A 110,858-nucleotide genomic window follows, 5' to 3' on the forward strand; every position below is an offset into this window, starting at 1 on the left:
CCGCCCGGCCCCCTTCCGGTGGGCCGGGCGGCGCCTCCGTACGCACCGGTACACGTGCCGTCCCGCCCCCGGCCCCGCCCCTCTCCACCTGCTGTTTGTACGCGCCGCATTGCCCTGCCCACCCACGGTGAGCGATACTCCGCTTCCCCCCACAGCCAGACCACACCCGTATGCAACCCGTGGGGGGATGTGCCCGATGGGCTCGACCCTGCGCGCCCTGCGCGCGCTCGTCCTGCTGGCCGGCTTCCACCTGCTCGGCCTCCTGCTGCTGGTCGTGCTCGGCGCGATCGACTGGGCGGCCACGCTCTGGACGCCCTCGACCGTGTACCTCAAGCTCTACGTCGTCTCCGCGGTCCTCGCGGTGCCGGTCGTGCGCGGCATGTTCATGCTGCGCACCCCGAAGGAGGACGGGGAGCCGGGGTTCCGGGTCCCCGAGAGCCACGAGCCGCGGCTGTGGGCTGCCGTACGGGACGTCGCCGCGCAGCTCGGCACCCGCGCGCCCGACGAGATCGTGCTGACCGGCGCGGTGGACGCGTCCGTCTGCGAGGAGCCGAGGCTGCTGGGCCTGCGGGGCGGGCGCCGCAGCCTGTGCATCGGGCTGCCGCTGATGACGGGGCTCACCGAGGCGCAGCTGCGGGCCGTGATCGCCCACGAGATGGGCCACTACGCGAACGCCGACACGCGCCTGGCCGTGCTCACGGCGCGCGGCCGCGTCCAGGTCCTGCGCACCGTCGCGCACTTCGAGGAGCGGGCCGGGAAGAAGGTCGCCAAGGAGCGGGCGCGGCAGGAGAGGAGGGCGGCGCGGGCGCTCGCCAAGGGGCGGCGGGCCAAGGAGGTCGACACGGCGTGCGCCGGGGTCACCTACCGCGCGATGGCCCGGCTCTACACCGCGTACGCCCGCTACTACCTGCGGGCCACGCTCGCCGCCTCCCGCCGCCAGGAGCTGGCGGCGGACGCGGCGGCGGCCCGGGTCGCGGGCCGCGACGCGACGGCGTCCGCGCTGCGCGAGGTCCCGGTGCTGGACAGCGCGCACGCCTACTACATGAACGCGTACGCCACGCTGGGCGTCGGCGCGGGGCTGCTGCCGCCGCCCGGCGAGGTCTTCGGGGGCGTACGGCACCTGCTCGCGGCCCGCGCGGCCGAGCTGGCCGAACTCCGCGGCGACCTGCCGACGGAGCCCGCCTCGCCCTACGACTCGCACCCGGCCATCGCGGAGCGCGTGGCCCGCGTCGAGGCGCTGCCCGACGACGGCCTCGGCGCGCGCCCGACCCGCCCGTCCCTGCACCTGCTCGACGCCCCCGACGAGACGCACACGGCGCTGGAGCACGCGGTCCTGACCCCCGACGCGCTGCGGCTGCGCCGGGTGGACTGGCCGCAGCTGGTGCACGAGTCGATGACGGTGTACGCGACGGAGGCCGCCGAGCCGCTGCGCCGGGCGACCACCGAGGTGACGGGCGTCGAGGCGACCCTGCCCTCGGTCCTGGAGGCGATCGACCGGGGTGCGCTGTGGCAGATAGCCGACCGGCTCCCGACGTCCGAGGGGACGGGCGGGGCGACGGCCGGGGCGGCCCGCGAGTTCGCCCGCCCCCGGGTGCGGCAGGGACTGTCGCGGATGGTGGCGGCGGAGTACGCGGCGCGGGGCTGGGCGCACTGGCAGCTGTCCTGGTCGGAGCCGGCGAAGCTGCACCTGCCCGAGGGGTACGAGAAGTGCCTGGAGTCGGCGCTGGACGCGGCGGTCTCCGACCCGCCGGACACGGCCCCGCTGCGCAAGCTGCTCCCCGCGTACTGAAGCAGGCCCCGGGCAGGCCCCCCGACCGGCCCCTTCCACCGCTCCCTTCAACCGCTCCGGAATTCCGCACGGCCCGCGGCCGTTCCCCCTACGGACGCCCACCACCGAGGAGCCGACCCCATGTTCCTGAACCGCACGCCCCAGCTCCCCACCCCCGAGCAGGCCCTGAAGGGCCGCCCCGAGCCGACGTTCCCGCTCCAGGAGCGGCACACGGTCCTGGGCACGCCGCTGGCGGGCCCCTACCCCGAGGGCCTGGAGGTCGCGGACTTCGCGCTGGGCTGTTTCTGGGGCGCCGAGCGGAAGTTCTGGCAGGCCGAGGGCGTCTGGACGACGCTCGTCGGCTACCAGGGCGGCAGCACCCCGAACCCGGACTACGAGGAGGTGTGCTCGGGCCTGACCGGGCACACGGAGGTGGTCCGGGTGGTCTTCGACCCGACCGCGGTCTCGTACGAGGAGCTGCTGAAGCTCTTCTGGGAGTCCCACAACCCCACGCAGGGCTTCCGCCAGGGCAACGACGTGGGCACGCAGTACCGCTCGGCGGTCTACACCCACTCCGAGGCCCAGGCGAAGGCGGCGGAGGCGTCCCGCGAGGCGTACCAGCGCGTCCTGACGGGCTCCGGCTACGGCACGATCACCACGGAGGTCCTCCCGGCGGAAGGCCGCCCCTTCTGGCACGCCGAGGCCTACCACCAGCAGTACCTCGACAAGAACCCGGCGGGCTACTGCGGCATCGGCGGCACGGGCGTGAGCTGCCCGGTGGGAGTGGCCCGAACGGACGGCTGAACACCCGGAGACCGCGCCACCCGGGCTGACGGGGAGCGGGGGGGCGTCGGGGGGCCGTTAGGGTTGACCGGTGGGGATCAGTGAGAGCGTTCGGGTTCGGGCCCGGGAGGAGCAGGGGTCGGGCGGTGGCGCCGCCTGGCGGGTGCCCGTCGTGGCCGTCGCCTTCGTCGTGCCGCTGTACGTCGTGTGGGCCGCCGTCCTGTCGACCGGCGGCGGGGACCTCGCCGCGCAGACCGCGTGGGCCGGGTTCATGGACCGGCACCCGGGCTCCGCGGTCAACCTGTCCTGGTACGGCGGCGCGCACATCGCCAACTACAGCCTCCTCGCCCCGCCCCTCATGTCGCTCTTCGGCGTGCGCGCCGTCTCCGTCGCCGCCGGGCTCGTCGGGTCCTGGGCCATGGCGGCGCTGTTCGTGCGCAGCGGCGTCCGGTGGCCGCTCGCGCCCGCGCTGCTCGGCTCCTTCACGCTGTGGTGCAACGTCGCCTCCGGGCGCACCACCTTCGCGCTCGGCGTCGCCGTCGGACTGTTCGCCGTGGTGTACGTGCGCAGGCCCGTCGTCGTGGTCGTCGCCGGGGTCCTCGCCACGTGCGCCAGCCCCGTCGCCGGGCTGTTCCTGGTCGTGGTCGGCGCCGCGTACGGCCTCGACCGGCAGTGGCGGACCGCCGCCACGCTGATCGTGCCGCCCGTCCTGGTCGTCGCGGCGACCACCGTGCTCTTCCCGTTCCACGGCGAGATGCCGATGTCGCCGAGCAAGCTGTGGATGCCGCTCGCCACCAGCGCCGTGCTGGTGGCCGCCGCGCCCCGCGAGTGGCGCCTGGTCCGCTACGGCAGCGGGATCTACGCCATCGGCGTCGTCCTGACCTTCCTCATCCCCACCCCCATCGGCACCAACGTGGAGCGGCTCGTCGGGCTCGTCGGCCCGCAGGTGCTGCTCGCCGCCGTCCTGGTGCGCGGCCTCGCCAAGTGGCAGTACGGGCTGCTGGCCGCGCTCCTCGCGGTGAACACCGGCTGGGTCGTCGACAAGACCAACGACGACCTGGAGGTCAGCAACCCGCGCCCCGCGTGGGCCGCGCACACCGAGGGCGTCACGCGCGAGCTGGCGCGGCTCGGCTCGGACCGCACCCGGATCGAGGTCGTCCCGGCCCGCGACCACCGCGAGGCCGCCGTGATCGCCCCGCACGCCAACCTGGCCAGGGGCTGGAACCGGCAGCTCGACGTCGAGCGCGGGCGGCTGTTCTACGACGGGTCGATCGACGAGGAGACGTACCGCGCCTGGCTCGACCGCTGGGCGGTGGGTTTCGTCGTGCTGCACGCCGGGAAGCCCGACGGCCCCGCCGAGCGCGAGGCGGAGCTCGTCCGCTCGGAGCCGTCCTGGCTGGAGCCGGTCTGGCAGGACGCCGACTGGCGGATCTACCGCGTCAAGGACGCCCGCCCGCTGGTCGAGGCCCCGGGCAGGGCCGTCGGCGGGAACGACGCGGAGCTGGTCGTACGGATGGAGGAGGCCGGGTCCGCGCGGGTGCGGATCGCGTACTCGCCGTGGCTGACCGCCGACGGCGGCGCCTGCGTCACCGAGGACAGGGCGGAGGACGGCGACTGGGTCAGGCTGGAGGCGCCCCGCGCGGGCGAGTACCGCATCGGCTCGCGCTACGCGGACCGGTTCGGCGGAGGTGGAGGCGGAGGCGGAGGCTCCTGCGGCTGAGCCGCGCGGACCGGCACGCCCCTCACGCCTCCCGCCCCGCCGCCGCCCCTGTCCCCGCCGCCCGCATCCCCGCCGCCGTGGCCGCCGCGTCGTAGCCCGGCGCGACGCCCTCCACCAGCAGGATGTCCGCGGTGAAGGCGCGGGTGCGCAGCGGCAGGATCTCCTGGTACGCCTCCGACGCGTACCAGGCGCGGGCCCGCTCGATGTCCGGGAAGCCGATCAGGACGAAGGCGCCGGGCCACTCGCCCTCCTTGACCTCCACCTGCTTGCCGTGGACCAGGAAGGCCCCGCCGTAGGGGTCCATGGTCGCCTGGATCAGCTCTATGTAGCGGAACACGTCCTCGTCGACGGGGGCGACGGGGTGCAGGTGGCCCACGGCATAGGCGAGGTACGTCATCGGATTCCTCCTGGTCGGGCGGGGTGCGGCTCCGGTGGTCCGGGGCTCCGGTGGTCCAGAGCCTGCCGCACCGCACGCCGGGCGTCGATGACCCCGGAGGTAATGCGCACGCCCCGCGCGTGCTCCCCCGGAAAATTCCGGGCCCCGTCCACCGGCCCCGTGCGACAGTGACCCGCGTGACAGTGACCCGTGTGACCGGTACGCAGACCGTCCTGCGCCTCGCGGAAGCGGCGGACGCCGCGGCGGTGGCCGACGTGTACCTGCGCTCGTACGACGCCGCCCTGCCGACCGTGCGCCGGGCGCACAGCGACGACGGGGTGCGCGCCTACATCCGCGACCTGGTGGTCCCGCGCGGCACCACCTGGGTCGCCGACGGGGCCGGGGCCGTGCGCGGCATGATGGTGCTGGACGGGGACTGGATCGGCCAGCTGTACCTCGACCCCGACCACCGGGGCCGCGGCATCGGCGACCTGTTCGTACGGCACGCCAAGGCGCTGTCGCCCGGCGGCCTCCAGCTGTGGACGTTCCAGGTCAACGCCCCCGCCCACCGCTTCTACGAGCGGCACGGCTTCGCGGTCGCCGAGCGCACCGACGGCAGCGCCAACGAGGAGCGGGAGCCCGACGTGCGCTACGTCTGGGCCCCCGCGCCGTAGCCCCGGCCGTGCGACGGCCCAGGCCGCGTCAGCGGGTGGCTCAGACCGCGGAGCCGGCCTTCCACTGCGCCCAGTCCATGTTCCAGCCGTTGAGGCCGTTGTCGGGCTTGATGGTCTTGTCCGGGGAGTTCTTCACGGTGACCACGTCGCCGACGATCGAGTTCTCGAAGAACCACGCGCCGGGCTTGCCGGAGTCGTTCGCACCCTGGGCGTCGTCGAGGCCCACGCAGCCGTGGCTGGTGTTGACGTTGCCGAAGATGGAGTCGTTGCCCCAGTAGTTGCCGTGGATGAAGGTGCCCGATGTGGACAGCCGCATGGCGTGCGGCACGTCCTTGATGTCGTACTCGCCCTTGCCGTCGGAGTCGGTGAAGCCGACCGTGGCGCCGTTCATCCGGGTCTCCTTGAACTTCTCGGAGATCACCATCCGGCCGTTGTAGGTCGGGTTCTCCGGGGAGCCCGCGGAGATCGGGATCGTCTTGATCGTCTTGCCGTCGCGGACGATCGTCATCTGCTTGGTCTTCACGTCGACCGTGGAGACCTGGCTGCGGCCGATCTTGAAGGTGACCGTCTTCTGCTGGACGCCGACGACGCCGTTCGCGCCCTCGACCCCGTCCAGGGCCAGCTTCATGGTGACGGTCGAGCCGCCCTTCCAGTAGTCCTGGGGGCGGAAGTCGAGCCGCTGGGAGTTGAACCAGTGGCCGACGACCTCCTGGCCGCTGCTGGTGGAGACGGTGATCCCCTGCTGCACGGCCTTCTTGTTGCTGATCGCCTTGTTGAAGTTGATCGAGACCGGCATGCCGACGCCGACGGTCGAACCGTCCTCGGGCGTGAAGTTGCCGATGAAGCTGTTGGCGGGCGAGACGGTGGTGAAGGAGGAGTTCTCGTGGGCCTCGCGGCCCTCCGAGTCCTTCGCGGTCGCCTGGATCTTGTACGCGGTGGAGCGGTCGAGCTGGCCCTCGGGCGCCCAGCTCTTGCCGTCGGCCGCCAGCTTGCCCTTGACGGCCTTGCCGTCGGCGGTGGTCAGCGTGACCTGGGTGAGCGTGCCGTCGGCGACGGTGACCTTCGCGTCGTTGTTGATGCTCGCGTTGGTCGCCCCGTTCTTCGGGGAGATCTCTATTCGGGCCTTGGAGGTGTCCTCGGCCGCCGCCTTGTCCACGTCCTGCTGCGACTTCTTGGTGTTGTCAGCGGCGTCACCGCCGTCCTTCTTGTCGTCGCCCCCGCCGCAGGCCGAGAGCACGAGCACGCCGCTGAGCAGTGCGGACGCGGCTATCAGACCCTTGCGCCGCTTACCGTCCGTCATCACACGCATCTCCATCGTCGCCGATTTCCCCAACATCCCCGAACAGAGCCGCCAGGCAGCGGTTCCCTGCCAATGCATCAACAACACCCGTGGCGATTCGTCCGTTCCACATTCGAGGAAGATGTGGGGAACGCCACGTGCGTCCCTCAGGGACGCGACGGCGTGGGCGGCGGTTCCGATGTTATGCGCTCCGGCCGGCGCGGTGACCCGCGCCGGCCGGTAGGCGGCATTCCGCCGGGTGCTCCTACGCGCTGCGGCCCACGCCCTCGTCGTCCCAGGCGCCGTCGTCCGCGCGGGCGCCCACGCCCACCGGGTACCGCTCGCCCTCGTCCTCCTCGTCCCAGTCGTCGTCGCCGCCGTACTCGTCCGCTTCCGGGTCGTACGCGACCTGCTCGCTGCTCCACGACGCGTGGACCAGCTCCACCCCGGGGACCTGTCCGACCAGGTCGACCGGGTCCAGGAGGTGCGCCAGCGCCTCCGCGTCGTCCCCGGCGGGTTCCCCGTCCGGCTCCTCCGCATGCAGCCCTTCTTCGAGGGCCGCGGCGCGCAGCGCCTCGGAGTCCTCCACCTCGACCACCAATTCCACCCGGAGCCGAACAAAGCGTGACGTTTCAGGAGTGCTCATAGGACGGAGGGTAAGGCTCCCCGCCCTCGCGACTTTCCTGCGACCCGCTGCTTTCACTAGCATCGCCCTCACCGCCCAATTCGGGGATTCCGCAAGGGGGATCAATTCCGTGCCCATCGCCCGCCGACCGCTCGTGACGGCCACCGCAGCGGGGTCGCTGCTGTGTGCGCTGTGGTTCGTACCGACGGCGAAGGCGACGGTCGACCAAGAGGCGTCGGCCGCGCAGCGGAACACCACGACACAGGCGGAGCGCCGGGCGGACGAGCTGCGGCTCGCGGAGACCGGCGAGGTGGACACCACGCCGTACGTGATCGGCGGGACGGCCCTGCTGGGGCTGGGCGCGGGCTTCGTCACGTACGCGATCAGGAGGACGCCGGGGCGGCGGGCGGAGCATTCCGCTTAGCGTCGGCCGAGGGGGCGGGTTCCCGTTGTCCGGGGGGCGCCGTTGCGCCTGTGGCGGTCTTTCGACGCCCCCGGACGAGGAGCCCCGCTACGCCAGGGGGCCGGTCACCGGCTCGACCGCCGCCACCAGCGCGCCGCTCCGCACGAACGCCTCCGCCCCCGCCAGATCGGGCGCGAGGAACCGGTCGGGCCCCGCACCCCGCACCCCCGCCGCGCGCAGCGCGGAGATCACGGCCTGCGAAGCGGGCGCGGGCGTCAGCCCCTGCGCGGCGCGCAGCTCGACGCCGCGCGTCGCCGCGTACAGCTCGACCGCGACGATCCGCGCGAGGTTCCCCACCGAGGTCCGCAGCTTGCGCGCCGCCGACCACCCCATGGACACGTGGTCCTCCTGCATCGCGGAGGACGGGATCGAGTCGGCCGACGCCGGCACGGCGAGCCGCTTCATCTCGCTGACCAGCGCGGCCTGCGTGTACTGGGCGATCATCAGCCCCGAGTCCACGCCCGCGTCGTCCGCGAGGAACGGCGGCAGCCCGTGCGACCGGTTCTTGTCGAGGAGCCGGTCGGTGCGCCGCTCGGCGATGGACCCGAGGTCCGCCGCGGCGATGGCGAGGAAGTCCAGGACGTACGCGACGGGCGCCCCGTGGAAGTTGCCGTTGGACTCCACGCGCCCGTCGGGCAGCACGACGGGGTTGTCGACGGCGGAGGCCAGCTCCCGCTCGGCGACGAGCCGCGCGTGCGCGAGCGTGTCGCGCCCGGCGCCCGCGACCTGCGGGGCGCACCGCACCGAGTAGGCGTCCTGGACGCGCGGCGCGTCGTCCTGGTGGTGCCCGGTGAGCCCGGACCCCGCGAGCACGCGCAGCATGTTCGCGGCGGACGCGGCCTGCCCCGGGTGCGGCCGGATCGCGTGCAGCTCGGGCGCGAGGACCTTCTCGGTGCCGAGCAGCGCTTCGAGGGACAGGGCCGCGGTGACGTCGGCGGACTTGTACAGCGTCTCCAGGTCCGCGAGGGCCATGACCAGCATGCCGAGCATGCCGTCGGTGCCGTTGAGGAGGGCCAGGCCCTCCTTCTCGCGCAGTTCGACGGGGGCGATGCCGTGCGCGGCGAGCAGTTCGCCCGCGGGCGCGACGGTCCCGTCGGGGCCCTCCGCGTCGCCCTCGCCCATGAGCGTCAGCGCGCAGTGGGAGAGCGGCGCGAGGTCGCCGGAGCAGCCGAGGGAGCCGTACTCGTGGACGACGGGGGTGATCCCCGCGTTCAGCACGTCGGCCATGGTCCGGGCGACCTCGGGGCGCACGCCGGTGTGGCCGGACGCGACGGTCTTCAGGCGCAGGAACATCAGCGCGCGCACCACCTCGCGCTCGACGCGGGGGCCCATGCCCGCGGCGTGCGACCGCACGATGTTGCGCTGGAGCTGGGCGCGCAGCTCGGGGCTGATGTGCCGGGAGGCGAGCGCGCCGAAGCCGGTGGAGACGCCGTACACCGGCTCGGGCTTGGCGGCGAGCGCGTCCACGATCTCGCGGGCCGCGGCGAGTGCGGCGAGCGCCCCGGCGGAGAGCTCGACACGGGCGTTGCCGCGGGCCACGGCGATGACGTCGGCGGCGGTGGTACCGGACGTCCCCACCACAACAGTGTGCATATCCATATTCAGCAGCGTACGGACTGAATCCCGACCTGTCACCACCTCTCCCGGGACCGACCCCTTACCCGCCGGAACGGGCCCCTTGCCCGTCCGTACGGCCTCCGGGGCCGCCCCGCGCCCGGCGGCTCAGCCCCGCGCGCCCCTGCCCCGGAACCGCCGCCGGTCGCCGCGCTCCGAGGGCGCGTCCGCGAGCGGGATCACCGCGCCGTCCCGCCCCGCCACCACCGGCTTCGGCGAGCGCGCCGCCTTCGCCCGGTACTGCGCCGCGTCCGCCAGCCGGAACAGCCGGCGTGCCGAGCGCAGCGGCCCGATGGGGTCGCCGGTCGAGGCGACCCCGCACGCGACCCCCTCCCCGAGGTCCAACTCGTGGGCGCGTACGCAGAGTTCTTCGGCGGCCCGCACCACCTCGTCGGCCGGGGGGCCCACCGACAGCAGACAGAACTCGTCGCCGCCGAGCCGCGCGGCGAGCGTGCCGGGCAGCATCGCGCCGCAGAGCGAGAGGACCGAGCCGAAGCGCTCCAGGAGGCGGTCGCCCACCGCGTGCCCGAAGGTGTCGTTGACCTTCTTCAGGCCGTTCAGGTCGCAGACGACGAGGCTGACCACGACGCCCTCGCGGCGGTGCCGCTCCACGGCCTCGTCGAGCCGCATGTCGACGGCGCGGCGGTTGGCGAGGCCGGTCAGCGGGTCGGTGAAGGCGAGCTTGCGGACCTCCTCCAGGCGCTCGGTCTGGGCGAGCCCGGCCGCGGCGACGGCGGCCAGCACGGTCGCGAAGTCCGCGTCGGCCCGGTCGAAGACGGGCACGCCGACCGGCCGCGCCACGTACAGCTCGCCCCACGCCCTGCCGTGCAGCACGATCGGCGCGACCACGCAGGAGCCGCGGCCGCGCCGCCGCAGGGCCGCGACGCGCTGGTGGCAGTAGCCGCGGGCGCCCGCGTCGCCGGGTCCTTCGGCGGTCTCGACCCAGGCGTTGGGCCCGCCGCCGCCGGCCCACTTCTCGTGCAGGAACTCGGCGATCTCCGGGAACTCGTGCACGGGGTACGTCTCGGCCTCGGGGAACTCCTCCTCCCCCTCGGCCCGTTCGCCCGCGTTCACCAGCACCTTGAGGCGCCCCAGCTCGCGCTCCCAGACGGAGAGCGCGGCGAAGGTCCCCGCCAGCGCCTCCTTGGCCCCCAGCGCGGCGGCCCGCCAGGACCCGCGCGAGGTGTGCGCCGCCGCCATCGCCTGCGCGAGCGCGACCACGGCCCTCAGCCGCGCCTCTTCACCACCCATTTCTGCATTTTAGGCGGCTTTGCCGGTTTTCAGCAGCTGAAATGGCACGATGGGTCACCGGTGGGTTCACCGGGCGGTCACGGGGTCACTCGCCCGGCCAGTTGGGCTTCCGCTTCTCGTTGAAGGCCGCGACGCCCTCGGCCCTGTCGCCCGAGAACGCCACCGAGCGCCAGGCCGCGTCCTCGACCTCCAGGCCCGCGCGCAGGTCGAGCCCGTGGCCCAGGCGCATCGCGCGCTTGGCGGCGCGCAGGCCGACCGGGGAGTTCGCGGCGATGCGCTCCGCGAGGGCGAGGGCGGCGTCCCTGGCGGCCCCGTCCGTCAGCTCGTCGACGAGCCCCAACTCCCGCGCCTCGTCCGCCTCGACGCGGCGCGCGGTGAACACCAGCTCGGCGGCGCGGGCGGCGCCGACGCGGCGGGGCAGCAGCTGCGTGCCGCCGCCGCCCGGCAGCACGCCGACCGAGACCTCGGGCAGGCCGACGACCGCGGTGCGGTCCGCGACGATCACGTCGCAGGAGAGGGCGAGCTCGAAGCCGCCGCCCAGCGCGTAGCCGCGCACGGCTGCGACGGTCGGCATGGGCAGTTCGAGCACCCCGGTGTACGCGCCGCGCGCGACGGGGCGCTGGCGCACCAACTCCGCGTCGGAGAAGGAGTTGCGCTCCTTGAGGTCGGCGCCGACGCAGAAGGCGCGGTCGTTGGATGAGGTGAGGACGGTGACGCGGACGGTGTGGTCCGCGGCGAGGGCGGCGCACGCCTCGCCGATGGAGCGGGCCATCTCGCTGGACACGGCGTTCATGGCCTTGGGCCGGTCGAGTACGAGCTCCGCGACGTGGCCCGTTCCGGGCCTGCGGACGACGACGAACTCCCCGAATCGCTGCTCAGTCATGGGCGGGATCCTAGGCGGACCCGCCCCACGGGGTAACCCGCACCCCGGGGGGGCCCGCTCGCGCCGAGTCGGTACGCGCGGCATCTGCCCCACCCTCGCACTCCGAGGAGCGACGCGCCCCGCCCCGTACCCCTACTCCTCGCGGCGCCCAAGCAGCCAGGGCTCCACGACGCCGAGGCCCCGCACGGGCCGCTGCCACATCGGCTGGAGCCCGTACCGGTACGCCGGCGCCTCCACGCCCTCCTTCTCCGCGGCCAACGCCTCCTCCGCCGCCAGCGTCTCCGACGCGGGCGCGTCCCCCGACCTGATCAGGTCCTCCGCGAACGCGCCGTCCACCAGCACCGCGTTCTTGGGCGCTATCGACGTCAGCCGCGAGGCGAGGTTCACCGTCGTGCCGAACACGTCGCCCATCCGCGTCGTGACCGTCCCGAAGGCGATCCCGACGCGCAGCGCGGGCACCGTCTGGTCGTCGGCCATCGTCTCGATGAGCCGCAGCGCGATCTCCGCGGCCGTCCGCGCGTCGTCCGCCGCGAACAGCACCTCGTCGCCGAGCGTCTTGATCAGCCGCCCGCCGTGCGCCGCGACGAGGTCCGCAGACGTCGTCTCGAAGGCCTCGACCAGCTCGCCCAGCTCCTCCTCCTCCAGGCGCCGGGTCAGCCGGGTGAAGCCGACGAGGTCGGCGAAGCCCACGGCGAGCCGCCGGTCGACCATCTCCTCGTCGTCCGCGGCCTGCACCACCCGCCCCGTCGCCGCGGCGAGCTGCCGCCGCCAGACGTACACCAGGAACTCCTCCAGCTCCGGCAGGAGCAGTTCCACCAGCGGGTACGTGACTTCGGTGCGGGTCATGCCGGGCTCGGGCGGCTCGGTCAGGCCCTCCAGGAAGGAGTCGATCTGCCACTCCGCGAGCCGCGCGGTGGTCTGCCCGGTGGAGCGCGCCACCTGCACCGCCATCGGCTCGCTCAGCAGCCCCGCCTCGACGAGCCCGGCGAGCCGCCGCAGCGCCAGCACGTCGGCCTCGGTGAGCGCCTTGGCCTGGCCGATATCGGCGAAGCCCATGGCGCGCCAGAAGCGGGACGCCAGGTCCATGGAGACCCCGGCGGTACGGGCCGCCTGGAAGGCGGTGTAGCGGCGCTCGGCACCCAGGATGAGCTGTTCGAGCCGGATCGCAAGGGGGTCGTCGCTCGGCTCTGCGGTGTGGTCGACGACGTGGTGCGGCGTCGGGTACGGGGACGCGGAACCGGTCGACCCGTCCGGCGCGGACCCGGCAGCAACCGCTTGCTCGGAGCCGGGAACAGCCGATGAGTCCGAAGTGTCGTCGACGGTCACCAGCCGCCTCCTGCCCGTTCCCTGCGCCTGCGCACTACCCTGCCGATCTGTCGCTGGATCGCCTCAACGATACGGCAGGTGTGTGCTGGCTCACGTCCGGGGCGCGTTTCCCGTCCCACGTGGTTCCCCTCGTTCTCCCGCACGTCCGGCCCCGCCTCAGCCCCCGTCCACCGCCCGCAGGTGGACGATGTCCCCCGCTCCGACCGGTTCCCGCTTCCCCGCGTCCGTGGCGATCACCAGCCGCCCGTCGGCGTCGAGCGCGACCGCCTCGCCGAGCAGCTCCCCGCCGCCGGGCAGCTGGGCGCGCACCCGCCTGCCGAGCGTGGAGCAGCCCGCCGCGTACGCCTCCATGAGCCCGCTGGAGACCGGGTCGCCCGCCGCGTCGCGCCACTGCCCGTACCACCGCTCGACCGAGCGCAGCACCTCGCGCAGCAGGGTGTCGCGGTCCGTGGAGACGGCGTTCGCCAGCGCGAGCGAGCCCGCGGTGGGGACGGGCAGCTCGTCCGCGCGGAGCGAGACGTTGACGCCGACGCCGACGACCACGCCGTCACCGGCGCGCTCGGCGAGGATCCCGCCCGCCTTGCGCTCCTCGCCGCCGACGGTCACGAGCAGGTCGTTGGGCCACTTGAGCGCGGTGTCCACGCCGCCCGCCTTCGCCAGTCCCGCGGCGACGGCGACGCCGGTGAGCAGCGGCAGCCAGCCCCACCGCTCGGCGGGCACGCCGGTCCCCCGGGCGCCGGGCGCGCCGGGCTTCAGCAGTACGGAGAAGAAGAGCCCGGAGCGCGCGGGCGCCGACCACTGCCGGTCGAGCCTGCCGCGCCCCGCCGTCTGCTCCTCGGCGACGAGCACCGCGCCCTCGGCGGGCGCGGCGGCGCGGCCCGCACGGGCGGCGAGGTCGGAGTTGGTCGAGCCGGTCGCGGGGACCACGTCGAGCGCGGTCCACAGGGCGCCGGGGCGCAGCAGGCCGCGGCGGAGCGAGGCGGTGTTGAGGGGCGGCCGGTCGAGGTCGGACCATGAAGAGGGCGTCATGCAAGCCAGCGTAGGTGTGGCCAACGCCGCACTGCCGAACGGTATCCGCGCCGCTACGCTACGCCTCAGTAGCCAACCGTGACCAGGCAGGGAGCCGCTCCCCGATGTCCGAGCAGCCGCAAGAGATCGACATTCACACCACCGCGGGGAAGCTCGCGGACCTCCAGCGCCGCATCGACGAGGCGACGCACGCCGGGTCGGCCCGCGCGGTCGAGAAGCAGCACGCCAAGGGCAAGCTGACCGCCCGCGAGCGCATCGAACTGCTGCTGGACGAGGGATCGTTCGTGGAGCTGGACGAGTTCGCCCGGCACCGCTCGACCGACTTCGGCATGGAGAAGAACCGCCCGTACGGCGACGGTGTGGTCACCGGGTACGGCACGGTCGACGGCCGTCCCGTGGCGGTCTTCTCGCAGGACTTCACGGTCCTGGGCGGCTCGCTGGGCGAGGTGTTCGGGCAGAAGATCATGAAGGTGATGGACTTCGCGCTGAAGACCGGCTGCCCGGTGATCGGCATCAACGACTCCGGCGGCGCCCGCATCCAGGAGGGCGTGATGGCGCTCGGGATGTACGGCGAGATCTTCCGCCGCAACACCCACGCGTCCGGGGTGATCCCGCAGATCTCGCTGGTCGTCGGGCCGTGCGCGGGCGGCGCCGTCTACTCCCCCGCGATCACCGACTTCACGGTGATGGTGGACCAGACCTCGCACATGTTCATCACGGGCCCCGACGTCATCAAGACGGTGACGGGCGAGGACGTCGGCTTCGAGGAGCTGGGCGGCGCCCGCACCCACAACACCACGTCGGGCGTGGCGCACCACATGGCGGGCGACGAGAAGGACGCGATCGAGTACGTCAAGTCGCTGCTGTCGTACCTCCCGTCCAACAACCTCTCCGAGCCGCCCGCGTTCCCCGAGGAGGCGGACCTCTCGCTCTCGGACGAGGACCGCGAGCTGGACACGCTCATCCCGGACAGCGCGAACCAGCCGTACGACATCCACACGGTGATCGAGCACGTCCTGGACGAGGGCGAGTTCCTGGAGACGCAGGCCCTGTTCGCGCCGAACATCGTGACCGGTTTCGGCCGGGTCGAGGGCTTCCCGGTGGGCGTGGTGGCCAACCAGCCGCTCCAGTTCGCGGGCTGCCTGGACATCAACGCGTCCGAGAAGGCGGCGCGGTTCGTCCGCACGTGCGACGCGTTCAACGTGCCCGTGCTGACGTTCGTGGACGTCCCGGGCTTCCTGCCGGGCGTGGACCAGGAGTACGGCGGCATCATCCGGCGCGGCGCGAAGCTGATCTACGCGTACGCGGAGGCGACGGTCCCGCTGATCACCGTCATCACGCGCAAGGCGTTCGGCGGCGCGTACGACGTCATGGGCTCCAAGCACCTGGGCGCGGACCTCAACCTGGCGTGGCCCACCGCGCAGATCGCGGTCATGGGCGCGCAGGGCGCGGTGAACATCCTGCACCGCCGCACGATCGCGGCCCAGGCGGAGGGCGACCAGGAGGCGAAGCGCGCGGAGCTGATCGCCGACTACGAGGACACGCTCCTGAACCCGTACGTGGCGGCGGAGCGCGGCTACGTCGACGCGGTGGTCATGCCGTCCGAGACGCGGGCGCAGATCGCGCGGGGGCTGCGTCAGCTCCGCACGAAGCGGGAATCCCTCCCTCCGAAGAAGCACGGCAACATCCCCCTGTAGGAGGCGCGATGATCAAGGTGGTACGGGGCAACCCGACCCCGGAGGAGCTGGCCGCCGCACTCGCGGTGGTCCGGGCGCGGGCCGCCGCGACCGCGGGGGCCGGCGGGGCGGGGCGCTCCGCTCCCCAGCCGTGGTCCGACCCGGCCCGCATCGCCCGCGGGGGGCCGGTGCGGCCCGGCCCGGGAGCATGGTCCCGCACGTACTCGCCGGGGTAGCCCCCGGAGGCGCCAAAAGATTCGCGCAGTTCCCCGCGCCCCTAAAAGGGGCGCGGGGAACTGCGCGAAACGGGGGCTGGGGCAGCGGGGACAACGCCCCCGGGCGCGGCGGGACCCCTACAGGACCGCCGCCACCGCCTCCGCCATCGCCCGGTACCCCGCGTCGTTCGGATGCAGCGCGTCGCCGAAGTCGTACGCGGGGTCCAACCGGTCCCGGTCCCCCGCGTCCGCCATCACCCGGTCCAGGTCCACCACCGCGTCGAACTCCCCTGACCCCCTGATCCACTCGTTGACCTCGTCGCTGACCCGCGCCGCCCGCGTCCCCCAGTGGTCGGACCCCTTCAGCGGCAGCAGCGTCGCCCCGACGACCCGCAGCCCCTTGCCCCGCGCGAGCCGGATCATCTCCCGGTAGCCGTTGATCAGTTCGCCGGACGACACCACGGGCGCGGGCTTGTACGTCGGCTGCCGGTCGGTCTCGCTGAACCCGATGTCGTTCAGCCCCTCCAGGATCACCACGGTGGACGCCCCGGGCTGGTCGAGCACGTCGCGGGCGAACCGCGCGGTGCCCCGCTCCCCGTACCAGGCGGAGTCGTTCAGGACGAGGTTCCCGCCGATGCCCTGGTTGACGACGGGCCGCCCGGTGCGCTCGGCGAGGACGTCGGAGTACCGCCGGTCGGTGTTCGGCGTGGACCCGAACCCGTCGGTGATGGAGTCCCCGAAGACGACGACGCCACCGTCGCCGCGCCCGCCGCCGCGGCCCCCCGAGACCTCGACGCCCGACAGGTAGTACCAGGACTGGGTCTTCGCCCGGAACCCCGCCCCCGACACGTCCCCGCGCCGGTCCCCCTCCGCCCGGTACGTGTCGGTCCACCCCTGCGAGTGGAACGTCGCGGGCCCCGTCGTCCCCGCGAAGTACAGCGTCACCGTCACCGGTTCGAGCCGCGCGAGCCGCAGCCCGACCGCGTCGCTGCGCAGTTCGCCGCGGGCGGGCACCTCGACCGACCGCTTCCCGCCGAAGGTGAGGTGCCGCACCGAGCCCGCCTCCACCGAGGGGCCGCCGCCCTTCCGCGCCCTGGCGACGGTCGCCCCCGTGACCTTCAGCGGGGAGGTGCCGTACGCGTTGGAGAGCCGTATCCGCACCCGCTCGCCGCCCTGGGTGACGCGCACGACCTGCCGTACGGACTGGTGCGAGAAGCCCTCCTGGGACCAGTTGGGGGTGAAGCCGGTGCTGGGCAGTTGCGGGGAGGCGCCCCACGCGGCGGTCCAGCGGGCCGGCTGCGGGGTCGCGGTCCGCGCCTCACCGGTCCCGGAGAGCGCCCCGAGGGCCAGGGCTCCGGCGACGAGCGGGGCGGCGATGCGGCGTACGCGCTTGATGTTCACAGCAGGGCTCCTAATGGGCTGCGGGTTCCGTTAAGATGGGACGACCGTAGCAGAGCCGGAGGCTTAAATGGAACAGAAGAACCGTTTGGATGTGGCGCCGGGCACCGTACGGCCCGGCGGCCGCACCGCCAAGGTCCGCGCGGCCGTCCTGGCGGCCACCGGGGAAGCGCTGGTCGGCGAGGGTTTCCACGGGCTCAACATGGACCGCGTCGCGGCCGCGGCCGGGGTCGGCAAGACCACCGTCTACCGGCGCTGGTCCACCACGGCCGGCCTCGTCGCCGACCTCCTGCGCGACATGGCCGAGCAGTCGGTCCCCGCCTCCGACACCGGCTCCCTCGCGGGCGACCTCCGGGCCAACGCCCTCCTGGTGCTCAAGACCCTCACCGACCCCCGCATGGGCCCGGTCTTCCGCTCCGTGATCTCGGCCGCCGCCTGCTCCGACGAGTGCGCCCAGGCGCTCGGCGGCTTCTACGCGACCCGCATCGCCGCCTGGACCCCCGTCGTCGAGCGCGGCGTCGAGCGCGGCGAGGCCCCCGCGGACACCGACGCGGCAGAGGTGGTCAGGGCCGTGTCGGCGCCGCTCTACTACCGCTTCGCCGTCAGCCACGAACCCCTCGCGGAGGCGGACGCGCACCGCGCCGCCGACGTGGTGCTCGCGGCGCTCGCGGCGGGCGCGTTCGGCGCACGGGCCCCGGAACCGGGGGTGAACGCGGCACCAACGGGAACGGACTAGTCCCCTTTCCCGGCCCTCTTGAGTACCCGTACTCAGGCGCGGGGCCGCTCCCGGCAGCAGGATCGGGAGCATGCTCTGGTCCGACCCGAAGAACGAGCCGCCGAAGGAACTCCGCGACGCGCAGGCCATGATGCGCCGCGCGGGACTGCTGCTCGCCCTGCTGATGGTGCTGGCGATGCTCGTGGTCGGCACGCGCTGAGGTCCCGCACGGGCGGACGCGGATCCCGTACGGGCGCTCCCCGCGCCCTCGTACCATGGCCCGCATGACTGCTCAGCGCCGCCGCCTCGTCCTCGCCTCCGCGTCCCCCGCCCGCCTCGGACTGCTCCGCCAGGCCGGACTCGCGCCCGAGGTGATCGTCAGCGGGGTCGACGAGGACGCGCTGAGCGCCCCCACCCCGGCCGAGCTGGCGCTCGTGCTCGCCGAGGCCAAGGCCTCCGCCGTCGCCGCCCGCCCCGAGGCGGCCGGCGCGCTCCTCATCGGCTGCGACTCCGTGCTCGAACTGGACGGTCAGGCGCTCGGCAAGCCCGCCGACGCCGAAGAGGCCACCGCCCGCTGGAAGTCCATGCGGGGCCGCGCGGGCGTCCTTCAGACCGGCCACTGCGTCATCGACACCGCCACCGGCGAGCGCGCGTCCGCCACCGCGTCCACCACGGTCCACTTCGGCGAGCCGACGGACGCGGAGATCGCCGCGTACGTCGCCAGCGGCGAACCGCTCCACGTCGCCGGGGCGTTCACGCTCGACGGCCGCTCCGCGCCCTTCGTCGACCGCATCGAGGGCGACCACGGCAACGTCATCGGCCTGTCGCTGCCCCTGCTGCGCCGCCTCCTCGCGGAACTGGGCGTCTCCATCACCGACTTGTGGACGGCCCCGACCGACTGACCCGGCCGGCCGCTCACGCCGCGGCGGGGGTCTCCTTCGGGGCGTCCCCGCCGCCCGGCGCGCCGCCCTCGACGCCGCCCTCTTCCCTCCCGTACATCAGCAGCGTCAGCACGATCAGCGCCAGCACCACCATCAGGAACGCGAACGCCGCCCAGCCCACCAGGCCCACCGCGACCGCGCCCAGCAGCGCGTGCACGACCGCCGCGCTGATCAGCACCGCCCGGCCCGCCCGGCCCGGCGCACGGTCCCGCGCCCCCGCGAGCAGCAGGAACAGCCCGCACACCGCCAGGTAGCAGCCGGTGACCCCGCCCAGCACCCACGCGCCGGTCGACATCGCGTCCGGGTCGAGGCCCGCGAGCGACATCGACTGGTTGTCGACCACCGTCGCCATCAGGCCGTTGACCAGCACGATTCCAATGGCTTCCACGAAGAGCACGATCGCGGCCACGATCGCCAACGGCCTGCGCGCCACGGCGCCCACCCACTTCCGACTCGCCGGGTTACCCGTAGTAGTACGTGCGCGGCGCACGCTACCGGCGGGTAAACCTGCGGACAAGGGCTCTGGCGACCGGCAAAGAATCGTTCGGCCATTCGTAGGGAATCCACAAAGAATCGCGCGACGTCGGTGCACGGGCTGACAGAGACCTTGACCACACCGGAGCGCTACTGTGCCGGACAGGCACCCCGCGTACCGTGGTGCGACAAGGGATTCAGCGACTGGAGCAGCCTCGATTCACGCTCTGTGTGGGCAAGCTCACCATTTGGGACGGGTCGTTTGGTCGTGTCGGCAGTCCCTAAACTCAGCTTGTTTCAAGGAGGGAGCCATCGTGCGCAAGGTGCTCATCGCCAACCGTGGCGAAATCGCTGTCCGCGTTGCCCGTGCCTGCCGGGACGCCGGGATCGCGAGCGTAGCCGTCTACGCCGATCCGGACCGGGACGCTCTGCACGTCCGGGCCGCTGACGAGGCATTCGCCCTGGGCGGTGACACCCCGGCCGCCAGCTATCTGGACATCGCCAAGGTGCTCCAGGCCGCCGCCGACTCCGGCGCCGACGCCATCCACCCGGGCTACGGATTCCTCTCCGAGAACGCCGAGTTCGCCCAGGCCGTCATCGACGCCGGGCTGACCTGGATCGGCCCGCCGCCGCAGGCGATCCGCGACCTCGGCGACAAGGTGGCGGCCCGTCACATCGCCCAGCGCGCCGGGGCCCCGCTCGTCGCGGGCACCCCCGACCCGGTCTCCGGGGCCGACGAGGTCGTGGCGTTCGCCGAGGAGCACGGCCTGCCGATCGCCATCAAGGCGGCGTTCGGCGGCGGCGGCCGCGGCCTGAAGGTCGCCAGGACCCTGGAAGAGGTCCCCGAGCTGTACGACTCGGCGGTCCGCGAGGCCGTCGCCGCGTTCGGCCGCGGCGAGTGCTTCGTCGAGCGCTACCTGGACAAGCCCCGGCACGTGGAGACCCAGTGCCTGGCCGACTCCCACGGCAACGTGGTCGTCGTCTCCACCCGTGACTGCTCGCTCCAGCGCCGCCACCAGAAGCTGGTCGAGGAGGCCCCCGCGCCGTTCCTGAGCGAGGCGCAGAACGCCGAGCTGTACGCGGCGTCCAAGGCCATCCTCAAGGAGGCCGGCTACGTCGGCGCCGGCACGGTCGAGTTCCTGGTCGGCGTGGACGGCACGATCTCCTTCCTGGAGGTCAACACCCGCCTCCAGGTGGAGCACCCGGTCACCGAAGAGGTCACCGGCATCGACCTCGTCCGCGAGATGTTCCGCATCGCCGACGGCGAGGAGCTGGGGTACGACGACCCGGCCGTGCGCGGGCACTCCTTCGAGTTCCGCATCAACGGCGAGGACCCGGGCCGGAACTTCCTGCCCGCGCCCGGCACCGTCACCAGGTTCGCCCCGCCGACCGGTCCCGGCGTGCGCCTGGACGCGGGCGTCGAGTCCGGCTCGGTCATCGGCCCGGCGTGGGACTCGCTGCTCGCCAAGCTGATCGTCACCGGCGCGACCCGCGAGCAGGCGCTCCAGCGCGCGGCCCGCGCGCTCGCGGAGTTCCAGGTCGAGGGCATGGCCACGGCCATCCCCTTCCACCGCGCGGTCGTCGTCGACCCGGCGTTCACCGCGGACCCGTTCCGGGTCCACACCCGGTGGATCGAGACCGAGTTCGTCAACGAGATCCCGGCGTTCGCCGCCCCGGCCGACGCCGAGACGGACGAGGAGCCGGGCCGCGAGACGGTCGTCGTCGAGGTCGGCGGCAAGCGCCTCGAAGTCTCCCTGCCGTCGTCGCTCGGCATGACGCTGGCCCGCACCGCCGCGGCCGGGGGCGCCAAGCCCAAGCGCCGCGCGACCAAGAAGGCGGGCTCCGCCGCGTCCGGCGACACCCTCGCGTCCCCGATGCAGGGCACGATCGTCAAGGTCGCGGTCGAGGAGGGCCAGGAGGTCAAGGAGGGCGACCTGATCGTCGTCCTGGAGGCCATGAAGATGGAGCAGCCGCTGAACGCGCACCGCGCGGGCACGGTCAAGGGCCTGGCCGCCGAGGTCGGCGCCTCGGTCACCTCGGGCGCGACGATCTGCGAGATCAAGGACTGATTCGCGCCGCGCCCGCCACGAGGGCCCGCCGGTCTTCCCGACCGGCGGGCCCTCGCGCGTGCCCGGGTGGCATCCTGGTTCGCATGGGGACCAGTACGCGACCGATGCGCGCCGACGCACGCCGCAACTACGAGCGGCTGCTCGCCGAGGCCCGCGCCGCCTTCGCCGAACACGGCACGGACGCCTCCCTGGAGGACGTCGCGCGCCGCGCGGGCGTCGGGATCGGCACGCTGTACCGGCACTTCCCCAACCGGCAGGCGCTGATGAGCGCGGTCTTCCAGGACGCGCTGACGGCGCTCCTGGAGCGCTCGCGGGAGCTGGCGGGCGCGGAGCAGCCGTGTACGGCGCTGGTGGAGTGGCTGCGGGCGATCATCACCCACGCGGGCGAGTACCGCGGGGTCGCGCGGGCGCTCATGTCGGCCCCGCACGACGCGAGTTCGGCGTTCGCCCGGTGCAGCGTGCCCCTGCGGGAGGCGGGGGAACGGCTGTTGGTGCGGGCGCAGGAGAGCGGGGCGGTGCGGGGGGACGTGTCGGTCGACGACCTGATGCAGTTGACGAACGCGATCGCCCTGGCGGCGGAGCAGGCGCCGGAGGACACGGAGTTGGCGGACCGCCTGCTCCGCCTCACGCTACGGGGCCTGCGCACCTGCTAGCGCGCGGCGCCCCATCCCGAAACCCTGCCGGGGGCGCCCCGTCAGGGGCGCGGGGAACTGCGCGAGAGTGGGGCACACGCCGCGCGTACCCACCGGCCCCGCAACGTGCCCACTCTCCCGCGCCGCCCCGCGCAGCGGCTAGCGTCGCCGCATCTCCGCGACCCTGGCCCGTTCCCGCTCTCCCGCCTGCTCACCGAGCGTGACCGCCGCTCCCCGGATCTGTCCGGGGGCGCCGCCTCCGCCGCCGTGGGGGTGGGTGCGGCGCTGTCCGGGGAGCGGCATGTCCCGGCGGGGCTGGCGCCCGGCCGGGGGCCCCTCGGACGCGCCGGGCCCCGAGCCCGCCACGGAGATCTGGACGCCCTGGTCCGCGAGGGCCTGGAGCTCGGTCGCCGCCCGGTCGTCGTGGGCCGGCGGCTCGTCGGTGACCAGCCGGGTGATCACGTCCGTGGGCACCGTCTGGAACATCGTGTCGGTGCCGAGCTTGGTGTGGTCGGCGAGGACCACCACCTCGGCCGCCGCCTGCACGAGCGCCCGGTCCACGCTCGCGGAGAGCATGTTGGACGTGGAGAGGCCGCGCTCGGCGGTCAGCCCGCTCCCGGAGAGGAACGCGCGGGAGACCCGCAGCCCTTGCAGGGACTGTTCCGCACCGCTTCCGACCAGCGCGTAGTTGGAACCGCGCAGGGTCCCGCCAGTCATGACGACCTCGACGCGGTTGGCGTGGGCGAGCGCCTGGGCGACCAGCAGCGAGTTGGTCACGACGGTCAGCCCGGGGACCCTGGCGAGCCTGCGGGCCAGCTCCTGGGTGGTCGTACCGGCGCCGACGACGACGGCCTCGCCCTCTTCGACGAAGCCGGCGGCCAGGTCGGCGATGGCCGTCTTCTCCGCCGTTGCTAGATGGGACTTTTGCGGGAAGCCGGACTCTCTGGTGAAGCCGCCCGGCAGTACCGCACCGCCGTGCCGGCGGTCGAGGAGTCCTTCTGCCTCCAGCGCCCGCACGTCCCGCCGTACGGTCACTTCGGAGGTCTGGACGACGCGGGCGAGCTCGCGGAGCGATACCGCCCCGTTGGCACGCACCATTTCGAGGATCAACTGACGACGTTCTGCAGCGAACACGAAACTGACAGTAACCTGAGCGGCCGATAGTTTTCAGCAGTATGCGCCGAATAGCAGAAGTTGCGCACGGACGGGGCCGCCAAGTGGTATGGACGGCCCCGAACTTGTTCGGTGCATGTCCCGGAGTGCCGGGGATTTTCGGGGATTTTCCCAGGCGGGGAAAGGGCCTACGCCTCGCCCGCGCGCTTCCGGGTGTGCAACTGACGTGCCACCTCGGCGATCGAACCGGACAGCGAGGGGTACACAGTGAAAGCGTTTGCGATCTGTTCCACGGTCAAGTTGTTGTCGACCGCGATCGAAATGGGATGGATCAGCTCGCTCGCGCGGGGCGCGACGACGCAGCCACCGACCACGATCCCGGTGCCGGGACGGCAGAAGATCTTGACGAAGCCGTCCCTGATGCCCTGCATCTTGGCACGCGGGTTGCGCAGCAGGGGCAGTTTCACCACACGGGCGTCGATCTTGCCCGCGTCCACGTCGGCCTGGGTGTAGCCGACGGTCGCGATCTCCGGGTCGGTGAAGACGTTCGATGAGACCGTCTTGAGGTCGAGCGGGGTCACCGCGTCGCCCAGGAAGTGGTACATCGCGATGCGGCCCTGCATGGCGGCGACCGAGGCGAGGGCGAAGACGCCGGTGACGTCGCCCGCCGCGTAGATGCCGGGAGCGCTCGTACGGGAGACCTTGTCGGTCCAGACGTGGCCCGAGTCCTTGAGCCGTACGCCGGCCTCCTCCAGGCCCATGTCGGCGGTGTTCGGGATCGCGCCGACCGCCATCAGGCAGTGGCTGCCCGAGATGACCCGGCCGTCGGAGAGCGTGACCTCGACGCGGTCGCCGACGCGCTTGGCCGACTGGGCGCGCGAGCGGGCCATGACGTTCATGCCGCGGCGCCGGAACACGTCCTCCAGGACGGCTGCGGCGTCCGGGTCCTCGCCCGGCAGCACGCGGTCGCGCGAGGAGACGAGGGTGACCCGGGAGCCGAGCGCCTGGTAGGCGCCCGCGAACTCCGCGCCGGTCACGCCTGAGCCGACCACGATCAGCTCCTCGGGGAGCTCGTCGAGGTCGTAGACCTGCGTCCAGTTCAGGATGCGCTCGCCGTCGGGGAGCGCGTCCGGGATCTCGCGGGGGTGGCCGCCGGTCGCGATGAGCACCGCGTCGGCGGTCAGCGTCTCCTCGGTGCCGTCGGCCGCGGTGACCACGACCCGGCGCGAGCCGTCCTTGTCCTGGAGCCCCGAGAGGCGGCCGCGGCCGCGCATCACCCGGGCGCCCGCGCGGGTGACCGACGCGGTGATGTCGTGGGACTGGGCGAGCGCGAGGCGCTTCACCCGCCGGTTGACCTTGCCCAGGTCCACGCCGACGACCCGGGCCGACTGCTCCTCGGGGGGCGTGTCGTCCGCGACGAGGATGCCCAGCTCCTCGTACGACGAGTCGAAGGTGGTCATCACCTCGGCCGTCGCGATCAGGGTCTTGGAGGGCACGCAGTCGGTGAGCACCGACGCCCCTCCCAGGCCGTCGCAGTCGACGACCGTCACCTCCGCGCCGAGTTGGGCGCCCACCAGGGCCGCCTCGTATCCGCCGGGTCCGCCACCGATGATCACGATCCGAGTCACGTCCTCCATTGTCCCGCACCCTTCAAAACGCTTCTCCCCCGGGGGCTCCATACGGGCGCCCCCCGCACACCCGGGCCCTCCCGTACCCTCGACCACATGTCGCTCTACGCCGCGTACGCCGGCAACCTCGACGCGCGGCTCATGACCCGCCGCGCCATGCACTCTCCCCTGCGCGGCACCGGCTGGTTGAACGGCTGGCGGCTCACCTTCGGCGGTGAGTCGATGGGCTGGGAGGGCGCCCTGGCCACGATCGTGGAGGCCCCCAGATCACAGGTGTTCGTCGCGCTGTACGACATCGCGCCCATGGACGAGGACTCCATGGACCGCTGGGAAGGCGTCGGGCTCGACATCTACCGTCGCATGCGCGTGCGGGTCGACACCCTGGACGGTGAGGAACCCGCCTGGGTGTACGTGCTGAACGCGTACGAGGGCGGGCTGCCGTCCGCGCGCTACCTCGGCGAGATCGCGGACGCGGCGGAGTCGGCGGGCGCGCCGCACGACTACGTGATGGAGCTGCGCAAGCGGCCCTGCTGAGGACCGGCGGGCGGCGGGGGCGGCCGGGCCCCGCCGGGCGCCCGTCGGGCGGGGGCCCGGCCGTTCGCCCGGCGTTCGCAGAGCGTTCGTCGGAAACGACAAGACAACGATCGCGAGTCCGTCCGCAGCGCCATCTACGCGCGTAGGGTCCGAGCGGTTACCCTCGTCCGCGTGAACGCATCTGTTATTTCGGACCCCCACGCCGCCGCCGACGCCGCAGCCGCGCGGCTGCGCGAGCTCACCGGCGCCCAGACCCACGACGTCGCCCTCGTGATGGGCTCCGGCTGGGCCCCCGCCGTCGATGCGCTCGGCGCCCCCGAGGCCGAGTTCCCGGTCACCGAGCTGCCGGGGTTCCCGCCGCCGGCGGTCGTCGGCCACGGCGGCAAGATCCGCTCGTACAAGATCGGTGAGAAGCGCGCGCTGGTCTTCCTGGGCCGCACCCACTTCTACGAGGGCCGTGGCGTCGCCGCGGTCGCGCACGGCGTGCGCACCGCCGTCGCCGCGGGCTGCAAGACCGTCGTCCTGACCAACGGCTGCGGCGGCCTGCGCGAGGGCATGCGCCCCGGCCAGCCCGTCCTCATCAGCGACCACATCAACCTGACGGCGACCTCGCCGATCGTCGGCGCGAACTTCGTGGACCTGACCGACCTGTACTCGCCGCGGCTGCGGGCGATGTGCCAGGAGATCGACGCGTCGCTGGAAGAGGGCGTGTACGTGCAGTTCCCCGGGCCGCACTACGAGACCCCGGCGGAGATCAACATGGTCCGGGTCATCGGTGGCGACCTGGTGGGCATGTCGACCGTCCTCGAAGCCATCGCGGCGCGCGAGGCGGGGGCCGAGGTGCTCGGGATCTCGCTCGTCACGAACCTGGCGGCGGGGCTCTCGGGGGAGCCGCTGAACCACGAGGAGGTCCTCCAGGCCGGGCGCGACTCCGCTTCGCGGATGGGCGAGCTCCTGACGAAGGTCCTGGCCCGCATCTGATCGGGCGCGCGCCCCGGGCGGCCGTCCCCCCACGGGGGCGGGCTGCCCGGGGCGAGCGTTTTCCGCCTGCGGCGGGCTTGGCCCCTCCCCGCCCCTTCCCGAAAACCCGCCGGTGGCGAGCCCGCTCGCGCGGGGTGGGTACGCGCGGCGTGTGCCCCACTCTCGCGCAGTTCCCCGGCCCGCAGATGTCCACCCTTGCCCCCGGCAGGGTTTCGGGAAGGGGCGGGGTGGGGAACCGCCCCGCGCAGCGGCCCACCCACCCGCCCACGCCGCCCCCGCGACCCGCACCGCCACTCCCCTTCCCCCTCCGAGAGGTGACCCCCGTGCACGACGACGCCGCACTCCTCGCCCGCGCCCACGCCTGGCTCGCCGAGGACCCCGACCCCGAGACCCGCGACGAGCTCGCGAAGCTCATCGAGGCCGGGGACGCCCCCGCCCTCGCCGAGCGCTTCGCGGGCACGCTCCAGTTCGGCACCGCGGGACTGCGGGGCGAGCTCGGCGCGGGCCCCATGCGGATGAACCGCTCCGTCGTCATCCGCGCCGCCGCCGGCCTCGCCGCGTACCTCAAGGGCAAGGGCCAGGAGGGCGGCCTCGTCGTCATCGGCTACGACGCCCGCTACAAGTCCGCGGACTTCGCCCGCGACACCGCCGCCGTGATGGTCGGCGCGGGCCTGCGCGCCGCCGTGCTGCCGCGCCCGCTGCCCACGCCCGTCCTGGCCTTCGCCATAAGGGAGCTGGGCGCCGTCGCGGGCGTCGAGGTCACCGCGAGCCACAACCCGCCGCGCGACAACGGCTACAAGGTCTACCTGGGCGACGGCTCGCAGATCGTGCCCCCGGCCGACGGCGAGATCGCCGCCGAGATCGACGCGGTCGCCGCGCTCGCCGACGTGCCCCGCCCCGAGAGCGGCTGGGACGTGCTCGGCGACGAGGTCCTGGAGGCCTACCTGGCCCGTACGGACGCCGTCCTGGCCGCCGGGTCCCCGCGCACCGCCCGGGTCGTCTACACGGCCATGCACGGCGTCGGCAAGGACGTCCTCCTCGCTGCCTTCGCGCGGGCGGGCTTCCCCGCGCCCGTGCTCGTCGCCGAGCAGGCCGAGCCCGACCCCGCCTTCCCGACCGTGGCGTTCCCCAACCCCGAGGAGCCGGGCGCCATGGACCTGGCCTTCGCCACGGCCCGCGCGGCGCGCCCCGACATCGTCATCGCCAACGACCCCGACGCGGACCGCTGCGCCGTCGCCGTCCCGCACGACGGCGACTGGCGCATGCTGCGCGGCGACGAGGTCGGCGCGCTGCTCGCCGCGCACCTCGTGCGCAAGGGCGCCCAGGGCGTCTTCGCCGAGTCGATCGTGTCGTCCTCGCTGCTCGGCCGGATCGCGGAGGCCGCCGGCCCCGGCGTCGGCCACGCGGAGACGCTGACCGGCTTCAAGTGGATCGCCCGCGTCGAGGGCCTGCGGTACGGCTACGAGGAGGCGCTGGGCTACTGCGTCGACCCCGGCGGCGTGCGCGACAAGGACGGCATCACCGCCGCCCTGCTCGTCGCCGAGCTGGCGTCGGAGCTGAAGGAGGAGGGCCGGGCCCTCACCGACCTGCTCGACGACCTCGCCGTCGCGCACGGGCTGCACGCCACCGACCAGCTCTCCGCCCGCGTGGAGGACCTGAGCGTCATCGCGGACGCCATGCGCCGGCTGCGCGAGCAGCCGCCGACCGAGCTGGCCGGGCTCGCGGTCGTCTCCGCCGAGGACCTCGCCAAGGGCACCGCGTCGCTGCCGCCCACGGACGGGCTGCGCTACCACCTCGAAGGCGCGCGCGTGATCGTCCGGCCCAGCGGCACCGAGCCGAAGATCAAGTGCTACCTGGAGGTCGTGGTGCCGGTCGCCGACGCGGCGGCGCTCCCCGCCGCACGGGTCACGGCGGACGGGCTGCTGGCCGCGCTGAAGCGGGACCTCGCGGCGGCCGCCGGAATTTAACCCGTACGAGTGGTTCATCTCGGGTTGGGCCGTTGGGTGCCCGGCGGTCGTACCGCCGGGCACCTCGCGTACGACGCTGGGTCCGGCGAACCCGCTGCACCCGGTGCCCCGCGCGCGCTCCCGCTTCCCGTCCGTACCGGGGCGCGGCGCGGGGCCCTCACAGGCGCGTGAGGTAGCTGAAGCCCGTGTCGGGGCCCACGCAGGACTGGAGCGTCAGGTCGCCCCAGTAGAGGCCGTGGGCGGGGGCGCCCCTGCCGGGCGTGAGGTAGGTGGCGTACACCCGGTAGGTGTGGGTGGCGCGGGGCGTGCGGATCGTGACGAGCGTGCCCACGGGGAGGCTCGCGAACTGCCCGAAGCCGCAGTAGTCGTGGCCGACGAGGACCGCGGTGCGCAACTCGTAGCCGTTCTCGGTGCCCAGCGGCGGGCCGGTCCACTGGACCGCGGCGCGGCAGGCGTCCACGGCGTCCTGGCCCCCGCGCACGACGGGGGCGGACCAGGACCCGATGCGGATGGTGGTCCCCGCCGCGCCCGCCGGGGGGCTGGGCGCGGGGGTGTCGGCGGGTCGCGGCGCGCGCTCCGGGCCGGTGCGCACCCTGGCGGGCGCGGGTGCCCGCGCCGCCGCTGCGGGCGTGCTTGCCGGGCGCGGTCCGCGCCCGGCCTCCGTACGTTCCGGGGGCGGCACCGGTCCCCGGGCGCTCGCGGCGGGCGTACGTGCCGGGGGAACGCCCTCCGCGGGTGCGCGTTCCGCTGTGCCCGCCCTCCCCAGGGCTCTCGGCTCCGCCCGGCCAGGGGGGACCCCCTCCCCCTCCGCCCCGGCGGAACGACCGCCCACGGCGGTGGGGGTGGCCGCGGGGCCGCTGCCCGCCGCGGTGGCGGGGGTCGTGGGGGCGGGCGCGCACCCCGCGAGCGCGGCCAGCACCAGGAGCGGCACCCACCCCCGTACCCTCATCCGAAGCGGCCGTTCACGTAGTCCGACGTCCTGGGGTCCCTCGGCGCCCCGAACATCGCCTCCGTCGGGCCGTGTTCCACGATCACCCCCGGCGTCCCCTGCTCCGCGAGGAAGAACGCGCAGTGGTCGGAGACCCGGGCCGCCTGCTGCATGTTGTGCGTGACGATCACGATCGTCACCTCGGTGCGCAGCTCCGCGATGGTCTCCTCGATGCGCCGCGTGGACGTCGGGTCGAGGGCCGAGCACGGCTCGTCCATCAGCAGCACCCGGGGCCGTACCGCCAACGACCGCGCGATGCACAGGCGTTGCTGCTGACCGCCGGAGAGCGCGCCGCCCGGCTGGCGCAGCCGGTCCTTGACCTCCTTCCAGAGGCCCGCCTTGGTCAGGCACTCCTCGACGAGGTCGTCCTTGCCGTCGCGCTGCGCCTTGATGCCGTTGAGCTTCAGGCCCGCCAGCACGTTGTCGTACAGCGACATCGCGGGGAAGGGGTTGGGCTTCTGGAAGACCATGCCGATCTCGCGGCGGGCGCGGGTGATGCGGCGGCCCCGGTCGTAGATGTCCTCGCCGTCGAGCAGGACGCGGCCCGCGAGCGAGGCGGAGCCGATCAGCTCGTGCATCCGGTTGAGGATGCGCAGGAAGGTCGACTTGCCGCAGCCCGACGGGCCGATGAGCGCGGTGACCTCGCGCGCGGGCATGGTGAGCGAGACCCGGTCCAGGACCTTGTGGTCGCCGAACCACGCGGAGACCGCCTCGGCCTCCAGGGTGGCCGGGGCCCCGGTGACCGCGGCCGCGCTCGCCGCGGGGGCGGTGGTGGTTGCCATGTGCGTCAACTCCGTTGGTTCAGAGGAGGGTTCAGAGAGGGATCAGGGGGCCCGGGGAAGGCCCGGGGGATCCAGGGGCCCGGGGGAGGCTTCAGAGGAGGTTGGGGAGGAGGCGGGTCGCCGCCCCGGCCGTCGCGATGCCGAGCGCCGCGAGGACCGGCACGCCGGTGATCCACGCCTGCCAGCGGCCCCACGCCCGGTGCGCCCAGACGACGAGCAGCGCGGCCAGCAGCAGCCCCTGCGACCAGAGGAAGACCGCGAGCCAGGCGCCGCGCTCGCCGCTCAGCGCCTCCTCGGACGGGGCGATCCAGCCGCTGCGGACGTAGCGCGGCGGGTTGGGCTGGACGGGCGTCTTGAGCCGGGCGTCGACCCTCAGGACGCCCGAGGGGGTGTACGGGCCGCCGGTCGCGGTCATGAGGGTGAGCCGCCCCTGGCCCTGGCCGAGCGCGGCGGGCAGCCTGTCGCCGGGGCGGCGGACGCCCACGACCTCGTACACCGCCTTGCCCTGCCCCGTCGTCAGCTCGATCTCGGCGCCGCGCGGCAGTTTGCCGATGGACAGGAACGGGCTGCCGTACCCCCACTGCCGCCCCATGATCACGCTGGTGCCCGCCTGTCCCGGCAGCGGGGTGTCGCGGCGGTGGCCGGGGCCCGACATCAGGACGCCGGACGTGGTGCCCTCGGCGACCACCTCGCGCAGCTTGAGCGAGGGGACGCGCAGGAGCGCGACGGGCGCGCCCATGGCGAGGGGCTTGTCGTCGTAGGTGCGCTGGCCCACGGGCGCGGTGCCGAGGGCGAGTTGCTCGCGCAGGTCGGCGTAGGCGGTCTGCTGGTCGCGGGAGTGCTGGAGGTGGCCGACGACGGTGAGGTTGGCGGCGAACCCGATGAGCAGCGCGGCGAGCACGCAGAGCGCGAACCCGGTGAGCGCGAGGCCGGGCCGGGCGGGCGGGGGCGGCGCGGGCGTGCCGGGCGCGCCGGGCCGCCTGCCGGAGGGCGGGGCGGCCTCCTCGGCCGGGGGCGGGGCCTGCGGTTCGAGCGCGGGCAGGACGGTGGTGGTCACAGGGGCGGCCCTTCGGGGATCGGGTCCTGGAGGGGAGGTACGGGAGCGGGCGGAGGTGCGCGGCAGCGCGGCGATGCGGTGGCGCCGCGATGAGGTGGCGCGGCTCGCGGTAGCGCGGCGATGCGGCAGCGCCGCGACGAGGGCGTACGCCGAAGCGCGGGGCGGCCTCCCGCGCCGCCCCGCGCACCGGCCTCAGTGCCTCGGCGTCCCGAACGCCAGCAGGCCCCTGCGTCGCGCCGCCGCCACGCACGCCGCGCCCGCGCCGGTCAGCGCGAGCGCCGCGAGCCCGAGGCCGAGCGCGCTCGAACCGGTCGCCGCGAGCGGGCCCTTGGCCCCGCCGTCGCCGCCACCGCTGCCGCTGCCGCCGCCGTCACCGCCGCCGGCCGCGCCCGCCGAGCCCGAGCCCGCCGTGTCGCCGCTGCCGCCGGTGTCCGTGCCCGCGGTGTCGCCCGGCTTCCCGGTCTTCGAGGGGTCGGGGGACGGGTCGCCGGAGGGCTCGCCGGGCCCCGGCGCGTCGTCGCCCGTGGTGAACGCGAACTCGACCTTGTGGCCGTCCGCCTTGTCCTCGGTGAGGGTCAGCGCGTGGGGGCCGTCCGCGATCTTCTTGGGGACGGTGAACGCGTACTTCTCCACCGCGCCCTTCGCGTCCGCCTTGGCGTCGGGGAGCGCCGCTCCGGAGGTCCCGCCGTCCAGCGCGGCCTTGACCTTGCCGTCCTTGGCGAAGCCGCGCGCGGTGACCAGGACGGCCTGGCCGGGCGTCAGCTTCGGGTTGTCGCCGAGCGCCTTGCCGTCCTTGTCGGTGACGTCCAGGTCGTCGGGGTCACCGGGGCCCGGTCCGGGGCCCGGGTCCGCGTCGGTGACCGTGTAGTCGACGGCGGCGGACACCGATCCGGCGTACGCGCCCGAGTCGGCGGGGGTGAACTTCGCGGTGAGCGAGTGCGCGCCCTTGGCGAGCGCCTTGGTCTTCACCTCGGCCCTGCCGCCCGCCACGTCCGCGGCGCCGACCTCCGTCGTGCCGTCCAGGAAGCTCACCCTGCCCGCGGCGGCGGCCGGGGCGACCGAGGCCGTCAGCGTCACCTCGGCGCCGGCCTTCGCGGTGCCCGTGGGCGACGCGGCGAGCGCGGTGGTGGTCGCCTGCGCGGCCTGCACGGACCAGGTGTCGCCGACGACCTTGACCTGGGCCGGGAAGTAGGTGCTGCCGGTGTTCATCTCGTCGCGGCAGATCAGCCGGATCTCGTAGGTGCCGTCCAGCGACCCGGCGGGCACGATGCTGCGCAGCCGCTGTTCAAGCGAGGTGCCGGTGGGCACGTCCACGCTGATCGGGCCCTGGTTGAAGGGGCCGCCCACCGCGGTCTTGCCGAGCGTGGAGACGCCGTTCGGGGTGCGCAGCGCGAGGACCACCTGGTGGGAGTTGGCGGTGGGGCACGCGCCGTCCGTGGCCACCTTGGGGAAGGTCGGGTTGTCGCCGATCCTGCCGGTGAGCGGGGCCGGGGTCAGCTTGCCCAGGGTGTCGTCCGCGCGCGCGGCGGGCGCCTGGGCGAGGGGTGCGACGGCCGCGGCGAGCAGCAGCAGGAGGCAGGTCAGGAGCCGTGGCGCTCTGAGCGGTGTGGGCGCGTGCATCGTGGTGTTCCCCCAGTGGGAAGTCCGGATTGACGGGTGCTGTTCGGGAATCGCCGCTGGGCCGGGCACCCGTGGGGTGCCCGGCCGTTGTGCGGTGGTGGTGCTACGGGTCAGCTCTCGCCCTTGAGGGTCGTGGAGCCGCACGCGGTGCCGAGGCCGCCGAAGCCGTAGGTGGAGATCACCGACGTCTGGTTGCAGACCTTGGAGTTGGAGCCGACGAAGGTCGACGCGATGGTCGCGTTGGTGAGCTTCGCGGTCGGGACGACGTTGTAGACGTCACGGTTGAAGGGGAAGCCGACGTTCAGCGTGCCGTTGGCGTTGCGCGGGGCGACGCCGTCGATCGAGCCGAGCACGGCGGCACCGCGGCGGTCGACGACCCCGTCGGGCTCGTTGCTCTGCGCGATGTACTGGGCGATGGAGTAGGGGGCGATGTCGCCGGCGCTGTCGAGGGCCTCGCCGTTGTGCTCCTGGACCGTGTCGTTGACGCAGGAGCCGAAGGTGCTCTCGGTGAGGCCGAGCTTGCCGAGGAAGAAGGAGCGGGTGCCCGAACCGGCCTGCGGGAGCAGCGGGGTGAGCGCCACGCCGTTCAGCGAGGTGGTCTGGCAGGTGTAGATGGAGACCAGCTGGGCCTTGGTGAGCGCCTTGGGCAGCGCGCTGTCACCGCGGACGGCGAAGGACACGGCGTCCTTGCCGAAGGGGATCCAGGTCAGGTCGGTGGTGGAGGAGTCGGCGACACCCCGGGAGGAGCGGGCGAAGTCCAGGCAGCCGGTGTTGTTGTCGACGGCGTTGCGCAGCGCGTTGATGCCGGCGGACGAACCGTTCGGGCGGGGGATCACACAGTTGGCGGCGCGGGTCTTGATCGTGGCGCTGCCGGTCGCGTTGTACGAAGCGATCAGGGAGCCGCTGTCGATCGCGGTGCCCAGTCCGTTCACCACGTCCTGGGTGGTGTCGGAGCCGACGCCGGCGAGGGTCCGGTAGGTGTTGGGCGCCGGGTCGGCGGAAGCCGGGGCGGCCATGGCGCCGAAGCCGAGGGCGGTGGCGCCGATGACAGCTGCGATACGAGCGCGGGACTTGACGTTCACTTCTGTTCTCCTCCGTGGTCTACGGAATCGAGGAATGGACACTCAAGACGAACTGCACGAACCGTTAAGCGCTAATCCGGATTTGTTTCTCCGCCGACCCGTCGGCCGGACACCAATTACTTTTCCGTAAACCGCTTTCAAGAGCCACCAACTTCGGCGGTTGAAAAGGTTACGTAAGCGTGTACCGGGTTACCCCTAGGGGTTCTCGGCCACTGCGGCCGAATTCCCTCGCCGAGCCGAGAGGCGCAGGAGTACGGGTCCGGAGAGGGCCGCGGCCCCGCCCGTGACCAGCACGCCGAGCAGCACCCAGCGGACGACGCCGAGCACGGTGGAGGGCGTCAGCCCGCCGGACGCGGCGACGTTCTGCTTGGTCTCGCCGCTCCCGCCCTTGCCGCCGCCGGCCGTGCCCGCGCCCGCTCCGGCGTCGGCGGCCGCGGGGCCCGCGCTCGCCGCGCCGCCGCTGCCCGTACCGCCGTCGGCACCGCCCGCGCCGCCGGTGCCCGTACCGCCGCCCTGGCCGGACGCGCCGCCCTGGCCCGAGCCCCCGCCGGAGGCCGTGCCCGCGCTGTCCGCGCCGTCGCCCGGCCCCGCGGGGTTGCCGCGCTTGAGCCGGTCGGCCGCCGCGAGCGCCTGGGTGCGCAGCGCTGCGGGCAGCGGGGCGTAGCCGGGCGGCAGTTGGCCCTGGGCCGTGCCCGGGGTCTGTCCCGGGCCCGCCGCGTACCGCATGAGCCGCGCGTAGTCGGCGCGCTCCGCCGCGGGCAGGCCGGTGGAGGCGGCGGCGTAGGCGACCGTGGTGAGCGGGTAGGCGCCGCCCTTCGCCGCGCCGGGCGCCGGGGCGAGGACCCCGCGCACGGGGCGCATCGCGGCGACGCCCTTGAGCAGGGACGCGGTGGTGGCGGTGACGAAGCTGCCGTCGGCGGACCGCAGCGCCGCCGTCTGGAGGCCGTAGCGGGCGGCCGACGCGGCGTCCACGACGGCCAGCACCATGCGCTGCCCGGACAGCGGCGGGGTGTTGACCAGCTTGGCCGGGGTGCCGTTGCCCGCCGCCGCGATGGTGATGGTGGCGCCGTTGTTGCCGCGCCTGGTGCGCAGCGCGCCCTCGTGCATGTCCTGGACGTAGGGGGCGATCTCGGTGGTGCCGTACTCGACCTTCTCCTCGCCGAGCGTGAGCGTGGTGCGGGTCGGGTCGGCCTTGGGGAAGTCGGAGAGCGCGGTGTCCGTGTCCAGCTTCAATTCCTTGAAGTACGGATTCACCTTCATTCCCCAGGGGTCGGCGGATCCGGCCAGGAACGCCTTCGCCTCGGCGTCGGACCGCAGCCAGTTCCACACCACCTTCGTGGTGTCGGAATTCTCCAGCTGCACCATGAGGCCCATCGGCGGCTGCTGCGTCGGCAGCCAGTCCTTGAATGCCGGATTCAGCTCCTTGAATTCCGGGTCGTGGAAGAGGCTGGCCGGATTGTCGGCGACGTGCGGCGGGACGTCGCGGCGGCTGCGGCTGACGTCCTTCTGGTACGAGGAGGTGAGCAGCTTGGCCATGAGCCGGGGCGTGAGCCGCATCGAGCGCAGCTGGCCCGCGTCGGGCAGCTCCACGAAGAAGCCGACGACGAGGCCGCTGACCGCGACGGGCGCGTGCACCAGCGGCGCCCCGCCGTCCGGTGCCTCGACCGGGTCGACGGTGAAGCCGAGGCCGGGCGCGGTGGGCGAGGGCGTGGCGATCTGCTGGCGCGCGGTCTCCTCGCCGCTCTGGCTGAACGCGTACTTGGCGCCGCCCGGCGCCGAGCAGAGGGCGGGCTGCCAGGACGAGACGGCGTCGGTGACCAGCTCGGAGCCGATGATGCGGCGCTCCTTGCGGTCGGCGGCGCAGGCGCCGTCGACGGGCAGGAAGTCGAGGCGCACGACGAGGCGCTGGGCCCAGTTGGAGGTGGACAGCGGCGAGGTCTGGAGGGTGTGCCCGGGTCCTGTGGAGCCGTCCGGGTCGTGCGTGCCGCGCGGCACGACCACCAGCCAGCAGGGCTTGCCCGGCCGGGCGCCGCAGCCGAGGTGGTTGGACTCGCGGTCGGTCTGGAGCGGGATCGTGAACTCGCCGGTGCCGTCGGCGTGGGTGACGGCGTACGGCTCCTCGTTGGTGTCCAGCGAGGAGAAGTACGTCCAGTCGCGGGAGCCCGTGGTCGGCTTGGAGCCGTCGGCGGGTCTGAAGGGGACGTACGACTCGCCCTCGCCGTTGTCCTTGTACTCCTTCTCGGCCGGGTCGGCGCCGCCGAGCTGGCGCAGCCCGGTCCAGTTGCCGCCCTGGGCGACGCCGCTGCCGCCGAACTGGCACTGCTCGCGCTTCGGTCCCGCCGGGTCGTCGCCCCAGCACTGCATGATCTGGAGGTAGTTGCGGTCGAACCCTTCGGAGGGCGCGCCGCCGGTCCAGCTGATCCGCACGCCCTGGGCGCGCAGTTGCCGGGTCTGGTGGACGGTCACCTTGAGCGTGGAGAAGTCGTCGTACGGCCCCTTGCGCCCGGTCACGGTGACGGCCGACCCGGCGGGTCCGGCGGCCTCGGCGGGGGCGGCCTGGGCGGGGGTGGTGGGCAGCGGGAGCAGCGCGACCACCAGGGCCGAGGCGAAGGCCCCGAGACCCAGCCGCAGCCGCGCCCTGGCGGTCCGTATGCCGGTGGTCATCGGGTGGGTCCTTCCTTGCGTCGGGTGCGCGCGGCCAGTGCCCGCGCGGTGAGCGGCGGGCCGATCACGACGCCGACCAGCAGGAACGCGGAGAGCGCCATGAGGACGCCGCGCAGTCCCACGCCGTCGTCGGCCGCGAGGTTGACCGGGTTGCCGACGACGGACGGGTCGCCGCCGCCCTCGCCGCTGAGCGGTTCGCCGGTGTCGGGGTCGATGCCGCCGCCGGTCGCACCGCCCGCGGCGGCGCCTCCGCCGCCCGAGGCGCCGGCAGTGCCCGCGCCCGTGCCGCCGGCGGCCGCGCCGCCCGGGGCGCCGCCGGAACCGGCACCGCCCCCGGACGCGCCCGCGCCGCCGCCCGGACTCCCGTTGCCGGAACCGCCGTTGCCCGTGCCGCCGCCGTTGGCGCCGGGCTTGACCCGGGTCTCCTCCTTGGCGCCCGCGGTGCCGTTCGAGCACTGCGTGGTGCCGCGCTTGTCGCAGGTCTTGGGGTAAGGGGCGTTCTTGGCGAGGGTGTTGGAGCCGTCGGCGGAGAAGGTGGGGTTGCGGCAGCTCTTGATGTTGATGGCGTCGGTCGGGGCGCCGGGGATCTTGCGGACCTGGGCGAAGCCCGCCTCGACGAGGTTCTTGGGCAGCGGCGAGTAGCCCAGCTCCTCGGCCTGCTGCTGTCCGTCGCAGAGGAAGTAGTTGGCGAAGGCGCCGAGCGTCTTGCCCTTGGCGGTGGTGAACGGGCGCTCGTCCTTGGTCGGGACGATCATGTAGCTGTAGCTGGAGAGCGGGTAGGTGCGGCGGTCGGAGGACCGGTAGACGCCGTCGAGGATCTGCGTCAGGTAGTCGGGCGAGTTCTTGTCCTCGTTGATGCGGGCCGACATGAGCGCGACGGCGACGCTGGAGGCGGTCGGCTCGACGTAGTAGTCGGCGGCGTTGAGCACCTTCGCCACGGGGAAGCCCGTCTTGATGGCGTACGAGTACTCGACGTAGGTGATCGCGCCCTCGGCGTGGCCCTGCTTGGTGTAGCCGGAGACGCCGAGCGAACCGGACTTGGCGATGTGCGAGGAGCCGGGGACGACGGGGAAGTACGAGGTCATGCCGCAGGGCGTGGCGCGTCCCGCGCGGCCGCAGTAGTCGTTCCAGAGCGTGCCGTGCTCCTTGGCCATCCAGGTGGTGAGCTGCGCGGTCGTGCCCGAGCCGTCGGAGCGCACGACGGGGATCACCCGGCGGGCCGGGAGGTTGAGGCCCGGGTTGTCGGCGCGGATCTCCGGGGAGTTCCACATCTGGATCTTCCCGGTGAAGATCTTGGTGACCACCTCGCCGGAGAGGCGGAGGTTGGTGACCTTCTTGCCGCCGATCTTGAGGTTGTACATGAAGGCGGTGCCGCCCGCGACGATCGGCATGTACGCGTAGCCGCGGCGCGGCGGGGCGTCGGTGGCGCCCGCCTCGGTGAGGCCGTACGGGATCTCGGACACGGCGAAGTCGGCCGTCCCGTTCTTGAACTGCTCACGCCCCACGGACGAGCCGACGGCCGCGTAGTTGACGGTCATGCCGCTGTTGGCGGAGACGTTGCGGCGCCACTGGTCGAGCGCGTTGGAGCTCCAGGTGGAGCCCGCGCCGCTGATCTTCGTGTACGAGGCGGCCTGGGCGGCCTCCGGACGGACGGCGAGCACCGCGCAGAGCAGCGCGGCGAGCGCGAGCGCCGCACGGGCGACGGACGGGGGTCTCAAGGGGGTACTCCGTTTCGGGTGTGGGTGGGGGTGGGGGTGGCGGGCCCCCGTGAGTGAGTGGTCCCCTGCGGGCCGGGGCGGGCCGGGGACCGGCCCGCCGCGGGCGAAACGTCGCCCGCGGGGCGACGGCCCCGTCAAGGGCCCCCTCAACGGCTCCGCGAAGCGAACCGCTCCGCGTCCCGCCGGGAGGCCAGCACCCGCCGGTGCTCCTGCCGCCGGGTCAACTGCCCAGGCCCCCGCCCGCCGATGACCCGCGCCGCGATGAACAGCAGCAGGACCACCGCCATGAGCACCGCCGCCGTCCCGAACCCGCGCGCGATCATCGCGGGCTCCGGCGACTTCACGAACTCGAACGTCGCGAGCGGCAGCGAGACCTGCGGCCCCTCCAGCGGATCGGTGTTGATCTCCGCGGTGAACCCCGCGGTGAGCAGCACGGGCGACGTCTCCCCGATCCCCCGCGCGGTCCCGAGGATCACCGAAGTCGTCAGCCCGGACCGCGCGGTGGGCAGCACCACGTGCCACACGGTCCGCCACCGGGACGTCCCCAGCGCGTACGACGCCTCGCGCAGCGTCCCCGGCACCAGCCGCAGCACGACGTCCGCGGCCCTGATGATGATCGGCAGCATCATCACGGCGAGGGCCAGCGACGCAGCGAGCCCCGAGCGGTCGAACCCGAGCGCGAGGATCACCGTCGCGTAGATGAACAGCCCCGCCACGATCGACGGCAGCGCCGTCATCGCCTCGACCACGGTCCGTACGAACCGCGCGAACCGCCCCGGCACCTCGTTGAGGAAGACCGCGCAGGTCATCCCGGCGGGCACGGTGATGGCGAGCGCGACGGCGATCTGCTCCAGCGTGCCGAGGATCGCGTGCAGCACGCCGCCGCGCGAGAGCGGGTCGAGCGGCCCGGCCTGCGCCATGTCCTCGGTGAAGAAGTTGAGGTGGGGCAGTGCCTTGCGGCCCTCCCAGAGCGTGAAGGCGATGACGAAGACGAGCGCGGTCAGCATGACCAGGCCGAGGCTCTGGATCACCACGGCCGCGACCCGGTCGCGCACCGCGGGCCCGTCCTCGTCGAGCGAGACGAGCAGCGCGTAGACGCCGATGAAGAGGGCGTACGCGATGACGGTGAAGCCGACGCCGCCGCTGAACGGCAGCAGCCGGGTGAACAGCAGCCCGGTGAGGGACAGCGCGGCCGCGGCCGCGCCGAGCAGCGCGTACACGTCGGTGGCGCGCAGCAGCGAGAGCGAGCGCCGCCGTTCGCCGACGGGCCGCGCGGGAGCCCGTACGGCAGCCGGGCCCGGAGCCTGACTCGGAGCCGGACCCGCAGCCGGGGCCGGCGTCACCGCGGCGGCGGGCAGCACCTCGGTGGGGGCCTCGGAGCCCTCCGCGGGGCCCGCCCCTCCGGCGGCGTCGGCGTCGGCGTCCGTGACGCCCTCGTGCGCGATGGTCATGTCCGGCGTACCCCTACTCACTCGCGGCGCCCGAACGGCTGCGGGCGACGATCGACGAAGCGGCGAAGTTGACGACGAGGGTCATCAGGAAGAGCGCGAGCCCGGCCGCCATCAGCGCGGACATGCCGAACTCGCTGGCCTCGCCGTACCGCAGCGCGATCAGCGCGGCGACCGAGCTGGCGCCGCTCTGCAGGACGTGCCACTGGATCTCGAAGACGGGCGAGATGATCAGGTAGACGCCGATGGTCTCGCCGAGCGCGCGGCCGAGCCCCAGCATCGTGCCGCCGATCATGCCGCCCTTGCCGAACGGCAGGACGACGCTGCGGATCATGCCCCAGCGGGTGGCGCCCAGCGCGTACGCGCCCTCCCGCTCGCCCACCGGCGCCTGCGAGAAGACCTCGCGCATGACGGAGCAGACGATCGGGGCGACCATCAGCGCGACGACGACGCCCGCGATGAGGGTCGAGGAGGTGTAGACGGTCGCGGGCGCGAGCGGGTCGTCCGGATCGGCCCCCTTGACGTGGAAGACCGGGATCCATCCGAGGTAGTCGGCGATCCAGCGGGCGGTCGGGAGGATCTTGCCCTCGAAGAAGAACAGCCCCCACAGTCCGTAGACCACGGACGGCACGGCGGCCATCAGGTCGACCACGCTGATGAGGGTGCGGCGCAGCCTCGGCGGCGCGTACTCGGAGATGTAGAGCGCGCCGCCGAGCGCGAGCGGCACGGCGACGCTGATCGCGACCAGCGCGATGAGGACGGTCCCCACCAGCACGGCCGCGATGCCGAAGCGTCCGGCGTCCGGCTCCCACGCCTCGGTGGTCAGGAACGACCACCCGGCGCGCTCCAGCGCCTGCCAGGCCCGGTACAGCAGGAATCCGCCGACCAGCAGCATCACGGCCAGTACGAATCCCCCGCCGCCGCGCGCCACGCCCCGGAAGACGCGGTCGGGCCAGCCCGGGTCGGCGTACAGCCGTCTGGGCACATCGTTCTCAGTCGTCACACGGCCGACGCTGATGCCGTGCGCTTGACGTGCTCACACCTAGATGTGAACGAGGGGTTGCCTAGAGGGAACTTCCGAGCAGGCCCCGGAAGCGCTCGTACGCGGAGCGGCAGGTCGAGTGCCGCTCGTAGGCGCGGGCGGACACGGCGATCGGCCGCCCGTCGCCGTCACGGAGTAACCACACCCAGCCGTTGCCCTCGGCGGAGTGCTGCACCGCTCCGACCAGCCGGGCGCTGTCGGTGCGCAGCCGCTCGAAAGCGGCCAGGCAGTCTCCGTACTCCCGGAAGGCCAGACCGGAGACGGCCACGACGCGGCCGTTCTGCGCGATCATCCGCCAGCCGTACGAGCCGTGCCCGTCGATGTCTATCTGACAGCGCGTGCCGCCGACTCTGTCGCTCTCCCTGGACCCTGTCATGCCCCCACCCCCGTGCCGCCCGATAGGCCGAAGGAGGAAGTCGGGGCGGCACAGGTGCAACTTATTGAGACAAGGGAGACAGTTGCAGCCTGAACGATTTTCCCCGTACGGGGTTCACCGGAACGTATCCCCTAGGGCACCCCTAGGTCGGCTGGGCGTCCCCCGCCGACCGGCCCCGCGGCCGGTTCTAGCCGACGGCGAGGAGCACCACGAGCAGCACCGCGCCCGCGGCGGTCGGCGCGAGCACCTCGTAGGCCCAGCGCACCCGCGGCTCGCCCTGCGCGCCCGGCCGGTCCCCCGCGCGCTCGGCGAGGTCGCGCAGGTCGCGCACGGCCTGGTCGGCGGGGGCGATCCGGGACCTGCTGTCGTTCAGGTCGACCCGCATCGAGGTCCTGCCGTGCGGGTCCTCGGTGGCGTCGCGGGCCTGCCGCCGCGTGGCCCGCTTGCGCTGGCGCAGCGAGACGGGCACGGCCCACATCTGGTACTTCGCGCCGTCCTTGGTCAGCACCTCGCTTGAGTACCCGGCGCGCACGTCGGCGACCGAGGCCCAGGGCAGCACGATCGACCGGAAGGGGTTGCGGATCCGCAGCCGGTCGTCGTTGGCGTACACGGCGGGCCGCAGCGTGAAGGCGACGAGCGGCGGCACGACGAGCAGCAGCCCGGAGAGCGCGAGCCAGGGCGCGCTCCCCTCGCCCCGGACGACGGCGTCGCCGCCGATCCACGCGGCGAGCGCGAGCAGCAGCACGCCCCCGACCATCCCGCCGGGCGACCGGAAGACGCGGTCGGCGTAGGTCGTGGGCCCGGAGGGCTGGGAAGAGCTCGTCATGGGCCCGATTCTGCCGTACGGCAGTACGACCCCGCAGTCCGGGCGCCCCCGCTCCGCCCCCTGGCATGATCCCTTCATGTCCACCACGCCCCGCGCCGCCCGCCGCGTGCTCTTCGACGTCGACGGCACCCTGATCGACGCCCTCGCCAACCAGCGCCGCGTCTGGCACGCGTGGGCCGCCCCGCACGGCCTGGACGGGGAAGCGGTGTACCGCACGGCGCTGCGCACGCGCCCGCTGGAGACGTTCGCCGAGGTGGCGCCCGGCCTGGACCCCGCCGCGTGCCTGGCCGCGTTCCACGCGCTGGAGGACGAGGACGTCCGTACGGGCACGTACGCGGCCTTCGACGGCGCGGCCGACCTGCTGCGCGCCCTGCCCGCGGGCGCGTGGGCGCTGGTCACCTCGAACTACGAGCACCGGGTGCGCGGCCGCTTCGCCCGTACGGGCCTTCCCCTGCCCGAAGTCCTGGTGGACGCGGCGGCGGTGCCCGAGGGCAAGCCGTCCCCCGTCCCCTACCTCCGCGCGGCCGAACTGCTGGCGGCCGACCCGCGCGACTGCCTGGTCGTCGAGGACACGGCGTCGGGCGCGGCGGCGGGGGTACGGGCGGGGATGACGGTGTGGACGGTCAACGCGCCGGACCCGGTGCCGGGCGCCCACCGCCACTTCGCGTCGCTGCGCGACGCGGCCCCCCAGATCCTGGAATTCGCCGCGCGGAGCGCCCCGGACGCCGCTAGGGTGCCCGGATGCCCACCCGACTGATCGTCCTCAACGGCGGCTCCAGCTCAGGGAAGTCGCGGATCGTCCGCTGCCTCCAGGAGGTGCTGCCGGGCGGGCCGTGGCTCGCGTTCGGCATCGACGCCCTGATCGAGGCGCTGCCCGTGGCGTTCCAGGAGCCCGGCTCTGACGGGATCGAGTTCGCGGCGGACGGCGGGGTGAACGTCGGCGGGGGCTTCCGCGAGGCGGAGGCGGCGTGGATGGCGGGCCTGGCGGCGACGGCCCGCGCGGGGGCGCGGATCGTCGTGGACGACGTGTTCCTGGGAGCGGTGGAGTCCCAGCGGCGCTGGGAGAAGGCGCTGGCGGGCCTCGACGTGCTGTGGGTGGGAGTGCGGTGCGAGGCGGCGGTCGCGGAGGCGCGCGAGGCGGCGCGGGGGGACCGCGTGCCGGGGATGGCCCGGTCCCAGGCGGAGTCGGTGCACGAGGGCGTCCACTACGACCTGGAGGTCGACACGTCGGGGGCGGGTTCGCTGGAGTGCGCGCGCCTGATCGCGGATCGGGTGCTCCACGCCCCTTGAGGGCCCCGGTGCCTCGGGGGCGGCGTTTTTTGCGCAGTTCCCCGCGCCCCTGGATGGATGGGGTGACCCGGTCGGTCAATGGATTGCCCGGGGGGCCGGGGGCGCGGGGCTGTGTCCGATGTGCGGCTCCGCCGCGCGGGCGCGAGCACAGGTGCGCCCCGATAGGGGCGCGGGGAACTGCGCGAGAGTGGGGCACACGCGCAACGTACCCACGCACCCCGGGCGGGCCCGCCCCAGAGCCCCCCGCCCCGAGGAACACGCACCCCACAAGGCCCACCCACCCCAAGAACCCCACCCCCACCCCCGCCCCGGAACAGATCACAGCCCGCCCCCTGTACATGCCGCTACGCGCGTAGATATGCTCACCTGGTGACCATGCCCACCCATGCACCCGCCACCCCCGAAGCGCAGACGCACGCGCCCTCGGGCGCCCCCGCGCCCTTCGCCGACGCGACCGCATCCGACAGCACCCTGCGCCGCTTCCTCCACGGGCTGCCCGGCGTAGACGCCGTCGGTCTGGAGGCGCGCGCCGCGGCCCTCGGCACGCGTTCGATCAAGACGACGGCCAAGGCGTACGCCATCGACCTGGCCATCTCGATGATCGACCTGACGACCCTGGAAGGCGCGGACACCCCGGGCAAGGTCCGGGCGCTCGCCGCGAAGGCGGTCAACCCGGACCCGACCGACCGCACCACGCCCCGCACCGCCGCCGTCTGCGTCTACCCCGACATGGTGGCCACCGCCAGGGAAGCGCTGCACGGCGCCGACGTGAAGGTCGCCTCCGTCGCCACCGCCTTCCCGGCCGGCCGCGCCGCGCTCCCGGTGAAGCTCGCGGACGTGCGCGACGCCGTCGCCGCGGGGGCGGACGAGATCGACATGGTCATCGACCGGGGCGCGTTCCTCGCGGGGCGGTACCTGGAGACGTACGAGCTGATCACCGCGGTCAAGGCGGAGTGCGGCCCGGCCCGCCTCAAGGTCATCTTCGAGACCGGCGAGCTGTCGACGTACGACAACATCCGCCGCGCCTCGTGGATCGGCATGATGGCGGGCGCCGACTTCATCAAGACGTCGACCGGCAAGGTCGGGGTGAACGCGACCCCCGCCAACACGCTCCTGATGCTGGAGGCGGTCCGCGACTTCCGCGCGCAGACGGGCGTCCAGGTCGGCGTGAAGCCCGCGGGCGGCATCCGCACCACCAAGGACGCGATCAAGTTCCTGGTGCTGGTCAACGAGACCGCCGGCGAGGACTGGCTGGACAACCACTGGTTCCGCTTCGGCGCCTCCAGCCTCCTCAACGACCTGCTGATGCAGCGCCAGAAGCTGGCCACCGGACGCTACTCCGGCCCCGACTACGTGACGGTGGACTAAGACACCATGACTTCCCTCTTCGAGTACGCGCCCGCGCCCGAGTCCCGCTCGGTCGTCGACATCGCCCCGTCCTACGGGCTGTTCATCGACGGCGAGTTCACCGACGCCGCCGACGGCAGGGTCTTCAAGACCGTCTCGCCCTCCACCGAGGAGGTCCTCTCCGAGGTCGCCCGCGCGGGCGCCGAGGACGTGGACCGCGCCGTGAAGGCCGCCCGCAAGGCGTTCGAGAAGTGGTCGGCGCTGCCGGGCGCCGAGCGCGCCAAGTACCTCTTCCGCATCGCCCGCATCATCCAGGAGCGCTCCCGCGAGCTGGCCGTCCTGGAGACGCTGGACAACGGCAAGCCGATCAAGGAGACCCGCGACGCGGACATCCCGCTGGTCGCCGCGCACTTCTTCTACTACGCGGGCTGGGCCGACAAGCTCGACCACGCGGGCTTCGGCCCGAACCCGGCGCCGCTGGGCGTCGCGGGCCAGGTCATCCCGTGGAACTTCCCGCTGCTGATGCTCGCGTGGAAGATCGCCCCGGCGCTCGCCACCGGCAACACCGTGGTCCTGAAGCCCGCCGAGACGACCCCGCTCTCCGCGCTCTTCTTCGCGGACATCTGCCGCCAGGCGGGCCTGCCCAAGGGCGTCGTCAACATCCTCCCCGGTTACGGGGACGCGGGCGCGGCCCTCACCGAGCACGCGGACGTGAACAAGGTCGCCTTCACCGGCTCGACCGCCGTCGGCAAGGCCATCGCGCGCCAGGTCGCGGGCACCGACAAGAAGGTCACGCTGGAGCTGGGCGGCAAGGGCGCCAACATCGTCTTCGACGACGCCCCCATCGACCAGGCCGTCGAGGGCATCGTCACCGGCATCTTCTTCAACCAGGGCCAGGTCTGCTGCGCGGGCTCGCGCCTGCTGGTCCAGGAGTCGATCCACGACGAGCTGCTGGACTCCCTCAAGCGCAGGCTCTCCACCCTGCGCCTGGGCGACCCGCTCGACAAGAACACCGACATCGGCGCCATCAACTCCGCCGAGCAGCTCGCCCGCATCGAGGCCCTGGCCGACACGGGCGAGGCGGAGGGCGCCGAGCGCTGGTCCCCCGCCTGCGAACTGCCCGCGTCCGGCTACTGGTTCGCCCCGACGCTCTTCACGAACGTCACGCAGGCGCACACCGTCGCCCGCGACGAGATCTTCGGCCCGGTGCTGTCGGTCCTCTCCTTCCGCACCCCGGACGAGGCCGTCGCCAAGGCCAACAACAGCCAGTACGGCCTCTCGGCCGGCATCTGGACGGAGAAGGGCTCGCGCATCCTCGCGGTCGCGAGCAAGCTCCGCGCGGGCGTCGTCTGGGCCAACACCTTCAACAAGTTCGACCCGACCTCGCCCTTCGGCGGCTACAAGGAGTCGGGCTACGGCCGCGAGGGCGGCCGCCACGGCCTGGAGGCGTACCTCAATGTCTGACCGACTCAACGTACTGAAGACCTACAAGCTGTACGTCGGGGGCAAGTTCCCCCGCTCCGAGAGCGGCCGGGTGTACGAAGTGCAGGACAGCAAGGGCAAGTGGCTGGCCAACGCGCCCCTCTCCTCCCGCAAGGACGCCCGTGACGCGGTCGTCGCCGCGCGCAAGGCGTTCGGCGGCTGGTCGGGCGCGACCGCGTACAACAGGGGCCAGGTCCTCTACCGCGTCGCCGAGATGCTGGAGGGCCGCAAGGACCAGTTCGTACGGGAGGTGGCGGACGCGGAGGGCATCTCCAGGTCCAAGGCCGCGGCCCAGGTGGACGCGGCGATCGACCGCTGGGTCTGGTACGCGGGCTGGACCGACAAGATCGGCCAGGTCGTGGGCGGCGCCAACCCGGTCGCGGGCCCGTTCTTCAACCTGTCGACCCCCGAGCCCACCGGCGTGGTGACCGTCGTCGCCCCGCGGGAGTCCTCGCTGCTCGGCCTGGTCTCGGTGCTCGCCCCGGTCGTCGCGACCGGCAACACCGCGATCGTGATCGCCTCCGAGAAGGCCCCGCTGCCCGCGCTCTCGCTGGGCGAGGTGCTGGCCACCTCCGACGTGCCCGGCGGCGTGGTCAACATCCTGTCGGGCAAGGCCGCCGAGATCGCGGCCCCGCTCGCGGCGCACCAGGACGTCAACGCCATCGACCTGACGGGCGCGGACGCCGACCTGGCGCGCGACCTGGAGGTCGCGGCGGCCGACAACCTCAAGCGCGTACTGCGTCCACAGGCTGTGGATTTCTCCGCCGACCCGGGCACGTCCCGCCTGACCGCCTTCCTGGAGACGAAGACGGTCTGGCACCCGACGGGCTCCCTGGGCGCATCGGGCTCCTCCTACTAGGAGGCCCTCGACAGGGCGCACGCCCCGCAGACCGACGCGGCCCCGCCGGCCATCCCCCGACCGGCGGGGCCGCGTCGCGTCCACGGCCCCCGTGAGGGGCCGCCACGGCCCCTCACGGGCCCCCGCGGGCCCGCCTAGCCGGGCAGCAGCCCCGTCACGCCGCCCACCACCGGCAGGTCCTTCAGCGCCCCGCCCTGCGTCAGCGGCGCGGTCACCGGCGCCGTGCTCACCGGCTGGAAGTCCGCGACCTGCGTGGCGATCGCGTTGTCCAGCGGGTCCACGCCCGTGCCCGCCAGCGGGTTCAGCCGCAGGCTCTTGGCGGGCCCGAGGCCGCTGGCCGTCGCACCGGAGAGCGCGCTGGTGGCGGCCTGCGCCGCCGCGGCCGTGTCGAGGTCGCCGAGCGCCCCGTCCGCGCCGACCCCGGGTGCGGCGGGGACCGCCTGCGCGGCACCGACCGCGCCGAGGGCCGCGCCGACCGCGACCGTGACGGTCAGACCGGCGCGCAGCAGGGCGCCGCGCGGCGAGTTGGGTTCCGTATGACGTGCCATGGGGACTTCCCGTCCGTCGAGCCATCGAGTAATCGAGCAATCGCACAGAGTAGTTGAGGTGTGACGCTCGATACCAACGCCCGCACCGATGGGTCCCCGTACCGGGCGCATGCCGCACACTTGTCTCCCGTGAGCGCCCAACCCATACCGACCCGCGTCGTTCTCCTCGCGGGCCCCTCCGGTTCAGGAAAGTCCTCCCTGGCTGCCCGCACGGACCTGCCCGTGCTGCGCCTCGACGACTTCTACAAGGAGGGCGACGACCCGACGCTGCCCGTGGTCCCCGGGACCCAGGACATCGACTGGGACTCCCCCGGGTCGTGGAACGCCGACGCGGCCGTCGCGGCGATCGTGGAGCTGTGCCGCACGGGGCGCACCTCGGTGCCGGTCTACTCGATCGCCACCAGCTCCATCGTGGACCGGGAGTCCCTCGACATCGAGCGCACGCCGCTGTTCGTCGCGGAGGGCATCTTCGCCGCGGACATCGTGGCGCGCTGCCAGGAGCTGGGCGTGCTGGCGGACGCGCTGTGCCTGCGGGGCCGCCCCTCGACGACGTTCCGCCGCCGTCTGCTGCGCGACCTGCGCGAGGGCCGCAAGTCGGTGCCGTTCCTGCTGCGCAGGGGCTGGCGGCTGATGCGCGCCGAGCGGGCGATCGTGGCCCGTCAGTCGGCGCTGGGCGCGCACCCGTGCGCCAAGGAGGAGGCACTGGGCCGGGTGGCCGCCGCCGCGGCGGGCCGCCACAGGACTCCCGCGGGCCGCTGAGCCCGGGACCGTACGGAACCTGGCGGGGCCGGACAGCGCGAAGCGGGGTCGGACAAGACCCCCCGGCCCGTCCGACCCCGCCCCTTCCCCCGTGTCACCGCCGTTCCCCTACGTCCCCCGTAGGAGCGGCGGTTCCCCGTCCCCCCGTGCTTCCCCCGTGTTCCCCCGCTTCCCTCAGGCCACCAGCTCGCCGAAGGACTCCTCCTCGTCACGGCCGAAGCTCAGCGCCTGGTCGTCCCGCAGCCGCCGGAGCGACCGCCAGATGCTGCTCTTCACCGTGCCGACGCTGATGTCGAGGATGTCCGCGATCTCCGGGTCGGTCCGGCCCTCGTAGTAGCGCAGGACCAGCATCGTCCGCTGGAGTTCGGGCAGCCGCGCCAGCGCCTGCCACAGGACCGCGCGCAGCTCGGTGCCGCGCATCGCGTCCGTGTCGCCCACCGTCTCCGGCAGTTCCTCGGTCGGGTACTCGTTCAGCTTGCGGCGGCGCCACGCGCTGATGTGCAGGTTGGTCATGGTGCGGCGGAGGTAGCCCCCGACCGCGGCCTTGTCGCTGATGCGGTCCCAGGCCCGGTACGTCGAGAAGAGGGCGCTCTGGAGCAGGTCCTCCGCCTCGAAGCGGTCCCCGGTGAGGTGGTAGGCGGTCGCGTACAGGGAGGCGCGGCGTTCCTGCACGTAGGCGGTGAACTCCGCCTCCGAGAGCGAGGTCCGCTCCCCCGGTGCCTTCCTGTACGCGGCGCCCCCGTGTCCCCCGCCGTCCCCCGTGGCCCCGGTTCCCCCCACGGCCGCGTCGATCACGGTCATGTAGCCACCGCGCTGACGCCCGGTGCCGCGAACGCACCCCCGCCCGTTCACAACGGCACCGGACTTCTCGCCGACCCTGACATCGTGGAGACGCGTGACAACTGCGCTGGAGGTGGTGCTGTGCAGTGCGTTCATCTCGCGCCCCCCGTCGTGGAGTCTGCTTCGGTCCGTGTGCCAAAGAGCTTGCCCGGCCAGTTTCCTGGTCCTGTCCGCCGACTGTCACAGGGCTGTCACAGGGGTGGGGGAAGTGTGCGGGCCCGGCAACTGTCGAACTCCGGCTCCCCCATGGGCCAGAATGACCTCCGTGCCTTTCCTGTTGCTGATCGAGGACGACGACGCCATCCGTACGGCCCTTGAGCTGTCGCTCACGCGCCAGGGGCACCGTGTTGCCACGGCGGCAACCGGTGAAGACGGACTGAAGCTGCTGCGCGAGCAGCGGCCCGACCTGATCGTGTTGGACGTGATGCTGCCCGGGATCGACGGCTTCGAGGTGTGCCGGCGGATCCGGCGCACCGACCAGCTGCCGATCATCCTGCTGACCGCGCGGAGCGACGACATCGACGTGGTCGTCGGCCTGGAGTCCGGAGCCGACGACTACGTGGTCAAGCCCGTGCAGGGGCGGGTGCTCGACGCCCGCATCCGGGCCGTGCTGCGCCGGGGCGAGCGCGAGGCGACCGACTCGGCGTCCTTCGGGAACGTCGTGATCGACCGCTCCGCGATGACCGTCACCAAGAACGGCGAGGACCTCCAGCTCACGCCGACCGAGCTGCGGCTCCTCCTCGAACTGAGCCGCCGCCCCGGCCAGGCCCTCTCCCGCCAGCAGCTGCTGCGCCTGGTCTGGGAGCACGACTACCTCGGCGACTCGCGCCTGGTGGACGCGTGCGTGCAGCGGCTGCGCGCCAAGGTCGAGGACGTGCCGTCGTCGCCGACCCTGATCCGCACCGTGCGCGGCGTGGGCTACCGGCTGGACGTACCTCAGTGACGAGTGGCGCCACCCGCCCCGTGAAGCGGGCGCTGCTCGCGGGGCTCCGCTGGACCAGCCTCAGGCTGCGGCTCGTCGTGGTCTTCGCGCTGGTCGCGCTGACCGCCGCGGTGTCCGCTTCGGGCATCGCGTACTGGCTCAACCGCGAGGCCGTGCTGACGCGCACCCAGGACTCGGCGCTGGGCGACTTCCGGCAGGAGATGCAGAGCAAGGCGGCGGCGCTGCCGCTGCGGCCGACGCAGGAGGAACTGCGGACGACGGCGGCCCAGATGGCGAACAGCAGCCCCGGCTACAGCGTGCTGCTGGTGGCCGAGCGCGACGCGAACAAGCCGGTCGTGGGCACCTCGAACCTCGACGCGTTCACGCTGGACGACGTCCCGGACAGGCTCCAGGCGCAGGTCACCAAGAAGCGCCGGGTCAACGAGAACAACAAGTACGAGTACCACCTCTTCTGGCAGCGCACGAAGATCGACGGGAAGCCGTTCCTGGTCGGCGGCACCCGGATCATCGGCGGCGGCCCGACCGGCTACATGCTGAAGTCGCTGGAGCAGGAGCGCGAGGACCTGAGTTCGCTGGGCTGGTCGCTGGCGATCGCGACCGCGCTGGCCCTCGTCGGCTCCGCGCTGCTCGCGCAGGCCGCGGCGACGACCGTGCTGCGCCCCGTGCAGCGGCTCGGGGAGGCGGCCAGGCAGCTCGGCGAGGGCAAGCTGGACACCCGCCTGGAAGTCTCGGGCACCGACGAACTGGCCGAGCTGTCGCGGACCTTCAACCGGACCGCGGAGTCGCTGGAGAAGCGGGTCGCCGACATGAGCGCGCGCGACGAGGCCAGCCGCCGCTTCGTCGCCGACATGTCGCACGAGCTGCGCACGCCGCTGACCGCCATCACCGCCGTCACGGAGGTGCTGGAGGAGGAGCAGGACAGCCTCGACCCGATGATCGCGCCCGCCGTGCAGCTGGTGGTGAGCGAGACCCGCAGGCTCAACACGCTGGTGGAGAACCTGATGGAGGTGACCCGCTTCGACGCGGGCACCGCCCGGCTCGTCCTGGACGACGTGGACATCGCCGACCAGATCACCGCCTGCATCGACGCCCGCGCCTGGCTGGACGCCGTCGAACTGGACGCCGAGCGCGGCATCATGGCCCGGCTCGACCCGCGCCGGCTGGACGTGATCCTCGCCAACCTGATCGGCAACGCCCTCAAACACGGCGGTTCGCCGGTACGGGTGTCGGTGCGCCTCGTCGGCGACGAACTGGTCGTCGCGGTCCGCGACCACGGCCCCGGCATCCCCGCCGACGTGCTGCCGCACGTCTTCGACCGCTTCTACAAGGCGAGCGCCTCCCGGCCGCGCTCCGAGGGCAGCGGGCTCGGGCTCTCCATCGCGATGGAGAACGCCCACATCCACGGCGGCGACATCACCGCCGACAACTCCCCCGACGGCGACGGCGCGGTCTTCGTCCTGCGGCTGCCGCGCGACGCGACGCCGCTCACGGAGCGCGAGGCCGACGAGCGGGCGGCACAGGCGGCCCGGCCGGGCCGGGAGAACCAGGAACGAAAGGCAGGCGACGCGACGTGACGACGCGCAAGCACCTCGCGCGGGCACTGGTCACCGCGTGCGCCGTCGCCGCGCTCGCCACCGGGTGCGGCATCCGCGAGACGAAGGTCCCGGTGGACGCGGGGGCCGCGCCCTCCCGGGTGCCCTGCTCGATGCCCGCGGAGAACGTCTCCACCCAGGCCCTGCAGGGCTTCCCGGTCCGGATCTACCTGCTGTGCCGCTCGCAGCTGGTGCCGGTGGAGCGGACCGTGCGCCCGGCGGACCAGCCGGGGCGCGCGGCCGGTCCTTCGGGCGTCGCCCAGTCGCTCCTGGACCAGCTGGGCAACGAGCCGACGCCCGACGAGAAGACGGTCGGGTACTCCACCGGCGTCGGCGCGGCCCTGACCGTCACGGGCCCCCGCTCGGGCGACCCGGCGGGCGCGCTGCGCCTGAGCGTCCAGCCCGAGGACCTGCCCTCCCGGGCGCTGGCGCAGATCGTGTGCACGTTCGCGGAGAGCGACGCGCTGGGCACGGACGGCGCGGTGGCGCTGGGCGGCCCGGGGAAGTACCCGGTGCGCACCTACCTGTGCACGCAGGAGACGAAGAACCGGCCGGGCTCCGTACCGACGGGCGCGGCTGTTACCGCGCCGTGACACGTATCGGCGTCCCGCAGGAACCAAACTTCCGGTCGCGCACGTCTTGGGGGGCGTGCGTCAAGGTACGGGCGGCACCGCCGCCATCCGCGTTCGCGCGGCGGGGATCGCCCTCCTCGCCGCGCATCTGCTGGTCGTCGGCTGGCTGACGCTGCGCCCGCTGGACGTCCCGTGGATGACCGCGGCGAACTTCGAGCCGTTGGCCGGCATCAGGGCCGACCTGGCCCTCGGGCCGCTCGAAGCCGCCCACCGGATCGGCGAGGGGCTGCTGCTGCTCGCGCCGCTCGGCGTGCTGCTGCCGATGGCGGGCGGACGGCTCGCCGTCTCCCCGTGGGCCTCGCTGGCCCGTACGGTCGCGGCCGGCGCGCTGATCTCGCTCGGCATCGAACTGCTCCAGACCGGGGTGCCGGGTCAGGTCGTGGACGTCGACTCGCTGCTGCTGAACACCGTCGGCGTGACCCTGGCGCACCTGGCCGTGGTGCCGGTCGGCCGGGCGCGGCTACGCCGCAGGGCGGGCGTCCCGGCGCGCACGCCCCGACTTCCGGACGAGTCCTCTCAGGGGACGACCCCGAGTATTTCCAGGGTCCGAGTAGCCCCGTAGAGCGACGCTTCACCCCACTTGTCCGGGCCACCATGGATACATCGGGAGCCCGCGGAACGGCTCCCCCGGAGATCCAGAAGGAGCCCACCATGGCCGCGATCACCCGCCCCCGAGACGGACGCATGATCGGCGGAGTGTGCGCCGGACTGGCCCGGCGCTTCGGCAGGTCCCCGAAGACCGTGCGCCTCCTCTTCGTCCTGTCGTGCCTGCTGCCCGGCCCGCAGTTCCTGCTCTACATCGCGCTGTGGGTGCTGCTGCCCGGCGAGAACCGGTACCACGACTCGGCGCGCACCGCCTGGTGACGCCCCGCGGCCGCGCGGGGCGTCAGCCCCTGACGACCCGGTCGAGCTTGCGCAGTTGCTGCTCCGCGACGTCCGCTGGCACGCGCGGCCCGCGGTCCGAGCCGAGGTTCAGCGCGATGAGCCGGACCACGGTCGCGCCCTCGCGGACCACGACCACGTGGAAGCTCGACCTGACGCCCCGGGACAGGGCCGACACCGTCCAGCTGACGGACTCGTCGCCCGCGGCCCCGAAGGGCGCGAGCCGCACGGGGGCGTAGGTGCCCGCTTCGCCGCCCGAGTTGACCTCGTACCCCTTGGCGCAGGAGCCGAGGGCCGACCTGACGTCCCGTACGAGCTTCCTGGCGTCGCTCTCCCGGTACGAGGCCAGGGACGCGGCGATCGCCAGGCCCATGGTCCGCTGGGAGCCGAGGCCGCGGTTGACGGACGCCACGGCGCCGGGCCCCGGCTCGTCGCCGATCGCGTCGGCCAGCGGCTGGCACGCGGCGCGGTCCGCGACCGGGCGGCCCGTGTCCGCGTCGGGGGCTGCCGTGGCGGAGACCGCGTAGCCGGGCAGGTCCGCCTCGGTGAGCGCGGCGCGCTCCAGCCGTTCCCTGGACAGCGGCCCCGCGACGACGGGGCCCTGGCCGCTCCCGCCGCCCCGGCCTGCCGCGGTGGGCAGGGCGGACGCCCCGTCGCGCCGTCCGTTCCGCGCGTCGTCCCCGGCCCCTCCACTGCCGCACGCCGTCACCAGCAGGAGTGCCGGGACGGTGAGGAGGGCGGCCGTTGCCCCCGTCTTCGCGCGCGCCTTCATACGCATGGTCAGAACCTCTCACAACGACAGTGGGGCGCACACCCAACGAGGGTGTGCGCCCCACTTCTTGACGTACGCGAAGACTTTCCGTCACATGCGGAGGCTTCCCGCCACGTGCGGATGCTTCTCGGGCGTACGCGAAAGCGCTCCGGCGTACGGGAGGTCAGCCGCCGAGGCCGGGGACCGCGCCCACGGGCAGGCCGCTGGTGGGCAGCGCGCCGACCGGCAGACCGCCGAGCAGACCGCCGACGGGGTCGCCCGTCTTGCCCGTGCTCTTCTGGGCGGCGGTGGTGACCTGGGAGAGCGCCTTCCCGGCGGTCGCCGGAAGGGACTCGGCGGCGGACGGGAGGCTGGAGACGCCGGTGCCGAGGGCCTTCTGGCTGGCGGCCAGGGACTCGGGGGCGCCCGCGGGGAGCTTGGTCGCGGCCTGCTCGACCGGCAGGGTGTGCGTCACGCTCTCCAGGGCCGCGCCCGCGTCGGGGACGCCGGGGGCGACGGCGGCGGAGGCCGTTCCGGCGGCGGCAGCGGCGAAGGCGGCACCGAGGGCGGCGACACCGAGGGTCTTTGCAGCGGACTGCTTCATGTGCGATTCGTCCTTCGGGAATTCTGCATGGGGAAATGGGCGGCTACCGCAAGTTAGCCAGCGGCCGACCGCCCCGCAAACATGCGAGAGCGACCGGAAGTTGGCGTTTCCGGCCGCTCGCGCACTGTTCACAGAACCCGAAGTCAGTTCGTTTCTTCAGCGGAATCGCTGGTCACAGCGGTCTGCTGGAACAGCCATTCGGACTTCAGCTCGGCATATCCGGGCTTGATGACGTCATTGATCATCGCAAGTCGTTCATCGAAAGGAATGAATGCTGATTTCATCGCATTGACCGTGAACCACTGCATGTCGTCGAGCGTGTAGCCGAAAGTCCCGACCAGGTGCTCGAATTCACGGGTCATGCTGGTGCCGCTCATCAGCCGGTTGTCGGTGTTGACCGTGGCCCTGAAGTGCAGCTTGCGCAGCAGCCCGATGGGGTGCTCGGCGTAGGAGGCGGCGGCGCCCGTCTGGAGGTTGGAGGTCGGGCACAGCTCCAGCGGGACGCGCTTGTCCCGTACGTAGGAGGCGAGGCGGCCGAGCTTGACGCCGCCGTCCTCGGCGACCTGGATGTCGTCGATGATCCGCACGCCGTGGCCGAGGCGGTCGGCGCCGCACCACTGGAGCGCCTGCCAGATGGACGGCAGGCCGAACGCCTCGCCCGCGTGGATCGTGAAGTGGTTGTTCTCGCGCTTGAGGTACTCGAACGCGTCGAGGTGCCGGGTGGGCGGGAAGCCCGCCTCGGCGCCCGCGATGTCGAAGCCGACGACGCCCAGGTCGCGGTAGCGGTTGGCGAGTTCGGCGATCTCCAGCGAGCGGGCCGCGTGCCGCATCGCGGTGAGCAGGGCCCCGACGCGGATGCGGTGGCCGTTCGCGCGGGCGCGGCGCTCGCCCTCGCGGAAGCCCTCGTTGACGGCCTCCACGACCTCTTCGAGGCTCAGGCCGCCGGTGAGGTGCTGCTCGGGGGCGTACCGCACCTCCGCGTAGACCACGCCGTCCTCGGCGAGGTCCTCGGCGCACTCGGCGGCGACGCGGACCAGGGCGTCGCGGGTCTGCATGACGGCGCAGGTGTGCGCGAAGGTCTCCAGATAGCGCTCCAGGGAACCGGAGTCGGCCGCCTCCCTGAACCAGATCCCGAGTTTGTCGGGCTCGGTCTCGGGAAGGCCGTCGTATCCGTTCGCACGGGCGAGGTCGATGATCGTGCCGGGGCGCAGTCCGCCGTCGAGGTGGTCGTGGAGCAGCACCTTCGGGGCGCGGCGGATCTGGTCCGCGGCCGGGACGTTGAGGGTCTGGCTCGTCATCTGCGCACTCTAGCCCCTACGCGCGTAGAGCGCGCGGGCACGCGACGGGGCCGATACGTAACAGTGATGGACAGGACGGGTGGAGTACACGTCGGCTTCTGAGACTGTTTCGCCATGGCAGCAGAGCATGCGATGGGGCGGGCCTTCAAAGCGGCGGGCACGAGCAGGGCGGGAGGGACGGGCGGGAGCGGCGGATCCGCCGTCGGAGGGGTGGTGTTGCTGCTCCCCGAGGGGGAGGAGGCCTCGCGGCGCGGGGCGTCGCCGCTCTCGTACGCGGCCCAGCTCCCGCTCGCCCGCGCGCTGGCCCGCGCGGGGCGCGCCGACGGGCTCGCCTGCCACGTCGTCCGCTACCGGTGCCGGGGCTGGAACGGACCCGACGCACTGCTCGCGGGGGACGCGGAGCGGGCGGTTTCGGAGGCGGTCGAACGGTACGGGGACGTGCCGGTGTGCCTCGTCGGGTACGGGATGGGCGGGCGGGCCGCGCTGCGCGCAGGCGGCCACCCGGCCGTCAACTCCGTGCTCGCGCTGGCCCCCTGGCTGCCCGAGAACGACGTGGCGGCGGAGCCGGAGCCGGTGCGGCAGCTCGCGGGGCGGCGGGTGCTGATCGTGCACGGCACGAACGACGAGCGGACCGATCCCGAGCTGTCGTACCGGCTCGCGGAGCGGCTGAAGAAGGCGAACCGGGACGTGTGCAGGTTCGAGGTGCACTCGGACCGGCACGCGCTGCGGCAGCACCGGGCGGAGGTGACGGCCCTGTCGGTGGACTTCGTCCTCGGGGCGCTGTTCGGAGGGGCGTTCGCCCGGCCGGTGGCCGACGCGTTGGCGGCTCCGCCGCCGTTGGGGTTGCGGATGCCGCTCGCGGCGGGGTTCGGGAGGTCGTTACGGCGGTAAGCGGGGCCGCGCCCCCCGGGGGGCGTCAAAAGATTGCGCAGTTCCCCGCGCCCCCGCCGCCCCCTCACTCCGGGAGCAGGTGGCCCCTCCTCGACAGGAGGAACTTCTTGAACGCGACCACCGGGGGCGTGTCCACGTGGCCGTCCAGCCACGCCACCCCGATCTCGCGGACCGCCCGCGGCGCCGTGACCGTCAGCTCGACGACGCCGGGGCGGGCCACCGCGGGGGGCGGCAGCAGGGCCACCCCCAGCCCCGCCGCCACCAGGCCCCGCAGGGTCTCCGCCTCCTCGCCCTCGAACGCCACGCGCGGCCTGAAGCCCGCCTCCGCGCACAGGTCGTCGGTGATGCGGCGCAGCCCGTACCCCGGTTCCAGCGTCACGAACGTCTCGTCCGCCGCCTCCGCGAGGCGGACCCGTTTGCGCACGGCCAGCCGGTGGTCGTCGGGGACGACCAGCCGCAGCCGCTGCTCGTCCAGGCGCCGCGCCACCAGGTCGGGCGCGTCCGGCACCGGGGACGTCAGGCACAGGTCGAGGTCCCCCGCCCGCAGCCGCTCCAGCATCGCCTCGCCGTAGTTCTGCACGAGCTGGAAGCGGACCCGGGGATGGTCCGCGCGGAACGCCCTGATCAGGGACGGGACCGTCTCGGAGCCCATGGTGTGCAGGAAGCCGAAGGCGACCTTGCCCGACGAGGGGTCCGCGTCCGCCCGTACCGAGTCCGCCGCGCGCTCCACCTCCGCGAGCGCCCGCTCGACGGCCGTCAGGAAGGTGTGGCCCGCCGGGGTCAGGGAGACCGTGCGGCCCCGGCGGGCGAAGAGCGTCACGTCCAGGTCCTGTTCGAGGCGTGCCATCGCCCGGGAGAGCGTCGACTGGGGCACGCCCAGTTCGTGCGCCGCGCGCGTGACGTGCTCGTGGCGGGCGACGGCCGCGAAGTGGGCGAGGCGCGGCGCCAGGACCGCGGTGACGTCCGCCCGATCGACGGGTTCTTCGTAACTGCTCCGTGACAGCCGCCGCTGTGAGCTGCGTTGATGCACCATGGGATCGATTATCGGCGTTCTGTGCATTGGACGCATGAGGCCGCACCGGCCTACGTTCGACGCATGCCTGCCGATACCAGGGCGTCCACCTCACCGGTGGACGCCGACTCCCGCCTCTCCCCCTCCTCCCCCGGCTACCGCCGCACGAGCCTCGCGCTCTTCGCCGCAGGCGTCGCCACCTTCGCCCTCCTCTACTCCACCCAGGCCCTCCTCCCGGCCGTCTCCGCCGACTTCGGCGTGAGCGCGAGCGCCGCGAGCTGGACGGTCTCCGCCGCCACCGGCGCGCTCGCCCTGGCCGTCCTGCCGCTGAGCGCGCTGTCCGAGCGCTTCGGCCGGGTCCGGATGATGACCGTCTCGCTCGCCGTGGCCGTGCTGGTCGGGCTGCTCGTGCCCCTCGCCCCCGACCTCGGCTCGCTGATCGCACTGCGCGCGGTGCAGGGCGCGGCGCTGGCCGGGCTGCCCGCGTCCGCCATGGCGTACCTCGCGGAGGAGGTGCGGCCCAGGGCGCTGGTCGCGGCGATCGGACTGTTCGTCGCGGGCAACTCCATCGGCGGCATGACCGGGCGCATCCTCACCGGCTGGGTCGCCCAGCTGTGGGGCTGGCGCGCGGCGCTCGCGTCGGTGGGCCTGCTGGCGCTGGTCTGCGCGCTGGTCTTCCGCGCGCTGCTGCCCGCGGCTCGGCACTTCGCGCCGGGCCCGGTGAACCCGAAGGCACTGCTGGCGACCGTACGGGGGCACCTCGCGGACCCGCTGCTGCTGCGGCTGTACGCGATCGGCGCGCTGTTCATGACCGTCTTCGGCGCGGTCTACACGGTGATCGGCTACCGGCTGACCGAGGAGCCCTTCGGCCTTCCGCAGGGCGTCGTCGGCTCGGTCTTCCTGGTCTACCTGGTCGGTACGGCCTCGTCGGCCGCGGCCGGGAAGCTGGTCGGGCGGCTGGGCCGCAGGGGCGCGCTCTACCTCGCCGTGTCGACGACGGCGGCCGGGCTGCTGCTCTCGCTGGGCGACGAGCTGACCGCCGTGCTGCTGGGCCTCGTCCTGATCACCGCGGGCTTCTTCGCGGGGCACGCGGTGGCCTCCTCCTCGGTGAGCCGCACCGCGAAGACGGGCCGCGCGCAGGCGTCGGCGCTCTACCAGTCCGCGTACTACGTCGGCAGCAGCGCGGGCGGCACGCTCGGCGCGGTCGCCTTCCACTCCGGCGGCTGGGGCGGGACCGTGGCGCTCGGCCTGTTCGCCGTCGTCGGCGTCGCGTCGATCACGCTGTACGGGACGCGGGTGGCGCGGGCCGAGCGGCGGCTGGTCCCCGCGACCCGCTGAGCAGGGCCGCCGACGCGTCGATGATTGCGCGGCGCCCATCGTGTGCATAACCAACTCACCGGACACAAAAGGGAGTTGGATGTCATGGGGGACAGGCCGAGACTGGCCGGGGCCGCGCTCGGACTCACCGCGCTGCTGGTGCCGCTGACGGCGGCCGTCGGGAGCGCGCCGGCCGCCGCGGCGAGCGGCTGCACCACGCAGACCGGGCCGTACCAGCGGCAGGTCGAGAAGTACATGGGGCGCCCGGTCGACGGGCGGCAGTCGCCCGCCGACTGCGTGGCGACCCGCAAGTTCCAGCGCTGGCACGGGATATCGCCGGCCGCCGGGTACGCGGGCACCGTCACCTGGCGCACGATGAGCACGATCCTCGCGCAGAAGGCGGCGGGCAACACCCCCAACAGGGCGGGGCGTTGCCCGACCAACCGGGGGCGGATCGCCTGCGTCGACCTGACGCGGCAGCTGAGCTGGATCCAGGACGGGGCGCGGCTGAAGTACGGGCCCGTGCCGGTGCGGACCGGGCGGGACGGCGCGGAGACCCGTACCGGATCCAAGCGGGTCTACTACCGCAGCATCGACCACTGGTCGACGATCTACCGGGTGTGGATGCCGTACTCGCAGTTCTTCGACGGCGGGCAGGCGTTCCACTCGGTCACCAAGTCCGTGCACAACCCGCCCGGTTCGGGCGGCTGCGTGAACATGCGGCCGGCGGACGCGAAGGCGTACTGGAACCTGCTGCGCAACGGGGACGACGTGTTCGTGTACGGCCGCAAGCCGGGCACGTAACGGGTGCGCGGGAGGGCGCGCGCGAGGGCGCACACCCGGGCACATCACGGCATTTTCCCCGCGCGGGGGCTGATTGTCAGTGCCCTGCGGTAACTTCCCCAGTGCTGGTGCCGAGGGGCGACTGGGGTGGACCTGATGAGTGATCTGGCGACAAGTGACATCGACGCGCGACTGGAGGGGCACAGGACCGAGCTGACGGGGTACTGCTACCGGATGCTCGGTTCCGCCTTCGAGGCGGAGGACGCGGTGCAGGACACGCTCGTGCGGGCGTGGCGCAGCTTCGACAAGTTCGAGGGGCGCTCGTCCCTGCGGTCGTGGCTGTACCGCATCGCGACCAACGTGTGCCTGGACATGCTGAACGCGGGCAACAAGCGCGCCCGCCCGATGGACCTGACGGCACCGACGCCCGTCGCCCAGGCCCAGCTCAACTCCCGCCCGGAGATAACCTGGTTGGAGCCGGTGCCGGACGGGCGGGTGCTGCCGTCCGTCGCCGACCCGGCGGAGACCGCGGTCGAGCGGGAGACGATCCGCCTGGCGTTCGTCGCCGCGCTCCAGCACCTGCCGCCCAAGCAGCGGGCGGTGCTGATCCTGCGCGAGGTGCTGGCCTGGAAGGCGAGCGAGGTCGCGGAGCTGCTGGAGCTCACGGTCGCGTCGGTGAACAGCGCGCTCCAGCGGGCGCGGGCCACCCTCGCGGAGCACGCCCCGGCGAGCTCGGACACCGCCGACCCGCTCGACGAGGAGCAGCAGAAGCTCCTGGAGCGGTACGTCGCCGCGTTCGAGGGGTACGACATGGCGGCGCTCACCAAGCTGCTCCACGAGGACGCGACGCTGTCCATGCCGCCGTACGACCTGTGGCTCCGGGGCCACGACGACATCGTCGGCTGGATGCTGGGCGTCGGCGAGGTCTGCCGCGGCTCGCGCCTGGTGGCGACGGTCGCCAACGGCACGCCCGCGTTCGCGCACTACCACCCGAGCCAGTCGGGCGACGGCTCGTTCGACCCGTGGGCGCTGATGACGATCGAGATCGTCGACGGAAAGATCAGCGGGATCACGTCGTTCCTGGACGTGAAGCGCTGGTTCCCGCTGTTCGACCTGCCGGAGCGGCTGCCCGCGCCCGGCGAGGCGTGAGGCGGGGACGCCGGTGGGCCGTCGGCGCCTGGGCGGTGCTGACGGTGCTGGGGGCGGGGCTCACGCTCTGGCTCCAGCAGGCGCCCGCCCCCGCGGAGGGGACACCGCGGGGGCCCGAGCCCTACGGGAAGCCGTACGGCTCGCCGCCGCCGCAGCCCGAGAGCGACGGCTGCGCGAGCCCGCCCGCGCCGCAGGTGACGGGTGTCATCCGCGACTGCGCGTACACGTTCACGGCGGTCGAGGGCGCGACCCGCGCTCCTTGACGCCCTCCTCAGTCCTCGTGCAGGCCCACGAGTTCGAGGAGGGCGAGCAGGCCGGGCGTGGGGTTGCGCAGCCTGAGCGTGCGGCCGCGCCTGCGGGCGGTGAGCCGCAGCCGCGCGACCGCGTCCACCGCCGCGAGGCCGGGCGCGCCGAGCGCCCCCACGTCGCAGTCCACCTCCGCCGCGTCGTGCGCGTCGAGCAGGGCGGTCAACTCCTCGCAGAGGCGCGGGACGTCGGCCGACGTGACCCGGTCGGCGATGACGAGAACGATCCGTTGAGTGGCATCCACATGAGGGAGACCCACGCCACGGCCAGAACTCATCGCTGCCCGTAGGCTGCGCGCGTGGAACTGGTCATATTCGACTGCGACGGCGTCCTGGTGGACAGCGAGCGGCTCTGCGTACGGGTGGACGCGCAGATCTTCGCCGAGCTCGGGATCCACTTCACCGAGGCCGAGATCATCGAGAAGTTCGTCGGCTCGTCCGGCGAGGTCTACCGGGCCATCGTCGAGGAACGTCTCGGCCGCCCGCTGGAGGACGGCTGGCACGACGCGTACGAGTACCTGTACGACGAGCTGTTCGAGGCCGAGCTCACGGCCGTGGACGGGGTCGTGACGGTGCTGGACGCGTTGGACGCGCGGGGCGTGCCGTACTGCGTGGCGTCCAACGGCAGCCACCAGGCCGTGCGCCGGAGCCTCGCGCTGACGGGGCTCGCGGAGCGGTTCCCCGAGGGGCGGATCTTCAGCGCGGCCGACGTGGCGCGCGGCAAGCCGGAGCCCGATCTCTTCCTGCACGCGGCGCGCGCGATGGGCGCGCGGGCCGAGCGGTGCTCGGTGGTGGAGGACAGTCCTTACGGGGTGCGGGCGGCTCGGGCGGCGGGGATGCGGGCGTTCGGGTACTGCGGTGGGCTGACGCGGGCGGATCGGTTGTTGGGGCCGGGGACGGTTGTCTTCGACGAGATGCGGGAGTTGGCGGGGTTGCTTTAGGGGGCGGGGGTGGGGGGTGGGGTCCCGTTGCCCGGGGTGGGCGCTTTTCGCCTGCGAGCCCGCTGACGCGGAGTGGGCATCTGCGGCGTGTGCCCCACCCTCGCGCAGTTCCCCGCGCCCCGTCAGGGGCGCGGGGAACTGCGCGAGCGAGCCTCCACCGGGCCGCAGGGCACCACTCTCGCCCGGCGGGCCCGCCACCCCGCGTACTACGCGATGCGGTCCAGGACGATCGGGTTCGGGGTGAACGCCGTGCCCGGGGCCGCGATGTCGAACGCCGCGTCGAGCGGCTTCAGCGCGTACTCGAACTTCTCCGGCGTGTCCGTGTGCAGCGTCATCAGCGGCTGCCCCGCCACCACCGAGTCCCCCGGCTTCGCGTGCAGCTCCACGCCCGCGCCCGCCTGCACCGGGTCCTCCTTGCGCGCGCGGCCCGCACCCAGGCGCCAGGCCGCGACGCCGATGTCGTACGCGTCGAGCCGGGTCAGCACGCCGGACGACGGCGCCGTGATCACGTGCTGCTCGCGCGCCACCGGCAGCGCCGCGTCCGGGTCGCCGCCCTGCGCCGCGATCATCCGGCGCCAGACGTCCATCGCGGAGCCGTCCGCGAGTGCCTTCGCCGGGTCGGCGTTCTTCAGGCCCGCCGCGTCCAGCATCTCGCGCGCCAGGGCGAGGGTCAGCTCGACGACGTCGGCCGGACCGCCGCCCGCGAGGACCTCGACGGACTCGCGGACTTCGAGGGCGTTGCCCGCGGTGAGGCCGAGCGGGGTCGCCATGTCGGTGAGCAGGGCGACCGTGCGCACGCCGCTGTCGGTGCCGAGCGCGACCATCGTGGACGCCAGCTCGCGCGCGTCCTCGATGTTCTTCATGAAGGCGCCGGAGCCGACCTTCACGTCCAGGACCAGGGAGTCCGTGCCCTCGGCGATCTTCTTGGACATGATCGAGGAGGCGATGAGCGGGATCGCCTCGACCGTGCCGGTCACGTCGCGCAGCGCGTACAGCTTCTTGTCGGCGGGGGCCAGTCCGTCGCCCGCCGCGCAGATCACCGCGCCGGTGCTGTCCAGGACGTGCAGCATCTCCTCGTTGGAGAGCAGCGCGCGCCAGCCGGGGATGGACTCCAGCTTGTCGAGGGTGCCGCCGGTGTGGCCGAGGCCGCGCCCGGAGAGCTGCGGGACGGCCGCGCCGCACGCGGCGACCAGCGGGGCGAGCGGCAGCGTGATCTTGTCGCCGACGCCGCCGGTGGAGTGCTTGTCGGCGGTCGGGCGGGACAGCGCGGAGAACTCCATGCGCTCGCCGCTGGCGATCATCGCGGCGGTCCAGCGGGCGATCTCGGTGCGGTTCATGCCGTTCAGCAGGATCGCCATGGCCAGCGCCGACATCTGCTCGTCGGCGACGACACCGCGCGTGTACGCGTCGATGACCCAGTCGATCTGCTCGGGGCTCAGTTCGCCCTTGTCGCGCTTGGTGCGGATGACGGAGATGACGTCCATGGCATTCCTTCCGGCAATTCTGCGGTTCGGTACGTCGGTGCGTACGCACGTACGCGCGTGACTCTACGCGCATAGAGGGTGACGAAGGGGGCGGCCCCTCCCGCGTGCGAGAGGGGCCGCTGAGGTTACTTCAGGTGCTGCGGGCCGAACGCCTGCGGCAGCATCTCGGCGAGCGGCAGGACCCCCTGCGGGGTCTCCACCAGCAGTTCGTCGCCGCCGAACTCGTACAGCAGCTGCCTGCACCGGCCGCACGGGACGAGGATCTCGCCCCGGCCGTCGACGCACGTGAAGTGCGTCAGCCGACCGCCGCCGCCGGCCTGGAGCGCGGAGACGAGCCCGCACTCCGCGCACAGCCCGATGCCGTACGAGGCGTTCTCGACGTTGCAGCCGCTGACCGTGCGGCCGTCGTCGACGAGCGCCGCCGCGCCGACCGGGTAGCCGGAGTAGGGGGCGTACGCCCGGGACATCGCGTCCCGGGCGGCCTCCCGCAGGGCGTCCCAGTCGACGGCCGACCCGCCGGGAACGGTCGTCACTTGCCCTGGCCCTTGCGGTACGGCATGCCGTCGGCCTTGGGCATCCTGAGCCGTTGCGCGGAGAGCGCGAGGACGAGCAGCGTGGTGACGTACGGTGCGGCGTCGACGAACTGGCTCGGGACCTGGTCGGTCAGCGCGTACCAGGCGAAGAGGCCGCCCGCGACGGCCGCGGAGATCGCGGCGGAGACGTACTTCTTCTTGTACAGCTGCCAGGCGAACACGAGGACCAGCAGGATCGCCAGGAGCAGCAGCATCGCGTGGACGTTCTCGGCGCCGCCGCGCAGCTTGAGGCTGTCGGTGAAGCCGAACAGGCCCGCGCCCAGCGCCATGCCGCCCGGCATCCAGTTGCCGAAGATCATCGCGGCGAGGCCGATGTAGCCGCGACCGCCGGTCTGGCCCTCCTGGTAGATGCCGGTGGCGACGATCGCCAGGAACGCGCCGCCGAGGCCCGCGAGGGCACCGGAGACGGTGACCGCGATGTACTTGTACTTGTAGACGTTGACGCCCAGCGACTCGGCCGCGACCGGGTTCTCACCGCAGGAACGCAGGCGCAGGCCAAAGGCGGTGCGCCACAGGACCCACCAGGTGCCGGGGATCAGCAGCAGGGCGACGACGGTCAGCAGGGACAGTCCCGTGACCAGGCCGCCGACCACACCTGCGAGGTCGGAGACGAAGAACCAGTGTTTGCCCTGGAGCGTCTCCATCCAGTCCGAGAGCCCCGGCACGGTGATGTCGGTGATCTCGTCGACGCGCGGGGACTGCTTGGAGGAGCCGCCCTCGGCGTCGGCGAAGGTGAAGTTGGAGAGGTAGCGGGTCACGCCCACCGCGAGGATGTTGATGGCCACACCGGAGACGATGTGGTTCACCCCAAAGGTGACGGTGACGATCGCGTGCAGCAGCCCGCCGAGCGCGCCGCCGATGATGCCGAAGAGGACGCCGACCCACGGGCCCCACTGGAAGCCCGCCCAGGCGCCGAACCAGGTGCCCAGGATCAGCATGCCTTCAAGACCGATGTTGACCACGCCCGCGCGCTCGGCCCACAGGCCGCCGAGTCCGGCGAGGCCGATCGGCACGGCAAGTTCGAGCGCGCCGGAGACCTGGCCGATGGAGGTGAGGTCGTCGGCGCCGCTGATCATGCGGACCAGGGAGATCAGCGCGAGCCCGCCCGCGATGATCAGCAGGATCCACGGCAGAGTGAGCTTGCGGCGGCCGCCGCCCTTCTTGGGCGCGGTGCTCGCGGCGGAAACGGTGCTGGTGCTCGCGCTCATGCCGCGACCTCCTTGTCGGTCTTGATGGCGCCGCCCGCGGCCAGCTCTTCGCCGACCTTCTGCTGCTGGCGACGGAGGCCGTAACGGCGGACGATCTCGTAGCTGACGACCACCGAGATCACGATCAGGCCCTGCATGATCTGGGCGATCTCCTTCTCGTAACCGTGCTGGTCGAGCGAGGCGGAGGCCTTGTCGAGGAAGGCGATCAGCAGCGCGGCGAAACCGATGCCGAGCGGGCTGTTGCGGCCGAGCAGGGCGATGGTGATGCCGGTGAAGCCGACGCCCGCCGGGAAGTCGAGGCTGTACGTGTGGGTCTCGCCGAGCAGCGTCGGCATGCCCGCGAGACCGGCGACGGCGCCGGAGATCAGCATGGAGGTCAGGACCATCTTCTTGGCGCTGACGCCGCTCGCCTGGGCGGCGGATTCGCTGGCACCGGTGGCGCGCAGGTCGAAGCCGAAGCGGGTGCGGTTGAGGGCGAACCAGTAGACGACGCCCAGCAGGACGGCGACGAAGGTGAAGCCGTAGATCTCCCCGGCCTCGTCGCCCATGGACAGGCCGGGGAACCAGCCGGACTCTGCGATGTCGCCGGTCGTCAGGTTGTTGGAGCCCGCAGGCTGCACGCCGAAGTTCTTCGGCAGGATCAGCCAGGCGACCAGGGCGGTGGCGATCGAGTTGAGCATGATCGTGGAGACCACCTCGGAGACCCCTCGGGTCGTCTTGAGGTAGCCCGCGATGCCCGACCAGAAGGCGCCGACCAGCATGGCGGTCAGCACGATCAGCAGGATGTGCAGCGGTCCGGGCAGCTCGATCGAGGCGCCGACGAGGGCGGCGACCATCGCGGCGAGACGGTACTGGCCGTCGACGCCGATGTTGAAGAGGTTCATCCGGAAGCCGATGGCCACCGCGAGCGCCGCCAGGTAGTAGATCCCCGCCTGGTTGATGATCAGGACCTGCACGTCCACGAAGGACGCGGAGTCGATCATGATCTGGTACGGGTCCATCGGGTTGGTGCCCGAGACGAGCAGCACCACGGTGGTCAGCGCGATGGCCACGACCAGGGCCAGTGCCGGTCCTGCGAAGCCGAGGATCAGCTTGTCCTTGTCCAGCTTTTTCATCGGGCGTCACCGTCTTCGACGTGCTCGAGGTGGCCGGAGGCCGCGCCGGTCATGGCCGAGCCCAGCTGCTCCGGGGTGATGGTGGCGGGGTCGGCGTCCGCGACGAGGCGGCCTCGGTACATCACGCGCAGCGTGTCCGAGAGGCCGATCAGCTCGTCGAGGTCCGCGGAGATCAGCAGCACGGCCAGTCCCTCGCGGCGCGCCTCGCGGATCTGGTCCCAGATCTGCGCCTGGGCGCCGACGTCCACGCCGCGGGTGGGGTGGGCGGCGATCAGGAACTTGGGGTTGTGGCTCATCTCGCGGCCGACGATCAGCTTCTGCTGGTTGCCACCGGAGAGGGAGGCCGCGGTGACCTCGATGCCGGGGGTGCGGACGTCGTACTCGCGCACGATCCGCTCGGTGTCCTGGCGGGCCGCCTTGGGGTTGAGGATGCCGTTCTTGCTGTTCGGCGCCTCGGTGACGTGGCCGAGGATGCGGTTCTCCCAGAGGGGGGCATCCAGGAGGAGTCCGTGGCGGTGCCGGTCCTCGGGGATGTAGCCGATGCCGCCCTCGCGCCGCTTGCGCGTCGGTGCCGCGGTGATGTCGGCGGAGTCGAGCGTGATGGTGCCGGAGTCCGGGGTGCGCAGGCCGATGAGGGCCTCGATCAGCTCGGTCTGGCCGTTGCCCTCGACGCCGGCGATGCCCAGGACCTCGCCCTTGTGGATGGTGAAGGCGATGTCGTCCAGCACCGCGCGGACCATGCCGTCCGGGTCGGTGGCGGACAGCTTCAGCTCCGCGACCTGGAGCATCGGCACGTCGGTGACGGTCGACTCGCGGGTCTCGGGCGACGGCAGCTCGCTGCCGACCATCAGCTCGGCGAGCTGCTTGGTCGTGGTGTTCGCCGGGTCGGCGGTGCCCACCGTCGTACCGCGCCTGATGACGGTGATGTCGTCGGCGACGGACAGCACCTCGCCCAGCTTGTGCGAGATGAAGATGACGGTCAGGCCCTCCGCCTTGAGCTCGCGGAGGTTGTCGAAGAGCGCGTCGACCTCCTGCGGCACGAGCACCGCGGTCGGCTCGTCGAGGATCAGCGTGCGGGCGCCGCGGTAGAGGACCTTGAGGATCTCCACGCGCTGGCGGTCGGCGACGCCGAGCTCCTCGACGAGGGCGTCGGGGCGCACGCCGAGGCCGTACGCGTCGGAGATCTCCAGGATCTTCTTGCGGGCCTTGGCGCCGATGCCGTGCAGCTTCTCGCCGCCGAGAACGACGTTCTCCAGGACGGTGAGGTTGTCGGCGAGCATGAAGTGCTGGTGCACCATGCCGATGCCGCGCGCGATGGCGTCGGCGGGGCTGCTGAAGCTCGCCTGTTCGCCGTCGATCGCGATGGTGCCCTCGTCCGGCTTCTGCATGCCGTAGAGGATCTTCATCAGGGTCGACTTGCCGGCACCGTTCTCACCGATGAGGGCGTGCACGGTGCCCTTGCGGATGGTGATGTCGATGTCGTGGTTGGCGACGACGCCGGGGAAGCGCTTGGTGATGCCGCGCAGTTCGACTGCGGGCGGGCTGGACGCGTTGATGACGCACTCTCCTTGGCGGGAGAAGGAGCGGAAGCGGGGGCGGGGGCAGGCAAGGGGGCGAAACTATCGCGCCAAGAGGCGGTCTACGCGCGTAGCGCTGCCGAATCGTGAACGAGGGGTGCACACGGTGCTCCGCGGGCCCGGAGTACGGCCTGAAGCCGCACCACCGGACCCGCGGGGAACCACCGCGACCGAGTCCCGGTTACGGGGTGGTCTTCACCTTGATCTTGCCGGAGACGATCTCCTGCTTCGCCTTGGCGACCGCGGCGGTGACGTCCGTCATCTTGGTGTAGGCCGGGTTGGACTCGGCCAGGCCGACGCCGTCCTTGTCCAGGCCGAGGCGGACCTCGCCGGAGAGCGGCTTCCCGTCCTTGACCGACTTGATCAGGTCGAAGACGGAGTCCGAGACGTCCTTGGTGACCGAGGTCAGGATCTTGTCCTTGTAGGCGGCCAGGCCCTTCTGGAGGTACTGGTCGGAGTCCACGCCGATGGACCACTTGCCGGCCTTGGAGCCCGCCTCGATCGCGCCCGAACCGGCCAGACCGGCGGCGGAGTAGATCACGTCGGCGCCCTTGTCGAGCTGGCCCTGGGCGGCGGCCTTGCCGAGGTCCGGCTTGGAGAAGCCGGTCATGTTCGGCGGCTGGGTCAGGTACTGGGTGAGCACCTTGACCTTGGGGTTGGTGTCCTTGACGCCCTGAACGAAGCCCGCCTCGAACTTCTTGATCAGCGGAACCTCGACACCACCGATGAAGCCGACCGTGTTGGACTTGGTCGTCTTGGCGGCGGCAACGCCGGCCAGGTAGGAGCCCTGCTCCTCGTTGAAGACCAGGTTGGCGATGTTCTTACCGGTCTTCGAGGTGTCGTCGATGATGCCGAAGGTGGTCTTCGGGAACTTCTTCGCGACCTTCTCGATGGCGGGCGCGTATGCGAAGCCGACGCCGATGACCGGGTTGTTCCCGGAGCGGGCCAGCTCGGTGAGGCGCTGCACCTTGTCGGCGTCGCCCTCGCCGTCCGAGGGCTCGCCCTCGGTGCCCTTGAAGCCCAGCTCCTTCTCGGCCTTCTGCAGACCGGCGAAGGCGGCGTCGTTGAACGACTGGTCGCCCTTGCCGCCGACGTCGTAGGCGATGGCGGCCTTGGACTCCGACTTGTCCGAGGAGGACGAAGAGGAGGACTTGTTGCCACACGCGGTGGCAGTGAGCGCGAGCGCCGTGGACGCAATGCCCACGGTGGCGATCCTGGTGATCCGGCGCAAGGGAGGCTCCTTCAAACCTGACCTGAAGCGCCTCTTCCGGCGCTGGTTTTGCCGCGATCGTAACGCGCGTAGATGTCAGATAAAGCCCTGTACGTAAGCCGTTATCGGATCGTCGTGAACGGAAGGTGACCTGTGGGGTGCAGTGGCCGATTACAAACGATCGCGATCGATCAGCGCGGCGGCCGTGAAGAGCTCGACGCCCACGGCGATCGCCGACTCGTCCACGTCGAAGTCGCCGCGATGCAGGTCGCGTCGGGTGTTTTCACCCGGTGTGCGGACGCCCAACCGGGCCATCGCGCCCGGTACGTGTTCCAGGTACCAGGAGAAGTCCTCGCCGCCGAGGCTCTGCTCGGTGTCCTCCACCGCGTACGCGCCCCGGCGCGCCGTCATCGCGCGGGCCAGCAGGTCCGCGACCCCGGGGTCGTTGACGACCGGGGGGACGCCCCGGATGTAGTTGATCTCGGTCTTGGCGCGGTGCAGCTCGGCGACCTCGTTCACCGCCGCGTGGATCAGGTCGGGCGCCTCGCGCCACGCCTGGAGGTCCAGGCAGCGGACGGTGCCGGAGAGCTCGGCGTGCTGCGGGATCACGTTGCAGGTGTGGCCCGCCTCGATGCGGCCCCAGGTGACGGCGAGCCCGGCGCGGGCGTCGACGCGGCGGGCGATCAGCGCGGGGACCTCGCTGGCGACCTTCGCCGCCGCGGTGACCAGGTCGGTGGTGAGGTGGGGCCGCGCGGTGTGGCCGCCGGGGCCGTCCAGGGAGATCTCCAGGCGGTCGCAGGCCGAGGTGATCGCCCCGGTGCGCAGCCCGATCCGGCCGGCGTCGACGCGCGGGTCGCAGTGCACCGCGACGATCTTCCCCACGCCGTCCAGCACCCCGCACTCGATGGCGTCCGCCGCCCCGCCGGGCAGCACCTCCTCGGCGGGCTGGAACAGCAGCCGCACCGGGTGCGGCAGCAGCCCCTTGCGCGCGAGGTCGGCGAGGACCAGCCCGGCGCCGAGCACGACGGTGGTGTGCACGTCGTGCCCGCAGGCGTGCGCGCGGTCGGGGACCGTGGAGCGGTAGGGCACGCCCGTCTTGGTGTCGGGAATGGGCAGCCCGTCGATGTCGGCGCGCAGTGCCAGCATGGGCCGCGCGCCGCCCCGGCCCTCGGCGCCGATGTCGCACACGAGTCCGGTTCCCGTGGCCAGGACCCGCGGCGCGAGGCCGGCCGCCTCCAGCCGCGTCTTGATCGCGGCGGTGGTGCGGAACTCCTGGTTGCCCAGCTCCGGGTGCATGTGCAAGTCCCGGCGGAAGGCGATGAGTTCGGCCCGCAGCTCGTCGTTCAGCAGGCCGGGGAGCAGGGCTTCGCCAGGCTGTTCGGCCTCTGCGGTGCCGTCGGGCGCAAGGGACATCAACTGGTTCACCCCTGGAAGGGTAGGCCGCGACAGGGGTCAACTGACCTGAGATCAACAAAAGTTCAGCCGCATAGGGGAAAGAAAGATGGCCGCATGGCGCATGCCCCGCGAACCGGATGGGTATGCTGCGCCGCTCCACAGGCCGACTGGCCTGGCCATTCCCCCCGAGCGGGCCGTTCCGCGAACCGTGCGCTAGCAGACGGGCGGCGCGCCCGCCGTGCGCGAGCTCACAGGGGTCCGTATCAAGGGGTGGACAAGCCGGACGGCCGGTCGGCGAGCGGTGGAAGACCCCCTGCCTCCTCCGGATCCGGCCCCGGATCCGGCTCCGACTTCGGCCCCGGCCCCGGCCCGTACACCGCCTCGATCCCGGCGACGATCATCCGCAGCCCGTCCTCGAACCGCTCGTCGTACCCGGCGAAGATCTCCGCCCCGGCCGCCGCGGCCAGCGGGAACTCCGCCAGCCGCGCGGCGCGCTCGGCGATGTCGTAGCCGGGGCGGACCTCGCCGCTCATGGGCCGTACGCCCTGCTCCTCGGTGACGAAGCCGAGGGTGTACGCGTACGCGGTGGTCGCCGCCCGCACCGCCCGGCGCAGGTCGAAGCCCGCCGCCAGCGCGCTCTTGAGGTGGGCCTCCATGGACGCGGCGTGGTCGGTGCCGGTGAAGCGGGCGCCGCTGTAGACCTTGGCGCCGTCGCGGTGGCCGAGCAGCATCGCGCGCAGCTCGCGGTTGGCGGCCAGCAGCCGTTCGCGCCAGTCGGCGTCCTCGGGCAGGGGCGGGGCGGCGGCGACCATGCGGCGGTACATGACCGTCGCCATCTCGTCGAGCAGCTCCTGCTTGTTCTTGAAGTGCCAGTAGAGCGCGGGCGCCTTGACGTCGAGCTCCTTGGCGATGGCCCGCAGGGTCAGGCCGTCCAGGCCCACCTCGTTGAGCAGCCGCAGCGCGGTGTCGGCGACCTGCGCCCGGTCGATCTTCGTCGTAACCACGCTTGACAGTTTAACGCCGTTAAGGACATCCTGCGGAACATGGAACTTAACGCTGTTAAGGACGTGGTGGAGACCGACGTGCTCGTCGTCGGCGCGGGCCCCACCGGCCTCGTCCTCGCGATCGACCTGGCCCGCAGGGGCGTGCGCGCCCTGCTCGTCGAGAAGGCGGACGCGCTCTTCCCCGGCTCGCGCGGCAAGGGCCTCCAGCCCCGCACCCTGGAGGTCCTGGACGACCTCGGGGTGCTCCCCGCGTTCCTCGCGGCGGGCTCCGACTATCCGCGGATGCTCGGCTGGGAGGGCGCCGAGCGGCAGGGCGCGTGGGACATGCTGGAGCGCTCCGAGCCCACCGAGCAGGTGCCGTACGCCAACACCCTGCTCATCGGCCAGTCCCGCACCCAGGAGCTGCTGTACGGGCGGCTGCGCGAGCTGGGCGGTGACGTCGTCTTCGGCGCCGAGCTGACCGGGTTCGCGCAGGACAGGGGCGGGGTCGACGCGCGCTTCGCGGACGGCACGGCGGTCCGCGCCCGCTACCTGGTCGCCGCCGACGGCGGGCGCTCCACGGTCCGCGGGGCGCTCGGCATCCCGATGACCGGCGAGCGGATCGACCCGCACCCGATGCTCGTCGCGGACCTGGTGCTCGCGCCCGGCACGGTCGTGGACCGGGACTTCTGGCACGTCTGGCCGAAGGCCGCGGACGGCGGCGTGGCGCTGTGCCCGCTGCCCGGCACGGAGACCTTCCAGCTCATCGCCTCGTACGCCGATCAGGACGCGGCCGTCGACACCGCGCCCGACGCGGTCCGCGCGCTGCTCGCGGCCCGTACGCCGCTGGCCGCGTCCGACGTCACCGAGGTCGTCTGGGCCTCCGGCTTCCGGGCGAACGCCGCGATGGCCGACCGCTTTCGCGAGGGCCGGGTCCTCCTCGCGGGCGACGCGGCGCACGTCCACTCCCCCGCGGGCGGCCAGGGGCTGAACACCAGCGTCCAGGACGCGTACAACCTGGGCTGGAAGCTCGGCGCGGTGCTGCGGCACGGCGCGCCCGACGCGCTGCTCGACAGCTACGAGGCGGAGCGGCTGCCGGTCGCGGCGGACGTGCTCGGCATCAGCACCCGGCTGCACCGGGCGAGCCGCGGCGGCGAGGGGGCGCAGCGCGGCGCGGAGGTCCAGCAGCTCGGCCTCGGCTACCGCGGCGGCCCGCTGTCGGCCGGCGCGGCGGGCGCGCTGGTCGCGGGCGACCGGGCCCCGGCCGGGCGCGGCCTCTTCGACGCGTACCGGGGTCCGCACTTCACGCTGCTGGCGGTGGGCACGGACGCGGCGCTCCCGGAGGTGGACGGCGAGCTGGTCCGCGTACACAGGATCGGGGAGTACGCGGCGTACGGCACCGGCCTCTTCCTGATCCGTCCCGACGGGTACGTCGGCTGGGCGGGCGAGGACGCGACGGGACTCACGGAGTACCTGACAGACGTACTCGGCCTCGGCCTCGGACCCTGCTGAGCGCTGCTCCTCGCCGCCGCCGAGGAGGGGCGCGGGTCTCCGTATCCAATCTGTTGCACGGCATCGCGCCACGCACGCAACCGAGGGTGGCCGGGAAGCATCCCTAAGGTCACACAACCGTCCCGGGGGGCATCCGATGCATCGCAGGTCCGTCATACGCAGAACACTCGTCGCCGCCGCGGCCGTCACCTCGCTGGCGTTCGCCACGGGCTGTTCGTCCGACGCGATCGGCGCCGGGGGCGGCTCGTCCAAGGGCGGCTCCTCGTCCGCCCCCTCCTCCCCCTCGTCCGACTCCGAGCCGCAGGGCAAGCAGGACGACAAGGCCGGGGAGAAGCCGGGCGACGGGGCGACGGACTCGCCCTCCGCCGAGTCCGGCGCGCGCGTGCTGATGAAGGAGGGCACGGAGAACGAGCAGGTGCGCGAACTCCAGGCCCGGCTCCGCCAGATCGACTACTTCCACCGCAGCCCCACCTCGTTCTACGGCTCCAAGACCGCGCAGGCGGTCAAGGAGTTCCAGACGAAGCGCGGCCTGCCCGCGACCGGCAGCACCGACGGGACGACGTGGACGCGGCTGCTCGCGATGACCAAGCAGCCGACGGCCGACCAGCTGCGCCCGCCGACCACCAACGAGCCCGACAAGCCGGACGAGCGCTGCATGACGGGCCGGGTGCTGTGCATCAGCAAGGAGAGCCGGACCCTGCTGTGGATGATCGACGGCAAGCAGGTCTCGGCGATGGACGTGCGCTTCGGCTCGGAGAACACCCCGACCCGTGAGGGCACCTTCAAGGTCGACTCCAAGAGCCGCGACCACGTCTCGACGATCTACCACACGCCCATGCCGTACGCGATGTTCTTCAGCGGCGGCCAGGCCGTGCACTACTCGGCGGACTTCGCGGCGCGCGGCTACGACGGCGCTTCGCACGGCTGCGTCAACGTCCGGGACAAGGAGCGGATCTCGCAGCTCTTCGAGCAGGTGAAGGTCGGCGACAAGGTCGTCGTCCACTGGTAGTCCGCACCGGACGGAAGCCGGACGGAAGAGGGGCGCGGACGGGACCGGGGGAACGTGTCCCGCCCGCGCCGAGTGCGCAGTGCCGTAGGTACGGGGGGAACCCCGGCTCCTGCGCGGCCGATGACCAGTCGGCTCACTCAGTACTGCGCCGTAGCCGGCGAAAGTGTTACTCCTCCTGTCGCCGCCCCCGGGCGACAGGACGGAACACGCGGCGAATCAGCAGGTCAGCGCCGTGTGAGCGCGGGTACGGCGGGTGCTGGGCACTCCACCGAGCCCCGCGCCGCGCGCGGCAGCGGGTGGTGCCGCGCGGAGGGCTTCGGGTCTCCGGCGCCGGGCACGTCGGGCACGCCGGGGCCCGGACCGCTGCCGCCCGGCGGACGGCCGTCGCCGTCGTGCCCGTCGCCACCGTGGCCGTCGCCACCGGAGCCGCCGTTCCCGTCGCCGCCGTTCCCGCTGCCGCCGTCGCCCTCGGAACCGCCGTTGCCGCCGTTCCCGTTGCCGCCCGAGCCGTTGCCGCCGTGGCCGCCACCTGGGCCCTGACCGCCGTTGCCCCGGCCGCCGTTGCCACCGCCGCCGTTCAGCAGCGCGTCGCAGAAGCGCCCGACCCGGTCCGGGCCCTTCGCGGCCGCGTCCAGGTTCTGTCTGGTCTCCCGGTCCAGGGTGCCGGCGCGGTACTCGCGGCACGCCTTGAGCGTCTTGCGGTACCAGTCGCCGATGTACGGGCCCCGCGTCGTGTCATCGTCCGGGTGCTCCCGCTCGCCGCCCGAGCCGCCGCCCTGGCCGGTCTGCTCCTCGTCGCCGTCCTCCGGGTCGGGCTCCTCGTCGGGCGGGCCCGACGGGGTCGGCTCCGGGGCGGCGGAGGCGGTGGGGCCGCGCGTCGGGAGCGCCGAGCCGTGGCCGCCGGTGGGCGCCTCGGAGACGACCGGGCCGGGGCTCTGGGCCGCCGAGACGGACGAGGCCGGAGCCGGGTCGGCGTGGCTGCCGAACGGGGCGGGCAGCCCGGGGAGCACACCGGTGCCCGCCGCGACGGCGACCCCGCCGAGCGCGACGCCCGCGAGCGAGGCGGCGAGCCCGAAGCGCATGGGGCGTCCCCAGCGCGGCCCGCGCGCCCGCCGGGCGCCGCCGGTGCGCACGGCCCGCGCGCCGGTCGCGGCGGTCCCGGCGGTAGTCCCGGCAGTCCCGGCAGCGGTGCCGGCGGGAGTGCGTACGGCGTCGGCGCGGTGTGCGCGGAAGGCGGCGAGCGCGGCGGCCTCGCCGGGGAGTTCCGCGGTGTCCGCCGCCGGGTGCGGCGCTCTGAGCGCGTCCAGCGTCCCGGCGAGTCGCGCCGCCTCGGCGCCCGTGTGGTCGTCGGCGGCGTTGACGGGGTCGCCGTTGAGCAGTCGCTCCGCGGTTTCCTTGTCAAGCCACTCGTAACGCTCGTCGGCCATCACATGTCCTTCTGCGTCCGCGGGCGTGAATGCGTCACACCGGCGGCGGGTCGGTGGCCCCGCTGCGGCGGTACGGCTCCGAGGGCCGAACCGTCGCCCCGGCCGTCCGCGTCGGCCCCGTCGCCGTGGTCCCCCCGCTCGTCGCGGCCATCGCGGCCGTCCGGGGCGTCGCGGCCGTCCGGGGCGTCGCGGTCGGCCGCGCCGCTCGCGCCGAGGAGTTCGGCGAGCCGCTTGAGCCCCCGGTGGGCCGCGGTGCGCACCGCGCCCGGCCGCTTGCCCAGGGTCTGCGCCGCGCTCTTGGCGTCGAGGCCGACGACCACGCGCAGCACGACGGCCTCGGCCTGGTCCTGCGGGAGCTGGGCGATCAACGACATCGTGCGGCCGGTGGCGAGCGCCTCGATGGCCTCGTCCGCGGTGTCGGCGCCGGACGGCTTGCCGGTCAGCTCGGTCTCGTCGCCGCCGACGACGGGGCGGCGGCCCCGCATCCGTATGTGGTCGAGGGCGCGGTTGCGGGCGATGCGCGCGGCCCAGCCGCGGAAGCGGTCGGCGTCGCCGCTGAACCTGTCGAGGTCGCGGGCGATCTGGAGCCACGCCTCGGACGCGACGTCCTCCGCGTCCGGCTCCCCGACCAGTGTCCGTATGTAACCGAGCAGCCTCGGATGCACGGCGCGATACACAGTCCGGAACGATTCCTCGTCCCCGCCCTGTGCCGCGAGCACCGCGGCGGTCAGCTCCGCGTCGTCCCCCAGCACTCCCTCAACCCGTCCTGAATCGCAGCTGGTCGCCTCTGCGCGAACCAGCACGCTACGTCCTCCCCGGGGGCCGCGTCCATGACTTGTACAACGTGCAACAGTTCACTGACGCAGTGCGGTGTGACACAAAACGCAGGCCCGGCGCTGAGTGAAGTACGGGGCCGCGAGAGGCCCCGGCACCAGAAGGCGACCGGGGCCTCTCCTGTGGGGGGTGGCGGCCCCGGTCGTCCTCGTTTCCCGCGTCCTACGAGGTCGCGCCGGGCGGCGGCCGGGCGGCGGGACACGGGTTCACAGACCGCCGCGGGCCCCGGGGAACGGGGGTACTCGGGGCCCGCGGCTGCCCGTCGGCGGCCTTCGCGCCCGGACCGGCGCCCCCGCGCCTGGCGCTTTCTCCGCACCCGGACTTGTCCTGATCCTTGCCCCGTGCGGCCCGCCCGCCCGCCGCACCCGGGCCCCTCGGCTCAGCGCCCGCCGTCCGGCACCCGCGCCAGCACGTACGCGCGCTCGGTCTCCGCCTCCCCCGGGTACGGTCCCCGCTCCAGCCGCGCCACCACCCCGAGCCCCGCCGCCCGGAGCGCATCGACGACGCTCCCGGTCCCGTGGAACCGGAAGTCCACGTCGACCCGGTGCCCCCACCACTCGCTCAGGTGCCGCACCTCGTTCCCGGCGTGGAACGCGACGAGCAGCCGCCCACCGGGCCGCAGCACGCGCCGCGCCTCGGCGAACGCCGCGACCAGCTCTTCGGGGCGCAGGTGGATCACCGAGTAGAGCGCGACGGCCGCCGCGAACTCCCCGTCCGCCGCGGGCAGGTCCAGCAGATCGCCCACCCGGAACTCCACGCCCGGCCGCTCCCGGCCCGCGAGCTCCACCATCGCGGGCGACAGGTCGACCCCGACGGCCCGCGCTCCCCGCTCCGCGAGCCACCCGGTGACGTGCCCGGGGCCGCAGCCCAGGTCGGCGACGGGCGCGCCGGGCCCGGCCTCCTCGACGAGCGCGGCCAACAGCGCCCGGTCGAGCGGCTTGCCCGCGAGCTCGTCGCCGATCCGGTCGCGGTACTCGTCGGCCACGGCGTCGTAACTCGCCCGCACCCGCGCGCGGTCCCCGGCGCGCCCCCTCGTTCCCGTCATGCCGCCAGCATCACAGAGCCCCCTCCGCCGGGAACACCGCTGCCCCCGACTCCAAACGACATCGCGGGCGCCCGGCCCGGCGCCCCGGGCCGGGCGTCCTACAGCCGCTCGCCCAGCGCCGCGAACCGCTCCCAGCTCAGCGCGGGCCTGCCCGGCGTCCACAGCTTCTGGGCGACCGCGCGCAGCGGCATCCGGATGCCGCGCGCCACCTGGGCGGGCGTCTGCGCGTTCGCGTAGTCGCACCACACGGCGAGCCGCCCGCCCAGGATCTGCGCCGCGTACTTCTCGGGCACGGGGGTGGTGGAGCCGCGCACCAGCAGCGGCGTCCAGTCGTTGTAGATCCGTCGGCCCGTCGGGTACTGGAAGGTGTTCGGCTCGCCGAGCACGTAGTAGAGGTACTCGTCGTTGAGGTTCACCATCCTGCGGCCCTCGCGCAGGTACTCCTCCGGGTCCCGCTGGCCCAGCTCCTTGCCGGTCCAGTACTCCACCTCGATGTCCCCGTCCGCCGCGACCCGCCCGCCCCGGAAGAGGCCGTCGTTCCACGCCTTGGGCTTCTTGCCCGCCGCGCGCACCACGGCCGCCCGGTCGTTGAGCCAGCCCGTCGCCAGGTCCGCGACGCCCGCGCCCTCGCCGTACGCCTTCGCCGCGGCGCGGGCCAGCTGCGGGTAGGCGCCCTCGGGGTCCCGGACGGTGAGCGCGCGGTACTCGTCCGCGCCCAGGTGCCAGTACGCGCCGGGGAAGAGCGCCGTGTACTCCTTCAGCAGGTCGTCCACGATCCGGGCCGCCGCCGGGTCGGAGATGTCGACGGCCCCGCGCGAGGCCGCGCCCTGCCTGTCGCGCAGCTGGAGCCGGGGGTGGGCGCGCATCACCGCGCCGAGGTGGCCGGGCGAGTCGATCTCGGGGACGACCTCGATGTGCAGCCGCGCGGCGAGCGCCACGATCCGTCGCACCTCGGCCCGCGTCAGCCGCTCGGCCGAGACCACCTCGGGGTGGGAGAGCGACTCGATGCGGAAGCCCTGGTCGTCGGAGAAGTGCAGGCCCAGCTGGTTCAGCTTGAGGTCGGCCATCTCGCGCAGCCGGTCCTCGATCCACTCCGCGCTGAAGTGCTTGCGCGCGATGTCCAGGTTGAGCCCGCGCTGCGGCTTGGCGGGCCGGTCGCGCACGGTGCCCTCGGGCAGCGCCCCGTCGACGCGCACCGCCTGCTTGAGGGTGCGGGTGCCGTAGAAGACCCCGGCCTCGTCGGGTCCCGAGACGGTGACCCGGTCCGCCCGGGTGGTGAGCGTGTACGACTCGGGGGCGGCCTGCCGCGCGGTCTCCAGGGCGAGCGTGACGTCGCCCGGACGGGCGGCCGCCGGGCCCCGGTACTCGATCCGCAGCTCGCCCGCGAGCAGCCGCGCCTCGTCGGCCAGCGCCTCGCTGCCGGGCGCGACGACCACGGCGGACGACGCGGTGGGGCGCCAGCCGGGGCCGCGGGCCGCCTCGTGGGCGCGGACCGCGGGGATCGTGCGGGGCGCGGTGGACAGCGCGTAGGAGCGGGCGGGCGTCGGGGTCGGGGTCGGCGTGGACGCGGCGGTCGGCGACTTGCCGTCCGTACCGGTCCGCGTGAGCGCCGAACCGGCCGGTCCGTTCGAACCGCCCGAGCCGTCGGGCCAGAGCACCACCGCGGCGGTGAGGGCGGCGGCCGCCGCGCCCGCGCCGACGAAAAGGGTGCTCCGTGAGTGCCGCATCGGACGCATCAGTCAGTTACCTCCCGCATCGACCCCACCGACGACCCCCGTGCCTCCCGAGCCCCACCGGGGCAGAAGGTACGGCGATGCTCTCCCGGAAACGTCCATCCCGCGCTCCGAAACTCTCCCGTCCGGGTGAAAATCGCGCATTCGTCGGACTCCTTCCGCCATGCGCGACTAGCGTTACGTACCTCTGTTCCCCCTGTTCACTCTTCTGCTCTGCCGACAGTCCTGTCGCAGGTCCCACCGCAAGTCCCGTCGCAGCAGTCCCTTCGAGGAGCCTCCGCTGTCCAGCGAATCCCCGACCGGCCCCCCGAGACTCCGCCCGTCCCGCCCCCAGGCCCCGCCCGCCGTGCCCCCGCAGAGCGGCAGGGAGCGCCCCGAGACCCCGCCCGGCCTGCACCGTTTCAACACGGCACCGGCCGAGGACGCCGAGGCCGCGCTGCTCGCCTGCTGCGGCAGCCGCCGCTGGGCCGGGCGCATCGCCGCCCACCGCCCGTACCCCGATCCGGCCGCCCTGCTCGCCGCCGCCGACGAGGCCAGCTACGACCTGGGCCTCGCCGACCTGGCCGAGGCGTTCGCCGACGAGACCTCGACCGCGCTGCACCCGAGCGCCCCGCAGGCCGCCCAGACCGCGCTGCGCGCCGCCCACGACCAGTACGAGCGCAACTTCCGCCGCGCCTTCGTGATCAGCCTCGACCACCTGCCGCCGCACCGGCACGTGGACCAGGTGCTCTCCGCCATCCACACCCGGATGGGCAACGACCCGGACGAGGAGCACGCGGTCTCCGCCGACGAACTGCGCAGGCTGGCCAGGAGCCGCCTCGCCCGCCTCGTCGCCTGACCCGTCCCGGCGCGCCGCGCACGGCCCGGACGCGTCCCGTTGTCTAGCCCGTCCGTGGCTGTTTGATTGCCTGTTTGATCACACCTACGGACCCCGCGCGAGGGAACCGACATCTCGTCGCTACGATGACCGGGGCCGGTGGACCGTACCCGGCCGGGTCAGACCGACACTGAAGCCGGCCGACCCCGATCCCCGCTCCCGGAGGGTTTTTCCGTGCCGGCTGGAACGTTGTACCGCGGCCGGGAAGGCATGTGGTCATGGGTGGCTCACCGAGTCACCGGTGTCCTCATCTTCTTCTTCCTGTTCGTACACGTCCTCGACACCGCTCTCGTCCGCGTCTCTCCCGAGGCGTACGACGAAGTCGTGGCAACCTACAAGACGCCGATCGTCGCGCTCCTTGAGTACGGCCTCGTCGCCGCCATCCTCTTCCACGCGCTGAACGGCCTTCGCATCATCGCCGTGGACTTCTGGGCCAAGGGCCCCCGCTACCAGAAGCAGATGCTCTGGACCGTCGTGGGCATCTGGGTCGTGCTGATGGCAGGCGCGCTGTACCCGGTGCTCGGCCACGCCTTCGCTGAAATCTTCGGGAGCTGAGGCATCACATGTCCGCTGAGACTTCTTCCGCGATCGGCGACGTCGAAGGCGTGAGCCTGTACGACTCCGACAACCCGGCGCCGCTCATCGAGGCCCCGCGCAAGCGCACCTCGAAGACGCCCAAGGCGACGCGCGGCAACTTCGAGATGTTCGCGTGGCTCTTCATGCGCCTCTCGGGCATCGTCCTCGTCGTCCTGGTCCTCGGTCACCTGCTGATCCAGCTGGTGCTCGACGGCGGTGTGTCCAAGATCGGCTTCGCCTTCGTGGCGGGCCGCTGGGCCTCCCCGTGGTGGCAGGCGTGGGACCTCGTGATGCTGTGGCTGGCGATGCTGCACGGCGCCAACGGCCTGCGCACGGTCATCAACGACTACGCGGAGCGGGCGAACACCCGCTTCTGGCTGAAGATGCTGCTCTACACCGCCACGGTGTTCACCGTCCTGCTGGGCACGCTGGTGATCTTCACCTTCGACCCGAACATCCGCTAGAGCCCGGGGCTGACGAGACCAATGCAGATCCACAAGTACGACACCGTCATCGTCGGCGCCGGCGGCGCGGGCATGCGCGCCGCCATCGAGGCGACGAAGCGCAGCCGCACCGCCGTGCTGACCAAGCTGTACCCCACCCGCTCCCACACGGGCGCCGCGCAGGGCGGCATGGCCGCCGCGCTGGCCAACGTGGAGGAGGACAACTGGGAGTGGCACACCTTCGACACGGTCAAGGGCGGTGACTACCTGGTCGACCAGGACGCCGCCGAGATCCTGGCGAAGGAGGCCATCGACGCGGTCCTCGACCTGGAGAAGATGGGCCTGCCGTTCAACCGGACCCCGGACGGCACCATCGACCAGCGCCGCTTCGGCGGCCACTCGCGCAACCACGGCGAGGCGCCGGTCCGCCGGTCCTGCTACGCCGCGGACCGCACGGGCCACATGATCCTCCAGACGCTGTACCAGAACTGCGTCAAGGAGGGCGTGGAGTTCTTCAACGAGTTCTACGTCCTGGACCAGCTCATCGTCGAGGTCGACGGCGTCAAGAAGTCGGCCGGCGTCGTCGCGTACGAGCTGGCGACCGGCGAGATCCACATCTTCCAGGCGAAGGCGGTCATCTACGCCTCCGGCGGCACCGGCAAGTTCTTCAAGGTGACCTCCAACGCCCACACCCTGACCGGTGACGGCCAGGCCGCGTGCTACCGCCGCGGGCTGCCGCTGGAGGACATGGAGTTCTTCCAGTTCCACCCGACGGGCATCTGGCGCATGGGCATCCTGCTGACGGAGGGCGCCCGCGGTGAGGGCGGCATCCTCCGCAACAAGGACGGCGAGCGCTTCATGGAGAAGTACGCGCCGGTCATGAAGGACCTCGCGTCCCGTGACGTCGTGTCCCGCTCCATCTACACCGAGATCCGTGAGGGCCGCGGCTGCGGTCCCGAGGGCGACCACGTCTACCTCGACCTCACGCACCTCCCGCCGGAGCAGCTGGACGCCAAGCTCCCGGACATCACCGAGTTCGCGCGCACGTACCTGGGCATCGAGCCGTACACGGACCCGATCCCGATCCAGCCCACCGCGCACTACGCCATGGGCGGCATCCCGACCAACGTCGAGGGCGAGGTGCTGAGCGACAACACCACCGTCGTCCCCGGCCTGTACGCCGCCGGCGAGGTCGCGTGCGTGTCGGTGCACGGCGCCAACCGCCTGGGCACCAACTCGCTGCTCGACATCAACGTCTTCGGCAAGCGCTCGGGCATCGCCGCCGCCGAGTACTCCGCCAAGAGCGACTTCGTCGAGCTGCCGGAGAACCCGGGCTCGCTGGTGGAGGAGCTGGTCGAGCGCCTGCGCACCTCCACGGGCACCGAGCGGGTCGCCGCGCTGCGCCTGGAGCTCCAGGAGACGATGGACGCCAACGTGATGGTGTTCCGCACGGAGCAGACCATCAAGACGGCCGTCGAGAAGATCGCCGAGCTGCGCGAGCGCTACAAGAACGTGTCCATCCAGGACAAGGGCAAGCGGTTCAACACGGACCTCCTGGAGGCCATCGAGCTGGGCAACCTGCTCGACCTCGCCGAGGTCATGGCGGTCTCGGCCCTGGCGCGCAAGGAGTCCCGCGGCGGTCACTACCGCGAGGACTACCCCAACCGCGACGACGTCAACTTCATGCGCCACACCATGGCGTACCGCGAGGTGGGCGACGACGGCTCCGAGTCGATCCGGCTCGACTACAAGCCGGTCGTGCAGACCCGCTACCAGCCGATGGAGCGTAAGTACTGATGGCTACTCCGACCCTGGACAAGGTCGAGGCCGAGGCCGCGGCCTCGCACCTCATCACGGTCACCTTCCGGATCCGCCGCTTCAACCCCGAGGTCTCCGACGAGGCCCAGTGGCAGGACTTCCAGATCGAGATCGACCCGAAGGAGCGCGTGCTCGACGGTCTCCACAAGATCAAGTGGGACCTGGACGGCTCGCTCACCTTCCGCCGCTCCTGCGCGCACGGCATCTGCGGCTCCGACGCGATGCGGATCAACGGCAAGAACAGGCTCGCCTGCAAGACGCTGATCAAGGACATCAACCCGGAGAAGCCGATCACGGTCGAGGCCATCAAGGGCCTCACGGTCCTCAAGGACCTCGTGGTCGACATGGAGCCGTTCTTCCAGGCGTACCGGGACGTCATGCCGTTCCTGGTCACCACGGGGAACGAGCCGACCCGCGAGCGCCGGCAGTCCGCCGAGGACCGCGAGCGCTTCGACGACACCACCAAGTGCATCCTGTGCGCCGCGTGCACCTCGTCGTGCCCGGTGTTCTGGAACGACGGCCAGTACTTCGGCCCGGCGGCGATCGTCAACGCGCACCGCTTCATCTTCGACTCGCGCGACGAGGCCGGTGAGCAGCGGCTGGAGATCCTGAACGACCGCGACGGCGTGTGGCGCTGCCGCACGACGTTCAACTGCACCGACGCGTGCCCGCGCGGCATCGAGGTCACGAAGGCGATCCAGGAAGTGAAGCGCGCCCTGATCACGCGCCGCTTCTAGCCTCCGGCGGTACGTGGGGGTGAGGGCCCCGTTCCCGGTTCCGCACCGGGGACGGGGCCCTCACTCGTACTGGTGAACGGCGCGGAAGCGGACGCGGCGGCCCGGTCCGCCCTACGATGATGCTCTCGACACCAGCCACTGGGAGGCACGAGATGTCCGCAGCATCCGTCGAGCGGCCCGCCGTCGACCGTCCGCTGATCGCGGAGGCCAACCGGCTCATGGACCGGCTTCCGGGCTACCGCGTCGAGATCATCGGAGGCCAGATCCTCGTGACCCCGCCCGCTGACGGCCCGCACGCCCGTGCCTTGACCAAGCTCATGCGCCCGTTCATCACCGCAGGGCTCGACGACGGCGAGACCAGCGTCGTCCAGGCCATCGGCCTCTGGCTGCCCACCGGGGCGGAGGACTTCGCCATCCCCGACCTGGCGATCGTCGAGGCGGATTTCGACAACCACCTGATCGAGAACAACTGCTACGACCCGATCGTCTTCCGCCTGGTCCTGGAGGTCACCTCCAGCAACTTCCGCGCCGATCTGCGCACCAAGGTCGCCGCCTATGCCGACGCCCAGGTCCCCGTCTACGTCATCCTGGACCGCAAGCACCAGCGGCTGCACGTACTGACCGAGCCGAAGGGCTCCGACTACGGCAACCACCAGGTGCACGCCCCCGGCGAGTCCGTCGCGCTCCCGGAATCGCTCGGTGCCGAGATCACCCTTGACGTGGCCGCGCTGCTGGAGGCCGGGCGGGCGTTCAGCGGATGATGCCCGCCTGCCGGGCCTCCTTCAGGTAGCTGGGGAACTCCGAGAGCAGGCGGTCGTACAGCTCCGCGTCCGAGATCCGCTCGATGTCGTCCACCGCGAAGAAGCCCACGTTGTCGACCCGGCGCCCCGCCATCGTGTCGAACCGTTCCAGCACGCCGTAGTTGGACCTGCCGAGCCCCACGAACTGCCAGAAGACCGGCTCCTCGACCGCCGCGCGCAGTTCCTTCTCGATCTCGTCGTTGCGGTAGACGCCGCCGTCCGAGAAGAAGAGCACCAGGGTCGGGTCCTGCGCCGGGTTCTGCCGTACGTACTCGCGGACCTCCGCGATCACGCGCTGCTCCTCGTTCTGGATGCCGACGAGACGCATGTCGACCTGGCCGGGCTCCATGCCCTTCTTGGGCTTCTTGGGGCGGCCGAAGAGGCTCATCTCGCCGCCGCGCACGTGCAGCCGCATCCACTCGGGCAGTTCGCCGATGGTCAGGTCGGGCAGGCGCGCGGGGTGCGAGGCGAACGTCCACGCCTGCATCTCGCCGTCGTCGTCCAGCTGCGCCGCGACGGCCGCCATGCGCTCGACGACTCCGGCGACGGTGCCCTTGGAGTAGAGCGAGGCCATGGAGCCCGAGGCGTCGAGGACGAGGATCACCCGGGCGCGGGCGCCGCTCGCGCCGTGCTTGGTGAGGCTGACGGCGACCTGCTCCTTGCGCAGGGAGAGGCGCTTGCGCATGTCGACGGGGAGGTTCTCCTCGCCCTTGACGAGCCGGATGCCGGGCTCGGTGGGCGCGTACGGCTGGGGCGCGCCGGGCGCGGGGGTGCCGCCCGCCGGGTACGGGGCCGCAGGGGCCGGGGGCGTGTAGGAGGGCGGGCCCGCCGGGGTCGGGGCGCCGGGGGCCGGGGGCCAGCTCGGGGTAGGGGCGCTCGGGGTGGGGGTGCTCACGGTGGGCGGGCCGAAGGCGCCGGGCGGGGGCGCGGTGTACGAGGGCGGGGTGCCCTGCCCGGGGGCCGGGGGCCAGCCCTGGGCCGGGGTCGGCGCCTGGGGGGACGCGGGGGTTCCCGTACCCGCTCCGGTACCCGTCCCCGCTCCCGCACCCGCCGTACCCGCTCCCGCCGGGGGCGGCTCCTCGTCGACCGAGATGCCGAAGTCCGTCGCGAGCCCGCGCAGCCCGGAGTCGTAACCCTGCCCCACCGCGCGGAACTTCCACTGCCCCTGGCGCCGGTACAGCTCGCCGCCCACCAGCGCGGTCTCGGTGCTCGCCGTGATGTCGAAGGTCGCCAGCTCGCTGCGGTCGGCCGCGTCGAGCAGGCTCAGCCGCAGCTCGGACAACTGGCCGAACGTCCCGCTGTGCATCGAGGCCGCCACCACGATCCGGTCGACCGCGCCCTCCACCCGGTCCAGGGCCACCTCCACGCTGTCGTGGACGGAGCCCCCGTCCATGAAGTCCGTCTTCCCGAGGTGGCGCACGGCGCCCGACGCGTGCGCGCGCTGGTTGTAGAAGACGAAGTCGCCGTCGTCGCGCACCCGCCCGTCGGCGGTCAGCAGCAGGGCCGACACGTCGGCCTGGTGGCTGTCGGAGGGGTCGAACCAACCGATCGTGACCTCAACGGACTTGGCAGCGACCGGAATGTTCGCGCCCTTGCTCAGGGAAGTGGATGCCATTCGGCCAGTCTGCCCGTTCGCCCGCCGTTCGAGGAACAGCGGACGCCCCCGGCTACGCGCACGCTTCCCCCGTTTCCTCCGCTCCCCCGGCTCCCCCCGCTCCCCCGGCTCCCCCCGTCTCCTCCGCCGCGATCATGATGCGCCGCAGCATCGCGTTGAGCTGCCGCCGCTCGTCGCGCGAGAGCACCCCGAGCAGCCGGTACTCCTCGTCGCCCAGCACGTCCATCGCGCCCAGCCAGGTCAGCCTGCCCGGCTCGGTCAGCGCGACGACGACCCGGCGCCGGTCGGTCGTGGAGGGGCTGCGGCGCACGAACCCGCGCCGCTCCAGGGCGTCGAGGCGGCCGGTGACGGACGCGGGGGCGAGGTCGAGGTCGGCGGCCAGTTCGGACGGGGCCGCCTCGCCGCCCCGGCCCGCGAGCTTGTGGAGCGTGTCGAACTCGTGCCGCTCCAGGCCGAAGTCGACGAGGGACTGCTCGCGGACCCGGCGCAGGTGCACGCCGAGCTTCTTCATCCGGACGATCGCGCCCTCGATGTCGGGGTCGAGCTCGGGCAGCACGGGCAGCCAGCGCTCCACGTGCCCGTCGGTCCAGTCCCGGTTCTTCATGCGGAGATCGTACGCCGGGACCGAACGACACTAAGTATTTCGTTGACGAACTTTTCGTTACCGAAATATATTCGCCGCCATGCCGAACCCACAGCAGCGCCCCCGACAACGTCCCCCCGGGCAGCAGCACCCCCTGCGCGACCGCGCGTTCCGCTTCCTCTTCGTCGGCCGCGCCCTCTCCCTCCTGGGCGACGCCGTGATCCCCACCGCGCTCGGCCTCGCCGTCATCGCGGCCACCGGCTCGACCGGCGCGCTCGCCCTCGTCCTGGGCTGCGCGATGGTCCCCAAACTGCTCCTGCTGCCGCTCGGCGGAGTCGTCGGGGACCGCTTCGACGCCCGCGCGGTGGCCCTCGCCACCGACCTCGTGCGCTGCGCCACCCAGCTCTTCGTCGGGCTCCAGCTCCTCTCCGGGTCCCCCTCCCTGTGGGGCATCGCGCTGGCGTCCGCGCTGGGCGGCGCGGCGGCCGCCTTCGCCATGCCGACCGTCTCGCCGCTGATCACCGGAACCGTGGCGCCCGCAGGACTGCTGCGGGCCAACGCCCTGCTGGGCGTGGTCTCCAGCGCCGTACGCCTCGGCGGGCCGCTCCTCGCGGGCGTGCTGGTCCTCACCGTGGGCCCCGGCTGGGCGTTCGTCCTGGACGGCGTCAGCTTCGCGGTGAGCGCCGCGCTGCTGGCCGCGATCCGGGTGCGCCGCGTGCCGGTCCCGCGCCGCTCGCTGCGCGCCGACCTCAAGGAGGGCTGGGTGGAGGTGCGTTCGCGCGACTGGTACTGGACCAGCCTGATCGCGCACGCCGCCTGGAACGGCGCGGCGGCCGTGCTGATGACCCTCGGCCCCGCCATCGCCGTGACCGGGCCGGGCGGCGAGCGGACGTGGGTGGCGTTCCTCCAGGTCGGCGCGGTCGGGCTGCTCGCCGGGTCGCTGCTGGCCGGCCGCGCCCGCCCGAAGCGCCCGGTCCTCGTCGCCAACCTCGGGCTCGCCACGTACGCGCTCCCGCTGCTCCTGCTGGCCGTCCCGGCGCCCGCGCCGCTGACGATCGCCGCGTACGGCGTCGCCCAGGCCGGGCTGGGGTTCCTCTCGCCGGTCTGGAACACCGCCGTGCAGTCGGCGGTCCCCGAGCACGCCCTGGCCAGGGTCACCTCCTACGACTGGCTGCTCTCACTCTCCGCGATGCCGCTCGGCTACGTGCTGGGCCCGCTCGCCGCCTCCGCCTGGGGCCCCGGGGTGCCGCTCGTGGCCGCCGCCCTGCTGGTCGGCGCGGCGTGCGCGGGAACGGCGGCCGTGCCCGGCGTGCGGCGCTTCACGGCCGCGCCCGACGGGCGGGCGGACCGGCGGACGGACCGGCGGACGGGCGAGCGGGCGGGTGCCGAGGAAGCCGCCCCGGCCCATTAGGCTCGGGCACCGTGGCGAAGGAACCGAAGGCAGCGGCGACCAACCCCGGCGGTCCGGTGCGGAAGGCCCCCGCGAAGGCCCCGAAGAGCGAGCAGACCCGCACGCTCATCCTGGAGACCGCGCTGCGGCTGTTCCAGGAGCGCGGCTACGACCGTACGACGATGCGGGCCATTGCCCAGGAGGCCGGGGTCTCCGTCGGCAACGCCTACTACTACTTCGCGGGCAAGGAGCACCTCGTCCAGGGCTTCTACGACCGGCTCGGCGAGGAGCACGCGGCGGCGGTCGTGCCCGTGCTCGAAGGCGACGACGACCTGGCCGAGCGCATCAGGGGCGTGCTCACGGCCTGGCTCGACGTCGCGGAGCCGTACCACCCCTTCGCCGCGCAGTTCTTCAAGAACGCCGCCGACCCGCAGAGCCCGCTGAGCCCGTTCTCGGACGACTCGCGGCCCGCGCGGGAGGCCGCGATCGCCATCCAGGAGCGGGCCCTGCGCGGCTCCTCCACCAAGACCGACCCGGGCCTCGCCGAGCTGCTGCCGCACCTGATGTGGCTGATGCAGATGGGGCTGGTGCTCTTCTGGGTGCACGACGGCTCGGCCGGTACCGAGCGCAGTCGGCGGCTCGTGGAGCGCGTCGCGCCGATCGCGGCGCGCGGGATCGGCCTCTCGCGGTTCCGGGTGCTGCGGCCGCTGGTGCGGCAGATCCACGACGTGCTGGAGGAGTTCATGCCGGACGCGCTGACCCGGACGGCGGGCGGCCCGCCGTCCGGGGCCCCCGGCGGAGCCCCCGCCGGGGCCGAGCCGGGCACTACCCCGCCGAAGACGCCCTGAGCGCCCGCTCCACCTCCCGCGCCACCGCCACGACGTCCCCCTTCGGCTCGGCGGCGTACGGCGGGTGCGTACGGATCCACCGTTCCTCCAGCGCGAACCAGTCGACGGGCTCCGGCTCGCCGCCGCCGTCCAGCGCCTTGAGGAGCCCGTCGAAGTACGTGCGCCAGCGCAGCGCGTACAGCCCGCCGACGAGTCCCGACCACTCGCGGTTGGCGTAGTCGCGCAGGCCGCCGCCGTCCGCGCCCGCGCGCGGCCCCCAGACCGTCAGCAGCGACACCGCGTCGTACTCCAGGCGGTCCTTCTCCTGCCGCGTCGCGCCCCACGCGCGGGCGTCGGCGATCCAGCGGCCCAGCAGGTGGCGCGGGTCGGTGGCGACGGCCTCGTCGAGGAGCCGCAGCCAGTGCGCCCACTCGGCGGTGAGCCGGACGAACAGCGCCCGGTCCCGCGCCCCGTACGCCGCCCTGATCCTCGGCAGCAGTTGCCGCGAGCGGTGCGAGACGCACTGGCGGGTGACGTCGAGGAGGTCGTGGCGGTAGGCGGAGCTGAGGCGCAGGCCGGGGGCGACGGCGAGCAGGGCGGGCAGGGCCTTCGCGAACTCGTCGGGGTCGTAGCGCGGGGCGCCGGGCGACCAGGAGGCGGCGGACGTGGCGGTGAGGGAGGGGCGCGCGCCGAACAGGCCGTCGTGGCCCTCGCTCCAGGAGTCGGCGCGGGTGGTGCCGTAGGCGGTGCGGCGCAGGACGTCCCAGGCCTCCCGCGCGTACGGGTCGGGGGCGCCGTAGCGCTGGACGGCCCACTCGTCGAACCAGGCGGTGAGGTCGGGCGGTCCTTCGGTCCAGGGCAGGTCGGAGAAGAGCGCGAAGGCGGCGGGGTTGTTGTCGGCGCCTTCGGGCATCAGCGCGATGCCGTCGAGCGCGCTGCCCTCCTTCGTGCGCCACTGGTGGAACAGGCGCGCCCAGTCGGGGGTGTTGGCGCCCGTGGTGGTGTGGCCGCCGAAGTTCCAGATGGAGCCGAAGGCGTAGGGCGTGCCCGCCCAGGACGCCTCGCGGTCGGTGACGGAGGGGAAGCGGTCGGAGAGCCCGTCCACGACGAACATCTTCGTGCGGTCGACGGCCTCGACGATCTCCCGGCGCGGGTTGTCCTGCCAGCCGAGGATGGCCCACAGGGCGCCGGGGTGGGCGGTGCGCAGGGCCGTCTCGACCGCCTTCGCCGCCTCGCCGACCGGTACGTCGCCCGGCCTGCCGCCCTCGTGCAGCAGGTCGATCTTGTACATGGTGGTGGGGCCGTACAGCTCGCGCTGCACGCGGTAGAAGGTCGCGGCGACCTCGGCGAAGTGCGCGTCGCGCGGATCGAGCCAGTCGGGGCGCGCGAAGCCCACCCAGTCGCCCTGCGGGACGGTGTGCGCGCCCGCGTTGCGCTCGGCGAAGCCGGGCGGGACCGTGCCGAAGTAGCCGGGGAGCACGGGCGTCATGCCCAGTTCGCGCAGCCGCCGCACGATGCGCCGCGCCAGGTCGGCGCGCTGGTCCAGGAGCCCGCGGCTCACCGGGCCGCCGAAGCCGGACATGTTCTGGAGCAGCCACCACGGCTGGTGCACGGGGCCCGGGATCCAGGCGCGCAGCTCCTCGTCGGCGTAGCCGTGTTCGAGGAAGGTGCGGTGGTACACCGCGTCGGCCCCGAGGTACACGAGGACCTCGTTGTAGCCGTGCAGCGCGAGGACGTCGAGCTCGTGCTCCCAGTAGTCCCAGTCGTGGTACGGGCCGGTGTAGCCGTCGTTGGTGTCGTTGAAGGCGAACCGGTGGGTGACGTTCGCGGCCCTGGTGACCGGGGCCGGTACGGCGGGCAGGGCGCGCGGGAGGCGGGAGGTCTGGCGGCCGGCCCAGGAGACGTGGGCGCGGGCGACGTGCCGCAGGTACCAGTGGAAGCCGGTGAGCTGGACGGCCGGGGTGGTGCCCTCGACCAGGATGCGCCCCTCGGTGCCCGACACCCGGAAGGCGTCGCGGCCGTCCGCCGGGGGCACGGTACGGAAGGTCACCTGGTGGGCGTGGCCGGGGAGCAGCCGGGCGAGCGCGCGGGCGGCGGGCGCGGGCCCCGGGGCGGCGCCCGCGCCCCCGGGGGCGGCCGCCGTGACGGCGGGCGCGGCGAGGGCGGCGGTCAGGAGGGTGCGTCGGGTCAGTCGCATGGGGGCGATGCGACCAGGGGCCGCACGGCGGGTCAATGAACCCGGCCGTACGGCCCCTTGGACATTCGTGGCACCGGTCGCGTCGGGCACGCGCCCTCACCGGCGGCCGGGCGCCGGGCCCGGCGGGCCTCGTCGGCGGCCGGGCCCGGCGGGCGGATCAGATCCAGCCCAGCTCCCACAGGCGCCACAGGCCCGTGCCGTCGGAGAGGTACTGCGAGCCCTTCACGTCCTTGCTGCTCAGGACGTAGTCCTTCTTCTGCCACAGCGGGATCATCGGGACGTCCTTGGCGACCAGGTCGTTGAGCGCCTTGAAGTCCGCGGCCGCCCGGCCCCGGTCGTCGTACCGCTGGGTGTTGGCGATGAAGTGGTCGGCGTCCGTGCTCGTGTAGCCGTTGTGGAGGCTGTTGTTGGAGCCGACGAGCGGCTGGCTGAAGGTGTCGGGGTCGGGGAAGTCGGGGAGCCAGCCGAGGCCGAACGCCTCGTACTCGCCCGTCGCGTACGCCTTCGTGAAGGTCTTCCACGCGACCTCCTTGAGCTTGACCTCGAAGAGCCCGCTCTTCTCCAGCTGGTCCTTGATCAGCTGCGACTCGCGCTTGAGGTCCGCGCCCTGGCGGTAGGCCAGCGTGAACTTGACCGGCGTCTCCACGTCCGCCTTCTTCAGCAGACGCTCGGCCTCCTTGACGTTCGGCTCGGGATAGAGGTCGTAGAAGGGGGTGCTGTGCCCGGTGAAGCCGGTCGGGATCAGCGAGTAGAGCGGCACGACCGTGTTCTCGTAGACGTCCGTCACCATCTTCTGACGGTCGATGATCGCGGCGGCCGCCTGGCGCACGGCCTTCTTCCCGAAGGGCTGGCCCTTGTTGGTGTTGAAGACCAGCATGCGGATCTCGGCGGAGTCGGCCTCCGTGATGCGCTTGTCGGTGTCGCTCACGTTGAGGCCCTTGAGCACGGACGGCGGGAGCTGCCGGTGCGTGACGTCGACCTGGCCGTTCTTCCAGGCGTCGGCCAGCTGCTGGGACTCCGTGTAGTACTTGACCTCGACGGGGCCGTTCACCCGCTTGACCGCGCCCTTGTAGTTCTTGTTGGGCTCCAGGAGGATCCGCTTGCCCTCTTCGTACTCCTTGAGGACGTACGGGCCCGACGCGTCGACCGCGTTGTCGGTCCGCAGCTCCTTCTCCGGGTACTTCTCGCGGTCCACGATGGCGCCCGCGCCGGTGGCGAGCTTCAGCGGGAAGGCCGCGTCGCGGGAGGAGAGGTTGAAGGTGACCTTCTGGCCCTCCGCCTTGATCGACCCGAGGGTGGAGAAGAGCGCCTGCGGACCCGAGGGCGCCACCTTGGGGCTCATCAGCCGCATCCGGTCGATGGAGTACTTGACGTCCTCACCGGTGATCTTGCGGCCGCTGGAGAACTTCAGGTTGTCGCGGACGACGCACTGGTACGTCTGCACCTTCTGCCCGATGAACTCGCAGCTCTCGGCCGCGTCCGGGACCGGCTCCGTGGAGTTGACCTTGAAGGTCAGCAGGGACTGGTAGAGGTTGCTGAAGATCGCCCAGGAACCGGCGTCGTAGACGCCCGCCGGGTCGAGTGCGCTGACCTCGTCCGTCGTACCGACCCTGACCGGGTCGCTCTTCTTGTCGCCCGACGGCAGCAACTGCCAGGCGCCCACGCCTGCGACCGCGAGTACCACTATGACCGCGAGAATCCGAAGCCGGATCGACCGCATTGCCGTGCTCTCCCTATTACCAGCCACACCCCGGGCAACACAGTACTGAGCTCCCCATGCCCTGCGTGTCGCCGTGTAATGGCGCTCACCCAATCACACGTTCTTCACAATGCGAAAGGGGAGACTTGGGTCTCACAGGTAACTATCCGGAATACCGTGACAGAGCGCTCACGGTGCGTGAGAAGGGGCAGGGTCCCGAGCCCGCTTTCGCGGGGTCCCGCACCCGCTTCCACGGAGCCTCACGCCTGCTTTCACGGGTCCCGCGCCTGCCTCCCCGGAGCCTCACGCCTGCTTGGAGGCCAGCTCCACGACCGTGATGTCGGACTCCGCGCCGACCCGCACGGGCGGGCCCCAGGCGCCCGCGCCCCGCGAGACGTACAGCTGGGTGTCGCCGTACCGCTCCAGGCCCGCGTTCGTCGGATTGGCCAGCTCGGCGAGGTAGTTGCCGGGCCACAGCTGCCCGCCGTGGGTGTGCCCGGAGAGCTGGAGGTCCACCCCGTGCTCCACCGCGTCGTGGATCACCACTGGCTGGTGCGCGAGGAGCACGGAGGCGCGCGAGCGGTCGCGGTCGCCCAGGGCGCGCACGAAGTCGGGGCCCTGCCCCTCGCTCTCGCCCGCGATGTCGTTGACCCCGGCGAGGTCGAAGCCCGCGAGCTCGACGCGGTCGTTCTCCAGCGGGCGCAGGCCGAGTTCGCGGACGTGCTCGACCCACTGTTCGGCGCCGGAGAAGTACTCGTGGTTGCCGGTGACGAAGAACGTGCCGTGCCGCGAGCGCAGTTGGGTGAGCGGCTCGGCGGCCGGGCCGAGGTCGGCGACGGTGCCGTCGACCATGTCGCCGACGACGGCGACGAGGTCGGGCTGGGTGCGGTTGATGGTGTCGACGATGCGCTGGGTGTGGGCGCGGCCGAGGATCGGGCCGAGGTGGATGTCGCTGACGACCGCGATGCGGTAGCCGTGCGCGGAGCGCGGCAGCTTGGCGAGCGGCACGGTGACGCGCTTGACGCGGGGGCCGCGCAGCACGCCGTACGTGCCGTACCCGACGGTTCCGAGCGCGGCGGTGGCGGCGGCCCCGGCTATGGCGCGGGAGACGAAGAGGCGGCGGGAGAAGTCGGAGGGTACGGGGGCTGCGGGGGTTACGGGGCCGGGCTCGGGGTGCTCCGGCTCGGGGGTGCCGCCCGCCGCTGGGGCCGGGGCGCTCTCGGGCGCCACGGCCGCCACCGCCACGGGCTCCGGCTGCCGCTCCGGCCGCTGCTCCGGCAGGGACACCGACCCCGGCTCCTCCGCCTCCCCCGTCTCCCCCGCCTTGCGGGGCCGGGGCCGGGGCCGCAGCAGCCACCAGCGGACGGCCTCGCCGACCACCAGCGCGAGCACCAGGTAGAGGAGCACCGCGAGCCAGAGGTAGCCGGGCCAGGCCACGACCTGCTGCACCCGGAACGGCGCCCCCGCCCGCCCGGACGCCAGCGCGGCGAACGACAGGAGCGGCAGCGTCCAGAGCGCGACGGTCCCCGCTCTTCGCGGCCGTCCGCCGGGGGACGTGGTGTCCCGCACGAGACGGCACCACACATAGCGGTGCACGGCCGCCAACAGGGCGACGACCAGCAGCAGTACGAGCCCGAAGACGACGATCACGGGTCTGCTCCCCTTTTCGGCAGCAGCGCGCTGAGCCCTGCCACGTGCGGCGTCCGCCCAGCGTACGAGACGCCTCTCGGCCCCTCGGGAACGGGCTACCCGGGCGGCGGCGGGCCGTACGGGAAGCCGCCCACGTAGTGCTCGTACGCGGCGACCCTCCGCGATTCGGCTTCCTGCGCCGCACGACGTGCACGGCGCCCCTTTCCCGGGACCCGCCCCTCCTCATTCCCGGACACTCTGACGAGGGTCCTCGCCGTGTCGACGCGTCCGCCGGAACCAGTTCCTCGACCACGTGCCGGCGCATCCAGTGGTCGACGTCGTCCGCCCGTCCCCTTCACTTGCCGTGGAATGGCTGCCCGGCGCCGCGACCACGGACGCCGTACCCGTCCGCGACAGCAAGACCCCCCACGGCGCCCGCCTCACCCCCAGCGCCCACGCCTGGCAGACCTTCATCGACGGCTTCAAGGGCTGACCCCGAGCACACCGAAGCCCCGCCGCTCCCGCTCCGGGAGGGCGGGGCTTCCTCGCGTCCCCGTACCTGCGGCGTGGCGTCCCTCACATCCCCGTGCCTCGCCCCGTCAACCGCGCGGGTCAGCCGGTCGGCTCCTTGCGGAGTACACGGATCGAACGGAACCCGACCGCTCCGACTGCCGTCCCCAAGAGAAAGGACGTGATGGCGAGCAGCAGATGGACCCAGAAGTAGGCGGTCGGGTCGCCCGCGTCGTCGAAGGCGAGACCGCTGCCGTCCTGCCACAGGTTCTTGACGAAAGAGATCCAGATGAACCAGCTCCACACTCCGAACGCGAGCAGGAACCAGGAGACGGAGCGGCTGAGCTTCATGCGTCCAGTATCTCCGCGGGGTTCCGGCCGGGGGCCGGGGGGTGGAGCACCTGAGGGATCCCCGGCCGGATCCCCGGCCGGAACCCGGGTCCGGCCGCGCGGTGGGCTGTCCCGGCGGTGTGCACGGCGGGTCCCGCTGCCGGTGTCCGCTTATCTTTCTTCGCCCTGTACGTTCCTGACCGTGTCCGCTCTCAAAAAGACCGCCCTGACGGTCGCCGCCGCTTCACTCCTGCCTGTTGTCCTCGCCGCCCCCGCCTCCGCGGACGACCCCAAGAACAAGGCCGCCGCCAACCAGCCGCAGCCCAAGCCCCCGGCCGTCATGTCCAAGGTCGGCGGCGAGCGGCTGGGGCTGCCCGGCACGCAGGTGAACCTCGGCCCCGGCGCGCCGGTGCTGCCCAAGGAGCTGAGCGGCCGGTCCTGGATCGTCGCGGACGCGGAGAGCGGCGAGGTGCTGGCCGCGCACAACGCGCACTGGCGGCTGCCGCCCGCGTCCACCCTGAAGATGCTCTTCGCGGACACGGTCCTGCCCAAGCTGCCGAAGGAGCAGGCGCACACGGTCGAGCCGAAGGAACTCCAGGGCATCGGCGAGGGCTCCAGCGCGGTCGGCGTGAAGGAGAACCACGCGTACACCGTGCACGACCTGTGGCTCGGCGTCTTCCTGCGCTCGGGCAACGACGCGGTGCACGTCCTGTCCGAGATGAACGGCGGCATCGCCAAGACCGTCCAGGACATGAACCAGCACGCGGCGGAGCTCCAGGCGCTGGACACCCACGCGGTCTCCCCTGACGGCTACGACGCCCCGCGCCAGGTCTCCTCCGCGTACGACCTGACGCTGTTCGCGCGCTCCGGGCTCCAGAAGAAGGACTTCCGCGAGTACGCCTCGACGGCGACCGCGAAGTTCCCCGGCGAGGTCGACAAGAAGACCAAGAAGCGCGAGTACTTCGAGATCCAGAACACCAACCGGCTGCTGACCGGCGCCAACGGCGTGGCCCCGTACAAGGGCATCGCGGGCGTCAAGAACGGCAACACCACGCACGCGGGCAGCACCTTCACCGGTGTCGCGGAGCGCAACGGCCGGGTGCTGCTGGTCACCGTCATGAACCCGTCCTCGACCGAGGGCCACGCCGTCTACAAGGAGACCGCGCGCCTGCTGGACTGGGGCTTCGCGGCTGCGGGCAAGGTCCAGCCGATCGGCGAGCTGGTGCCGCCGAAGTCCGCGCGGACGGGCGGCGGCGCGTCGAACGGCGCGCCCGGCACCGACAAGGCTGCGGGCGACAAGGGCTCGGACAAGGGCAAGGGCGGCAAGCACCAGGCGTCCGTGGCGGCGGACGAGGACTCCAGCGGCGTGGGCATCGCGCTCGCGGTGCTCGGCGGGGTGCTGGTGCTCCTGGCGGGCGGGGTGTTCCTGCTCAACCGGCGGCGGCCGCTCGCGGGGCTGCTTCGGCGGCGCCCGCGCGGCTGAGACACCGGGCGCGGCGGGACGGGGCCGGGCCCGGCGGAACAGGGCCGGGCCCCGTCAGTCGCGTGGCTCCGGGCCCGTGGGGTCGTCGGACCCCGCGGGCCCTCCCGTCTCCTCCGGGGTGTGCCCCGTCGCGGTCCAGGAGGCGCAGTACAGCGTCAGCTTCGCGGTGAAGTTGATCCACAGCAGCAGGGCGACCGGGACGCCGAACGCCCCGTACATGCTCTTGCCCGCGACGCTCCCCATGTAGCCGCTGAGCAGCAGCTTCAGCAGCTCGAAGCCGACCGCGCCGAGCAGCGCGGCGAACACCAGCTTGCGGCGGTGCGGCTGGACGCCGGGCAGCAGCGTCAGTACGTAGAGCAGCATCAGGAAGTCCGCCGCGACGGCGACGGCCAGCGCGGCGACCTTCAGCAGGACGCTCGCCGCGCCGCCCTCGGAGATCCCCAGCAGATCGGCCGTCCGGTCGACGGCGAGCGTGCCGAGCGCGGACGCGGCGAGCGAGGCGAGGCCCGTCGCGCCGAGGCCGAGCAGCACGCCCATGTCCTTGGCCTTGCGCAGGAAGACGTTCTCGTCGTCGTCCTCGTCGATCTCCCAGACGGCGCGCAGACAGCCGCGGACCGAGCCGACCCAGCTGATGCCGGTGTAGAGCAGCACGGCTCCGGCGACCAGCCCGACGGTGCCCGCGTTCTGGACGAGGGAGTCCAGGTCGAGCTGGTCGGAGATGCCGGGCACCTGCTCGGCGATCTTGTCCTCGGCCTTGTTCAGCTGGTCGTCGGTGAGCAGCGCGGCGCCGACGGCCGCGCCGACGGCGATCAGCGGGAAGAGCGCGACGAAGCTGAGGAAGGTGATCGCGGCGGCGAGCCGTTCCCAGTGGACCCGGACCAGCGTCTCGTACGAGCGCCAGGCGTGCGTGTCCATCAGCCGCGTCAGCGGCGGGCCGATGACCGGGAGTTTCGTCAGCCAGTCCATGAGCGGCGAGTACCCTCCGGCGTACGAAAGACGAGTGTTTCCGCGCCCCGGCGTGCGGGGCCGTGGCCTGGACCCTACCCAGGGGGAGCGCCGGTACGGCGGTGGCGCGAGGGGCGTGGGACGTGTCCCGTGCCACGTGGTGGGGTCGGGGCGGCGTCGGCCCCGGGCGGCGTGCGGGCCGGGGACGCGGGTACGGCCATTTCGGTGAGGGGATCGAAAGGTCGACCAAAGGGCACTTTTCGGGGCGATACGGTCACTTTCGTTCGTGTGGTCCCCACCCTTCGAAAGGCCGCCCATGAAGGACACGCTCGGCGCCCCCCGCTCGCTCCTCCTCCTCGGCGGCACCTCGGAGATCGGTCTCGCCACCGCCCGCCGCCTCATCGCCCGCCGCACCCGCACCGTCTGGCTCGCCGGGCGCCCCTCCCCCGCGCTCGACGCCGCCGCCGACCAGCTCCGCGCGCTGGGCGCCGACGTCCGCACCGTCGCCTTCGACGCCCTCGCCCCTGCCGCCACGCACGAGGACGTGCTCGGCCGGGTCTTCGCCGGGGCCGCGGAGGAGGGCGGCATCGACCTCGTCCTCCTCGCCTTCGGCCTCCTCGGCGACCAGGCGCGCGACGAGGAGCGCCCGCAGGACGCCGTGCGCGTCGCACAGACCAACTACACCGGCGCCGTCTCCTCCGGCCTCGTCTGCGCCGCCGCGCTCCAGGCCCAGGGCCGGGGCTACCTCGTCGTGCTCTCCTCCGTCGCGGGCGAGCGCGCCCGCCGCATCGACTTCATCTACGGATCGAGCAAGGCGGGCCTGGACACCTTCGCCCAGGGCCTGGGGGACGCGATGCAGGGGACGGGCGTGCACGTGATGGTCGTGCGCCCCGGATTCGTCCGGTCCAAGATGACGGCCGGCCGGGAGGAGGCGCCGCTCGCGACGACGCCCGAGGCGGTGGCCGAGGCCATCGAGACGGGGCTGCGCCGCAGGTCGGAGACGGTGTGGGTGCCGGGCTCGCTGCGCGTGGTGATGTCGGCGCTGCGGCACGTGCCGCGCCCGCTCTTCCGCAGGATCCCGGTGTAGCCGGGGCCCCGCCCGGGCCCCGGAGGACACGCGGGGCGGGGGCGGGGGGGCTACGCGAGGGCTGGGGACTACCCGAGGGCTGGGCGCTACGCGGGGGCGGGCTCGTCCGCCGGGGAGTTCTGCGCGGGCAGCCCCGCGATGCCGCCCCCGAACGCGTACTCGCGCAGCTTGCGCCACACGCCGTCCGCGCCCTGCTCGTACAGCGCGAACGACGCACAGGTCCACTCCGCGCCGAACTCCGCCAGCTCCTCGTACGCCCGGTCCATCGCCTCGTCGGGGATGCCGTGCGCGACCGTGACGTGCGGGTGGTACGGGAAGTGCAGCTCGCGCACCAGCGGACCGGGCTCGTCCCGCACCCGCTCCTGGAGCCAGGTGCAGGCCGAGCCGCCCTCGACGACCTGGACGAAGACGACGGGCGACAGCGGGCGGAAGCTGCCCGTGCCGGAGAGCCGCATCGGGAAGGGCCTGACCGCGGTGGCGACCTCGGTGAGGTGCGCCTCGATCGCGGGCAGGTCCACCGCGTCGACCTCGGTCGGCGGCAGGAGCGTGACGTGCGTGGGGATGCCGTGAGCAGCGGGGTCACCGAAGCCCGCGCGCCGCTCCTGGAGCAGGCTGCCGTACGGCTCCGGGACCGCGATCGAAACGCCGAGCGTTACGGTCCCCACGTCGTTCTCCTCCATGCCTGGTGATCGTTTCCGGTACGGGCCCGCAGGGGCACCGCCGCCAGTGTGGCGCCTGCGGTGCCTGCGTGGCCAGGGCCCTTGGTCTCCGGTTCGGTGCCGGTTCGACTCCCGTTCCCGGGGCCGAAAGGGCAGCGGGGCCGCGCGCCCGTACAGGGCCCCGCAGGGCCCCGGGTCAGTGCTTGGCCGGCAGGAAGCCCACCTTGTCGTAGGCGACCGCCAGCGTCTCGGCGGCGACGGCGCGCGCCTCCTCCGCACCCTTGGCCAGGATCGAGTCCAGCGTCTCGGGGTCGTCCAGATATTCCTGCGTACGGGTCCGGAACGGCGTGACGAATTCCACCATGATGTCCGCGAGGTCCGTCTTGAGGGCGCCGTACATCTTGCCCTCGTACTCCTTCTCCAGCTCCTCGATCGTCTTGCCGGTGAGCGTGGAGTGGATGGTGAGGAGGTTGGAGACGCCCGGCTTGTTCTCGGCGTCGTAGCGGATCACCGTGTCGGTGTCGGTGACCGCGCTCTTCACCTTCTTCGCCGTCGCCTTCGGGTCGTCGAGGAGGTTGATGAGGCCCTTCGGCGTGGAGGCCGACTTGCTCATCTTGATCGACGGGTCCTGGAGGTCGTAGATCTTCGCCGTCTCCTTGAGGATGTACGGCGACGGGACCGTGAACGTCTGGCCGTAGCGGCCGTTGAAGCGGTCCGCGAGGTCGCGGGTCAGCTCGATGTGCTGGCGCTGGTCCTCGCCGACGGGGACCTGGTGGGCCTGGTACAGCAGGATGTCCGCGACCTGGAGGACCGGGTACGTGAACAGGCCGACCGTGGCGTTGTTCGCGCCCTGCTTGGCGGACTTGTCCTTGAACTGCGTCATGCGGCCGGCCTCGCCGAAGCCCGTGAGGCAGTTCATCACCCAGGCGAGCTGCGCGTGCTCGGGGACGTGGCTCTGGATGAAGAGGGTGCAGCGCTCGGGGTCGAGGCCCGCGGCGAGCAGCTGGGCGGCGGCGAGCCTGGTGTTGGCGCGCAGCTCCGCCGGGTCCTGCGGGACCGTGATCGCGTGCAGGTCCACGACCATGTAGAACGCGTCGTGGGACTCCTGGAGCGCCACCCACTGGCGGACCGCGCCGAGGTAGTTCCCGAGGTGGAACGAGCCTGCGGTGGGCTGGATTCCGGAGAGCACGCGGGGGCGGTCCGTGCGCGGACGTGTGGAGGCCATGCGCGCCATTCTCTCAGGTGCGCGAAGCAGGTGCGGAACCGATCTCCGGCGGCCGGTGTATGAAGGGTGTGGAGACGCTGGAGGGGGGCCGCACCGTCGACGACGATGCCGCGGTGATCGCTCGCGTGCGCGCCGGGGAGCCGGACGCGTACGCCGAGCTGGTGCGCGCCCACACGGGAGACGCGCTGCGGGCGGCGGTCACGTTCGGCGCGGGGGCGGACGCGGAGGACGTGGTGCAGACCGCGTTCTTCAAGGCGTACCAGTCGCTGGGCTCGTTCCGGGACGGGGCCTCGTTCCGGCCGTGGCTGCTGCGGATCGTCGTGAATGAGACGAAGAACATAGTGCGTTCGACCGGGCGGCTGCGGGCCGTCGCGGGCCGGGAGGCGCTGCTCCAGGGGGCGTCCGAGCCGCTGATACCGGACTCGTCGGACCCCGCGGTCGCGGCGGTGGAGCGGGAGCGCCGGGAGGCGCTGGTGGCCGCGCTCGACGGGCTGAGCGAGGCGCAGCGCCAGGTCGTCACGTGCCGGTACCTGCTGGAGATGGACGAGGCGGAGACCGCCGAGGCCCTGGGGATGCCGAGGGGGACGGTGAAGTCGCGGCTGAACCGCGCGCTGAAGAAGCTGGGGCGGCTGCTGCCGGAGGCGTGGGAGCCGGCGGGGGGTGCGGAGTCGTTGGAGGGGGCGGGGCCGGACGCGGGCGACCGGACGCGGGGAGGAGGTGGAGCGCGTGAGTGAGGAGGAGCGCGGCGGGCTGCCGGACGAGCTGCGGGCGCTGGGGCGGCGGATTCCGGTGCCGGACGTGGACGGGCAGACGATGGCCGAGCGGGTGCTGGCGCAGCTGCTCGCCGAGTCGGTGCCGGTGCCGGTGGCCGCGTCGGGGGCCGGGGCGGAGGCTGTGTCGGGGGCCGGGGCGGGTGCGGCCGCCGGGGCGCGGGGCCGGGTCGTGCGGGTGCGGCGCTGGGCGCGGCGGCGGTGGCGGGCGCTGGTGGCGGCCCTCTCGGGGCTGCTGGTGGTGCTGGCGCTCACTCCCCCGGTGCGGGCCGCGGTCGTGGACTGGTTCGGCTTCGGCTTCGGCGGGGTGGAGGTGCGGTACGACCCGTCGGCGCCGCCGCCTCCCGGGCCCGACGCGCGGGGCGCGGACTGCGGGCGGCCGGTCTCGCTCGCGGAGGCGGAGCGGCGGGCCGGGTTCGACGTGCTCGTGCCGGACGTGCTGGGCGCCCCGGACGTGGTGTCGGTCTCGGGCGCGGGCGAGGGCCGGTGGATGGTGAGCCTGTGCTGGCGGGAGCGGAAGGGGCGGGGCGGAGGCGGAAGCGGGGGCGCGGTGCGGCTGGACGAGTTCGGGGCGGGGCTGAGCACCGGGTTCACCAAGACGCTGCGGGTGCGGCCGCAGTGGGTGGAGGTGGCGGGGGAGAGCGCGCTGTGGTTCCGGCAGCCGCACCTGCTGTCGTTCCGGCTGTCCGATCCGGGCGGGGGCGGGGAGTGGGTGCGCGAGGAGCGGACGGCGGGGCCGACGCTGCTGTGGACGCGGAGCGGTGCGGGCCAGGTGGTGACGCTGCGGCTGGAGGGCGTCGCGGAGCTGCGGGACGCCCTCGGGACAGCCGAGTCCGCGGGATCTCCCGGGCCCGGCCGAAACGGCTGAACTCGCCCCGGAGAAAGGGGAACCCGCAGGGCTCGGGCGGTGTATCAGAGGTGACGCGGACACGGTACGGACGGTCCGTACCGGCGTCGGCAGGGGGACATCATGCGACTGCCAGAACTGCGGGGGCTGCGGGGGCTGCGGGGGCTGCGGGGGCGATCGAAACCGCGAGGCCCGCGGCCACGCGCCGCGCTGGTGGCGGCGCTCGGACTGCTCGGGCTGCTCGGCCTGCTTGGGCTGCTCGGGCTCTTCGCTCCGGGAGCGGCGGCGGGCGGGCCGACGAACGACGGCCGGGAGCCGGGCCCGCGCCAGCAGTCGGTGGACCGGTGAGGGGGCGGGGCCGCGCGGGGGCGGCGCGGCTCTGGGCACTGCTCGCGGCGCTGCTCGCGGCGCTCGCGGGCGTGACCGCCGGGGTGCTGGGGGCGGCCGCACCGGCCACCGCCGGCGGACCGGACCGGGTGGTGGCGGTGGAGACGGGGACGGGCGACACGAAGCTGCTCGGGCAGCGGGACCACCGGGAGTTCCGGCGGTTCCTCGACCTGCTGCCGCCGTTCTCGGGCGCCGCGCCCGTGCCGGAGCCCAAGTCGCCGATGGACTACGGGGAGGCGCAGGTCGCGATCCTGGTGGCGAGCGGACAGGTGCTGGTGGACACGTTCCAGGTGTTCCGCACGGACGACGGGAGACGCTGGCTCTTCCAACGGGACCGGCCAGCCTGGTACCGGGCCCCGGCCGAACTGGTCGGCGCGCTGGACGGAATGGGGCTGCTGGACCGCCTGGAGACCGAGCAGGCCGACCGGGCACTGAAGGAGGCTTCGGCAGAAGACGCGCCACGAAGTGGCCCGAGCGGCCCCGAGTGGTGGTGGTCAGCAATACCGGGCGCGGGCCTGGGGGTCGCGGCGGGTGCGGCAGGAGGGGTACTGGCGATACGCCGCCGGTGGACGGAAGCGCCTTGAAAGGGGCGCGGGACTGCGCCCGATGCACGGCCCCGCCGCCCAGGCGCCCCGATAGGGGCGCGGGGAACTGCGCGAGAGTGGGGCACACGCCGCACCGACCCACCCACCCCCGAGCGGGCTCGCCCCAAGCCCCACCCCACCCCACCCACCCACCTACCCACCCAGACCCACCCGGCCCCGCCCTCCCGGACGCACCGCCGGGCGCCCGCCCCCGATCAGACGGCGAGACCGGGAGCCGGGTACGCGGCCATCAACTCACCGACCTCCGCACGGATCACGGCCAGGGCCCCCTCGTCGCCCGCACGGGCAGCCACGACGGCCCGGTCGATCCACTCGGCGACGACCGCCATGTGCTCGGCGCCGAGGCCGCGCGAGGTGAGGGAGGGGGTGCCGATCCGGATCCCGGAGGGGTCGAACGGCTTCCGCGGGTCGAAGGGCACGGTGTTGTAGTTGACGACGATCCCGGCCCGGTCGAGGGCCTTCGCCGCGACCTTGCCCGGCACGTCCTTGGCGGTGAGGTTGATGAGGACGAGGTGGTTGTCGGTGCCGCCGGACACCAGGTCGAAGCCGCGGTCCAGCAGGGCGGCGGCGAGCGCGCGGGCGTTGGCGACGACGGAGTGCGCGTAGGTGCGGAAGGAGGGCTGGGCCGCCTCGTGGAGGGCGACGGCGATCGCGGCGGTGGTCTGGTTGTGCGGGCCGCCCTGGAGACCGGGGAAGACGGCCTTGTCGATGGCCTTGGCGTGTTCCTCGCGGGACATGAGCATCGCGCCGCGCGGGCCGCGCAGGGTCTTGTGGGTGGTCGTGGAGACCACGTCCGCGTAGGGGACGGGGGACGGGTGGGCGCCGCCCGCGATCAGCCCCGCGATGTGGGCGACGTCGGCGACGAGCACCGCGCCGACCTCTCGGGCGATCTCGGCGAAGGCCGCGAAGTCGATGGTGCGGGGAAGGGCGGTGCCGCCGCAGAAGATGACCTTGGGGCGTTCCTTGTGGGCGAGTTCGCGGACCTCGTCGAAGTCGACGAGCCCGGTGTCGGCCCGTACGCCGTACTGGACGCCGCGGAACCAGGTGCCGGTGGCGGAGACGCCCCAGCCGTGGGTGAGGTGGCCGCCCATGGGGAGGGCCATGCCCATGACGGTGTCGCCGGGTTCGGCGAAGGCGAGGTAGACGGCGAGGTTGGCGGGTGAGCCGGAGTAGGGCTGGACGTTGGCGTGCTCGGTGCCGAAGAGGGACTTGGCTCGGTCGACGGCGAGCCGTTCGACCAGGTCGATGTTCTGCTGGCCCTCGTAGTAGCGGCGGCCGGGGTAGCCCTCGCTGTACTTGTTCTGCAGGACGGTGCCCGAGGCTTCGAGGACGGCCCTGGAGACGTAGTTCTCGCTGGGGATGAGCCGGAGCGTCTCGGCCTGGAGGCGCTCTTCGGCACGGACCAGGGCGGCGAGTTCGGGATCGGTGGCGGCGAGGGCCGGATGGGGCGGGGCGAGAGGGGACTGGGGGAGCGTCATGGTGTCCTCCGGGTCGATGCGTTGCTCGGTACCCGGGGTGCCCAGGCGGGCGGCACCTCGTCGTGGCGGTCCCGCGCGGCTCCCCCGGGGTCCGTTCCCCGTGCGCCAGTCGCCGCGCGTGTCGCACACCCTAGCGGGCAGCCTGAAACGAGGGTCTTTGTGTCCGTATGGCGAGCGGAGGGAGAAGAAGGAGATAGAACAAGAAGGGACGAAGACCTCGTTCTGGTTGCCCGATTTGCTCGACGACTTGCCCGACGAATTGCTCGACGACTTGCCCGACGAACGGAGAGACCGTGCCAGAGACGGAAACCGCCAGCGCCATCGCCTCGGCAGAGGCCCACAGCGCGCACAACTACCATCCGCTGCCGGTCGTCGTGGCCTCGGCGGAGGGCGCCTGGATGACCGACGTCGAGGGGCGCAGGTACCTCGACATGCTCGCCGGGTACTCCGCGCTCAACTTCGGCCACGGCAACCGCAGGCTGATCGACGCGGCCAGAGCGCAGCTGGAGCGGGTGACGCTGACCTCGCGGGCGTTCCACCACGACCGGTTCGCCGACTTCTGCGCGCAGCTCGCCGAGTTGTGCGGCAAGGAGATGGTGCTGCCGATGAACACGGGCGCGGAGGCGGTGGAGACCGCCGTGAAGACGGCGCGCAAGTGGGGGTACCGGGTCAAGGGCGTGCCGGACGGCCGGGCGAAGATCGTGGTGGCGGCCGACAACTTCCACGGCAGGACGACGACGATCGTCAGCTTCTCGACCGACCCGGAGGCGCGCGCGGACTTCGGCCCGTACACACCGGGCTTCGAGATCGTGCCGTACGGCGACCTCGCGGCGCTGGACGCGGCGGTGGACGAGGACACCGTGGCGGTGCTGATCGAGCCCATCCAGGGCGAGGCCGGGGTGCTGGTGCCGCCCGCCGGGTACCTCGCGGGGGTGCGCGAGCTGACGCGCGCGCGGAACGTGCTGTTCGTCGCGGACGAGATCCAGTCGGGCCTGGGCCGTACGGGCAGGACGTTCGCGTGCGAGCACGAGGGCGTGGTGCCGGACGTCTACGTGCTGGGCAAGGCGCTGGGCGGCGGCGTCGTGCCGGTGTCGGCGGTGGTGGCGGACGCGGACGTGCTGGGGGTCTTCCGGCCGGGCGAGCACGGCTCGACGTTCGGCGGCAACCCGCTGGCCTGCGCGGTCGCGCTTGAGGTCATCGCGATGCTGCGCACGGGCGAGTTCCAGCAGCGGGCGACGGAGCTGGGCGAGCACCTGCACCACGAGCTGGGGCTGCTGGTCGGCGGCGGCGCGGTGGACGCGGTGCGCGGCCGGGGCCTGTGGGCGGGCGTGGACATCGCGCCGTCGCGCGGCACGGGCCGGGAGGTCTCGGAGCGGCTGATGGAGCGCCGGGTGCTGGTCAAGGACACGCACGGGGCGACGATCAGGATCGCGCCGCCGTTGGTGATCAGCAAGGAGGACCTGGACTGGGGCCTGGAGCACCTGAGGGAGGTACTGGAGGGCTAGCCCGAAGGCGCGGGCACGGGGCGGGCACAGGGCGGACACGGGAGGGCGCCGGGCAGCGGGCTCCCTGGCATCGCGACGTCGCGGCACCAGGGCATCGCGGCACCAGGGCGTCGCGGCACCAGGGCATCGCGGCATCGCGGGCGATCAACTCGTACTCTCCGCACGACTCTTGACGCGGGCTTTGGTCTGGACCAAAGATGCCGCCATGTCCATGCCGAGATCCCGAGCGGTACTCGCCGCCCTCGCCCCGTTCCTGCTGCTCCTGGGCGCCACCGGTTCCGCACACGCGCAGGCCGCGCAGGCCCCGCAGGCCGCGCGCGCGGCGGCACCGGCGGCGGCACCGGCGGCGGCCTGGCCCGAGCCCGCGCCCGTCATCTCGCGGGTGGCGACCGACGACCCGGTCGTGTTCATCACCATCGACGACGGCTGGGTGCGCGACCCGGCCGCCGCGCGGCTGCTGATCGAACGCCGGGTGCCCGCCTCGCTCTTCGTCCTGCCGGACGCGGTGGCGGCCGACCGCGCGTACTTCCAGGGGCTGCTCGCGCACGGCCCCTCCCGGGTGGAGAACCACACCGTGACCCACCCCCACCTGGAACAGCTCCCCGGCGCGGCCGCGCAGCGCGCGGAGATCTGCGGGGCGCGGGACCGGCAGCTGGCGGCGTTCGGCGACTCGCCCCGGCTGCTGCGACCGCCGTACGGGACGTACGACGAGACGACCCGGACCGCGGCGCGGGCCTGCGGGGCGGAGGCGGTGGTGACGTGGACGCACGACTTCACGACGTGGGGCGAGTGGACGCCGCCGACGCCGGTGCTCCAGCGGGGTGACATCGTCCTGCTCCACTTCACGGGGGACCTCAGGGCGGATCTGACGCGAGCGCTCGACGCGGCGCGAGCGGCGGGCCTGCGTCCGGCAGCGCTGCGGGACTACTTGCCCCGGTGACTCGGAGGGGCGGCGGTGGCAGGGCCGCTGCGCGGGCACTCCCCCACCCCGCCCCGGGCAACGCCCCCGCCTCCTCACCTCCGCCCCCCTACCTCCGCCACCTACCTCCGGAGACCCTCCGCCAGGCCCCGTACCGCGGCCATCGCCTGCCGCTGCAAGTACGGACCGAACGTGATCCGCGTCGCCCCCAGCTCGCCCAGCTCCGAGATCAGCATCCCCCCGTCCCCCGGCGCCGTGTTGATCGGCACCCCAGGGAACTCCTCCCGCAGCAGCGGAAGCTGCTCGGGCGGGACGAAGATCGGGTAGATCCCGTCCGCCCCCGCCCCGAGGTACCTCCCCGCCCGCTCCACCGCGTCGTCGCTCTTCCCGTCCCCGTACAGATACGTGTCGACGCGCGCGTTGATGAACAGGTCGGGCCCCGCCACCTCCCGCACCTCCGCGAGCCAGTCCGCGTGCCGCGCCGGGTCCTTGAGGACGCCGCCCTCGGAGTCCTCCAGGTTGCAGCCGACCGCCCCCGTCGCCAGGAGCCGTTCGACCAGCTCGCGCGGCGGCAGCCCGTACCCGCCCTCGACGTCCGCCGAGACCGGCACGTCGACCGCGCGCACGATGCGCGCGACCGCCGCGAACATCTCGTCGGCCGGGGTCAGCCCGTCCTCGTACCCGAGCGACGCCGCGACCCCCGCGCTCGGCGTCGCCAGCGCGGGGAACCCCGCGTCGGCGAAGACCCGCGCGCTGCCCGCGTCCCAGGGGCCGGGCAGCACGAGCGGATCGGCGGCGGCCCGCCCCTGGTGCAGCGCGCGGAAGGCGCCGAATTCTCCGGACACTTCGAGAATGCTCCTCACCCTGTCGACGGCCTCAGTGCTTGTACTGGCCGGGCGTGTAGTGGCCGGGCACCATCCGCGTGGACACGGCGAACCGGTTCCACGCGTTGATCACGGTGATCGCCGAGATCAGCTGGGACAGCTCCGCCTCGTCGAACTCCTTCGCCGCCCGCTCGTACACCTCGTCCGGCACGAACCCGTCGGTGAGGACCGTGATCGCCTCGGCCAGCTCGATCGCCGCGATCTCCTTCGGCGTGTAGAAGTGCTTCGACTCCTCCCAGGCGCTGAGCTGGACGATCCGCTCGACGGACTCGCCCGCGGCGAGCGCGTCCTTGGTGTGCATGTCGAGGCAGTACGCACAGTGGTTGAGCTGCGACGAGCGGATCTTGACCAGTTCGAGCAGCACCGGGTCGAGCCCCTGGCGGGCCGCCGCGTCGAGCTTCAGCATGGCCTTGAAGACCTCGGGCGCGTGCTGGTGCCACTCCAGGCGCGGGGTGTGCTCGGGGTTGAGGTTCTTGCTCTCGTTGTTCGTCATGGCTACGACCGTACGGCCCCGATGGCGCAGGAGTATGGTCCATTTCCATGACGGAATCGTGGGCCACTTCGTTCGGCGTGGACCTCCACCTGGAGCTGGCCGACGGCGGGCTGCGCAGCGGCCTCATGGACGCGCTGCGCGAGGCGATCCGCACCGGGCGGCTGACGCCTGGCACCCGCCTGCCGTCGTCGCGCTCGCTCGCCGCCGACCTGGGCATCGCGCGCAACACGGTGGCCGACGCGTACGGGGAGCTGGTCGCCGAGGGCTGGCTCACCGCGCGCCAGGGCTCGGGCACGAGGGTCGCCCAGCGCGCCGCGCCGCGCAAGGCCGCCGCGCCCGCCGCACCGCGCTCGCGCCCCGCGCGGCGCCGGCCGCAGTACAGCCTCATGCCCGGCACCCCCGACCTCGGGACCTTCCCGCGCGCGGAGTGGCTGCGCGCGGCGCGCCGCGCGCTGACCGCCGCGCCCAACGAGGCCTTCGGGTACGGCGATCCGTCCGGGCGCGTCGAGCTGCGCACCGTACTCGCCGACTACCTCGCCCGCGCCCGCGGCGTCCACGCGCACCCGGACCGGATCGTGATCTGCTCCGGCTTCGCGCACGGCCTGATGCTGATGGCTCAGGTGCTGCGCGCCCGGCGGGCGCGGGAGGTGGCCGTCGAGTCGTACGGGCTGGACGTGCACTGGAGCCTGCTCACCGAGCGCGGACTGCGCACCCGCGCGCTGCCGCTGGACGAACTCGGCACGGACACGCGCGGGTTGGACCGGGAGGGCGCGGTGCTGCTGACCGCGGCGCACCAGTTCCCGATCGGCGTGCCGCTCCACCCCGACCGGCGGTCCGCCGTCGTGGACTGGGCGCGGGCGACGGGCGGGCTCGTCCTGGAGGACGACTACGACGGGGAGTTCAGGTACGACAGGCAGCCCGTCGGGGCGCTCCAGGGCCTGGACCCCGAGCACGTCGTCTACCTCGGCACGGCCAGCAAGTCCCTCGCGCCGGGGCTGCGGCTGGCGTGGATGGTCGTGCCCGACGGGCTGGTGGCGGAGGTGTTGGCGGCGAAGGGGGCGATGGACTGGGTGTGCGGCACGCCGGACCAGCTGACGCTCGCGGAGTTCATCGCGTCGGGCGCGTACGACCGGCACGTGCGGGGGATCCGGCTCCGCTACCGGCGGCGGCGCGACCAGCTCGTCGAGGCGCTGGCCGCGGCGTCGCCCGAGACCGCGGTGTCGGGGATCGCGGCGGGGATGCACGCGCTGGTGGAGCTGCCCGGCGGCATGGAACGCCCGGTGGTCCAGGCGGCGGCCTGGCAGGGGCTCGCGGTGGAGGGCCTGGCACGCTACCGCCACGGGACGGCGCCGGGGGCCGGGCGGGACGCGCTGGTGGTCGGCTACGGCACCCCGCCGGAGAGCGCGTGGCACGGAGCACTCGACGCCCTTTGCCGGGCGCTGCCCTAGGGGGATGCGGCACCGGCCCCACCCCCGCGCGGTTCCCCGCGCCCCCGCCGGGCCCCTGCGCGGAACGGGCCCACCCCGCACACCGCCCTGCACACCCGCACGCCCGCCCCGTACGCCGTCCCGCACACCCGTCCCGCGCACCGCGCGCCACACACCGCCCCGTCCCGCGCCCCTCGCCCCGCACGCCGCCCCGTCCCGCACGCCCGCCCACACACCGCCCCCTACTCCTCCCCGCTCCCGTCCAGCCGCGCCCGCTGCTCCCCCGTCAGCCGCAGTTCCACCGCCTCCAGGCTCTCCTCAAGCTGCGCCACCGACGACGCCCCCACCAGCGGTATCGCCGGCACGTCCGCGTCGATCAGCCAGGACAGCACCACCTGGTTGACCGTCGCCCCCGTCTCCCGCGCCACCTCCGCCAGCGCCGCCCTGCGCAGCGCCGTGCCGGGATGGTCGTACTCCGCCCCCAGCGGCTTGTCCGTACGGCTGTACGCCCCCGCCAGCAGCGGCGTGTACGCGACCAGGCTCATCGTCGGATCGGCCCGGAGGTAGCTCAGCATGTCCCCGCCGACCGTGCCCTCGTGGTCCTCCAGCGAGGGCCGCGTGGGCAGGTCGGCGGCGCGCCGGAAGTACGTGTGGTGGTACTGCGCGACCTCGTACCCGGGCAGCCCGGCCGCCCGCGCGTACTCCCTGGCCCGCGCGACCTGCCACGTCCAGTGGTTGCTGATGCCGAGCAGCCCCACCACGCCCTCCGCCACCAGCCCGGCGAACGCGTCGACGGTCTCCTCCAGCGGGGTCGCGGGGTCCGCGATGTGCGCGTAGAGCAACGGCAGCTTCTCCAGGCCCAGTTGCTCGCGGCTGCGCTCCGCCGCCTCGCGGACCGTCTTCGCGCCCAGCCCCTCCGCGTTGTCGAGGTAGCCGGTGCCGGGGTCCTTGGGCCGGGCGCCGAGCTTGGTGGCGACGGTGATCTCGTCGCCGATGCCCCGGCTGCGGATCCACCGCGCGAGCAGC

107 protein-coding genes (1 of these 107 running past the window's edge) are annotated in these 110,858 nt (G+C 73.2%); 52 read left to right on the plus strand and 55 right to left on the minus strand.

The features are described 5' to 3' along the window. The first annotated feature begins 196 nt into the window (after positions 1-196). The 3 genes from ACIBNE_RS21090 to ACIBNE_RS21100 all read left to right on the plus strand — a co-directional run bounded on the left by ACIBNE_RS21090 (position 197) and on the right by ACIBNE_RS21100 (position 4,271). Entirely contained in the window at positions 197-1,789 is a 1,593-nt protein-coding gene (locus ACIBNE_RS21090; protein WP_399273679.1) for a M48 family metallopeptidase, read from the plus strand. A 120-nt stretch (positions 1,790-1,909) separates the two neighbouring features. After that, positions 1,910-2,572, plus strand: a complete 663-nt coding sequence (gene msrA, locus ACIBNE_RS21095; RefSeq protein WP_399273681.1) for a peptide-methionine (S)-S-oxide reductase MsrA — start codon at positions 1,910-1,912, stop codon at positions 2,570-2,572. Between the two features lie 142 nt (positions 2,573-2,714). Continuing rightward, positions 2,715-4,271: a hypothetical protein gene (locus ACIBNE_RS21100; RefSeq protein WP_399274246.1), complete on the plus strand. Its 1,557-nt coding sequence runs from the start codon at positions 2,715-2,717 to the stop codon at positions 4,269-4,271. Positions 4,272-4,293: 22 nt separating this feature from the next. On the opposite strand, the gene ACIBNE_RS21105 is transcribed toward ACIBNE_RS21100, so the two are convergent. Continuing rightward, a complete protein-coding gene (locus ACIBNE_RS21105) occupies positions 4,294-4,668 on the minus strand; it encodes a DUF1330 domain-containing protein (protein ID WP_399273683.1) in 375 nt (124 codons plus the stop codon). Between the two features lie 176 nt (positions 4,669-4,844). Between ACIBNE_RS21105 and ACIBNE_RS21110 the strand changes: the two genes are divergently transcribed. Then, positions 4,845-5,321 (plus strand): GNAT family N-acetyltransferase, encoded by a 477-nt coding sequence (locus ACIBNE_RS21110; protein ID WP_399273685.1) that lies wholly within the window; start codon positions 4,845-4,847, stop codon positions 5,319-5,321. A gap of 40 nt (positions 5,322-5,361) precedes the next feature. Here ACIBNE_RS21110 and ACIBNE_RS21115 read toward each other — a convergent pair whose 3' ends face one another. Next, a complete protein-coding gene (locus tag ACIBNE_RS21115; RefSeq protein WP_399273686.1) occupies positions 5,362-6,636 on the minus strand; it encodes an Ig-like domain-containing protein in 1,275 nt (424 codons plus the stop codon). 229 nt (positions 6,637-6,865) lie between these two features. Continuing rightward, positions 6,866-7,246: a hypothetical protein gene (locus tag ACIBNE_RS21120; RefSeq protein WP_399273688.1), complete on the minus strand. Its 381-nt coding sequence runs from the start codon at positions 7,244-7,246 to the stop codon at positions 6,866-6,868. 109 nt (positions 7,247-7,355) lie between these two features. On the opposite strand from ACIBNE_RS21120, the gene ACIBNE_RS21125 reads away from it, so the two are divergent. Beyond that, entirely contained in the window at positions 7,356-7,649 is a 294-nt protein-coding gene (locus ACIBNE_RS21125) for an LPXTG cell wall anchor domain-containing protein (protein ID WP_399273690.1), read from the plus strand. An 87-nt stretch (positions 7,650-7,736) separates the two neighbouring features. On the opposite strand, the gene hutH is transcribed toward ACIBNE_RS21125, so the two are convergent. From hutH to ACIBNE_RS21150, 5 genes are all read right to left on the minus strand, one after another. Next, entirely contained in the window at positions 7,737-9,281 is a 1,545-nt protein-coding gene (hutH, locus tag ACIBNE_RS21130; protein ID WP_399273692.1) for a histidine ammonia-lyase, read from the minus strand. A gap of 129 nt (positions 9,282-9,410) precedes the next feature. Beyond that, positions 9,411-10,553 carry a GGDEF domain-containing protein gene (locus tag ACIBNE_RS21135; protein ID WP_399273694.1) on the minus strand — a complete coding sequence of 381 codons (1,143 nt, stop codon included), beginning with the start codon at positions 10,551-10,553 and terminating at the stop codon, positions 9,411-9,413. Positions 10,554-10,638: 85 nt separating this feature from the next. After that, complete coding sequence (locus tag ACIBNE_RS21140; protein WP_399273696.1) at positions 10,639-11,436, minus strand: enoyl-CoA hydratase/isomerase family protein; 798 nt, start codon at positions 11,434-11,436, stop codon at positions 10,639-10,641. 132 nt (positions 11,437-11,568) lie between these two features. Next, on the minus strand, positions 11,569-12,762 hold the full coding sequence (locus tag ACIBNE_RS21145; protein ID WP_399273698.1) for an adenylate/guanylate cyclase domain-containing protein: 1,194 nt from the start codon (positions 12,760-12,762) through the stop codon (positions 11,569-11,571). Positions 12,763-12,918: 156 nt separating this feature from the next. Next, positions 12,919-13,791: a biotin--[acetyl-CoA-carboxylase] ligase gene (locus ACIBNE_RS21150; protein WP_399273700.1), complete on the minus strand. Its 873-nt coding sequence runs from the start codon at positions 13,789-13,791 to the stop codon at positions 12,919-12,921. Positions 13,792-13,895: 104 nt separating this feature from the next. Here ACIBNE_RS21150 and ACIBNE_RS21155 point away from each other — a divergent pair, with 104 nt between their 5' ends. Next, positions 13,896-15,488, plus strand: coding sequence for an acyl-CoA carboxylase subunit beta (locus tag ACIBNE_RS21155; RefSeq protein ID WP_399273702.1), 1,593 nt, complete (start codon positions 13,896-13,898; stop codon positions 15,486-15,488). Between the two features lie 8 nt (positions 15,489-15,496). Continuing rightward, the gene (locus tag ACIBNE_RS21160) at positions 15,497-15,703 is read left to right on the plus strand and encodes an acyl-CoA carboxylase epsilon subunit (protein WP_399273704.1); all 207 of its coding nucleotides are present in this window, start codon (positions 15,497-15,499) and stop codon (positions 15,701-15,703) included. A gap of 117 nt (positions 15,704-15,820) precedes the next feature. Here ACIBNE_RS21160 and ACIBNE_RS21165 read toward each other — a convergent pair whose 3' ends face one another. After that, a complete protein-coding gene (locus tag ACIBNE_RS21165; protein ID WP_399273706.1) occupies positions 15,821-17,083 on the minus strand; it encodes an SGNH/GDSL hydrolase family protein in 1,263 nt (420 codons plus the stop codon). A 67-nt stretch (positions 17,084-17,150) separates the two neighbouring features. Here ACIBNE_RS21165 and ACIBNE_RS21170 point away from each other — a divergent pair, with 67 nt between their 5' ends. The 3 genes from ACIBNE_RS21170 (at position 17,151) to ACIBNE_RS21180 (ending at position 18,697) form a co-directional block, all read left to right on the plus strand. Continuing rightward, positions 17,151-17,816 (plus strand): TetR/AcrR family transcriptional regulator, encoded by a 666-nt coding sequence (locus ACIBNE_RS21170; protein WP_399273708.1) that lies wholly within the window; start codon positions 17,151-17,153, stop codon positions 17,814-17,816. Positions 17,817-17,886: 70 nt separating this feature from the next. Continuing rightward, positions 17,887-18,015, plus strand: a complete 129-nt coding sequence (gene mmpB / locus ACIBNE_RS21175) for a morphogenic membrane protein MmpB (protein ID WP_399273710.1) — start codon at positions 17,887-17,889, stop codon at positions 18,013-18,015. 55 nt (positions 18,016-18,070) lie between these two features. Further along, positions 18,071-18,697, plus strand: coding sequence for a Maf family protein (locus ACIBNE_RS21180; RefSeq protein ID WP_399273712.1), 627 nt, complete (start codon positions 18,071-18,073; stop codon positions 18,695-18,697). A 13-nt stretch (positions 18,698-18,710) separates the two neighbouring features. Here ACIBNE_RS21180 and ACIBNE_RS21185 read toward each other — a convergent pair whose 3' ends face one another. Then, a complete protein-coding gene (locus tag ACIBNE_RS21185) occupies positions 18,711-19,178 on the minus strand; it encodes a hypothetical protein (RefSeq protein WP_399273714.1) in 468 nt (155 codons plus the stop codon). A 346-nt stretch (positions 19,179-19,524) separates the two neighbouring features. Between ACIBNE_RS21185 and ACIBNE_RS21190 the strand changes: the two genes are divergently transcribed. After that, entirely contained in the window at positions 19,525-21,279 is a 1,755-nt protein-coding gene (locus ACIBNE_RS21190) for an acetyl/propionyl/methylcrotonyl-CoA carboxylase subunit alpha (protein ID WP_399273715.1), read from the plus strand. An 83-nt stretch (positions 21,280-21,362) separates the two neighbouring features. Continuing rightward, positions 21,363-21,932 (plus strand): TetR/AcrR family transcriptional regulator, encoded by a 570-nt coding sequence (locus ACIBNE_RS21195; RefSeq protein ID WP_399273717.1) that lies wholly within the window; start codon positions 21,363-21,365, stop codon positions 21,930-21,932. Positions 21,933-22,070: 138 nt separating this feature from the next. On the opposite strand, the gene ACIBNE_RS21200 is transcribed toward ACIBNE_RS21195, so the two are convergent. Together ACIBNE_RS21200 and ACIBNE_RS21205 are read right to left on the minus strand one after the other, a co-directional pair. Further along, a complete protein-coding gene (locus ACIBNE_RS21200) occupies positions 22,071-23,045 on the minus strand; it encodes a DeoR/GlpR family DNA-binding transcription regulator (protein ID WP_399273719.1) in 975 nt (324 codons plus the stop codon). Positions 23,046-23,212: 167 nt separating this feature from the next. Further along, positions 23,213-24,652: an NAD(P)H-quinone dehydrogenase gene (locus ACIBNE_RS21205; protein WP_399273720.1), complete on the minus strand. Its 1,440-nt coding sequence runs from the start codon at positions 24,650-24,652 to the stop codon at positions 23,213-23,215. 96 nt (positions 24,653-24,748) lie between these two features. On the opposite strand from ACIBNE_RS21205, the gene ACIBNE_RS21210 reads away from it, so the two are divergent. From ACIBNE_RS21210 to ACIBNE_RS21220, 3 genes are all read left to right on the plus strand, one after another. After that, the gene (locus ACIBNE_RS21210; RefSeq protein ID WP_399273722.1) at positions 24,749-25,186 is read left to right on the plus strand and encodes a gamma-glutamylcyclotransferase; all 438 of its coding nucleotides are present in this window, start codon (positions 24,749-24,751) and stop codon (positions 25,184-25,186) included. 171 nt (positions 25,187-25,357) lie between these two features. Next, complete coding sequence (locus ACIBNE_RS21215; RefSeq protein WP_399273724.1) at positions 25,358-26,167, plus strand: purine-nucleoside phosphorylase; 810 nt, start codon at positions 25,358-25,360, stop codon at positions 26,165-26,167. Between the two features lie 323 nt (positions 26,168-26,490). After that, entirely contained in the window at positions 26,491-28,134 is a 1,644-nt protein-coding gene (locus tag ACIBNE_RS21220; RefSeq protein WP_399273726.1) for a phospho-sugar mutase, read from the plus strand. Between the two features lie 157 nt (positions 28,135-28,291). Here ACIBNE_RS21220 and ACIBNE_RS21225 read toward each other — a convergent pair whose 3' ends face one another. The 11 genes from ACIBNE_RS21225 to ACIBNE_RS21275 all read right to left on the minus strand — a co-directional run bounded on the left by ACIBNE_RS21225 (position 28,292) and on the right by ACIBNE_RS21275 (position 41,737). After that, positions 28,292-28,726 (minus strand): hypothetical protein, encoded by a 435-nt coding sequence (locus ACIBNE_RS21225; RefSeq protein WP_399273728.1) that lies wholly within the window; start codon positions 28,724-28,726, stop codon positions 28,292-28,294. A 353-nt stretch (positions 28,727-29,079) separates the two neighbouring features. Beyond that, positions 29,080-29,904 (minus strand): phosphate ABC transporter ATP-binding protein, encoded by an 825-nt coding sequence (locus ACIBNE_RS21230; protein ID WP_399273730.1) that lies wholly within the window; start codon positions 29,902-29,904, stop codon positions 29,080-29,082. A gap of 91 nt (positions 29,905-29,995) precedes the next feature. Next, positions 29,996-30,961 (minus strand): sortase, encoded by a 966-nt coding sequence (locus tag ACIBNE_RS21235; protein ID WP_399273732.1) that lies wholly within the window; start codon positions 30,959-30,961, stop codon positions 29,996-29,998. Between the two features lie 192 nt (positions 30,962-31,153). Continuing rightward, on the minus strand, positions 31,154-32,581 hold the full coding sequence (locus tag ACIBNE_RS21240; protein WP_399273734.1) for an Ig-like domain-containing protein: 1,428 nt from the start codon (positions 32,579-32,581) through the stop codon (positions 31,154-31,156). 110 nt (positions 32,582-32,691) lie between these two features. Further along, on the minus strand, positions 32,692-33,663 hold the full coding sequence (locus ACIBNE_RS21245) for a hypothetical protein (protein WP_399273736.1): 972 nt from the start codon (positions 33,661-33,663) through the stop codon (positions 32,692-32,694). 195 nt (positions 33,664-33,858) lie between these two features. After that, positions 33,859-36,327, minus strand: a complete 2,469-nt coding sequence (locus ACIBNE_RS21250) for a hypothetical protein (protein ID WP_399273738.1) — start codon at positions 36,325-36,327, stop codon at positions 33,859-33,861. After that, the gene (pstS, locus tag ACIBNE_RS21255) at positions 36,324-38,045 is read right to left on the minus strand and encodes a phosphate ABC transporter substrate-binding protein PstS (RefSeq protein ID WP_399273739.1); all 1,722 of its coding nucleotides are present in this window, start codon (positions 38,043-38,045) and stop codon (positions 36,324-36,326) included. The genes ACIBNE_RS21250 and pstS overlap by 4 nt, the downstream gene beginning before the upstream one ends. A gap of 146 nt (positions 38,046-38,191) precedes the next feature. Beyond that, positions 38,192-39,496, minus strand: a complete 1,305-nt coding sequence (gene pstA, locus ACIBNE_RS21260) for a phosphate ABC transporter permease PstA (RefSeq protein WP_399273741.1) — start codon at positions 39,494-39,496, stop codon at positions 38,192-38,194. A 13-nt stretch (positions 39,497-39,509) separates the two neighbouring features. Next, positions 39,510-40,496 carry a phosphate ABC transporter permease subunit PstC gene (pstC, locus tag ACIBNE_RS21265; RefSeq protein ID WP_399273743.1) on the minus strand — a complete coding sequence of 329 codons (987 nt, stop codon included), beginning with the start codon at positions 40,494-40,496 and terminating at the stop codon, positions 39,510-39,512. A 61-nt stretch (positions 40,497-40,557) separates the two neighbouring features. Beyond that, positions 40,558-40,911 carry a hypothetical protein gene (locus tag ACIBNE_RS21270; RefSeq protein WP_399273745.1) on the minus strand — a complete coding sequence of 118 codons (354 nt, stop codon included), beginning with the start codon at positions 40,909-40,911 and terminating at the stop codon, positions 40,558-40,560. Positions 40,912-41,098: 187 nt separating this feature from the next. Next, positions 41,099-41,737, minus strand: coding sequence for a PH domain-containing protein (locus ACIBNE_RS21275; RefSeq protein WP_399273747.1), 639 nt, complete (start codon positions 41,735-41,737; stop codon positions 41,099-41,101). A 76-nt stretch (positions 41,738-41,813) separates the two neighbouring features. Here ACIBNE_RS21275 and ACIBNE_RS21280 point away from each other — a divergent pair, with 76 nt between their 5' ends. From ACIBNE_RS21280 to ACIBNE_RS21300, 5 genes are all read left to right on the plus strand, one after another. Beyond that, entirely contained in the window at positions 41,814-42,494 is a 681-nt protein-coding gene (locus ACIBNE_RS21280) for an HAD family hydrolase (protein ID WP_399273748.1), read from the plus strand. Next, complete coding sequence (cpt, locus tag ACIBNE_RS21285) at positions 42,479-43,027, plus strand: chloramphenicol phosphotransferase CPT (RefSeq protein ID WP_399273750.1); 549 nt, start codon at positions 42,479-42,481, stop codon at positions 43,025-43,027. The genes ACIBNE_RS21280 and cpt overlap by 16 nt, the downstream gene beginning before the upstream one ends. Positions 43,028-43,402: 375 nt before the next feature. Continuing rightward, positions 43,403-44,395: a deoxyribose-phosphate aldolase gene (gene deoC, locus ACIBNE_RS21290; RefSeq protein WP_399274248.1), complete on the plus strand. Its 993-nt coding sequence runs from the start codon at positions 43,403-43,405 to the stop codon at positions 44,393-44,395. 6 nt (positions 44,396-44,401) lie between these two features. Further along, on the plus strand, positions 44,402-45,838 hold the full coding sequence (locus ACIBNE_RS21295) for an aldehyde dehydrogenase family protein (RefSeq protein ID WP_399273751.1): 1,437 nt from the start codon (positions 44,402-44,404) through the stop codon (positions 45,836-45,838). Beyond that, positions 45,831-46,715: an aldehyde dehydrogenase family protein gene (locus tag ACIBNE_RS21300; protein ID WP_399273753.1), complete on the plus strand. Its 885-nt coding sequence runs from the start codon at positions 45,831-45,833 to the stop codon at positions 46,713-46,715. Before ACIBNE_RS21295 ends, ACIBNE_RS21300 begins: the two co-directional genes overlap by 8 nt. A gap of 134 nt (positions 46,716-46,849) precedes the next feature. Here the strand turns inward: ACIBNE_RS21300 and ACIBNE_RS21305 are convergent, their stop codons facing one another. Beyond that, positions 46,850-47,263 carry a hypothetical protein gene (locus tag ACIBNE_RS21305; protein WP_399273755.1) on the minus strand — a complete coding sequence of 138 codons (414 nt, stop codon included), beginning with the start codon at positions 47,261-47,263 and terminating at the stop codon, positions 46,850-46,852. A gap of 120 nt (positions 47,264-47,383) precedes the next feature. Between ACIBNE_RS21305 and ACIBNE_RS21310 the strand changes: the two genes are divergently transcribed. Next, entirely contained in the window at positions 47,384-48,022 is a 639-nt protein-coding gene (locus ACIBNE_RS21310; RefSeq protein ID WP_399273757.1) for an ATP-binding protein, read from the plus strand. 174 nt (positions 48,023-48,196) lie between these two features. Here ACIBNE_RS21310 and ACIBNE_RS21315 read toward each other — a convergent pair whose 3' ends face one another. Next, positions 48,197-48,958, minus strand: a complete 762-nt coding sequence (locus ACIBNE_RS21315; RefSeq protein ID WP_399273758.1) for a SigE family RNA polymerase sigma factor — start codon at positions 48,956-48,958, stop codon at positions 48,197-48,199. 169 nt (positions 48,959-49,127) lie between these two features. On the opposite strand from ACIBNE_RS21315, the gene afsQ1 reads away from it, so the two are divergent. The 5 genes from afsQ1 to ACIBNE_RS21340 all read left to right on the plus strand — a co-directional run bounded on the left by afsQ1 (position 49,128) and on the right by ACIBNE_RS21340 (position 52,893). Then, positions 49,128-49,805 (plus strand): two-component system response regulator AfsQ1, encoded by a 678-nt coding sequence (afsQ1, locus tag ACIBNE_RS21320; protein ID WP_399273760.1) that lies wholly within the window; start codon positions 49,128-49,130, stop codon positions 49,803-49,805. Continuing rightward, entirely contained in the window at positions 49,802-51,379 is a 1,578-nt protein-coding gene (locus ACIBNE_RS21325) for an ATP-binding protein (protein WP_399273762.1), read from the plus strand. Before afsQ1 ends, ACIBNE_RS21325 begins: the two co-directional genes overlap by 4 nt. Beyond that, positions 51,376-51,990 carry a hypothetical protein gene (locus ACIBNE_RS21330; protein WP_399273764.1) on the plus strand — a complete coding sequence of 205 codons (615 nt, stop codon included), beginning with the start codon at positions 51,376-51,378 and terminating at the stop codon, positions 51,988-51,990. The genes ACIBNE_RS21325 and ACIBNE_RS21330 overlap by 4 nt, the downstream gene beginning before the upstream one ends. Positions 51,991-52,045: 55 nt before the next feature. Continuing rightward, on the plus strand, positions 52,046-52,591 hold the full coding sequence (locus ACIBNE_RS21335; protein WP_399273765.1) for a VanZ family protein: 546 nt from the start codon (positions 52,046-52,048) through the stop codon (positions 52,589-52,591). Positions 52,592-52,680: 89 nt separating this feature from the next. Then, complete coding sequence (locus ACIBNE_RS21340; protein ID WP_399273766.1) at positions 52,681-52,893, plus strand: PspC domain-containing protein; 213 nt, start codon at positions 52,681-52,683, stop codon at positions 52,891-52,893. 22 nt (positions 52,894-52,915) lie between these two features. Here ACIBNE_RS21340 and ACIBNE_RS21345 read toward each other — a convergent pair whose 3' ends face one another. The 3 genes from ACIBNE_RS21345 to ACIBNE_RS21355 all read right to left on the minus strand — a co-directional run bounded on the left by ACIBNE_RS21345 (position 52,916) and on the right by ACIBNE_RS21355 (position 55,564). Beyond that, positions 52,916-53,689 carry a hypothetical protein gene (locus ACIBNE_RS21345; protein WP_399273768.1) on the minus strand — a complete coding sequence of 258 codons (774 nt, stop codon included), beginning with the start codon at positions 53,687-53,689 and terminating at the stop codon, positions 52,916-52,918. Between the two features lie 157 nt (positions 53,690-53,846). After that, on the minus strand, positions 53,847-54,266 hold the full coding sequence (locus ACIBNE_RS21350; RefSeq protein ID WP_399273770.1) for an ATP-binding protein: 420 nt from the start codon (positions 54,264-54,266) through the stop codon (positions 53,847-53,849). A 143-nt stretch (positions 54,267-54,409) separates the two neighbouring features. Next, entirely contained in the window at positions 54,410-55,564 is a 1,155-nt protein-coding gene (locus tag ACIBNE_RS21355) for an adenosine deaminase (RefSeq protein ID WP_399273771.1), read from the minus strand. A gap of 210 nt (positions 55,565-55,774) precedes the next feature. Between ACIBNE_RS21355 and ACIBNE_RS21360 the strand changes: the two genes are divergently transcribed. Next, on the plus strand, positions 55,775-56,455 hold the full coding sequence (locus tag ACIBNE_RS21360; protein ID WP_399274250.1) for a prolyl oligopeptidase family serine peptidase: 681 nt from the start codon (positions 55,775-55,777) through the stop codon (positions 56,453-56,455). Positions 56,456-56,519: 64 nt separating this feature from the next. Here the strand turns inward: ACIBNE_RS21360 and ACIBNE_RS21365 are convergent, their stop codons facing one another. Further along, entirely contained in the window at positions 56,520-57,488 is a 969-nt protein-coding gene (locus ACIBNE_RS21365; protein ID WP_399273774.1) for a LysR family transcriptional regulator, read from the minus strand. Positions 57,489-57,551: 63 nt separating this feature from the next. Here ACIBNE_RS21365 and ACIBNE_RS21370 point away from each other — a divergent pair, with 63 nt between their 5' ends. From ACIBNE_RS21370 to ACIBNE_RS21385, 4 genes are all read left to right on the plus strand, one after another. Beyond that, the gene (locus ACIBNE_RS21370; protein WP_399273776.1) at positions 57,552-58,805 is read left to right on the plus strand and encodes an MFS transporter; all 1,254 of its coding nucleotides are present in this window, start codon (positions 57,552-57,554) and stop codon (positions 58,803-58,805) included. 84 nt (positions 58,806-58,889) lie between these two features. Continuing rightward, positions 58,890-59,588 (plus strand): L,D-transpeptidase family protein, encoded by a 699-nt coding sequence (locus tag ACIBNE_RS21375; protein WP_399273778.1) that lies wholly within the window; start codon positions 58,890-58,892, stop codon positions 59,586-59,588. A gap of 135 nt (positions 59,589-59,723) precedes the next feature. Then, the gene (locus ACIBNE_RS21380; protein WP_399273780.1) at positions 59,724-60,716 is read left to right on the plus strand and encodes a sigma-70 family RNA polymerase sigma factor; all 993 of its coding nucleotides are present in this window, start codon (positions 59,724-59,726) and stop codon (positions 60,714-60,716) included. Continuing rightward, a complete protein-coding gene (locus tag ACIBNE_RS21385) occupies positions 60,713-60,979 on the plus strand; it encodes a hypothetical protein (protein ID WP_399273781.1) in 267 nt (88 codons plus the stop codon). The genes ACIBNE_RS21380 and ACIBNE_RS21385 overlap by 4 nt, the downstream gene beginning before the upstream one ends. 8 nt (positions 60,980-60,987) lie before the next feature. Here ACIBNE_RS21385 and ACIBNE_RS21390 read toward each other — a convergent pair whose 3' ends face one another. Next, positions 60,988-61,266 (minus strand): STAS domain-containing protein, encoded by a 279-nt coding sequence (locus ACIBNE_RS21390; protein ID WP_399273783.1) that lies wholly within the window; start codon positions 61,264-61,266, stop codon positions 60,988-60,990. A 54-nt stretch (positions 61,267-61,320) separates the two neighbouring features. On the opposite strand from ACIBNE_RS21390, the gene ACIBNE_RS21395 reads away from it, so the two are divergent. Then, on the plus strand, positions 61,321-61,962 hold the full coding sequence (locus ACIBNE_RS21395) for an HAD family hydrolase (RefSeq protein WP_399273785.1): 642 nt from the start codon (positions 61,321-61,323) through the stop codon (positions 61,960-61,962). Positions 61,963-62,168: 206 nt separating this feature from the next. Here ACIBNE_RS21395 and ACIBNE_RS21400 read toward each other — a convergent pair whose 3' ends face one another. The 8 genes from ACIBNE_RS21400 to ACIBNE_RS21435 form a co-directional block, all read right to left on the minus strand. After that, the gene (locus ACIBNE_RS21400) at positions 62,169-63,446 is read right to left on the minus strand and encodes a thymidine phosphorylase (RefSeq protein ID WP_399273787.1); all 1,278 of its coding nucleotides are present in this window, start codon (positions 63,444-63,446) and stop codon (positions 62,169-62,171) included. Between the two features lie 125 nt (positions 63,447-63,571). Continuing rightward, positions 63,572-63,979, minus strand: coding sequence for a cytidine deaminase (locus tag ACIBNE_RS21405; RefSeq protein WP_399273789.1), 408 nt, complete (start codon positions 63,977-63,979; stop codon positions 63,572-63,574). After that, the gene (locus tag ACIBNE_RS21410) at positions 63,976-65,247 is read right to left on the minus strand and encodes an ABC transporter permease (RefSeq protein WP_399273791.1); all 1,272 of its coding nucleotides are present in this window, start codon (positions 65,245-65,247) and stop codon (positions 63,976-63,978) included. The genes ACIBNE_RS21405 and ACIBNE_RS21410 overlap by 4 nt, the downstream gene beginning before the upstream one ends. Beyond that, positions 65,244-66,362 (minus strand): ABC transporter permease, encoded by a 1,119-nt coding sequence (locus ACIBNE_RS21415; RefSeq protein WP_399273793.1) that lies wholly within the window; start codon positions 66,360-66,362, stop codon positions 65,244-65,246. The genes ACIBNE_RS21410 and ACIBNE_RS21415 overlap by 4 nt, the downstream gene beginning before the upstream one ends. Continuing rightward, positions 66,359-67,888 carry an ABC transporter ATP-binding protein gene (locus tag ACIBNE_RS21420; protein ID WP_399274252.1) on the minus strand — a complete coding sequence of 510 codons (1,530 nt, stop codon included), beginning with the start codon at positions 67,886-67,888 and terminating at the stop codon, positions 66,359-66,361. Before ACIBNE_RS21420 ends, ACIBNE_RS21415 begins: the two co-directional genes overlap by 4 nt. 232 nt (positions 67,889-68,120) lie before the next feature. Further along, complete coding sequence (locus tag ACIBNE_RS21425; protein WP_399273795.1) at positions 68,121-69,170, minus strand: BMP family protein; 1,050 nt, start codon at positions 69,168-69,170, stop codon at positions 68,121-68,123. A 150-nt stretch (positions 69,171-69,320) separates the two neighbouring features. Then, positions 69,321-70,562: an amidohydrolase gene (locus tag ACIBNE_RS21430; protein ID WP_399274254.1), complete on the minus strand. Its 1,242-nt coding sequence runs from the start codon at positions 70,560-70,562 to the stop codon at positions 69,321-69,323. Between the two features lie 245 nt (positions 70,563-70,807). Then, on the minus strand, positions 70,808-71,557 hold the full coding sequence (locus ACIBNE_RS21435; protein ID WP_399274256.1) for a TetR/AcrR family transcriptional regulator C-terminal domain-containing protein: 750 nt from the start codon (positions 71,555-71,557) through the stop codon (positions 70,808-70,810). Positions 71,558-71,587: 30 nt separating this feature from the next. Between ACIBNE_RS21435 and ACIBNE_RS21440 the strand changes: the two genes are divergently transcribed. Beyond that, positions 71,588-73,039, plus strand: a complete 1,452-nt coding sequence (locus ACIBNE_RS21440; RefSeq protein WP_399273796.1) for an FAD-dependent monooxygenase — start codon at positions 71,588-71,590, stop codon at positions 73,037-73,039. A gap of 136 nt (positions 73,040-73,175) precedes the next feature. Continuing rightward, on the plus strand, positions 73,176-74,048 hold the full coding sequence (locus ACIBNE_RS21445) for a L,D-transpeptidase family protein (protein WP_399273797.1): 873 nt from the start codon (positions 73,176-73,178) through the stop codon (positions 74,046-74,048). Positions 74,049-74,272: 224 nt separating this feature from the next. On the opposite strand, the gene ACIBNE_RS21450 is transcribed toward ACIBNE_RS21445, so the two are convergent. The 4 genes from ACIBNE_RS21450 to ACIBNE_RS21465 all read right to left on the minus strand — a co-directional run bounded on the left by ACIBNE_RS21450 (position 74,273) and on the right by ACIBNE_RS21465 (position 79,081). After that, complete coding sequence (locus ACIBNE_RS21450) at positions 74,273-75,475, minus strand: hypothetical protein (protein ID WP_399273799.1); 1,203 nt, start codon at positions 75,473-75,475, stop codon at positions 74,273-74,275. After that, entirely contained in the window at positions 75,475-76,227 is a 753-nt protein-coding gene (locus ACIBNE_RS21455) for an RNA polymerase sigma factor (protein WP_399274258.1), read from the minus strand. Before ACIBNE_RS21455 ends, ACIBNE_RS21450 begins: the two co-directional genes overlap by 1 nt. Positions 76,228-76,688: 461 nt before the next feature. Next, positions 76,689-77,354 (minus strand): class I SAM-dependent methyltransferase, encoded by a 666-nt coding sequence (locus tag ACIBNE_RS21460; RefSeq protein ID WP_399273801.1) that lies wholly within the window; start codon positions 77,352-77,354, stop codon positions 76,689-76,691. 98 nt (positions 77,355-77,452) lie between these two features. Then, positions 77,453-79,081 (minus strand): glycoside hydrolase family 20 protein, encoded by a 1,629-nt coding sequence (locus ACIBNE_RS21465; protein ID WP_399273803.1) that lies wholly within the window; start codon positions 79,079-79,081, stop codon positions 77,453-77,455. 352 nt (positions 79,082-79,433) lie between these two features. Here ACIBNE_RS21465 and ACIBNE_RS21470 point away from each other — a divergent pair, with 352 nt between their 5' ends. The 6 genes from ACIBNE_RS21470 (at position 79,434) to ACIBNE_RS21495 (ending at position 84,299) form a co-directional block, all read left to right on the plus strand. Then, positions 79,434-79,925: a 2-oxo-4-hydroxy-4-carboxy-5-ureidoimidazoline decarboxylase gene (locus ACIBNE_RS21470; protein ID WP_399273805.1), complete on the plus strand. Its 492-nt coding sequence runs from the start codon at positions 79,434-79,436 to the stop codon at positions 79,923-79,925. Between the two features lie 213 nt (positions 79,926-80,138). Beyond that, positions 80,139-80,519, plus strand: a complete 381-nt coding sequence (gene sdhC / locus ACIBNE_RS21475; protein WP_399273807.1) for a succinate dehydrogenase, cytochrome b556 subunit — start codon at positions 80,139-80,141, stop codon at positions 80,517-80,519. A gap of 8 nt (positions 80,520-80,527) precedes the next feature. Continuing rightward, the gene (locus tag ACIBNE_RS21480; protein ID WP_399273809.1) at positions 80,528-81,004 is read left to right on the plus strand and encodes a succinate dehydrogenase hydrophobic membrane anchor subunit; all 477 of its coding nucleotides are present in this window, start codon (positions 80,528-80,530) and stop codon (positions 81,002-81,004) included. Positions 81,005-81,025: 21 nt separating this feature from the next. Next, positions 81,026-82,780 carry a succinate dehydrogenase flavoprotein subunit gene (gene sdhA, locus ACIBNE_RS21485; RefSeq protein WP_399273810.1) on the plus strand — a complete coding sequence of 585 codons (1,755 nt, stop codon included), beginning with the start codon at positions 81,026-81,028 and terminating at the stop codon, positions 82,778-82,780. Further along, positions 82,780-83,538 (plus strand): succinate dehydrogenase iron-sulfur subunit, encoded by a 759-nt coding sequence (locus ACIBNE_RS21490; RefSeq protein ID WP_399273812.1) that lies wholly within the window; start codon positions 82,780-82,782, stop codon positions 83,536-83,538. The genes sdhA and ACIBNE_RS21490 overlap by 1 nt, the downstream gene beginning before the upstream one ends. A 152-nt stretch (positions 83,539-83,690) precedes the next feature. After that, positions 83,691-84,299, plus strand: a complete 609-nt coding sequence (locus ACIBNE_RS21495; RefSeq protein WP_399273814.1) for a Uma2 family endonuclease — start codon at positions 83,691-83,693, stop codon at positions 84,297-84,299. Here ACIBNE_RS21495 and ACIBNE_RS21500 read toward each other — a convergent pair. Further along, positions 84,289-85,953, minus strand: coding sequence for a VWA domain-containing protein (locus ACIBNE_RS21500; protein WP_399273816.1), 1,665 nt, complete (start codon positions 85,951-85,953; stop codon positions 84,289-84,291). The two genes, ACIBNE_RS21495 and ACIBNE_RS21500, sit on opposite strands and share 11 nt — an antisense overlap. A gap of 52 nt (positions 85,954-86,005) precedes the next feature. Next, entirely contained in the window at positions 86,006-86,557 is a 552-nt protein-coding gene (locus tag ACIBNE_RS21505; RefSeq protein ID WP_399273818.1) for a MarR family winged helix-turn-helix transcriptional regulator, read from the minus strand. A 79-nt stretch (positions 86,558-86,636) separates the two neighbouring features. Here ACIBNE_RS21505 and ACIBNE_RS21510 point away from each other — a divergent pair, with 79 nt between their 5' ends. Together ACIBNE_RS21510 and ACIBNE_RS21515 are read left to right on the plus strand one after the other, a co-directional pair. Further along, positions 86,637-87,947: an MFS transporter gene (locus ACIBNE_RS21510; protein WP_399273820.1), complete on the plus strand. Its 1,311-nt coding sequence runs from the start codon at positions 86,637-86,639 to the stop codon at positions 87,945-87,947. 11 nt (positions 87,948-87,958) lie between these two features. Beyond that, positions 87,959-88,774 (plus strand): TetR family transcriptional regulator, encoded by an 816-nt coding sequence (locus tag ACIBNE_RS21515; protein WP_399273822.1) that lies wholly within the window; start codon positions 87,959-87,961, stop codon positions 88,772-88,774. On the opposite strand, the gene ACIBNE_RS21520 is transcribed toward ACIBNE_RS21515, so the two are convergent. The 3 genes from ACIBNE_RS21520 to ACIBNE_RS21530 all read right to left on the minus strand — a co-directional run bounded on the left by ACIBNE_RS21520 (position 88,752) and on the right by ACIBNE_RS21530 (position 94,299). Beyond that, positions 88,752-90,950, minus strand: coding sequence for an alpha-N-acetylglucosaminidase (locus ACIBNE_RS21520; protein WP_399273824.1), 2,199 nt, complete (start codon positions 90,948-90,950; stop codon positions 88,752-88,754). The two genes, ACIBNE_RS21515 and ACIBNE_RS21520, sit on opposite strands and share 23 nt — an antisense overlap. Before the next feature lie 157 nt (positions 90,951-91,107). After that, on the minus strand, positions 91,108-92,670 hold the full coding sequence (locus ACIBNE_RS21525; RefSeq protein WP_399273826.1) for an ABC transporter substrate-binding protein: 1,563 nt from the start codon (positions 92,668-92,670) through the stop codon (positions 91,108-91,110). Positions 92,671-92,952: 282 nt separating this feature from the next. Continuing rightward, positions 92,953-94,299 (minus strand): metallophosphoesterase, encoded by a 1,347-nt coding sequence (locus ACIBNE_RS21530; protein WP_399273828.1) that lies wholly within the window; start codon positions 94,297-94,299, stop codon positions 92,953-92,955. Between the two features lie 292 nt (positions 94,300-94,591). Here ACIBNE_RS21530 and ACIBNE_RS21535 point away from each other — a divergent pair, with 292 nt between their 5' ends. Next, a complete protein-coding gene (locus tag ACIBNE_RS21535; RefSeq protein ID WP_399273830.1) occupies positions 94,592-94,771 on the plus strand; it encodes a DUF397 domain-containing protein in 180 nt (59 codons plus the stop codon). Positions 94,772-94,890: 119 nt separating this feature from the next. Here the strand turns inward: ACIBNE_RS21535 and ACIBNE_RS21540 are convergent, their stop codons facing one another. Continuing rightward, a complete protein-coding gene (locus tag ACIBNE_RS21540) occupies positions 94,891-95,139 on the minus strand; it encodes an SCO4848 family membrane protein (RefSeq protein ID WP_399273832.1) in 249 nt (82 codons plus the stop codon). A 181-nt stretch (positions 95,140-95,320) separates the two neighbouring features. Between ACIBNE_RS21540 and ACIBNE_RS21545 the strand changes: the two genes are divergently transcribed. Beyond that, on the plus strand, positions 95,321-96,601 hold the full coding sequence (locus ACIBNE_RS21545; RefSeq protein ID WP_399273833.1) for a D-alanyl-D-alanine carboxypeptidase family protein: 1,281 nt from the start codon (positions 95,321-95,323) through the stop codon (positions 96,599-96,601). A gap of 54 nt (positions 96,602-96,655) precedes the next feature. On the opposite strand, the gene ACIBNE_RS21550 is transcribed toward ACIBNE_RS21545, so the two are convergent. Next, positions 96,656-97,567 (minus strand): YihY/virulence factor BrkB family protein, encoded by a 912-nt coding sequence (locus ACIBNE_RS21550; protein ID WP_399273835.1) that lies wholly within the window; start codon positions 97,565-97,567, stop codon positions 96,656-96,658. 295 nt (positions 97,568-97,862) lie between these two features. On the opposite strand from ACIBNE_RS21550, the gene ACIBNE_RS21555 reads away from it, so the two are divergent. Then, entirely contained in the window at positions 97,863-98,633 is a 771-nt protein-coding gene (locus ACIBNE_RS21555) for a decaprenylphospho-beta-D-erythro-pentofuranosid-2-ulose 2-reductase (RefSeq protein WP_399273837.1), read from the plus strand. A gap of 86 nt (positions 98,634-98,719) precedes the next feature. Here the strand turns inward: ACIBNE_RS21555 and ACIBNE_RS21560 are convergent, their stop codons facing one another. Together ACIBNE_RS21560 and trpS are read right to left on the minus strand one after the other, a co-directional pair. After that, positions 98,720-99,298 carry a 2'-5' RNA ligase family protein gene (locus tag ACIBNE_RS21560; protein ID WP_399274260.1) on the minus strand — a complete coding sequence of 193 codons (579 nt, stop codon included), beginning with the start codon at positions 99,296-99,298 and terminating at the stop codon, positions 98,720-98,722. Between the two features lie 190 nt (positions 99,299-99,488). Continuing rightward, positions 99,489-100,526, minus strand: a complete 1,038-nt coding sequence (gene trpS, locus ACIBNE_RS21565) for a tryptophan--tRNA ligase (protein WP_399273839.1) — start codon at positions 100,524-100,526, stop codon at positions 99,489-99,491. A 50-nt stretch (positions 100,527-100,576) separates the two neighbouring features. On the opposite strand from trpS, the gene ACIBNE_RS21570 reads away from it, so the two are divergent. The 4 genes from ACIBNE_RS21570 (at position 100,577) to ACIBNE_RS21585 (ending at position 103,105) form a co-directional block, all read left to right on the plus strand. Then, positions 100,577-101,251: an RNA polymerase sigma factor gene (locus tag ACIBNE_RS21570; protein ID WP_399273841.1), complete on the plus strand. Its 675-nt coding sequence runs from the start codon at positions 100,577-100,579 to the stop codon at positions 101,249-101,251. Continuing rightward, entirely contained in the window at positions 101,244-102,155 is a 912-nt protein-coding gene (locus tag ACIBNE_RS21575; RefSeq protein ID WP_399273843.1) for a hypothetical protein, read from the plus strand. Before ACIBNE_RS21570 ends, ACIBNE_RS21575 begins: the two co-directional genes overlap by 8 nt. Positions 102,156-102,257: 102 nt before the next feature. Next, complete coding sequence (locus ACIBNE_RS21580) at positions 102,258-102,482, plus strand: hypothetical protein (protein WP_399273845.1); 225 nt, start codon at positions 102,258-102,260, stop codon at positions 102,480-102,482. Further along, positions 102,479-103,105, plus strand: a complete 627-nt coding sequence (locus ACIBNE_RS21585) for a hypothetical protein (RefSeq protein ID WP_399273847.1) — start codon at positions 102,479-102,481, stop codon at positions 103,103-103,105. Before ACIBNE_RS21580 ends, ACIBNE_RS21585 begins: the two co-directional genes overlap by 4 nt. 215 nt (positions 103,106-103,320) lie before the next feature. Here ACIBNE_RS21585 and glyA read toward each other — a convergent pair whose 3' ends face one another. Further along, positions 103,321-104,604, minus strand: coding sequence for a serine hydroxymethyltransferase (gene glyA / locus ACIBNE_RS21590; RefSeq protein WP_399273849.1), 1,284 nt, complete (start codon positions 104,602-104,604; stop codon positions 103,321-103,323). A 293-nt stretch (positions 104,605-104,897) separates the two neighbouring features. Here glyA and rocD point away from each other — a divergent pair, with 293 nt between their 5' ends. Next, positions 104,898-106,109 carry an ornithine--oxo-acid transaminase gene (gene rocD, locus ACIBNE_RS21595; protein ID WP_399273851.1) on the plus strand — a complete coding sequence of 404 codons (1,212 nt, stop codon included), beginning with the start codon at positions 104,898-104,900 and terminating at the stop codon, positions 106,107-106,109. A gap of 205 nt (positions 106,110-106,314) precedes the next feature. Then, complete coding sequence (locus ACIBNE_RS21600) at positions 106,315-107,049, plus strand: polysaccharide deacetylase family protein (protein WP_399273853.1); 735 nt, start codon at positions 106,315-106,317, stop codon at positions 107,047-107,049. A 101-nt stretch (positions 107,050-107,150) separates the two neighbouring features. Here the strand turns inward: ACIBNE_RS21600 and ACIBNE_RS21605 are convergent, their stop codons facing one another. After that, entirely contained in the window at positions 107,151-107,873 is a 723-nt protein-coding gene (locus tag ACIBNE_RS21605) for an isocitrate lyase/phosphoenolpyruvate mutase family protein (protein ID WP_399273855.1), read from the minus strand. Positions 107,874-107,904: 31 nt separating this feature from the next. After that, positions 107,905-108,405, minus strand: a complete 501-nt coding sequence (locus tag ACIBNE_RS21610) for a carboxymuconolactone decarboxylase family protein (protein WP_399273857.1) — start codon at positions 108,403-108,405, stop codon at positions 107,905-107,907. Positions 108,406-108,452: 47 nt separating this feature from the next. Between ACIBNE_RS21610 and ACIBNE_RS21615 the strand changes: the two genes are divergently transcribed. After that, positions 108,453-109,853: a PLP-dependent aminotransferase family protein gene (locus tag ACIBNE_RS21615; RefSeq protein WP_399273859.1), complete on the plus strand. Its 1,401-nt coding sequence runs from the start codon at positions 108,453-108,455 to the stop codon at positions 109,851-109,853. Positions 109,854-110,074: 221 nt separating this feature from the next. Here the strand turns inward: ACIBNE_RS21615 and ACIBNE_RS21620 are convergent, their stop codons facing one another. Then, positions 110,075-110,858, minus strand: partial view of an aldo/keto reductase gene (locus tag ACIBNE_RS21620; RefSeq protein WP_399273861.1) — the 3' portion only. 209 nt of this gene lie beyond the right edge of the window; 784 of the gene's 993 nt are visible here — the last part of the coding sequence; its start codon lies off the right edge, out of view; the stop codon is at positions 110,075-110,077.

Source organism: Streptomyces sp. NPDC050504, assembly GCF_044458065.1.
Taxonomy (GTDB): domain Bacteria; phylum Actinomycetota; class Actinomycetes; order Streptomycetales; family Streptomycetaceae; genus Streptomyces.

What these genes read in the sequence shown, in the direction of transcription:
- ACIBNE_RS21495 (WP_399273814.1), top strand. Translation starts at nt 83,691, where the DNA reads ATGTCCGCAGCATCCGTCGAGCGGCCCGCCGTCGACCGTCCGCTGATC.
- ACIBNE_RS21615 (WP_399273859.1), top strand. Translation starts at nt 108,453, where the DNA reads ATGACGGAATCGTGGGCCACTTCGTTCGGCGTGGACCTCCACCTGGAG.
- trpS (WP_399273839.1), bottom strand. Translation starts at nt 100,526, where the DNA reads ATGGCGCGCATGGCCTCCACACGTCCGCGCACGGACCGCCCCCGCGTG.
- glyA (WP_399273849.1), bottom strand. Translation starts at nt 104,604, where the DNA reads ATGACGCTCCCCCAGTCCCCTCTCGCCCCGCCCCATCCGGCCCTCGCC.
- ACIBNE_RS21150 (WP_399273700.1), bottom strand. Translation starts at nt 13,791, where the DNA reads ATGACGCCCTCTTCATGGTCCGACCTCGACCGGCCGCCCCTCAACACC.
- ACIBNE_RS21300 (WP_399273753.1), top strand. Translation starts at nt 45,831, where the DNA reads ATGTCTGACCGACTCAACGTACTGAAGACCTACAAGCTGTACGTCGGG.
- ACIBNE_RS21120 (WP_399273688.1), bottom strand. Translation starts at nt 7,246, where the DNA reads ATGAGCACTCCTGAAACGTCACGCTTTGTTCGGCTCCGGGTGGAATTG.
- ACIBNE_RS21525 (WP_399273826.1), bottom strand. Translation starts at nt 92,670, where the DNA reads ATGCGGTCGATCCGGCTTCGGATTCTCGCGGTCATAGTGGTACTCGCG.
- sdhA (WP_399273810.1), top strand. Translation starts at nt 81,026, where the DNA reads ATGCAGATCCACAAGTACGACACCGTCATCGTCGGCGCCGGCGGCGCG.
- ACIBNE_RS21440 (WP_399273796.1), top strand. Translation starts at nt 71,588, where the DNA reads ATGGAACTTAACGCTGTTAAGGACGTGGTGGAGACCGACGTGCTCGTC.
- ACIBNE_RS21170 (WP_399273708.1), top strand. Translation starts at nt 17,151, where the DNA reads ATGGAACAGAAGAACCGTTTGGATGTGGCGCCGGGCACCGTACGGCCC.
- ACIBNE_RS21365 (WP_399273774.1), bottom strand. Translation starts at nt 57,488, where the DNA reads ATGGTGCATCAACGCAGCTCACAGCGGCGGCTGTCACGGAGCAGTTAC.
- ACIBNE_RS21140 (WP_399273696.1), bottom strand. Translation starts at nt 11,436, where the DNA reads ATGACTGAGCAGCGATTCGGGGAGTTCGTCGTCGTCCGCAGGCCCGGA.
- ACIBNE_RS21250 (WP_399273738.1), bottom strand. Translation starts at nt 36,327, where the DNA reads ATGACCACCGGCATACGGACCGCCAGGGCGCGGCTGCGGCTGGGTCTC.
- ACIBNE_RS21600 (WP_399273853.1), top strand. Translation starts at nt 106,315, where the DNA reads ATGTCCATGCCGAGATCCCGAGCGGTACTCGCCGCCCTCGCCCCGTTC.
- ACIBNE_RS21380 (WP_399273780.1), top strand. Translation starts at nt 59,724, where the DNA reads ATGAGTGATCTGGCGACAAGTGACATCGACGCGCGACTGGAGGGGCAC.
- ACIBNE_RS21400 (WP_399273787.1), bottom strand. Translation starts at nt 63,446, where the DNA reads ATGGACGTCATCTCCGTCATCCGCACCAAGCGCGACAAGGGCGAACTG.
- ACIBNE_RS21090 (WP_399273679.1), top strand. Translation starts at nt 197, where the DNA reads ATGGGCTCGACCCTGCGCGCCCTGCGCGCGCTCGTCCTGCTGGCCGGC.
- ACIBNE_RS21345 (WP_399273768.1), bottom strand. Translation starts at nt 53,689, where the DNA reads ATGCGTATGAAGGCGCGCGCGAAGACGGGGGCAACGGCCGCCCTCCTC.
- ACIBNE_RS21415 (WP_399273793.1), bottom strand. Translation starts at nt 66,362, where the DNA reads ATGAAAAAGCTGGACAAGGACAAGCTGATCCTCGGCTTCGCAGGACCG.
- ACIBNE_RS21505 (WP_399273818.1), bottom strand. Translation starts at nt 86,557, where the DNA reads ATGAAGAACCGGGACTGGACCGACGGGCACGTGGAGCGCTGGCTGCCC.
- ACIBNE_RS21350 (WP_399273770.1), bottom strand. Translation starts at nt 54,266, where the DNA reads ATGAAGCAGTCCGCTGCAAAGACCCTCGGTGTCGCCGCCCTCGGTGCC.
- ACIBNE_RS21155 (WP_399273702.1), top strand. Translation starts at nt 13,896, where the DNA reads ATGTCCGAGCAGCCGCAAGAGATCGACATTCACACCACCGCGGGGAAG.
- ACIBNE_RS21105 (WP_399273683.1), bottom strand. Translation starts at nt 4,668, where the DNA reads ATGACGTACCTCGCCTATGCCGTGGGCCACCTGCACCCCGTCGCCCCC.
- ACIBNE_RS21115 (WP_399273686.1), bottom strand. Translation starts at nt 6,636, where the DNA reads ATGGAGATGCGTGTGATGACGGACGGTAAGCGGCGCAAGGGTCTGATA.
- ACIBNE_RS21550 (WP_399273835.1), bottom strand. Translation starts at nt 97,567, where the DNA reads ATGGACTGGCTGACGAAACTCCCGGTCATCGGCCCGCCGCTGACGCGG.
- ACIBNE_RS21410 (WP_399273791.1), bottom strand. Translation starts at nt 65,247, where the DNA reads ATGAGCGCGAGCACCAGCACCGTTTCCGCCGCGAGCACCGCGCCCAAG.
- ACIBNE_RS21510 (WP_399273820.1), top strand. Translation starts at nt 86,637, where the DNA reads ATGCCGAACCCACAGCAGCGCCCCCGACAACGTCCCCCCGGGCAGCAG.
- ACIBNE_RS21370 (WP_399273776.1), top strand. Translation starts at nt 57,552, where the DNA reads ATGCCTGCCGATACCAGGGCGTCCACCTCACCGGTGGACGCCGACTCC.
- ACIBNE_RS21195 (WP_399273717.1), top strand. Translation starts at nt 21,363, where the DNA reads ATGGGGACCAGTACGCGACCGATGCGCGCCGACGCACGCCGCAACTAC.
- ACIBNE_RS21610 (WP_399273857.1), bottom strand. Translation starts at nt 108,405, where the DNA reads ATGACGAACAACGAGAGCAAGAACCTCAACCCCGAGCACACCCCGCGC.
- ACIBNE_RS21275 (WP_399273747.1), bottom strand. Translation starts at nt 41,737, where the DNA reads ATGACGAGCTCTTCCCAGCCCTCCGGGCCCACGACCTACGCCGACCGC.
- ACIBNE_RS21540 (WP_399273832.1), bottom strand. Translation starts at nt 95,139, where the DNA reads ATGAAGCTCAGCCGCTCCGTCTCCTGGTTCCTGCTCGCGTTCGGAGTG.
- ACIBNE_RS21460 (WP_399273801.1), bottom strand. Translation starts at nt 77,354, where the DNA reads ATGACGGGAACGAGGGGGCGCGCCGGGGACCGCGCGCGGGTGCGGGCG.
- ACIBNE_RS21465 (WP_399273803.1), bottom strand. Translation starts at nt 79,081, where the DNA reads ATGCGGCACTCACGGAGCACCCTTTTCGTCGGCGCGGGCGCGGCGGCC.
- hutH (WP_399273692.1), bottom strand. Translation starts at nt 9,281, where the DNA reads ATGCACACTGTTGTGGTGGGGACGTCCGGTACCACCGCCGCCGACGTC.
- ACIBNE_RS21270 (WP_399273745.1), bottom strand. Translation starts at nt 40,911, where the DNA reads ATGACAGGGTCCAGGGAGAGCGACAGAGTCGGCGGCACGCGCTGTCAG.
- ACIBNE_RS21295 (WP_399273751.1), top strand. Translation starts at nt 44,402, where the DNA reads ATGACTTCCCTCTTCGAGTACGCGCCCGCGCCCGAGTCCCGCTCGGTC.
- ACIBNE_RS21570 (WP_399273841.1), top strand. Translation starts at nt 100,577, where the DNA reads ATGAAGGGTGTGGAGACGCTGGAGGGGGGCCGCACCGTCGACGACGAT.
- ACIBNE_RS21520 (WP_399273824.1), bottom strand. Translation starts at nt 90,950, where the DNA reads ATGCGACTGACCCGACGCACCCTCCTGACCGCCGCCCTCGCCGCGCCC.
- ACIBNE_RS21305 (WP_399273755.1), bottom strand. Translation starts at nt 47,263, where the DNA reads ATGGCACGTCATACGGAACCCAACTCGCCGCGCGGCGCCCTGCTGCGC.
- ACIBNE_RS21375 (WP_399273778.1), top strand. Translation starts at nt 58,890, where the DNA reads ATGGGGGACAGGCCGAGACTGGCCGGGGCCGCGCTCGGACTCACCGCG.
- ACIBNE_RS21210 (WP_399273722.1), top strand. Translation starts at nt 24,749, where the DNA reads ATGTCGCTCTACGCCGCGTACGCCGGCAACCTCGACGCGCGGCTCATG.
- ACIBNE_RS21480 (WP_399273809.1), top strand. Translation starts at nt 80,528, where the DNA reads ATGTCCGCTGAGACTTCTTCCGCGATCGGCGACGTCGAAGGCGTGAGC.
- pstA (WP_399273741.1), bottom strand. Translation starts at nt 39,496, where the DNA reads ATGACCATCGCGCACGAGGGCGTCACGGACGCCGACGCCGACGCCGCC.
- ACIBNE_RS21160 (WP_399273704.1), top strand. Translation starts at nt 15,497, where the DNA reads ATGATCAAGGTGGTACGGGGCAACCCGACCCCGGAGGAGCTGGCCGCC.
- deoC (WP_399274248.1), top strand. Translation starts at nt 43,403, where the DNA reads ATGCCCACCCATGCACCCGCCACCCCCGAAGCGCAGACGCACGCGCCC.
- ACIBNE_RS21230 (WP_399273730.1), bottom strand. Translation starts at nt 29,904, where the DNA reads ATGGCAACCACCACCGCCCCCGCGGCGAGCGCGGCCGCGGTCACCGGG.
- ACIBNE_RS21340 (WP_399273766.1), top strand. Translation starts at nt 52,681, where the DNA reads ATGGCCGCGATCACCCGCCCCCGAGACGGACGCATGATCGGCGGAGTG.
- ACIBNE_RS21180 (WP_399273712.1), top strand. Translation starts at nt 18,071, where the DNA reads ATGGCCCGCATGACTGCTCAGCGCCGCCGCCTCGTCCTCGCCTCCGCG.
- ACIBNE_RS21430 (WP_399274254.1), bottom strand. Translation starts at nt 70,562, where the DNA reads ATGTCCCTTGCGCCCGACGGCACCGCAGAGGCCGAACAGCCTGGCGAA.
- ACIBNE_RS21580 (WP_399273845.1), top strand. Translation starts at nt 102,258, where the DNA reads ATGCGACTGCCAGAACTGCGGGGGCTGCGGGGGCTGCGGGGGCTGCGG.
- ACIBNE_RS21315 (WP_399273758.1), bottom strand. Translation starts at nt 48,958, where the DNA reads ATGAACGCACTGCACAGCACCACCTCCAGCGCAGTTGTCACGCGTCTC.
- msrA (WP_399273681.1), top strand. Translation starts at nt 1,910, where the DNA reads ATGTTCCTGAACCGCACGCCCCAGCTCCCCACCCCCGAGCAGGCCCTG.
- ACIBNE_RS21280 (WP_399273748.1), top strand. Translation starts at nt 41,814, where the DNA reads ATGTCCACCACGCCCCGCGCCGCCCGCCGCGTGCTCTTCGACGTCGAC.
- ACIBNE_RS21450 (WP_399273799.1), bottom strand. Translation starts at nt 75,475, where the DNA reads ATGGCCGACGAGCGTTACGAGTGGCTTGACAAGGAAACCGCGGAGCGA.
- ACIBNE_RS21555 (WP_399273837.1), top strand. Translation starts at nt 97,863, where the DNA reads ATGAAGGACACGCTCGGCGCCCCCCGCTCGCTCCTCCTCCTCGGCGGC.
- ACIBNE_RS21490 (WP_399273812.1), top strand. Translation starts at nt 82,780, where the DNA reads ATGGCTACTCCGACCCTGGACAAGGTCGAGGCCGAGGCCGCGGCCTCG.
- ACIBNE_RS21500 (WP_399273816.1), bottom strand. Translation starts at nt 85,953, where the DNA reads ATGGCATCCACTTCCCTGAGCAAGGGCGCGAACATTCCGGTCGCTGCC.
- ACIBNE_RS21355 (WP_399273771.1), bottom strand. Translation starts at nt 55,564, where the DNA reads ATGACGAGCCAGACCCTCAACGTCCCGGCCGCGGACCAGATCCGCCGC.
- ACIBNE_RS21240 (WP_399273734.1), bottom strand. Translation starts at nt 32,581, where the DNA reads ATGCACGCGCCCACACCGCTCAGAGCGCCACGGCTCCTGACCTGCCTC.
- mmpB (WP_399273710.1), top strand. Translation starts at nt 17,887, where the DNA reads ATGCTCTGGTCCGACCCGAAGAACGAGCCGCCGAAGGAACTCCGCGAC.
- ACIBNE_RS21135 (WP_399273694.1), bottom strand. Translation starts at nt 10,553, where the DNA reads ATGGGTGGTGAAGAGGCGCGGCTGAGGGCCGTGGTCGCGCTCGCGCAG.
- ACIBNE_RS21445 (WP_399273797.1), top strand. Translation starts at nt 73,176, where the DNA reads ATGCATCGCAGGTCCGTCATACGCAGAACACTCGTCGCCGCCGCGGCC.
- cpt (WP_399273750.1), top strand. Translation starts at nt 42,479, where the DNA reads ATGCCCACCCGACTGATCGTCCTCAACGGCGGCTCCAGCTCAGGGAAG.